The following is a 114,263-nucleotide window of genomic DNA, read 5'->3' on the forward strand; positions in this document are numbered from 1 at the left end:
GTTGACGGTCTGAAAGGACTTCCCGAGGCAATCGGCACGGTTTATCCCCAGACTACCGTGCAGACCTGCATCGTGCATCTGATCCGTAATAGTTTGGAGTTTGCCAGCTACAAGGATCGCAGCGTACTCGCCAGAGCGTTGCGCCCGATCTATGCCGCGGCCAGTGCGCAAGCGGCCCAGCAAGCGCTACAGGATTTCGCCGAGGGTCCATGGGGAAACAAGTATCCGATGATCGTCCAGTGCTGGCAGCGCGCCTGGGAGCACGTCACACCGTTCTTCGTGTTTCCGCCGGACATTCGGCGAGTGGTTTACACCACAAACGCCATTGAGAGTTTGAACATGCAACTGCGCAAGATCATCAAGACCCGCGGTCACTTCCCACACGACGAGGCCGCCGTCAAACTGCTCTGGCTCGCGCTGCGCAACGTGCTGGTCAAGTCGGTACGAACGACCTTCGACTGGAAATCCGCGATGAACCAGTTTGCTATTCTGTTCGGGGAGCGATTTACGCAAGCCCGCTGATCACGGGTTGTTCAACCGCCTCGCCCACAAAAATGCGGACAGGTCCCAGCTGGCCGGCCTTAGTCGCGCCGTGTTCTACCCGACGTCGGTAGACAAGCGGCCGAATCAGTAGCTCAACAGTGGCCACGTCCTCAGGTTCGCCAGCAAAGCAGGCATCGACAATACTCTTGTCGACCCGTCCTAGTTCATTGTCGATCCATCGAAGCGGCTGGTATCTGTCAGAGTATTTCTCGGATAACGCGCCCTTGCCAAGCTCGGCATCGGACAGCGAATTTCTCCAGTAGCGCGCATAGGCTTTTGTTTTTGTTTGCATATCACCTCGCTTGAAAATCACGGGCCAGGCGTACCTCGGCCCCAGCTACCCGCCTTTTGGCTACGAACCAAGTCGGTCGGCGCGGACAATAGTCGGCCCGATGAAGGCCAGTTTTCGCAACGTGGAATGCGGGCCATACGGCTGCATCTTGAAGTAAGGCCGCCGCCAGTGGCTCCGGACTTCCCGCTGATGGTCTTCGGACGGTATCGAAGTCGCCACCTCCTCGTCGAGCAGGGCCGGGCCTATCACATACCTGTCGTACAGCTCTTCGATCTCCGCCAGGCGCTCCGCGCGCTTGCGCTTGCCCAGGCCCGTGAAGTCCCGCGGCGCATCGCTATAGGCCCTGTTGGGAATCACATGAGCATCGTGTACAGAGAGGTACAACAGCATTTTCAAGGCGTAGTCCAGCGTCGTGCGCCAATGCTGATACACACTCTCCGATCGAACAGCGGTCAGGTGCCCTTCGGCAACGCCACGATCTGCAGCCTGCGCCTCATCCAACAGCTGGATGATGGTCTTGTTCGGATCAGAGAGGGAAAGCTCCAGGGTGCTCAGCATGATCTGATTCTCAGCCGTGCCCAGTCCGCGGGTCCAGCATGCGCAACTGAGGACGCCTGCACGCTTTGCCAACACGATAGCTTCGTTGCCGCCAGGTCTTCTCCAACTCGATGCTTCTGGAATGATGCACAAGGTATCGCATGGCAGAATCAGAGAATCAATGGGAACATCATCTGCGATATACGCAGAGTGCAACAGACGATGGAGTGCCGTGCTGGGCTCATAAAAAACTCCATCACACAGCTCCATGATTTGCCAGGTCGCACTCTGCGCGGCATCGTCAGCCAATGCCTCCGCGGACTCGGCGGAGGTGCCATTCGGGAAAAACTGCTGGGCGAACGCCGCGGTAAGGCCAATTGCCTGGGTCAGAGACGCAGTACGCAGCACTTTGCCCAAGGTGCGCACGTTGCTTCCAATAATCACCTCTTCGTGGAGCTCGCGCCATGCGGCCAGTGCGCCGGTCATCCGAAAGCGCACCGGGGGTGGCAACCGGGCATAGGATGAGGATGTCGCCATGCGGCTCTTCTTGAGCGCGGTCCAGAGCCGGTCGCGCACGGCCAGTACCGCCAGAAGCGGGTCGCTCGCCGGGGTAGCTTCCGGCTCGTATAGCGGCCGCTGCAGACGCCGTTTCGGGTAGGCCGCGTTTTCTTCTGTTGTAAAGCGAACGGCAACACTCTGGATGGCAGGAGGGCCCATTGTCTTGGCATCCCAGGTGAATTCGAAACACACCCCCTGACCGAACTCGATTCGAAAGTGAGGTGCCGGCGACTTCAAGCTGAGCCAGGCAGTCAATTTCGGCCGAAGCAGGCTCCAGATTTCGTGACTGGCGTGAAAACGTTCGGCGCTATCGACCGGACGAAACCGACCCGACGTCAGCCACATCGTTACTCCAGGTACGACGTTCGTACAGCGCACGGGCCGCCCCTGCATTTTGATGGAGTAACCAAGGACAGAAATGACCACATCAGCTGTGCTTCTGCTTTTGAGAGTCAGGAGCGGGCCTTGCTCATTCTGCTGCACGCCTTCCCGTACAGAAATCACGTCGTGCCGAGAAGGGGAAATGTCCATGGCCGATCCACTTCGAAGAGGTTGTCCATTCGGAAATACTCGCCGCGCGCTAACGCTTGAGCCTCCAGGCAATGGGGAGGGCGGAGGTGCGTCGAGAGAGATGCCAAGGCGACGGCTCCACCCATGCTAGAAGTTCCAAACACCCTTCGAAATAGAAAGCATCTGATTTACCCATCAGATATTTGCCTTTTCGGGATAAGGCCGGCCAAGTTCATCGAACATGTCTTCTCTAGTCCGCGCGGGAGAGCTCATGGTGTAAAACCGAAAAATGTAGCCGCTGGTCTCTGTTGCGGCTCAGCCGGTTGGGCCATATTTGGCCCGACTAGGCCAAGTATGGCCCGAATTTTTACCTTTATTTTTCAATTGGTTATTTCAAATCGAGCCATTCATGGCTCAAAAAAACAGAGAAAAAAACACTTGCTGCGAATTCTGGCAATTGGAGGCTGTCTTGCTCATAGAGGAGTGCCATTTAAGCATTTGATAAATAAGGATAATTCTTGATTTATTAAAAGTTGGCACAGCGTTTGCGATATGGCCTATGTCACCATCCGCACCGGCAAGGACCGCACCGAAGAGGTGGGCAACAACCGCCGCGACAAGACCGTGGCCAACCACTGGGTCAACATCGGTGGGCACCAGGAGCATACCGTGGAGGGGCACTCCGAGCTGCAAGCCGGCCAGGCCATTCGTCAACGTTCGAAAGTCATCGAGCTGCAGGCGGGCGAAGTTTTCCGGCTACGCGGCCCGGGCGGAACCATCACCCTGCACGACGGCGGCATCACGCTGGATGGCGTCGCTATTACCCTGAAAGGCCCGATGAAGCAGCAAGGCGGTGGCAAAGGCAACTCGCTGTCCTTACAGGGCAATCCGGAGTCTGGGGAAGAGCCGGATGCCACTTACCACCCCACTTTCTCTGGCGACGCCTAAGGACACAGAGCAGTCATGTCCACATTCAAGTTCCCGTTCAAAGACCTGACCGGCAAAGAAGTGCGCAACGCGGACGTCTATTACGATGCGCTGACGATGGCTTCGAGTGGCTACTATCCACTTGGCCCTTCGGGCGTGCATTGCGGCATTCACTATGAGCCAGCCATGGCCAACACCCTGGCACTTGGCGAAGGCGTTCGCGCGATCGCGAAAGGTGAGGTCGTAGCCTATCGAGCGAACCGTAGCTACCTTTCCGTCCGAGGCCGAGCCAAGCCGCCGATGTCGGACAACGTGCTCTACAGCTCGGGGTTCGTCCTCACCCGGCACTCCCTGGAGTATCCAGCAGGCAACAAGTTGACCTACTTTTGCCTGTCCATGCATTTGCGGTCCTTCGAAGAATACGAACACCTGGGAGCCAAGGCACCCCGGCCGCCGTATTGGACATCCAAGATCTACCGCGTCTCATCGAAGGCGAACGACAAGCAAGAGGTAACAAAAGGTTCTGCAGCGCCTGTCATCCAAGGGTTGCGAGTACGTGCGCAACCCGCAGGTGACACAACCCCTATCCAGGGCATTCTGCCTCCTGGCTCCCACATCATTGGTGGCGAAATTCAGAAGGGATGGGTGCGCGTTCAATCGATAGTGGAAGGCAACGTAGCGCCTCCGAAGACAGGTGATGCCGCGATTGAGGCCCGCGCCATAAGCGGCTGGGCTCATCTTGCCGCGCTGGAGGCGCACTCACAGGTGCCGGAGACCTTTGATGAGGTGGTGGTTCCCAAGACCCCGATCAAGGTTAAAGCAGGAGCATTGCTCGGGCACTTGGGCGAGTATCGCCGGGTAGTCGACCCCAGCTCGTCCCGCCAGATGTTGCACCACGAGATCATCGCGGGCGCCGACCTTCCGGCCTATTTGAAGAAGAGCAGAGCTGCAGCACTAGCAGCTAAACCGGAAGAAAGGACGGTGTTGCGAGTAGCGCCCGGCTCGCAACTGCGCAATGCGGTTCTGGCACCCATCCAGACAGGGGTTCTCCGCCTAGGGACGGTACTGGAGCTTGATGGCATCCCGCCGGATGAGGCGACCTATGTGAAAGTCAAACCTGTAGCTGAGCTGCAATGGATCGAGCGCCGAGCAAAGCTGCCCGCTGGAGCCCAAGAAACAAAGCTGTATCGACACACTAACACCAATCCCTATACCGCTACGGATCTCGTTGCCGAAAACAATCGAGGCACCGACGGACAGCCCAAGGCTACGGTATATAGGGGTATTCGTGTTGCAACGCCGAATGCTCCGTCGGTCTGGATTGCCGCGACTACCTTTCGTGGTTTGTACGACCTCAAGAACCCAAAGAAAGAGAAGGTGGTGCTATCGGATCTCAGCGGATGGAATAGCTATCCGCTCACCTTCAGCGCCAACGGCTACAAGAACGGCAACGTCCCCCATCACTTTGCGATCTCATCCTTGGAACTGGCACGCCCCGCTACGCCGGATCCTACCTCCGAGCCTATCGGCTTTGCACTGGATGAAGCAGGAAAACGTTGGTGGCAAGTGCAAGTTAGAGATAGCACCACCTGTGCAACGGGCTGGGCAGGCGAAGCAGGCCATACAGGCATCAGCTTGCACTCCCCGCATGAATGGGTGGACTTTTCCATCATCGAGTCCGAATCCCAAACGGCCGCCTACGGCAGCTACTTCCTGGCTCTGGCAGATATGGCGGCATTTCAGCGCGGCGAAATGCCGCTTAAGAAAAGTCAGCTGGATGCGCCTCTGCAGCAGGTTTTCAGCATTCTGGACACGCTCCCAGACGGTAATTTGACCTTGGGTGAGCTTCAGGCGGCCCAGCGCAACCGCAGTACCGTACAGCAACTCTCGCGAATTATCCTGCGCTATCCCAGCGAATGGAAGGCCAATCCGGAGGCGTGGAAGCAGTATGACGCTCAAGTATCTCCTTCGGCCATGGCATCTTGGGAAAGTGAAAAACTACGTATGAAAGAGCTGACTTGGTGGGACAGCGTTACGCAAAAAAAAGTTGACGGATTTACGAGTACCGCTAACTGCTTTCATATCCACGTCGCCGGCTTTCTTTCAAATATGATTGACGGAAGCATTTCAATTCAAGAAGCACGGATTCGTGCATTTCTTAGGATGATTCGAGTTGGAGAAGGGACGGAGGGTCTGTTGGGGTATGAGCGATTGTTTGGTGGAAGTTCATTCATAAAAGATTATGGTAGAGACTTCTCTGATCATCCAAGAATACTGATTAAGACGGCCAAATATAATTCCACTGCTGCTGGAGCCTACCAGGTAATGGGCTACACCTGGGATGACCCTGCATCTGTCGGTTGGCGGAAAGACTACGAGATAAATAACTTCTCTCCAGCATCCCAAGATAAATACTGCGTTGTCCTTCTAAAGCACAAGCGACGAGCATTGACTTCCATAATTAATGGAAATATAAGAAAAGCAGTGTTCGATGACGGGTGCAACAAGGAGTGGGCAAGCCTACCTGGATCGCCCTACGATCAGGGTGGAGTTAACTGGGGAACAGTCGAAGGGAAGTTCAAAGAATTTCTCGCGCTGGAATTGTCAAGAAAATCAGACCTCGCACTTGAACGAGGAGAGATAGATGATCTTATTGATTAAACAGGAAAATATAGTGCGTGCCCGGTTGTATATGACGATGTGCGTCCTGGCGTATCTGTTGCCAATCCAGTCATATGCAGCCAGCTATGCAGACCCGCAATTCTCTGACTACCCAACGCAGGTATACAAGGGAGATTTGGTGGTTCCTGCATTTCTCAAAGAGGACGGTGAGGTCTGGCGGGATGATATGGGGAAAACTGTCTTCCCACTTGCAGTAAATACGGCAGGAAAATTCTACATGACTCCGCACAGCTGCGGGACGTCATGTCGATATTACACTCTCAATGATCTTTCCAATGGGAAAGAGTCTCGAGCCCTTGATCGCTTTTCAAATGATGGTTCCGCCCCAAGAAAGTCAAAAGATGGGCGAGATATCGTAATAGATCTAACGACTCGGCCAGATAGTGCGCTAATACTAGCTCGCTACTATTTAGGTGGCTTAGACGGCTCATCGGACTGCAGTGCAAGCTACTTTTTACTTGTTCCGAGTGGAAAATCTATAAAGCCAATCGCAGATTCACTTAAATGTCCAAAGGATTGACAGAGGCTGGGGAGTGAGGTTCGCTTGGGTAGGCTGATCGCAGCTATCAGCAGTTTCCACTACCGCTTCAAGTTGGAATGCCACGCTTTGTAGTGGTCTAATGAATCCGGACACTGATTTAGGCGAGAATGGTCGCCATGAAGAGGTGTCTGATGAGCAAGCAACGACGTACGTTTTCCCCGGAGTTCAAACAGCAAGCCGCGTGTCTGGTGCTCGACCAGGGCTATAGCCATATAGAAGCAAGCCGCTCGGTCGGCGTCGGCGAGACGGTGCTGCGCCGCTGGGTGCAGCAACTTCAGATGGAACGCCAGGGCGTCACGCCGCAGGGCAAGGCAATCACGCCGGATCAACAGCGTATTCAGGAACTCGAGGCGCGTATCGAACGCCTTGAGCGTGAGAAGGCCATTTTAAAAAAGGCTGCCGCGCTCTTGATGTCGGAAGGCATCGAACGTACGAAGTAATTGATCAGATTGGCGCAAGCGAATCGGTCGAGCTGATCTGCGCGGTATTCGACGTGTCGCGGTCCTGCCTGTATGCCCATCGAGGGCGAACCCGACGCGTTGATGCCGAGCGAATGGCACTGCGTAGCCGGGTACACGAACTATTCATCGAGAGTCGAAGCTCTGCTGGCAGTCGCAGCATCATGGGCATGATGCGCGAGGAAGGTACGGCGATTGGCCGCTTCAAGGTCAGCCGCTTGATGGAAGAACTCGGGTTGATCTGCAAGCAGCCGGGCCGCCATGCCTACAAGCAGGCCACGGTCGAGCGGATCGATATCCCGAACCATCTCAATCGCGAATTCGAGGTTGGTACGCCGAATCAGGTGTGGTGTGGTGACATCACGTATGTCTGGGCGCAGGGCCGTTGGCATTATCTGGCCGTAGTACTCGACCTGTTCACGCGTCGGGCTGTTGGCTGGGCGTTCTCGACACGCCCTGATGCCGATCTGGTCGTGCAGGCGTTGGAGATGGCCTACGAGCAACGTGGTCGACCGCAAGGCTTGCTGTTTCACTCGGATCAAGGCGGTCAATATGCAAGCCGGAGATTCCGTCAGCGCCTCTGGCGCTATCGGATACAGCAGAGCATGAGCCGTCGAGGAAATTGTTGGGACAACTCCCCGATGGAGAGGTTGTTCCGCAGCTTCAAGACCGAATGGCTACCGTCAGTGGGCTACATGTCGGCGCAGGAGGCACAGCGGGACATCAGCCACTACCTGATGCACCGGTACAACTGGATACGGCCGCATCAGTTCAATGACGGACTGGCGCCGGCGGTTGCGGAAGAAAAACTTAATGCAGTGTCCGGGATTAGTTGACCACTACACAGGCGATCCTGATCCTGACGGGCGCCTACATTGGCTTTCTGCCCAAGCACTACGCGAAGCAATGGGTCGATGCGGGCCAGATGCGCCAGATCGGGTCACAACTGACGTCAACATGGCCGTTTTCGTCGATCACTCGTCGCGTCGCGGCGCAGCCGACCGTGCTGCGTGCGTTCGTCGTTGATCTGATGGCGCATGCGGACCACCGTTCCCTAACTGCGGACAGATAGATTGCGCCGCAGTATCCGGCTCGACGCGATAGCGTCACAGCCTTGCCGCGCAATGCATTGCTACCGACGTGCAATCGTCACTCGGAGATAGTGCTGCTATCAGGCACCCGGACCGGCGCGACTTGCCGGCTTTATATACAGAACTCGCGCCATCCGTATTTCTTCGCGACGGCAAACTGGTGTGTGGGTATCACGGGCTAACGATGGGGCGTGACGGTCGCTGCACGGGGATGGCGGGACAACGGGTCACCGGTTTTCCGACGATCCACAGCTATCCCGCTGTCGAGCGGTACGGCTTTAAGCTGATTTACGTTGCTGCCAACGCACGGATGATCATGAACCCAGAAGACTCGACGCTCTATGTGCAATCTTTCGCCACCGGCATCGCGGTGCTGGGCGCATTCGATGTGCAGCATGCATCGATGATGCTTGGCGGAGATTGCCGCTGCCGCGGGTATCAGTCGTAGCGCGGCCCAGCGATTTGCCTTTACGCTCGAAGCGATCGGCTTGTTGATGAAGGACCCGATCAGTAAGCGTTATTCGCTGTCGTCGCGTACCCTGGATGCGGGTTGTCGCTATCTGCAGTCGCATCCGCTGCTGAATCGCGCCAATCCTTATCTGCTCGAACTCAATCGTAACGCGGGTGAAACGGTCAATCTGGCGGAGCCGGCCGGGACGGACATGATCTATATCGGCCGATTCCCGAGCCCGATGCGGCTGATGGTGCACATGCCGATTGGCCGCCGGATTCCGATGTACTGTTCGTCGGCCGGCCGGGCGTTTCTGTCGTGTCTGCCCGAAGAGCAGGCGCGTCGGGGCCTGCAAAGCACACAACCGGTGCGTTTCACGCCCAGTACGGTGGTGGATGTGGACGAGTTGCTCAAGCGTTTGCAGAGGGCGCGCCAGGATGGATATGCGTACTGCAACGGGGAGTATTACCGCGGCGACCTCGCGCTCGCAGTACCGGTATTCGATCTCGCTCAACGTGTGGTCGCGAGCTTGCAGGTTTCCGTGTCCGCCTCCAAGTGGTCGCTCAATCGAGCGGTGTCGCATTTCGTGCCGATGATGCAGGAAACTGCACGGCTGATCTCCACGACACCGCCGACGCAGCGCGCTCTGGCATCGCTCCTTGGGCCCCATGTCGATCAACCAGCCACATTGGGTGATCGGGCGGGTTCCCAGTAGGCAAATACCGTCCAGAACTGCTTCGACATCGTGACGGAGGCGGGCCTCGGCAAGGAAGACACTGTTCACATGAAAGCGTTTTTGACCGATGCCCTCTACTTCCAGTCGTTCAACAAAGTATTCAAAGCATTCTTTGCCGCACACCCGCCGGCCCGCGTTTGCTACGTTGCCGAAATGGAAGACGTTACTGCTCGGCTGCTGGAATCCTTCAATACTGCTTTTTAAGCCCAATGACGGCCACCTACGGGGGATATTCACTCCCCCGTACTTTCATTAGAGCGGCATGTCGAGCGTCACGTGATCGACGACGGTCGGCGAGTATAGTCACGCGCCGAAGACCTTGCCGCCACCGGAGTTTCGTGCGCTACGCTTCCAGCGCAAGCAATGCGAACGTCGCGAGCCAGTGCTCGCCCATGTAGTCACCGGCCACGTGCGCGAGCGCGCTCGCGAGATGACGGTCGGCTGCGTCGAGCAGCTTCGCGCGCCGCGCGTCGCCTTCCGGTAGTGCGCCGGCCAGCGCACGCTGGCACCATGCGCGGCTGAGGTTCAGCCCGTCCAGGTGTGCGATCTTGCCGTCGCTGCGGTCGCTGACAGTCGCCGGCTCGAACAGTGTCGCGGGTTCGCCGCGCGCGAGATCAGGCAGGAAGCGCGCAAACCAGCCGTCGAATTCGCCCGCCGGCAGCACCCGCCGCATCAACTCAGCCTCCATCAGCGCAGGCGACAGGAACTCGTCGCCCGACGGCTCCCACGCCTGGCACGCGACATCGTTCAGGTGCCAGCGCTTCGCGGTATCGACGATCAGCGCCGCGAGCCCGTCGCGCTGCGTGTCGCGTGCGAAAGCGAGCGTGAGCGCAAGCGCGAACGCGGTGTTGAAGTGCGTGCCGACGCGCAGCGGATAGGTCGCTTTCGGCAAGAAAGCCTCGAAGCGCGACACGAACAGATCGGTCAGCGGCGCCATCGTCTTCGCCCAGCCCACGGCCTGCGGCAGCGGGCCCCTCAGCGCAAGCCGCTCGAGCTGCGCGGCAAGCGCGAGCAGCCACGCCCAGCCGTACGGCCGCTCGAAGCCACTGTTGTGCGGCAGAGCAAGATACGCGCGTTCGCCGACAACGTTCGCCTCGGTGAAGTGCGCATCGACAATCGCGACGATGCGTTCGGCCTCCGGCAATGCCGGGTAGTGTTCGAGCACGCGCAGCACGAGCCAGTAGCCGTGCACACACGAATGCCAGTCGTAGCTGCCGTAGAAGATCGGGTGCAGCGCGCGCGGACCCTGCACGTCCTGCGGGCTGGCGAGCGAATGTGTGAGCTTGTTCGGATATTCGCGGGTTAGGTGCGCGAGCGCAAGCGACGCGAATTTCGACGCGAGTTCGAGGGGCAGTCGGTCGGTCATGAGGGGCTCGTCCATCTCGTCAGAAGCGGAAAACGAACGCATACATCAGCAACGTGTTCACGGCGAGCAGCAACACGGCTGTCGGCCACTGCGCCTTGATCACGCCGTTCTTGTCCTTCAGCTCAAGCAGCGCCGCCGGCACGATATTGAAGTTCGCCGCCATCGGCGTCATCAGCGTACCGCAGAAGCCGCTCAGCATTCCGATCGCACCGAGGATCGCCGGGTTGCCGTGGAACTGGTGGACGATCAGCGGCAGCCCGATACCGGCCGTCATCACGGGGAACGCCGCGAAGCTGTTACCCATGATCATCGTGAACAGCGCCATGCCGACCGTATAGGCCGCGACCACCGCGAACGGCGAATCGATCGGCACCCACTCCTTCACGAGCCCCGACACCACGCCGCCGACGCCGGCGACAGCGAACAGCGCGCCTAGCGCCGCGAGCATCTGCGGCAAGATCGCGGCCCAGCCGACCGCATCCATCGTGTGGCGCGCCTCCTTCACGGCATGCACGGGCGAATCGCGCAGCATCGCGAGCGCGACGCTGAACGCAACGAGCGTGCCGAGCACGAGCGAGATCAGCGTCACGCTCTTCTGGTCGACGAACGGCACTCCTTTCAGCGCGAATGTACCGATCAGCGTGACGACCGGAATCAGCAGCGCGGGCAGGAACAGCCGGTTGCCGAAACGCTGCGCGAGCGTCTCGCGGCGCACGGCCGCGGCTTCCCCCGCTTCATCGGACTTGCCGCGCCCGAGCTTGCCCGAGCCGGCGATCGCCGCGAGCGCGATCGCGAGGCAGCCCGTCACGAAATGCGGCAGCAGCGCGCCGAACAGGAACGTGGCCGCGTAGATCGCCCAAAACGCGAAATTGACGATGCGGCGCGGGTTCGTGCGGTCCATCAGGTTGAAGTACGCGAACGCGGCGAATATCAGCCCCGCAAGCGTGTACAGCGATTCAAGGCCGATCATCGTGCGCCCTCCCGCCCGAGCAGGCCAAAGCCACGCGCCAGCCGGCGGTCGAGCAGCGCGAGGCGCGTGCAGTGGATCAGGAGCGCTGCGATCGCGGTCGGGATCGCCCACACCGACAGATGCAGCGGCTCGATGGAGATCCCGTTCTGTTCAAGAAAGCCCTTGATTAGCAAGATCGACTGGATCGCGATGAAAATGTCTTCGCCGAAGAACACGGCGATGTTGTCGACGCCCGATGCATGCGCGCGGATCTGCTGGCGCACCGATTCGGGCAGTTCACCGTGCAGGTTGACCGCCGCGGCCTCGGCCATCGGCGCGATCAGCGGCCGCACCATCTGCGCGTGGCCGCCGAGCGACGTGAGGCCGAGCGCGGCCGTCGCCTGGCGCAGCACGAAGTACAGCATCAGCACGCGACCCGTGGTGGCCGCTTGCACGCGCGAGATCATCCGCTTCGCCTGCTCCTTGAGCCCGTTGCGCTCAAGCAGAGCGATCACCGGCAGCGTCAGCCAGATGAGCCCCATGTAGCGGTTTTCGGTGAACGCCTTGCCGAACGCGCTGACGATGTCGACGAGATTCAGCCCGCCCGCCAGCCCTGTCGCGAGCCCCGCGATCGTGACCACCAGCAGGGCATTGAAGCGCAGCGCAAAACCGATCACAACGATCGGCACTCCAATCAGCACCAGCATTGCTCCTCCTTGTATCGGACGCGCGGCGCCATGCACGCGGCACCGCCTGCCCGGTTTCGGCCGGGCTCGATGCGCGCAATCTAGCACGAGAATTTATCGATAAAAAGTCGATGATTTGCTGCCTAGGGTAAACGTTGAAGCGCGCGGGTACAGGTTCCGATTTCGCGGTCCGTCACGCCAAAGCGACTGGCAAAAGTACACCCTCCGGGACTCGCTCAGCCTCTTCCTCCACGTTACGGCCACAGGCGGTCACGCCTAGCACTCCCGCTACTACTGGGCTGGCAAGCAAAGGCCCATCTCATTCGGCACCTATCGGCGGAAGGACTGACGTGAACAATCGCAATATCGTCTGAGTTCTCTTTCGTGCGATAGGCCTGATAGTTTTCCGGGTCCTCCATGTCGGCATATTCGAGAGCCTGATCTGTGAGATGCTCCCGAGCCTCCAAAGTGTTGCGATGTTCTTCGTACTGACATGGCAAATTATTCTTGAAGTTGAGGATCGCTTCGCGGGCTCTGTCGCGAAGCAGTTCGTTGGTGAAGATAAACCTTGGCACCATCCAACTAAGCTGTGCTTTACGGACCGGCCGGGCATTTGCTATGCCAGTTCAGCGTAGGCCAGACGAGACAACGGGTACTTAATCACTGCGTCTGGGTCCGACAGAAATAGGCAGTTACGTCATCAACATCATCGCTCCAGTACCGCAACATCAGACTACTCAACTTGATCTCGCGTCCGTTCCGATGACCAACCTGGTCACTGCTAGCTGCTGCGGGATACTCGGAGTCAAAAGTTGCAGGTACTCTGCCGGGGGGTATCTACGGGGGTAGTTATTTCGACACTCATGCTCAACATCACTAAGAATCAGAAGGTTACGCGTGCAAATCAAGGCTGACCCTGGGCACCATCCACTTCTTTGTCGCCGTGTTCTCGGCGAGACTTCCCGGCTTTTCCAGCTTATCCCGCCTCGTGACGGCGTTTCCACTCGGCTGCTGGCACGCCGCTGGCTGTCACGCTGGCTTGCGCCCAGGCGGAATCGCCCAAAGAAGCCCCTCGCGCCCGGTGGCCGAGGCGTCGCCTACTGATGCCTCAAGCACGAACCAGCCGGCGACGAAGGGCTCGATTTATATCGAAGCGGGTCGAGCCCTGATCACGAAGCGATATCACGTCGCGGGCGACAATTTCGGCGTCTTGTGCAGTTCGACCCAATAGCTGTTTATCTCGTCGTCGGGCACGTTGAAGCGCTGCAACCATGCCTCTGTTGCCACGCGGGTATTGAGCAATGGCGCGGTGCTGTCCACGGTTCCGCCTTGCAGAATGTCGGACGACTCCGCCACGATCGGGCGCAGCGCGTGATTGAGCAGCACATACGCGGCGGGGGCTCCCGGGGGAATCCCTTTACCCATCGGCACGCCGGCGGCCGGCTCCGGGCCGGCCTGGATGACGAGGCCGCCATTGCCGAACGGCGTCTTGCGGAACCAGTCCGGCGGGAGCATCAGTGTGCCCTCACCGCCTAGCTGACGAACGAGATCGGCGTCGAGCGCCGTCAGCCAGTCGACGGTCTTGATCTTGTCCCGCGTAACGATGGTCGCATGCGTCATAGGCTCCCCGACGTCGATGCCGGGTCCGTACAACCGCGACCAGAAATTCTCGCTCGCTTCGTTGGGCTCCTGCTCGGTGGGCGGGAGATTCACGCCAAAACCAGCATGCCCCCAAACGGTCGGCAACGTCGCGACGAACGCCACAAACAGCTTCTCGAAAATGCCGGGACACAGCTGCAGAAATCGGCGCGGCACGCTGAATTTGAGCGTATCGAGCGCATAATCAGCCTGCCAATCCTCGAAGCAAAATACACCGAACGAAAAGAAACCCGCCGCAAGCTTGTGGTCGGCGCTCGTTGTTTCCGAAACGACTGGCGCGCCGCTCGACTGGGCACGCGCCAAGCTCGGGAATTTACGCGCCTTATCGAAAGCCACCGGGCTCTTGCCTTCCTCGTAGAACCAGCGCATCGGGCTCACGCGCGGCGGCTCGGTGCCGGCTGCTTGCGCGTAGACCTTCGCATACTCATCGAGAGCAGCCATGTAGCGCTCGTAGCACTTCACGAGGGCTTCACGTACCGGCTTGGTATTCCCTTGCTTGAAATACACCACACCCCGAACAACAAGAGCCGCGCCGACAATAGCCTTTTGGTAAGGAGGCTCATAAAGCCCAAAGGGCAAGGTGTCCTGTCGTCGCGGGTCATGCGCCCATGCGACCAATTCGTCGTTTGTCATGATCTTTAAGGAAAGACCGCACCAGGAGCGGGTGACCCGGGGCTGACAGGCGTCATGGGCGGCAACCCGAAAGGCCCGGCAGTGTTTCCGCTCGTGTTCGCGCCGAACAGTTCATCCGTATTGGATTGTGTCTGTACCGATCGGGCGGACTTGCCCTGTGGCTCTCCGTCATCGCATGGACAATCCGCCCGCCTTAGCGAGACATATTTACTATCGTCACCCGCAATCCGCTTGTACGATATTTCCTGTCCGTGGCTAAACCCATCATCGAACTTCATTTCGACGACGGCCTTGATATTCGACTGTACGGGAGGCTGACCTGGGTCATTCACGATGACCACATCGGGACGGCGAATCTGATCCAGGCCGGTCTTTTTGCCCTTGATATACCCGCCGAGTTTGCCCGGCCATTTCTCCTGAATCCAGATCAGCAAACGACCGACCGGCGTTAGCGCATCGTCGTCTTCCATGATCGGCACCGGTGGCGCCGGGGGCTTGGGTCGCATGTCGTACGATACTTCCGGCAAGTACTGCGTTGGTTTCCCGGACATGATTCTTGAAGTCGTGTTCGTAAAATTCAACCGCTCCGCAACGCACTTCTGCCGGAGAAACCGGCCTCCCTTTTTTGTCGCGATGGCAACGCCGATGCGGCCACATCGACACATGAGATCGCAAAGCTTCTGCCTTTCGTGCGGCAACAACCCGTTGCGAACGCCTATGGCTGTCGTTCTCCCCTCGCCGCCTCCCGAACCTCCGACCACCGAACCGCCGCTCATGCTTCACCCATGCTCGCCGCCCCGAACGTTCCCGGATGGCTGAACAAAAGCGATACCGCCTGACGGCTGTTGAGCCAAGCCGTGTAACCGTTCGCGTCCGTCGTGCCGTGAATCGTCTGACCGTCGGCCGACGTCACCGTGTAGGGATGGTTCGCGATGGGCTCGCGCGTAAGGTCGTCGACAAGCTGGAAACGCCCACGAGATGGGCCATCGTCGTGCGCGGCATGCTGCGCAACCGCGCTTGTGCCCGCACCGACCGCCCCGCCTACCCCCGACGTCTGCTCCGCCGTCGCTTCGCCTTGCGATGCGATCAACGTCGCGCCGCACGCCGTCTTGTCGCCTTCGGTCGCGACGGCACGGCCGTCGAACGTCATGCTGCGAATCCGGACGCCGACGATCGGATAAACGCCGCGGCACCTCGGGCACGACACCATGTCGCCCTCCAGCGCAATCGCCTTCCCGAGGACCGTGTTGGTCGATGTACACGCCAGCACGCGGCCGCCGTGGGAGGTCGTATCCCCCTCCCGAATGAACGCTGAACCCATGCCCGATCCTCTGTCGAAAACTCGCGAGGACTCGAGCATGCGTCGAACCGAGGTGATTGCCCTATCAGCATTGCCGGACAAAGCGCGGCGCGAAGGTTGAGACACGAACGATCTTTCGCGCCCCCGTATCAGTCAGGGGGCGCGCCATACCATCGCGGAGCCAAGTCCAGCGTGGATTTCCGGGGCAACGCGACCGGCGAGCCCTTGTCGCGCCGTCGCCAGGCGACAGCCTCATCCGCCCGTCGACAGAAATGTGTATTTTGGTGACGCGCTCGATGCTCACGAACCCCGCATCGGAAAATGCGCGCCGGATTCTTCAAGTGCGCGACACCATCGCTTTTTTGTTTTCGACGGCACGCACTGCCCGCCGGGCGCAAGCTGCGACGCAGGCCGACGCCCAGACAGAATTTTCCCGCGGCGTCACGCAGCCCTCACCCCGCCAAAACCGCCTCCGGAGGCCGCACCTCGAACCCCACCACCTCCGCCTGCCGCAATCGCGCCGCGTGCCCCGCGCCGGGCTCGCGAATGAACAGGCGCGTCAGCCAGCGATCCTTGCCGTCGAACCGCGGCTCATACCGGGTGCGCGAATGGGAGGTCCGGTGGTTGTCGAACACCAGCACGTCGCCGGGCTTCAGGTAGAGGATTTCCTGCGTCTCCTCGATCGCCGCCATGAATGCCTCCAGCGCCTCGTGCGCCGCGCTGCCCGCCTCGCATTCGATCAGCCGGCCGTCGTAGCGGATCCGGTCGTCGTTGTCGAACAGCAGGCGCAGCCGGGTCTGCGGGTCGGGCTGCTCCGCCGTCTTGAACAGGTCGTCCACGCGCCACGTCAGCGGCACCGACCGCAACACGTCCTGATGCGCGGCGCTCAAGCGCTTCACGATGCGCCGGACCGAGATGACCGGCGTACCGGCCCGACCTTCATGGTCCGCGCGCGAACAGCCCAGCGCCACGTAATTGGGCTGCGCCGTCAGATACGCGAGCTCCGTGTGATAGCGAAGCGCGTCCCGATAACCGTGCGAGGTCATGGAATGCTCGCTGGCGATCATGGTCTTCGCGTCCCGCGACGGAAACACATCCTGCAGCGGCGCGCCGCTCCGATTCCGGTCGTAGCCGGTCGCCACGCCCATGCGCATGCCGATCAACGCGACCCACGCCTCGGTCTGCAGCAGCGTGCGTTCCGGCGGCGGCGGCCAATGCTCAGGCGTGTCGGGCAAGGCGTCCGGGTCGAGCGGCAGCCCGCGCAGCAGCAGGTAGCCGCCCTCGTTGCCGCGCGCCCGGAACGCCGCCAGGGTGTCGCGGATCGGCGCCGGCAGCGCGTCGGACAGCGCGGCGGCCCGCGTGAAGAATGCGCCGAGATCCGCGCGGGGCAGCGCGGGAAGCTCGGCGCGCAGAGCCTCGAGCGCATCCGCATGGGGGCTGCAATCGAGTATCGCCGGTACGTGCATGGGATCCTCCATCAGGTCAGGGATCGGTACATGTGATGGACGTCGACCAGGCCCTGCGTCGGGTGGCGGAACGCCCGGGGAACGATGGCGAGGGTCTCGAAGCCCAGCCCGTGCCAGAGCCTGACGGCCCGTTCGTTGGCCGCGACCACCGCATAGGCTTCCATCGCCGCATAGCCGGCGGCGCGGCAGGCGTCGATGACGTATTCCGCCAGCGCGCGCCCGACTCCGTGCCCCCAGCATTCCGGCGTCACCATCAAATCAAAGTTCGCGATGTGATCGCCGTGGCCGTAACGCAGCGGCTTCGTCTGCATCGCGGCGACCACGACGCCGTCGCGCTCGGCCACGTAGAGCGCCGCGCGCGGCGGCCGCAGCCAAAGCGCGATGGCGTCCTCCTCGGTTGCGTCCAGCGGATACGGGTGCGTCTCGCCCGCCGACACGATGCGGCGCCACAGCGGCCAGATGCGCGGCCAGTCGGCGGCGTCCGCACGCCGGACCTCGACCGCTTCCGCAAGCGGCGGTGCAAGCCACTCGCTCATGCGTCACCCGCGCGCGCCGGCTGACAGGGGCGGCGCGGCGCGCCCGCGCCGGAATCGCCCGCAATGAAATGAATCAGCGTTTTTTCCCCGTGCTTTTCGGCATTTCGCCTGGTCATCCACGGCTGTAATAATGAAAACATTCTCTCGGCCCATCATTCTTTTACTTTTCATTGCTTCGACGCCATTCCCGCGGCGGTTGCGCCACGCGGCGCGCTCCTCGGGAATACATCGGACGTGCGGTGCCGGGTATCGGCCCCGACTCCCCGAACCCGCCAGGCAAAACAGGCAAACACCGGGCGGATCTCGGCCGATCGACGATCGGCGGCGCACCCATCATTGTTTTGCTTATTTGAATCATCAAGCCGGCGTTTAGAATAAGCCAACTATTAAATTCAGTCCACTATGAATGAATCAGTAACCACGGGATTTTCTGATGGAAATGAAATCAGGCGTGGAATATCCCCGGCCCGCCGGAACCGCGCGGCAATCGGCGCCCGGAACAGCACGCGCGCCTAGCCGTCGCGCTCGATCGCATCCCGCGCCAGTTCCTCGAACCAGTCGACGAACACATTGAGCCGCCGCGACCGGTGCCGGCGGTGCGGATACAGCGCCGAGACCTCCATCGACGCCGCGCGATGCTCGGGCAGCACCTCGACGAGCGCGCCCCGGTCGAGCAGATGCTGGACGTCGAAACGCGGGATCTGGATCATCCCGAGCCCGGCGAGCGCGGCCGCGATATAGGTCTCCGCATTGTTGACGATCACCCGGCTCGGCATCGCGAGTTCGATCGCGCGGCCGGCCGCGACATACTCCCAGGGCGTCTCGCGCCCCGTCGTCGGCAAGGCATAGCCGACCGACCAGTGATGCGCTTCGAGCTCCTCGGGCCGCAGGGGCACGCCCTGCTCGCGCAGATAGCCTGGGCTCGCGCAGTTGATCATCGCGATCCGCCCGAGCGGGCGCACCACGAGGCTGCTGTCGGTGAGCCGCCCGACCCGGATCGCGCAATCGACGCCCTCCTGCACCAGATCGATCGAGCGATCGGTGGAACCCAGCGACAGCTGCAGGTTCGGATAGCGGCGCATGAAACCGGGCAGGGCGGGCGCGATCAACCGGCGCGCGATCCGGCTCGGCACGTCGACATTGAGCCGCCCCGCGACATCGCGATCGCTGCCGCGGAACAGCCGGTCCAGTTCGTCGGCCTCGGCGAGCAGCCGGCGGCCGCGCTCGACCAGCAGCGCACCGTCCGCGGTCAGTTGCACCTGACGCGTGGTCCGATGCAGCAGCCGCGCGCCGACGCCCGCCTCGAGCTGCTGCACGGCGGCCGACACGGTCGCGCGCGGCAGGCTCAGCGTATGGGCGGCCTTGATGAAGCTGCCCATTTCCGCCACCTGCAAAAACACCCTGATCTGTTCCAGCTTGTCCATGACGCCGACCTCCCGACGCGGCGCGCGTTGGCGCAAAAAGGCCGCGCGCCCCCGAGCCGGGAGCGCGCGGCCGCCATCTCGACGCCCGGCGGACGCACCCGCCCCGACCGGGCGAGGCGGCCCACCGCGCCGCCTCGCCCGGTCGGGGGCGCGCCGGCCCGACGCCCTACTTCGTCGTGTAGCCGCCGTTGATCAGAAGCGTCTGCCCGGTGATCCACCAACCGTCCGTCACCAGGTGGCGGATGAACGGCACGACGTCCTCGATGTCGGTCAGCCCGGTCTTGCTGAACGGCGACAGCGCCGCGGCGGTCTTGTGGTACGCGACCGCGTCCGCGCCTTCGGCCGGATAGAAGAACGGCGTATCCATCGGGCCGGGCCCCACCGCGGTCACGGAAATGCCGCGTGCGCCGTATTCCTTCGCCGCGGCGCGCGTGAAGTGCTCGACGGGCGCCTTGGCGCCCGCGTACGCCGCGTAGAACGGCGTGAACGCGCCGAGCAGCGAGGTGACGAGCGTCAGCAGCTTGCCGTTGTCCTCCAGGTGGCGGCCCGCCTCCTTGATGAAGAAGAACGCGGTCTTGCTGTTGACCGCGAACATCTCGTCGTACTCGGCCTCGGTGATCTCGGTGAACGGCTTCTTGAGCACCTTGCCGACGGTGTTGATCGCGATGTCGATCTTGCCGAAGCGGTTCTTCGCGTCGTTGAACAGCCGCTCGACGGCCTCCGCCGACGTCAGGTCGCCCCGGAACGCCGCCGCGTTGGCGCCCGCCGCCTCGAGCGCAGCCACCGTCTCGTCGGCCTGCGCCTTGCTCGATGCACTGTTGTAGTGAACCGCGATCGATTTCGCGCCGTGGCTCGCGAGGTCGCGCGCGATCAGTCCGCCGAGGTTCTTCGCGCCGCCGGCGATCAGGACGACCTTGTCCTTGAGGGTATGTGCTGTCATCAGTGACTCCATCGCGTTGAGAGGAGTCCGTAGTGTAGGCAGGCTTCGGCGCGCGGTCAGCATGCGCGGGCTGGATAGATTATCCAGAAATCAGATACAAACGGAAACGTCATACAAATTGCCGCCCGACCCGGGATTCGCTCGCGGGCGTCGGCAATGGCGCGCGGAGTAGCGGCCGCCGGCCGACTCCGGCAGCGCCGCGCCGCCGCCCATCATGCGCATCGCGCATGACACGGCCGAGCGAATGGAAAGCCTGGCTGGGCAATCCCGCGCCGCCCGGCATGGCGGCGGGCGCGCGTCACTTCACGCTGAAGCGATAGCTGCCCTGCGTGCGATGGCCGTCGGTCGCGACCGCGACCCAGCGCACCGTATAGTCCCCCGCCGCGATCGGCTTGAGCGCGACCGACATGCGCTTGCGGTTCGCGGCGTCGATCGTCGCGCGGCCGTCGGCGGCCGGCTGGCCCGCCGCGTCGGTCACGACGATCGAGCTGAAGGCCGGTTCGAGCGGCTCCGTGAAATCGATCGCGACAGCATGCGGCGCGTCGGTGACGACCGCGTTGGCGGCCGGCTCGCTGTGTTCGGGTTTCGCGTGCGCGAAGGCCGCGGCCGACAGCGTGAGCGCCAGGACGGCGAGCGCGCCGCGTCGGGCGAGCGGCATCAGGATGGAAGTCATGGCTTGCCTGTATCGTTGGTTCATGCACGCGCCGCGACGGCGCGTCCGGACCCGGCAGCTTACCAGCCCCGCGCGACGCGCTTGGTACAATGCGCGCGCCATGAATCTCGAAAGCATTCTCTTCAAGCAGGGCTTCGGCTCGCGCCGCCAATGCCGGGCGCTGATCGACGCGGGCCGCGTCGCGGTCGACGGTGCGATCGCGGCCGACGCCGACGCCCATTTCGACACGACGGGCCTCGTGTTCGAGGTCGACGGCGTCGCCTGGCCCTACCACGAGCGCGCGTACCTCGCGCTGAACAAGCCCGCCGGCTACGAATGCTCGCGCGATCCGCAACATCACCTGAGCGTGTTCAACCTGCTGCCGCCGCCTTTCGCGGCGCGCGGCGTGCAGTGCGTGGGCCGGCTCGACCAGGACACCACCGGCCTGCTGCTGCTCTCCGACGACGGCCAGTTCGTGCACGCCTACACGTCGCCGAAGCGCAAGGTGCCGAAAACCTACCTCGCGACCGTGCGCCACGCGCTCGACGACGCCCAGCTCGACGCGCTGCGCGCCGGCGTGCTGTTGCACGGCGAGCCGAAGCCGCTCGCGGCGCTCGCCGCGCGCGCCCGAGAAGAACGACTCCTCGAGATCGCGGTGCTCGAAGGCAAGTATCACCAGGTCAAGCGCATGGTCGCCGCCGCACACAACCGCGTCGATGCGCTGCACCGCGAAAGCATCGGCGGCTACCGCCTGCCGGACGCGCTCGCGCCCGGCGCGTGGTGCTGGCTCGCCGAAGCCGATCTCGCTGCATTGCGCAACACGGCGAATACCCTCTGAGGGAAAGCCCGGAGCGTCCTTCGAAGGCCCCGCGGCGCACCTTGCGGCGCAGCATGGCAGAGTTGAAATCCCCCGCTATACTCGAATCAAAACCAAAAAAACTGGTTGAGGGGAGACATCATGATCATCAACAGTCCGATTGAACTTTCTTCGGTGATGCTCGCGTTCGCCGCGCTTGGCGCGATCGTGATCGGCGCGCTTTTGACGGCAATGCACCTGAAGCGCAAGTACCATCCGAGCCTGATCGGCGCCATGATCGGCGCCCTGCTGTGTTTCCTGCTGATCGAGGCGCTGCCTGCGATCACCTGATCACGGCCGGGCGACGCCGCGCAGGAAGTCGTCGACGTTCGGATAGCGCAGCGCGATCCGCAGTTCGCTCTTCATGCGCGCATTCACGAGCCGGCGCGATTCGCGCATGAACGACAGCAGCGACGGATCGAGCTGCCGTTCGGCCTCGGCGCGCGTGATGCGCGGCGGCGGCGCGAGCCCGAACGCGCGCGCCACGCGCGCGAAGTAATCCCCCATTTTCAGCTCGGTGTCGTCCGACGCATGGTAGGCGCGCGACGCGCGGCCGCGCGTCGCCGCGCGCAGCAGGATCGTCGCGAGATCGTCCGCCTGGATGTGATTGGTGTAGACGTCGTCCGCCTCGCACAGCGCGGGCGTGCCCCGTTCGAGCCGCGCGAGCGGCAGGCGGTTCGCCGCGTAGATGCCGGGAATCCGCACGATCCGCGCCGACAACGCGCCGCGCGCGGTTGCATCGCGCAGCTGCCGCTCCGCCGAGACGCGCCGCCGCGCACGCGGATTCGCCGGCCGCGGCGTGCGCGTCTCGTCGACGCGTACGCCGCCGCAGTCGCCGTAAACCCCGCTCGTGCTCGCGTAGACGAGCGTGGGCGGGCGGAATCGCTCGGGTACAATACGCGCTGCCCGACGCGGCGGCCCGGGCGGCCGCGCGGCTGCGCGCCGCCCCGGCGCCGACAGCGCGGCGATCAAGGCGCGGGTTCTGCGGTCGTCGATGCCGGACGGCTGCGGTGGCGCGAGGTGCAGCACGACGGGCGCAAGTCCCGCGAGACGCCCGAGCGACGCCCGCTGGTCCAGGTTGCCGACGAGGGGCACCGCCCCCGCCGCCCGCAGTTCGGCCCGCCGCGCCGCCTGGCTCGTCAGGGCAATGATGCGAAGCGGCGCGCGGCGCGCGCGCAGCTGCTCGACGCAGCGCGCGCCGACATCGCCGCAGCCGACGATCAGTACGCGCCGGCGGCGCAGAATTCGTGTCGCGATCATGGTGTATGCGTGTTTTGTAGCGGATGCATTGTAGCCGCCGTGCGCATGCCGCACGGTCCCCACATTTTGTTCTCAACGACTCTATGGCATTCAACGTAACCCTCAAGCAAAGCGGCCGGCAATTCCAGGTCGAGGCCGACGAAACCGTGCTCGCGGCCGCGCTGCGACAGAACGTGCATCTGCCGTACGGCTGCAAGAACGGCGCCTGCGGCTCGTGCAAGGGCACGATCGTGCAGGGCCAGATCGAACAGGGGCCGCATGCGGCGTCCGCGCTGTCGAACGACGAACGCACCCGAGGCCTCGCGCTGCTGTGCTGCTCGAAGCCGCAATGCGATCTCGAGATCGACGTGCGCGAGATCGCCGGGGTCGACGGCGTCCAGGTGAAGAAGCTGCCGTGCCGCGTCAACGCGCTCGAACGCCGGGCGGACGACGTGGTCGTGCTGAAGCTGCAGCTGCCCGCCAACGAGCGCCTGCAATATCTGGCCGGCCAGTACATCGAATTCATCCTGAAGGACGGCGCGCGCCGCAGCTACTCGATGGCGAGCGCGCCGCACGACGACGGCCCGGTCGAACTGCACATCCGCCACATGCCGGGCGGCAAGTTCACGGACCACGTGTTCGGCGCGATGAAGGAGCGCGACATCCTGCGCTTCGAAGGGCCGCTCGGCACCTTCTTCCTGCGCGAGGACTCCGACAAGCCGATCGTGCTGCTCGCCTCGGGCACGGGCTTCGCGCCGATCAAGGCGATCATCGAGCACGCGCGGCACCTGGGCCTCGAGCGCCCGATGACGCTCTACTGGGGCGCCCGTCGCAAGAAGGACCTGTACCTGCTCGAACTCGCCGAGCAATGGGCGCGCGAGACACCGAACTTCCGCTTCGTGCCGGTGCTGTCGGAGCCGGACGAAGGCGACGCGTGGACGGGCCGCACAGGCTTCGTGCACCGCGCGGTGATCGAGGATCTGCCGGACCTGTCGGGCCACCAGGTGTACGCATGCGGCGCGCCCGTGATGGTCGAGTCCGCCCAGCGCGATTTCACCGCGCACCACGGGCTGCCGGCCGACGAGTTCTACGCGGATTCGTTCACGAGCGCCGCGGACCTCGCGCACCCGGTCTGAACGCAGGCGGGCACGCGCGACCGCCGCGACCTCGAATTGTTGCATCGCGGCGGTTTACTTGAAGACGCGTGATGCCGTATGCTTGCGTGCATGAACCGCTACCTGTCCACACTTCGACGTCGCCGCTCGCCGCTCCGCCCGGATGCCGCCGGTTCGTCACGGACTCGCGCGTAACACCTGCCTCACCGGTTACGCACAAGCTGTTCGACTCACCCAGCCACGGCATTCCGTGGCTTTTTTATTGTCTGTTTCCGACCACCCGCTGGAGTTCGCCGTCATGTCCCTGAACGATTACCCGATCGACTCGCTGATGTACATCACGAACCGCCCCGACCTCGTGTTCACGCACGGCAAGGGCTCCTGGCTCTACGATCACACCGGCAAGCGCTATCTGGACTTCATCCAGGGCTGGGCGGTCAACAGTCTCGGTCACTGCGACGACGGCGTCGTCGAAGCGCTCAAGAACCAGGCGGAACAGCTGCTGAACCCGTCGCCCGCGTTCTACAACGCGCCGATGGCGAAGCTCGCCGCGCTGCTCACGCAACACAGCGTGTTCGACAAGGTGTTCTTCACGAACAGCGGCGCCGAAGCCAACGAAGGCGCGATCAAGCTCGCGCGCAAATGGGGCCGCAAGTTCCGCAACGGCGCGTACGAGATCATCACGTTCGACCACAGCTTCCACGGCCGCACGCTCGCGACCATGTCCGCGAGCGGCAAGCCGGGCTGGGACACGATCTACGCGCCGCAGGTGCCGGGCTTCCCGAAGGCCGAGCTGAACAACATCAATTCGGTCGAGAAGCTCATCACCGAGAAGACGGTCGCCGTGATGCTGGAGCCGATCCAGGGCGAAGGCGGCGTGATCCCCGCGACCCGCGAGTTCATGCAGCAGCTGCGCGCGCTGACGAAGCAGCACAACCTGCTGCTGATCGTCGACGAAGTGCAGAGCGGCTGCGGCCGCGCGGGCACGCTGTTCGCGTACGAGCTGGCCGACATCGCCCCGGACATCATGACGCTCGGCAAGGGTATCGGCAGCGGCGTGCCGCTCGCCGCGCTGCTGTCGACGGCGGACGTCGCGGTGTTCGAAGCCGGCGACCAGGGCGGCACCTACAACGGCAATCCGCTGATGACCGCGGCAGGCTACGCGGTGATCTCGCAGCTCGTCGCCCCCGGCTTCCTCGAAGGCGTGCGCGCGCGCGGCGAATACCTGAAGCGCAAGCTGCTCGAATTGTCGGAGGAGCGTGGCTTCGAAGGCGAACGCGGCGAAGGCCTGCTGCGCGCGCTGCTGCTCGGCAAGGACATCGGGCCGCAGATCGTCGAGAAAGCGCGCGACATGCAGCCGGACGGCCTGCTGCTGAACGCCGCGCGGCCGAACCTGCTGCGCTTCATGCCCGCGCTCAACGTGACGAACGACGAGATCGACCAGATGATGGCGATGCTGCGCTCGGTGCTCGACACGCTCTGAGCGAGGCCCGCCATGTCCCCCGAGACGAGCGGCGGCGCCGCGCTCGCGATCCGCGCGTTCGAACCGGCCGACACCGAGGCGGTACTCGCGGTCTGGCGCGACGCGTTCCCACACTACTCGGACGCCGATGCGCCGCCGCATCGCGATCCGCTGCGCGCGATCGAGATGAAGCGCGCCACCCAGCCCGAGCTGTTCTTCGTCGCGCTGTGCGACGGCCGCCTCGTCGGCACACTGATGGCGGGCTATGACGGCCATCGCGGCTGGCTCTACTCGCTCGGCGTGGCGGCCGGCACGCGGCGCGTCGGCATCGGCCGCGCGCTGATCGCGCACGCGGAAGCCGTGCTCGCCGCGCGCGGCTGCGTGAAGGTGAACCTGCAGGTGCTGGCCGGCAACGACGACGCGTGCCGCTTCTACGAAGCGCTCGGCTATCGGGCCGAACCGCGCCTCTCGTTCGGCAAACCGCTGCCGGGCGTCTGACGCGCGGCGGGCCGCGTCGCGCTCAGCGCGTGATCGGCCCGCCGCCTGGCGCCGGGTTGCCGAGCGTATCGGTCGGCACCGTCTGCTGGTCGAACGCGGCGAAATAGGCCGCCCAGTGCGCGGCGCCGAGATTCACCAGCAGCGCGCCGTCCTGCCAGACGTCGTTGTGGTCGTTGCTGTCGTCGCCCGCCTGATGCGCGTAGTGCGGCCCCGCCGATCCCTGGTTCAGGTGGGTGTCGTGGATACCGTTCCCTTCCTGATACACGCGGCCGTACACATACAGGTCGAGCCCCTCCTGCTGCGCCGTCCGGATCAGCCTCAGCACCGACGGAATCGGCTCCGCCTGCTCGCTGCCGTCCATCACGTCGCTTTGCCGCCACGGCCCGGTCTCGTCGAGGACCGTGCTGCGCAGATAGTCGAGCGCCGGCAGCACGGCGGCGCCCGTCAGGTCGTTGTAGCCTTCCGGCGCCGCGGCGAGCGTCTGCGTGAGCGGATGCTGGTAGTCGTAGACGAGCTTGTAGCGCAGCAGGTCGTCCGCGTCGTTGGTGCCGACGTTGATCGCGACATCCCAGTCGCCGCCCGCCATCGCCAGCGTCACGTGCACGTGGTACTGGATCTCGTTGCCGTGCCCGGCCGACCGGAGGCCCGCGATCCGCCTGATCGTCGCCTTCACGAAACCGTACTTGAGACTCATACCCGACCTCCCTTGTATCGATGGATCGCGCGGCCCCGCGCGTCGCTCAGCGCAACAGCATCGGCGCGCGCGATGTCCGCACGATGACGCGCGGAGCGGCCGGCTAGGCGCGGCCGGCCAGGCGCGGCCGGCTCAGACACGGCCGCCGCGGCGCGGCCGCCGCTAGAAAGGCTCGACGATCCGGCTGACGGCAGGCGCTCCGCCCGCCGTGCCGTCGAGCCGCACGATCAGGTCGAACACCTGCGGATTCCACGGGTCGGGATAGCTGCCCGCCGGGGCGCCGAGCGCCGCGAGCAAACCCGGGATATGCCCGTGGTGCCAGCAGACCACGACGCGCCGGCCCGCATACTTGTCCTTCTCCAGCAAGTCGCGCGCAAGCTTCGCGTAATCCTTGTCGGCGATCTTGTCGTCGATCGGCACGCCGACCTGCTGCGACAGCGGCGTCACGGTCTCGACCGGCCGGGCGCTGTCCGCGCCGGTCGCCGCCGCGAGGATGAAATCGGGGACGCCGAAGGTTGCGGGCACGTAGGTCGCGAGCGCCGCCGCGCGCGCCTCGCCGGCCGGCGACAGGTTCGGATCGCTGGCGTCCCGAGGCTTCTCCGCATGCCGCATGACGAGGATGAACAGAGGGAAGGACATGAGACGGATCTCCTGACACGACATCGACATGGAACGCGGCGGGTGCACCGCGACGTCGCCGGCGCCGCGCGCCGACCGCCTCGATTATAGGAAGCGCTACACGCGACGGGCGCGGCGAGCCGAGCCGGGCTGCACCATGACAAAGGGCCGCCCCGGTTCCCCGGGGCGGCCCTTGCGCAAGCGGCGCGGCGCGGCCGCGCCGCGCGTCACTCGCCGAGGTAGGCGGCGCGCACCTTCGGATCGTCGAGCATCTGCTTCGCGTCGCCCGACATCGTCACCGTGCCGGAGTCCATCACGTAGCCGCGATCGGCCGCCTGCAGCGCGAGCCGTGCGTTCTGCTCGACGAGCAGCACGGTCAGGCCTTCCTTCGAGATCTCGCGCACCACTTCGAAGATCTTCTCGACCATGATCGGCGAGAGGCCCATCGACGGCTCGTCGAGCAGCAGCAGCTTCGGCTTGGACAGGATCGCGCGCGCCATCGCGAGCATCTGCTGCTCGCCGCCCGACAGCGTGCCCGCCAGCTGCGTCGCCCGCTCCTTCAGGCGCGGGAAGAAGCCGAACATGCGCTCGACGTCATGCTTGATGCCGTCGTTGTCGTTGCGCAGGTAGGCGCCCATCTGCATGTTCTCGAGGATCGACATGCGCGCGAAGATCCCGCGGCCTTCCGGCACCATCGCGAGGCCGCGCTTGAGCAGTTCGTGCGTCGGCACGCCCTTGATCGACTGGCCCAGGTATTCGATGTCGCCGGCCGAATACGGCTTGAGGCCCGTGATCGCCTTCATCGTCGTGGTCTTGCCCGCGCCGTTCGCGCCGATCAGCGTGACCAGCTCGCCCTGCTTCACCTCGAGGTCGACGCCCTTGACGGCCTGGATCCCGCCGTAGTTGACCTGCAGGCCCTTGATTTTCAACATTGCCGCTGCCATCAGTGCACCCCTGCGCCGAGATATGCCTCAATCACCTTCGGATTCTTCTGCACGTCCTGCGGCAGACCTTCGGCGATCACCTTGCCGTAATCGAGCACCGTCATCCGGTTGCACAGCCCCATCACGAGCTTCACGTCGTGTTCGATCAGCAGGATCGTGCGGCCGTCCGCGCGGATCTTGTCGAGCAGGCGCGTCAGTTCAACCTTTTCGGTGGCGTTCATGCCCGCCGCCGGCTCGTCGAGCGCGAGCAGCTTCGGGTCCGTCGCCAGCGCGCGCGCGATCTCGAGCCGGCGCTGGTGGCCGTACGAGAGGTTGCGCGCCGTGTAGTCGGCGTACTGCAGCACGCCGACGTAGTCGAGCAGCTCGATCGCGCGCTCCTTGATCTCGCGCTCCTCGCGGCGTTCGGCCGGCGTCTGGAACACCGCGCCGAGCAGCCCGTGCTTGGTGCGCACGTGGCGCCCCACCATCACGTTCTCGAGCGCGGTCATGCCGCCGAACAGCCGGATGTTCTGGAACGTGCGCGCGATCCCCGCCTTCGCGACCTGATGCACCGCGGTCGGGGTGTAGTGCTCGCCGTCGAGCTTGAAGTCCCCGGAGTCCGGCGTGTAGAGCCCGGTGATCACGTTGAAGAACGTGGTCTTGCCCGCGCCGTTCGGGCCGATCAGGCCGTAGATCTGCCCTTCCTTGATCTCGAGGCCGACGTCGGACAGCGCCTGCAGGCCGCCGAAGCGCTTGTTCACGCCCTTCACGGACAGTCGAATGTTGTCGCTCATTGCATTGCTCTCCCGCATGCCGTTCGTTATGCGCGCACCGGCTTCTTGCCGCCGCGCTTCGCGAGTTTCGCGATCCTGTCCTCATGCTTCGGCGCGGGCCACAGGCCTTCCGAGCGATACAGCATGATGACCACCATCGCGAGGCCGTAGAGGCCCTGGCGGATCACTTCCGTCGCGATCACTTCATGGCCGAACAGCGCGTGCTGCAGCGGGCTCATCGTCGAACGCAGGAATTCCGGGAACACCGCGAGCAGCACCGCGCCGAGGATCACGCCCGGGATGTGGCCCATGCCGCCCAGCACCACGCAGGCGAGCACCACGATCGACTCCCAGAAGGTGAACGATTCCGGCGACACGAAGCCCTGGAACGCACCGAACATCGCGCCCGACAGGCCGCCGAACGACGCGCCCATCGCGAACGCGAGCAGTTTCACGTTGCGGGTGTTGATGCCCATCGCCTTGGCGGCGATCTCGTCCTCGCGGATCGCGGCCCAGGCGCGGCCGATGCGCGAATGCTGCAGGCGCGTACAGACCCAGATCACGAACAGCGCGCAGATCACGAACAGGTAGTAATACATGTACACCGACGGCAGCGACACGCCGAAGATCGTGTGCGTCTGCGAGAGGTTGAAGCCCGCGACCGTCACCGGATCGATGCCCGTCACCCCTTGCGGCCCGTTCGTGATGTTGAGCGGACGGTCGAGGTTGTTCATGAAGATCCGCACGATCTCGCCGAAGCCGAGCGTGACGATCGCCAGGTAGTCGCCGCGCAGGCGCAGCGTCGGCGCCCCGAGCAGGATCCCGAACAGCGCGGCGAGCGCCATCGCGACCGGCACGATCAGGAAGAACGGCAGGTGCAGGCCGCCCGGGAACAGCTGCGCGATCCACTCGAAGTTGTTGGTCAGGTGCGGCGAGCTGAGCAGCGCGGCGGTATAGGCGCCCACCGCGTAGAACGCGATGTAGCCGAGGTCGAGCAGACCCGCGAAGCCCACCACCACGTTGAGCCCGAGCGCGAGCATCACGTACAGCATCGCGAAGTCGAGCACCCGCACCCAGTAGTTGCCGCCCGCGGCGCCGATCACCATCGGCGCCGCGATCACGAACGCGGCGATGAGCACGCCGATGGCATAGGTTTTCGCGCCCTTGCGCTCTTCGACGAGCGACGTCGACGATTCGATCGGTTGAATGGATGTCATGTTGTTCTCTCCTTACGCACGATCCGCGACGCGTTCGCCCAGCAAGCCGGACGGACGGAACACCAGCACGATGATCAGCACGATGAACGCGAACACATCCTGGTAGTTGCTGCCGAACACCCCGCCCGTCAGGTTGCCGATGTAGCCGGCGCCCAGCTGCTCGATCAGGCCGAGCAGCACGCCGCCCACCATCGCGCCGCCGAGGTTGCCGATCCCGCCCAGCACCGCCGCCGTGAACGCCTTCATGCCCGGGATGAAGCCCATGTAGAAGTGCACGTTGCCGTACTCCGACGCGATCATCACGCCCGCCAGCGCGGCCAGCGCCGAACCGATCATGAAGGTCGCCGAGATCACGAAGTTCGGGTTCACGCCCATCAGGCTCGCGGTGCTCGGGTTTTCGGCGATCGCGCGCATCGCGCGGCCGAGCTTGGTCTTGTGCACGAGCAGCAGCAGGCCGCCCATCACGAGGAACGCGACCGCGATGATCACGATCTCGGTCGCCGAGATCACGGCGCCCGGCGTCGTGTCGGTCGCCTGGATCACGTTGATCGGATTGGTCGAGAGCAGTTGCGGGAACGGCAGCGGATTGCGCGACCAGATCATCATCGCGGCGGTCTGCAGCAGGATCGACACGCCGATCGCGGTGATCAGCGGCGCGAGACGCGGCGCGCGGCGCAGCGGCCGGTAGGCGACCCGCTCGATCGTGAAGCCGACGGCGGCGCACACCACGGCCGCGATGCCGAGCCCGATGGTCAGCGTCGCGACGTTGCCGAGCCCGGGGAAGTGGTTCTGCAACACGGTGATCGCGGACAGCGCCACCATCGCGCCAATCATCAGAACATCGCCGTGCGCGAAATTGATGATGCCGAGAATGCCGTACACCATCGTGTAGCCCAACGCGATGATGGCGTAGACACTGCCGAGCACCAGCCCGTTGAGGACCTGCTGGACGAAAATATCCATTTAAAGCTCCTTGGCCCGTGCTGCCGGATGAACGCGCCGCCATGCAAACAAGCATAGGCTTCGTGCCATCTCAACGACACTGCGGGTACGAATAAATACCGGTAAGGGTGATATTTCATCCCGGCGCGCCGCGCGATCCTGTCGGGATCGCGCACGCCGCCGGGACTGATACGAAAACGGCACCTGCACGAGGTTCGGTGCCGTCGCGAGTCCCGTCGCGGGTTCATCACGACGTCAAGGACGTTTGCCTGGCCTCCTTGAAGTCGTAGTGTTTCGTCGGGCGCGGCGCGCGTGCCCGGCTGCCCCCGTCGCCGCGCCGCGTGCGAGCCGCCGTGGCTCGCGTGCGCGACCGCGCCGGGGTCTTGCCATGAATGATCGGTAGGGAAAGGATGTGCACGATGCCCGCGTCGCTCCCAGCGTCCGGCGTCGGCCGCACGCTCGTTTCCGCACGCATGTCCGCCGCCTCACCCCGGTGATCCCACAGCCGAGCAACTTGCGTGCCGGCCGGGCCAGAACGCCCCGCCCGCAGCGGCCAGCCCCCTTGGGCGCGGCCGCCGACGATCGAGACCCCGCTCGCTCCGCGTGTCGAGCACGCCCCGTTGTCGCGCTGTGCACCATTCCGGTACATCGGCGCGGACCGCCCGCGCCCGTCGCCTTCGCGACGGCCGGCAGGCGTTGCAACCGCAGCGGCAACGGGCCCGGCAACTGCCAACTTCACATGCATCAAATAGGTCTCCCGCGCCTTGCCCAAACCATGTTTCAAGCCCTTTGGACTTGAAAACGGGCGCATTGTAACTCTATTTATAGGACGACCAATATTCCTGATTCGACAGGGTTTTCCTGCATTGCAACCATTTTTGAGACTGATGTTTACGACATGATTGCAACTGAGTTGCACCAATTAAAGCGCAATCGGTTGCTCTCGTAAAAAATCGTCACACAAAACAAAAGCGCGCTCTTGGCGCGCTTTTGTAGGAAGAAAGCAGAATGAAAGGCGAACTTATGCGGCAGGCGGCAGGTTGAGGCCGCGCGGCAGCGGGAACGACACGCTTTCCTCGATGCCCTCGAGCGCCCGCACATTGCGCACGCCCAGTTCGCGCAAGCGCGCGATGACGGCCTGCGCGAGCACCTCGGGCGCCGATGCGCCGGCCGTCACGCCGATCCGGCGCTTGCCCGCGACCCAGGCCGGGTCGATCTGCTCGGGTGCGTCGACCATGTAGGCCGCCACGCCGCGCTTCTCCGCGACCTCGCGCAAGCGGCTCGAATTCGAGCTGTTGGGGCTGCCCACGACGATGACGACGTCGCATTGCGGCGCCATGAACTTGACGGCGTCCTGGCGGTTCTGCGTCGCATAGCAGATGTCCTGCTTCTTCGGCTCGCGGATCGCGGGAAACTTCGCCTTCAGCGCGCCGATGATCTCGGCGGCGTCGTCGACCGACAGCGTGGTCTGCGTGACGAGCGCGACCCGCTCCGGGTCTGGCAGTTCGAGCGCGCGTACGTCCTCGACGCTTTCGACGAGATGCATGCCGCGCTCGACCTGCCCCATCGTGCCCTCGACCTCCGGGTGGCCCTTGTGGCCGATCATCACGATGTCGACGCCGTCCTGGCGCATCTTCGCGACCTCGACGTGCACCTTCGTGACGAGCGGGCAAGTGGCGTCGTAAATGCGCAGGCCGCGCACGCCGGCCTCGTCGCGCACCGATTTCGACACGCCGTGCGCACTGAAGATCACCGTGTTGCCGGACGGCACTTCCTCGAGTTCCTCGACGAAAATCGCGCCCTTCTTCTTGAGGTCTTCCACGACGTACTTGTTGTGGACGATTTCATGGCGCACGTAGATCGGCGCACCGTGCATCGCGATCGCGCGCTCGACGATCTCGATCGCGCGATCGACGCCTGCGCAGAAGCCGCGCGGCTGCGCGAGCAGGATCTCGGCATCGGCCGCGACGGTCGGACTGGTCAGCGTATCGGTGGAGCTCATGATTACAGGATCCCGATGATTTTCACCTCGAACGTGAGCGCCTGGCCCGCGAGCGGATGATTGAAGTCAAAGAGTGCGGAGGTCTCGCTGATTTCCTTCAGCACGCCGGCATAGCGACCGCCGTCGGGTGCGTTGAACTCGATCAGGTCGCCCGGCGCGAACTCCTCGCCGACCATGCCGTTCTCGCGCAGCGTCGCCATCGACACACGCTGAATCATATCCGGATTGCGCGGCCCGAACGCCTGCTCGGGCGTTAGCCGGAAGGTCGAATGGTGCCCCGCCTTGAGGCCGACGAGAATCTCCTCCAGCGACGGCGCAAGCTGTCCCGCCCCGAGCAGCAGGGTGGCGGGCTTGTCGGCGAAGGTGTTGACGATGTCGGCGCCATCCGCGAGCGCGAGCCGGTAGTGCAACGTGATGTGTGAACCGGGCTTCACTTCGGAAATATCGATGAGGCTCATGAGTAACTCGTTCAATCAGCGCCCCAGAAACAGCCCTGCGGCCTGGCGCAAAACCCATATTGTAAGTCACCTGAGCGATCGGGGCGGAGTACGGCGCGATTCTCGGGGCCGGCGCCCCAACACGGAGATTGATCGATGCCAAGCTGTTCGCTGCCGGACGCCGCTCCGGATCCCATCCTCGCGCTCGCGGCGGGCCACGACCTGCCGCGCGAGCGGCTGCTCGCGCGCGGGCCCTCGGCGCTGTCCGACATGGAGCTGATCGCGCTGCTGCTCGGCTCGGGGCTGCCCGGCCACAACGTGTTCCGCGTCGCGCAGGGGCTGCTCGACCACTTCGGCTCACTGCGCGGCCTGCTCGACGCGACGCCCGGCGATTTCGGCGGCATGCGCGGCATCGGGCCCGCGCGCACCGCGCTGCTGGTCGCGGTCATGGAGCTGGCGCGGCGCGCGCTCGCGGAAAAGGCCCGCGAACGGCCCCTGATCGAATCGTCCGGCGCGGTGGAGGACTACCTGCGGCTGTTGATCGGCACCCGCCCGTACGAGGTCTTCGTCTGCCTGTTCCTCGACGCGCGGCACCGGCTCGTGCAGACGGAGGAAAGCTCGCGCGGCTCGCTGACCCGGATGGCCGTCTATCCGCGCGAGATCGTCCGGCGCGCGCTCGCGCTGAACGCGGCCGCCCTGGTGGTCGCGCACAACCACCCGTCCGGCGCCGTGCGGCCGAGCGCCGCGGACCGGCGCCTGACCCGGGTGCTGCGCGACGCGCTCGCGCTCGTCGACGTCCGGCTGCTCGACCATCTGGTGATCGGCGCGCACGACACCTTTTCGTTCGCACACGCCGGCTGGATGTAGCCCGACAGGCCCCGCCGGCGGGGCGCGCGGCCCGCCGCAACCGGCTCGCGAAATTGGGTTTGATTTTCCTGAACTTTTTCTGTTAGAATCGCCGTCTGTCTTTTTTCCAACCAGTTCCGAAGCCACCGAAGGCCTTGCGCCAGCAAGAATTCGAGCGCGACCATGGATCACACGGTCGTACTAGGAAACCTTCACCGGCGGTCGAACCCCGAATTCAGCGTATTAGGAGTGCTCTCATGGCACGCGTATGCCAAGTAACTGGGAAAGCGCCGATGAGCGGCAACAACGTTTCCCACGCCAACAACAAGACGAAGCGCCGCTTCCTGCCGAATCTGCAAAACCGCCGGTTCTGGGTGGAAAGCGAAAACCGCTGGGTGCGTCTGCGCGTTTCGAACGCCGGCCTGCGCCTGATCGATAAGAACGGCATCGATTCCGTGCTCGCAGACCTGCGCGCACGCGGCGAAGCCTAAGCCCAAGGAGCAGAATCATGGCAAAAGGCGCACGCGACAAGATCAAGCTTGAGTCGACCGCAGGCACGGGTCACTTCTACACGACCACGAAGAACAAGCGCAACATGCCGGAAAAGATGGAGATCATGAAGTTCGATCCCGTCGTCCGCAAGCATGTGGCGTACAAGGAAACGAAGATCAAGTAATCTCCGGTTCCTGCCAGCCTGACGATGACAAAAAGCCCCGCACCCGCGGGGCTTTTTTCATTTCCGGGCCGCACGCCGCTTCACGCGACGCGGTATGCTCTGGCCTTTGCCCCGCCGCGCAACCCGCGGCATACATAAGACCAGACGTACAACGACGGAGATAAGGCATGGACTTCGATGTAGCGATCGTAGGCAGTGGCTTGGCGGGACTGTCGGTCGCATTGAACCTGGCTGAAACACGACGCGTCGCGCTGATCGCGAAGCGCTCGATCATGGAGGGCGCCAGCGATCACGCGCAAGGCGGCATCGCCGCGGTGCTCGATTCGGCGGACAGCATCGAAAACCACGTGCGGGATACGCTCGTCGCGGGCGGCGGCCTGTGCGACGAAGCCGCCACGCGCTTCATCGTCGAGCACGGGCGCGCCGCGATCGAGTGGCTGATCTCGCAGGACGTGCCGTTCACGCGCGACGACGCGGCCGAACTCGGCTTCCACCTGACCCGCGAGGGCGGCCACAGCCATCGGCGCATCATTCACGCGGCCGACGCCACCGGGCACGCGGTGCTCGCGACGCTGAGCGAGCGCGCGCGCCGCCATCCGAACATCACCTTCCTCGAGGATCACCACGCGATCGACCTGATCACGTCGGATCGGCTCGGCCTGCCCGGCCACCGCTGCCTCGGCCTGTATGCGCTCGACGTGAACAGCGGCCGCACGGTGACCATCGAGGCGCCGCACACGGTGCTCGCGACGGGCGGCGCGGGCAAGGTGTACCTGTACACGACGAATCCCGACACCGCGACCGGCGACGGCATCGCGATGGCATGGCGCGCGGGCTGCCGGGTCGCGAACATGGAATTCATCCAGTTCCATCCGACCTGCCTGTTCCACCCGTACGCGAAGTCGTTTCTGATCACCGAGGCGGTGCGCGGCGAAGGCGGGCTCCTGAAGCTGCCGGACGGCACCCGCTTCATGCCCGAGCACGACGAGCGCGCGGAACTGGCGCCGCGCGACATCGTCGCGCGCGCAATCGACTTCGAGATCAAGAAGCGCGGCATCGACTGCGTGTACCTCGACATCAGCCATCAGCCGGAGGCGTTCCTGCGCGAACACTTCCCGATGATTCACGGCCGCTGCCTCGAATTCGGCATCGACATCGCGAAGGAGCCGATCCCGGTCGTGCCCGCCGCGCACTACACATGCGGCGGCGTCGTGACCGACCTCGCGGGCCGCACCGATCTCGCGGGCCTGTACGCGGTCGGCGAAACCGCCTGCACCGGGCTGCACGGCGCGAACCGCCTCGCGAGCAATTCGCTGCTCGAATGCCTCGTGATCGGCCGCGCGGCCGCCGAAGCGATCGAGCAGGCCGGCTATGCGTCCGCGACGCACGGCCCGCTTCCCGCGTGGGACGAGAGCCGCGTGTCCGACCCGGACGAGGAAGTGGTGGTCGCCCACAACTGGGACGAACTGCGCCGGCTGATGTGGAACTACGTGGGCATCGTGCGCACCGACAAGCGCCTCGAACGCGCGCGGCATCGCCTCACGCTGCTGCGCGACGAGATCCACGAGTACTACGCGCACTTCCGCGTGAGCCGCGACCTGCTGGAACTGCGCAATCTCGTCGACGTGGCGTCGCTGATCGTCGACGGCGCGCAAGCCCGCCACGAAAGCCGCGGCCTGCATTTCAGCCGCGACTGGCCGCAGCCTTTGCCGAAGGCGCTGCCGACCGTGCTCTCGCCACGCAGCGCCGCGCGGCGCTGACGCCGAGCGCGCCCACGAACGACAAAGCCGCCGGGACGCGACGCGCCCGGCGGCTTTTTCTTCGCTTCGCGCGCATCGTCCGGCCCTTGCGCCGGCGCGCGCGAAGCGTCTCAGTCGACGATCCGCATCGAGAAATCGGTCGCGCGCAGATCCTTCGTCAACACGCCGATCGAGATCCGGTCGACGCCCGTCTCCGCGATCGCGCGCACCGAATCGAAGTTGACGCCGCCCGACACTTCGAGCACCGCGCGCCCGCCGGCGATGCGCACCGCATCGCGCATCATGTCGAGCGTGAAATTATCGAGCAGCACCGCCTCCGCGCGATGCGCGAGCGCCGTCTCGAGTTGTTCGAGCGTCTCCACCTCGACCTGCACCGGCACGCCCGCATGCAGCGCGAACGCCGCGTCGAGCGCTTCACCGACCCCGCCCGCCGCCGCGATGTGGTTTTCCTTGATCAGAATGCCGTCGTAGAGCGCGAGGCGCTGGTTCGCGCCGCCGCCCACACGGACCGCGTACTTCTGCGCGAGCCGCAGGCCCGGCAGGGTCTTGCGGGTATCGAGGATGCGCGCGCGGGTGCCGGCGATCCGGTCGACATAGCGGCGCGTCGCGCTCGATACACCCGACAGCAGCTGCAGGAAATTGAGGCCGTTGCGTTCGGCGGTGAGCAGCGAGCGCGCCGGGCCATGCAGCTCGCACACGGCGGAGCCGGAAGCCATCCAGTCCCCTTCGCGGTAATGCCAGGTCACCTCGATGCGCGGATCGACCGAGCGCATCACCGCCGCGAACCATGGCACGCCGCACAGCACCGCGTCCTCGCGGACGATGATGCGTGCATGGCGGACCTCATCCGCGGGCACGAGCAAGCCGGTCCGATCGCCGTCGCCGACGTCTTCCGCGAGCGCATCGGCCACGTTGCGCGCGAGCGCCGCCTCGAATGCCGCGCCGTACTGGCGCGTGATGTCCGCGTACAGCGGAGAAATCGCGTCCTTCATGCCGCCCCCACGTTGGAAAACAATTGCGTATCGCGCTGCAGGTCGCCGCTCGCCTGCACCCGCCGCTTGTGACGCGCCGCGAAGTCGAGCATGCGGTCGATCGGCACGCGTGCGCGCAAGCCCAAAGCGGGGTCGACGAGGATTTCGTTGTGTCCGCGCTCCAGTACGTCGGCGAGATTCAGGAGGCCGTTCATCGCCATCCACGGACAATGCGCGCAGCTCTTGCACGTCGCGCTGTTGCCGGCCGTCGGCGCTTCGATGAAGGTCTTGCCCGGCGCCGCGAGGCGCATCTTGTGCAGGATCCCGAGATCCGTCGCGACGATGAAATGCGACGCGTCGAGCTTCACGGCCGCGTCGATCAGCTGCGTCGTCGAGCCGACCACGTCGGCCAGCGCGACCACGTTCTCGGGCGACTCCGGATGGACCAGCACCTTCGCGTGCGGGTGCTCGGCGCGCAGCAGATCCAGCTCGATGCCCTTGAATTCGTCGTGCACGAGGCACGAGCCCTGCCACAGCAACATGTCGGCGCCCGTCTTCTTCTGGATGTAGCCGCCCAGGTGACGGTCCGGCGCCCAGATGATCTTCTCGCCGCGCGCATGCAGGTCGGCGACGATCTCGAGACCGATCGACGACGTGACCATCCAGTCCGCGCGCGCCTTCACGGCCGCGCTGGTGTTCGCATAGACCACCACCGTGCGGTCCGGATGCGCGTCGCAGAACGCCGAGAACTCGTCGACCGGGCAGCCGAGGTCGAGCGAGCAGGTCGCGTCGAGATCGGGCATCAGGATGCGCTTGCCGGGGCTCAGGATCTTCGCGGTCTCGCCCATGAAGCGCACGCCCGCGACGATCAGCGTCTGGGCGTCATGGTCGCGGCCGAAACGCGCCATTTCAAGCGAATCGGCCACGCAGCCGCCGGTTTCGTCAGCCAATTCCTGCAAATCGGGATCGACATAGTAGTGGGCCACGAGCACGGCGCGCTCGCGCTTGAGCAAGGCCTTGATGCGCGCCTTCAACGCCTCTCGTTCGGGCGCGGACGGCGCGTCGGGCACCTTCGCCCACGCTTGTCCGACCCCGCATACGGTACCTGTCGAGAGCGGCCGGTCATACTCGACGGGTTTGATCGTCGCTTCCATATTGATGATCTCCTCGGTCCTGCTGATCAGCCGCCGCGTTCTGCCTGCCGGACGGCGGGCCAAAAATAAAAAACCCCGCCAGCGCGGGGTTTGTTGACGTGCCGAAATTCTAATCGATTTCGGTTTATGCGTAGCGGCGCAAACGTGTCGCGAATTCCTGCAAAGCCTTGATGCCGCTTTGCTCTGCGCGGTGACACCAATCTTGCAATTGAGCCAGCAATTGTTCACGCGACGCGTTCGAGCGATCCCACATCGAAGCGAGATCCTGGCGAAGCTGGAAATACGTATGAAGCTTCTGGCTGTTCGCGAAGATCTCCGGCAGCATGCGCTTCTGCGGTTCGTTGAGGCCGTTTTCTTCCTTGTGGAACCACGAGCGCGCGCCGCGCATCAGCTGGTACTTCTCGCGCGAGCCCAGTTCCTTCAGATGCGCCAGCTCCTGGCGATACGCACGCTTCACGGCCTTGCCGTAACGCGCCATCACTTCGTAGCGGTTCGACAGCACGGCCTGCAGGGTTTCCTGGTCGAGCACGGCCTTGCGCGCGGCGAGACGCGGCGTCGGCGCGATCTTCTTCACCTTCGCGAGACGGAACGCCGACAGGATGCGGATGTACATCCAGCCGATGTCGAACTCATACCACTTGTTCGACAGCTTCGCCGAGGTCGCGAACGTATGGTGGTTGTTGTGCAGTTCCTCTCCGCCGATCACGATGCCCCACGGGAAGATGTTGGTGCTCGCATCCGCCGCGTTGAAGTTGCGATAGCCCCAGTAGTGCGCGAGGCCATTGACGACACCCGCGGCCCAGAACGGGATCCACACCATCTGCACCGCCCACACGGTCAGGCCGACGAGGCCGAACAGCGCGACGTCGATCACCATCATCAGGCTCACGCCGAGGATCGGATACTTCGAGTAGACGTTCCGCTCAAGCCAGTCGTTCGGCGTGCCGTGGCTGAACTTGCGCATCGTCTCTTCGTTCTTCGCTTCCGCGCGGTACAGCTCGGCGCCTTCGAGCAGCACCTTCCAGATGCCGCGCGTCTGCGGGCTGTGCGGATCCTCTTCGGTCTCGCACTTCGCGTGGTGCTTGCGATGGATCGCCGCCCATTGGCCGGTCAGCATGCCCGTGGTCGTCCACAGCCACAGCCGGAAGAAGTGGCTGACGACCGGATGCAGGTCGAGCGCGCGGTGCGCCTGGCAACGGTGCAGGTAGACGGTGACGCCGATGATCGTGACGTGCGTGACGGCCAGCGTGAACAACACGATCTGCCACCACGTGAAGCGCAACAACCCGTTGGCGAGGAAATCGAGCAGGGAATTCAACAAGGCTAGGTACCTGTGCAAGTAACGACGACGGGCGAAACCGCCTGCGTCAAGAAAATGAAAGCATGCAGCGAGTTAAGACGAAATTTTACTGCATCCGTTCCAAGTCTTTGTAAAAAATGAATATTTCTTGCCGCAACGCAATGCGATCCGCGGTCCAATCCGGGACGGCGATCGCATTTCAGTCCAGTTTCGCGACATCCGCGGCGCGTGCGCCGCCGCCCTCCCGCCCCGGCCCGGCGGCCTGCGGCGCGAAACCCTCGGGCAGCCCGATCACGCGCACCTCGCGCTGCGGGAACGGAATCGACACGCCATGTGCGGCAAACAGTCGCCAGAGATTGCGGTTGACGGACGAGCGCACACCCGAGGTGCCCTTCGCCGAGTCGGCAATCCAAAACCCCAGCTCGAGATCGATGCCGTCCGCGCCGAAACCGACCAGATAAGACGTGGGCGCGGGTTCCTCGAGCACCCGGTCGACGCCCTTCGCCGCCTCGGCGAGGAGCGTCATCGCGAACTCGACGTCGGTCGTGTAGGCCACCTGCACGGCGACCTTCGCGTAGCCGCGCGTCAGGTACGACGACTGATTCTGCACCACGTCGGTGATGAGCTTCTCGTTCGGGATCAGCGTCTCGTTGCCGTCGAGGCCCCGCACCACCGTGTAGCGGGTGCGGATCTGCGTCACGACGCCCTGCAGGCCGCCGACGTTGATCGCGTCGCCGAGCCGCAGCGAACGGTCGAGCAGGATGATGAAGCCGGACACGTAGTTGCTCGCGATCTTCTGCAAGCCGAAGCCGAGCCCCACGCCGAGCGCGCCACCGAACACGCCGAGCACCGTCACGTCGATGCCGACGAGCGACAGGCCGACCAGCACCGCCGCGACGATCAGCAGCGCGCGTCCGATCCGTGACAGCACGACCTTGAGATTCGCATCGAGCGTACGCGCGCGCATCAGCCGCTCGTCCAGCACCGAGCCGAGCCACATCGCGACGATCAGCGTCAGGCACACCCACAGCACGCCGGACACGAGCGACAGCAGCGTGAGGTGCGCGTTGGCGACGCGGAACTGCACGCTGTCGAGCCACGCGACCACGTCGCGCTGAATGCCGAGCACGGTCAGCACCATGCCGATCCAGACGATCGTCGAGACGATCCGCTCGACGATCGACAGCCACGCGCTCGTGTGGCCGTCGCGCGCGAACACGCGCCGCGCGACGAAGAACAGGATGTAGATCAGGCCGATGCCGAACAACGGCACCAGCGCGAGCTGCAGGAGCGAGGTCGAGATGAAGTCGTCGAGCGCGGCCTGCACGAGCCACGCGAGCAGCCCGCCGAACAGCGGGAACAGCGCGCGGTTCAGGCTCTGCGCGCCCGCGCCCGCCGGCCGGCCGGCCGCGGCGCGGCGCGCGTCGAGCCGCCCGCGCAGATAGCGCGCGAGCAGCCAGGCGACGGCCAGCGCGCCGAGCAGCGCCGCGGCCTGCCATAGCATCACCGGCTGGCCGAAGTCATGGATGACGTTCTCGAGCCGCCGCGACAGCAAGCGGTTCGGCATCATGCGCCGCTTTCCGCGCCTGCCGCGCGTCGTTCGAGGACCGCCGCGAAGAAGCCGTCGGTCGCATGGCGGTGCGGCCACAGCGACAGGTAGTCGCCCATCTCGAGTTCGATGCGTTGCTCGGCGAGCACGTCGCGCGCCGGCACCAGCGTGAAGTCGGGATGGTCGGCGAGGAAGGCCGTGACGATCGCCTCGTTCTCCGCGTCGAGCAGGCTGCAGGTCGCGTAGACGAGCCGGCCGCCCTTCTTCACGAGGCGCGCGGCGCTCGCGAGGATCGACGCCTGCTTCGGCGCCAGTTCGGCGACCGAGGCGCTGGTCTGGCGCCACTTCAGGTCCGGATTGCGGCGCAGCGTGCCGAGGCCGCTGCACGGCGCATCGACCAGCACGCGGTCGATCTTGCCCGCAAGCCGCTTGATCTTCGCGTCGTGCTCGCTGTCGATCAGCACCGGGTTCACGTTCGACAGCCCGCTGCGCGCGAGGCGCGGCTTCAGTTTCGCGAGCCGCTTCTCGGACACGTCGAACGCGTACAGCCGGCCCGTCGAGCGCATCATCGCGCCGAGCGCGAGCGTCTTGCCGCCCGCGCCCGCGCAGAAGTCGACCACCATCTCGCCGCGACGCGGCGCGACGAGCGAGCACAGCAGTTGGCTGCCCTCATCCTGCACCTCGATCAGCCCATCCTGGAACAATTCGAGCTTGGTCAGCGCGGGCTTGCCCGCCACCCGCACCCCGGCCGGCGCGAACGGCGTCTCGCCCGCGTCGATGCCGACCGCCTGCAGCCCCTCGAGCACCTGCTCGCGGCTGGCCTTGAGCGTGTTCGCGCGCAGGTCGAGCGGCGCCGGATAGTTGACGGCGGCGGCCAGCTGCGCCAGTTCCTCCGCGTCGAGGCGCTGCGCGAGCGCCTGGTGGATCCAGTCGGGCAGGTTGGTGCGCACGCGCAGCGGCAGGCTCGCCGGATCGATCTTCGACACGTGGTCGAGCCACGCCCACTCGGCGTCCGACACGTGCGGACGCAGCGCCGAACGGCCGGCCGTCTGCATCAGGCCGAGCAGCGCGAGGCGCCGCGCCGGGTTGCCGGAGCCGCTCTCGGCGAGGTGGCCGTACTCCATCTTCCGGCGCAGCACCGCGAACACCGCCTCGGCGATCACGCCGCGCTCGGCGTGGCCGAGCTTCGGATGCGCGCGGAAAAAGCGGCTCGTGGTCGCGTCGGCAGGGCCGGTGAATTTCAGGACTTCGGCGAGCAGCGTCTCAGTCTGACCAATCAGAAAACCATGCAACTTCTTCATACACCCTCACCCGTCGGATTCGTTGTCGTGTTTGCGTCGTCCGTGAAATACCAGCGCGCCTCGTGCGGCGCGACGACCGCCCGGCCGCCCTCCAGGCGCAGCCGCCCGTCGACGAACCAGCGCACCGCGCGCGGATACAGCACGTGCTCGGCCGCCAGCACGCGAGCGGCCAGCGCCTGCGCGTCGTCGCCCGCGCGCACCGGCAGCGCCGCCTGCGCGACGATCGCGCCGCTGTCCAGCTCCGGAATCACGAAATGCACGGTCGCGCCATGCAGCGCGACGCCGGCGTCGAGCGCCTGCTGATGCGTGTGGATGCCCTTGAAGCTCGGCAGCAGCGACGGGTGGATATTCAGCATCCGGCCCTCATATCGCTTGACGAAGGCCGGCGTCAGGATGCGCATGAAGCCCGCGAGCACGACCAGATCGGGGGCGAAGCGGTCGATCTCGGCCGCGAGGGCCGCATCGAAGCTGTCGCGGCCGTCGAAGCCGCGGTGGTCGACCACCGCCGTCGCGATGCCGTGCGACGCGGCGAACGCCAGGCCGGCCGCGTCGGGCCGGTTGGCGATCACGGCGGCGATCTGGGCGGGCCAGCGTTCGCGCGCGCATGCGTCGACGAGGGCCTCCATGTTGCTGCCGCGGCCGGAAATCAGGATGACAAGTTTTTTCATCCGCGGATTTTACCATTCGCCCTCCCCGATCCCGCCGTCCTGAGCCGCCCTGGCTCGCGTGCGTTTATAATCTTCTGCTTTGCGGCATTTGCCCGCGTCATCCCCACGCTGCCACCCGCTTATCGTGAAAGTCTTCCGCGGCCTGCCCAACGCCGAAAGCCGCGCCCCGTGCGCGCTGACGATCGGCAACTTCGACGGTGTCCATCGCGGCCACCAGGCGCTGCTCGCGCGCGTGCGCGCGGCGGCGGACGCGCGCGGGCTGCCGGTATGCGTGATGACCTTCGAGCCGCATCCGCGTGAATTCTTCAACCCGGCCGGCGCGCCGCCGCGCATCGCGATGCTGCGCGACAAGCTCGAGGCGCTGCGCGAGCACGGCGTCGACCGGGTCGTCGTCGAACACTTCAATCACACGTTCGCGAGCCAGTCGCCCGACGCGTTCGTCGAGCGCACGCTCGTCAACGGCCTGCACACGCGCTGGATGATGGTCGGCGACGATTTCTGCTACGGCGCGAAGCGCGCGGGCGATTTCGCGTCGCTCAAGGCCGCGGGCCTGCGCCACGGCTTCGAGGTCGAGCAGATGGCGACGCTCGCCGATCCGGGCGGCACGCGCATCTCCAGCTCCGGCGTGCGCGCGGCGCTGGCCGCGGGCGACCTCGATGCGGCCGCGCGCGCGCTCGGCCACGGCTACGCGATCAGCGGGCACGTCGCGCACGGGCTCAAGCTCGGCCGCGATCTCGGCTTTCCGACGCTCAACCTGCCGATCGCGCACAAGCGCCCGGCGCTGTCGGGCATCTTCGTGGTGCGGGTGCACGGCCTCGGGCCCGCGCCGCTGCCGGGCGTCGCGAGCCTCGGCGTGCGGCCGACCGTCGACGATTCCGGCCGCGTGCTGCTCGAGGTCCACCTGCTCGACTGGCACGGGGACGCGTATGGCAAACTCGTGCGCGTCGAATTCCTGAAGAAGCTGCGCGACGAGGCGAAATTCGACGATCTCGAAACGCTGTCGCGCGCGATCGCGCAAGACGTCGCCGACACCCGCGCGTACTTCGCGGCGCACGGCCACGCGCCGGGCGGCCGCGCGACCGGCTTCGCGACCTCGGCCACGGATCGAATTAGCTGATCTTGCGGCACGCCCCGCGCGTGCCCTCTTCCGCGCGCCCGGTGCCGGCGCCGCGACCCGATTCACGACGCGCGAGCGTCCCCCCGATTTCACAGCGATCTCATCATGAGCAACAAGAAAGCCGATTCGAAACCGCAGGCCAAGTATCCGGTCAACCTGCTCGACACGCCGTTCCCGATGCGCGGCGACCTGCCGAAGCGCGAGCCGCAATGGGTGAAGGACTGGGAAGCGCGCGGGATCTACGACAAGATCCGCGCCGCCAGCCAGGGCCGCCCGAAGTTCATCCTGCATGACGGCCCGCCGTATGCGAACGGTGATATCCACCTCGGCCACGCGGTCAACAAGATCCTCAAGGACATGGTGGTCAAGTCGCGCAACATGGCGGGCTTCGACGCGCCCTACGTGCCGGGCTGGGACTGCCACGGCATGCCGATCGAGATCCAGATCGAGAAGCAGTTCGGCAAGGCGCTGCCGGCCGCCGAGGTGATGAGCAAGGCGCGCACCTACGCGACCGAGCAGATCGAGAAGCAGAAGGTCGGCTTCAAGCGGCTCGGCGTGCTCGGCGACTGGGGCAATCCGTACAAGACGATGAACTTCGTCAACGAGGCGGGCGAGATCCGCGCGCTCGGCAAGATCATCGAGAAAGGCTATGTGTATCGCGGGCTCAAGCCCGTCAACTGGTGCTTCGATTGCGGCTCGGCGCTCGCCGAGGCGGAAGTCGAGTACAAGGACCGCACCGATCCGACGATCGACGTGCTGTTCCCGTTCGCCGAGCCGGAAAAGACCGCGCAGTCGTTCGGCCTCGCCGCGCTGCCGCGCGCCGAGGGCGGCATCGTGATCTGGACCACCACGCCGTGGACCATCCCCGCGAACCAGGCGCTCAACCTCCATCCGGAAATCGTCTACGCGCTCGTCGACACCCCGCGCGGCCTGCTGATCCTGGCCGAGGAGCGCGTCGCCGCGTGCCTGACGGAGTTCGGCCTGACGGGCGAAGTGATCGCGACGACCCCGGGCGCGGCGCTCGCGAACCTGCGCTTCCACCACCCGCTCGCGGGCGCCCACCCGGGCTACCGCCGCACCGCGCCCGCCTACCTCGGCGACTACGTGACGACCGACACCGGCACGGGCGTGGTCCACTCGTCGCCCGCGTACGGCGTCGAGGACTTCGTGTCCTGCAAGGCGCACGGCATGACCGACTCCGACATCATCAACCCGGTGATGGGCGACGGCCGCTATGGCGAATCGCTGCCGCTGTTCGGCGGGCTGTCGATCTGGGATGCGAACCCGAAGGTGATCGAGGCGCTCGACGCGGCCGGCACGCTGCTGCGCAGCGAGAAGTACACGCACAGCTACATGCACTGCTGGCGCCACAAGTCCCCGATCATCTACCGCGCGACCTCGCAATGGTTCGCCGGCATGGACGTCAAGCCGAACGACGGCAAGGGCACGCTGCGCGAGACCGCGCTCGAGGGCGTCGAGGCGACCGCATTCTACCCGTCGTGGGGCAAGCAGCGCCTTTTCAGCATGATCGCGAACCGGCCGGACTGGACGCTGTCGCGCCAGCGCCAATGGGGCGTGCCGATGGCGTTCTTCGTGCACAAGGAAACCGGCGAGCTGCATCCGCGCACGCTCGAACTGCTCGAAGCGGTCGCGCAGCGCGTCGAGCAAAACGGGATCGAGGCCTGGCAGACGCTCGATCCGCGCGAGCTGATCGGCGACGACGCCAACCTGTATGAAAAGAACCGCGACACGCTCGACGTGTGGTTCGACTCGGGCACGACCCACTGGCACGTGCTGCGCGGCTCGCACAAGGACCAGCTGCAGTTCCCGGCCGACCTGTACCTCGAAGGCTCGGACCAGCACCGCGGCTGGTTCCACTCGTCGCTGCTGACGGCCTCGATGCTCGACGGCCGCGCGCCGTACAAGGGCCTGCTCACGCACGGCTTCACGGTCGACGGCGAAGGCCGCAAGATGAGCAAGTCGCTCGGCAACGGGATCGACCCGCACGAGGTCGCGAACCGCCTCGGCGCGGAAATCATCCGGCTGTGGATCGCGTCGACCGACTACTCGGGCGAGCTGGCGATCTCCGAGGAAATCCTCAAGCGCGTGACGGAAGGCTATCGCCGGATCCGCAACACGCTGCGCTTCCTGCTCGCGAACCTGTCGGACTTCGACTACGCGCAGCACGCCGTGCCGCCCGAGCAATGGCTCGAGATCGACCGCTACGCGATCGCGTTCTCCGCGCAGCTGCAAACCGAGCTGCTCGCTCACTACGAGAAGTACGAGTTCCATCCGGTGGTCGCGAAGCTGCAGACCTACTGCTCGGAAGATCTCGGCGGCTTCTACCTCGACGTGCTGAAGGACCGCCTGTACACGAGCGCCGCGGGCTCCGTCGCGCGCCGCTCCGCGCAGACCGCGCTCTATCACGTGACGCAGGGCCTGCTGCGCGTGCTCGCGCCGTTCCTGTCGTTCACGGCCGAGGAAGCGTGGCAGGTGTTCCAGCCGGGCGCCGAGACGATCTTCACCGAGACCTACTACGCGTATCCGGAGATCGCCGGCGCGCAGGCGCTGATCGACAAGTGGACGCTGCTGCGCGAGGTGCGCGGCAACGTGACGAAGGCGCTCGAGGAAGCCCGCACCGAGAACCGCATCGGCTCGTCGCTGCAGGCGGAGCTGACGCTGCACGCGAGCGGCGCGCGCCACGACGCGCTCGCGAGCCTCGGCGACGATCTCAAGTTCGTGCTGATCACCTCGGCCGCGACCGTGGTCCGCGTCGACGACGAGGCGCACGAAGGCGTCGACGTCGCGGCGTCGAAGTACCAGAAGTGCGAGCGCTGCTGGCACTACCGCGCGGACGTCGGCGCCCACGCCGACCATCCGACGCTGTGCGGCCGCTGCTTCTCCAACCTGTTCGAAAACGGCGAAACCCGGAGCATCGCTTAATGGCCAAGACCCTGTCGAAATCGTCGAGCGGGACGCTCGCGCCGTGGCTCGGCATTTCGCTGATCGTGATCCTGTTCGACCAGCTGACCAAGATCGCGGTGCTGAAGACCTTCGCGTACGGCGTGCTGCATCCGCTCGCGCCGTTCTTCAACCTAACGCTGATCTACAACCGCGGCGCCGCGTTCGGCTTTCTCGCGACCGCCGGCGGCTGGCAGCGCTGGGCGTTCACCGCGCTCGGCATCGTCGCGACGCTCGTGATCTGCTACCTGCTCAAGCGCCACGGCCAGCAGCGCCTGTTCAGCACGTCGCTGGCGCTGATCCTCGGCGGCGCGCTCGGCAACGTGATCGACCGGCTCGTGTACGGCCACGTGATCGACTTCCTCGACTTCCACGTCGGCAACTGGCACTGGCCCGCGTTCAACCTCGCCGATTCGGCGATCACGATCGGCGCGATCCTGCTGGTCTACGACGAGCTGCGCCGCGTGCGCGGCACGCGCTGAACGCTTACACTGCGCGCAGGGCCGGCGCCGCGCGCCGGCCGCCACGTGCTTCCGGAGGCCTCAGTTGGCACACGCAGAACTCGCAGGAAAACACCTCGTCCTCGGCCTGACGGGCGGCATCGCCTGCTACAAGATCGCCGAGCTTACGCGCCTGCTCACCAAGGCCGGCGCGACCGTCCAGGTCGCGATGACCGACGCGGCCACGCAGTTCATCACGCCCGTCACGATGCAGGCGCTGTCCGGCCGGCCCGTCTACACGAGCCAGTGGGATCCGCGCATCGCCAACAACATGGCGCACATCGACCTGTCGCGCGAAGCGGACGCGATCGTGATCGCCCCCGCCTCGACCGACTTCCTCGCGAAACTCGCGCACGGCTTCGCGGATGACCTGCTGTCGACGCTGTGCGTCGCGCGCGACTGTCCGCTGCTGGTCGTGCCCGCGATGAACCGGCAGATGTGGCAGAACCCCGCCACCCAGCGCAACGTCGCGCAGCTGCGCGCGGACGGCGTCTCGGTGCTCGGCCCCGATTCGGGCGCGCAGGCGTGCGGCGAGGTCGGCGACGGCCGCATGCTCGAACCGGACGCGATCTACGAAGCGATCGTCACGCATTTCCAGCCGAAGGTGCTCGCGCACCGGCGCGTGCTGATCACGGCCGGCCCGACCTTCGAACCGCTCGATCCGGTGCGGGGCCTGACCAACCGCTCGAGCGGCAAGATGGGCTTCGCGCTTGCGCGCGCGGCGCAGCAGGCGGGCGCCGACGTGCACCTGGTGGCCGGTCCGGTCGCGCTGGCGACGCCGTGGGGCGTCACCCGCGAGGACGTGCAGACCGCGCAGCAGATGCACGACGCCGTCCTGAACGCGGTAACCGACGCGGACGTCTTCATCGCGGTGGCCGCGGTCGCCGACTGGCGCGCCGCCCATCCCGCCGAGCACAAGATCAAGAAGGCCGCCGATCGCAAGACGCCGGCGCTCGCCTTCGTCGAGAACCCCGACATCCTCGCCACCGTCGCGGCCATGCCGCACCCACCGTTCTGCGTCGGCTTCGCCGCGGAGAGCGGCGACCTCGACGTGCATGGCGAGGAAAAGCGCGTGCGCAAGAACGTGCCGCTGCTGATCGGCAACCTCGGGCCGCTCACGTTCGGGCGCGACGACAATGAAGTCGTGCTGTTCGAGGCGAGCGGCTCGACGCGCCTGCCGCGCGCGGACAAGACGACGCTCGCGCACACGCTGATCGGCGAAATCGCGAAGCGCCTGCCGGACGCGCGCCTGATCTGATTCCCGCCACCGCGCCGCCGCGTCTCGCGGCCGCGCGGTTTCACTCGTCACTCCGTCACTGATTCACGCCGTATGAAACTCGACCTCAAGATCCTCGATGCGCGGATGCGCGACTACCTGCCCGCCTACGGGACGCCCGGCAGCGCCGGCCTCGACCTGCGCGCGTGCCTCGACGCGCCGCTCGTGCTGCACCCGGGCGACACCGCGCTCGTGCGCACCGGCCTCGCGATCCACGTCGCCGACCCGGGCTACGCCGCGCTGATCCTGCCGCGCTCGGGCCTCGGCCACAAGCACGGGATCGTGCTCGGCAACCTGGTCGGGCTGATCGACTCCGACTACCAGGGCGAGTTGATGATCTCGACCTGGAATCGCGGCCAGACCGAATTCACGCTGAACCCGTTCGACCGTCTCGCGCAGCTCGTGATCGTGCCGGTCGTGCAGGCGAGCTTCAATCTCGTCGATGCGTTCGCCGACAGCGAGCGCGGCGCGGGCGGCTTCGGCAGCACCGGCCGCCAGTAAGCCCGCAGGCGTCGCGCGGCGCGGGCAAGGCCCGCCGTCGCGTCAGCGGATGTGCCGCGCGCGGTAGTGGAATCGGTAGGCGAGCGTCAGCAGCACGATGAACGCCACCCCGACCCTCATGGTCATGCCGAATTCGCGCGTGAACGCCGTGGTGGCCAGGATGGCCGCCACGAGCGCGCCGCCGAGCAGGCTGCCCACGGGATGCAGCCACATCCGGAACGCGGGCGCCGGGCCGCGATAGCGGGCCCGGAAGAACAGGTGCGTGACGAAGATCATCAGCCAGGTGAACAACGCGCCGAACATCGCGATCGCCATCATCAGCGTGAACGCGGTCTCCGGATAGCGCGCGACCAGCACGGTCGCCACCGCGACGCCGCTCGTCGACACGAGCAGTGCGGCAAGCGGCACGCCGTTCGCCCTGACCCGGCCGAACACGGCCGGCGCGAGGCCCGCGCGCGACAAGCTGAACATCATGCGGCTCGTCACGTACAGCTGGCTGTTCATCGCCGACAGCGCGGCCACCAGCACCACGAAATTGATCACGCCGGCCGCATAGGGCACGTGGGTCGCGGCCATCACCTTGACGAACGGGCTCTCGTCGGTGCCGGCCTGCGTCCAGGGCACGATCGCGAGCATCAGCGACAGCGTCAGCAGATAGAACAGCACGAGGCGCAGCACCGTCGAACGGAACGCGCGCGTGACCGCGCGCTGCGGATCGCGCGCCTCCCCCGCCGCGATCGCGACGGTTTCGATGCTCATGTAGCTGAAGATCGCGACGATCACGGCCACCCAGACGCCCCAGCCGCCCTTCGGGAAGAAGCCGCCGTGCGCGGTGTAGTTCGCGAAGCCGAGCGTGGACCCGGCGGGCGCGGACCAGACCAGATAGGCGCCCAGCACGATGAACACGACGATGGCGGCGATCTTGAGCAGCGAGAACGCGTACTCGACCACGCCGTACAGCGTGACGCTCGCCATGTTCACCGCGATCAGCACCGCCGAGAATGCGACCACCCAGTACCAGCCGGGCACGTCGGGGAACCAGTACTTCATGAACACCGCGATCGCGCTGATCTCGGTGCCGATCGCGAACACCACCGCGAACCAGTACGCATAGCGGACCAGGAAGCCCGCGAGCGGCCCGACATAATGCTCGGCATAGGCGCCGAACGAGCCGGCGGTCGGATGGACGACCGTCATCTCGGCGAGCGCGCCCATCAGCAGCAGCGCGATCAGCGCGCCGATCGCATACGACACGAGCACGCCCGGGCCGGCGAGCCCGACCGCGAACCCGCTGCCGAGAAACAATCCCGTACCGATCGCGCCGCCGATCGCGATCATCGCCATCTGCCCCGAACCGAGGCCGCGCCGCAGGCCTTTTTCGCGCTCGACGATCGAGTCGAACGTCCGTTGTTGTTGTGTCACGACCTGCTCCCTGCGTCCTTGCTGAACATCCTGTCAATAAAACAAACGGCGCGGGAAGCTCCCGCGCCGTTGGATCCTGCGTTACCGCTGCCCGCTATTCAAGCTCGACCGCTTCCTCGGACTTGCTCGGCGGCGTCGCGGCCTTGTCGAACGACAGCGATACCTTGTCGCTCTCGTCGACATCGACCGTCACGTGCCCGCCGTTCAGCAGCTTGCCGAACAGCAGCTCGTCGGCCAGCGCGCGCCGGATCGTGTCCTGGATCAGGCGCTGCATCGGCCGCGCGCCCATCAGCGGATCGAAGCCGTGCTTGGCGAGATGCTTGCGCAGCGCATCGGTGAACAACGCATCGACCTTCTTCTCGTGCAGCTGCTCCTCGAGCTGGATCAGGAACTTGTCGACCACGCGCATGATGATTTCCTCATCGAGCGAGCGGAAGCTGATGATCGAGTCGAGGCGGTTGCGGAACTCCGGCGTGAACAGACGCTTGATGTCGGCCATCTCGTCGCCCGTCTCGCGGCGCGTCGTGAAGCCGATCGTCGCCTTCTGCATCGATTCGGCGCCCGCGTTCGTCGTCATGATGATGATGACGTTGCGGAAATCCGCCTTGCGGCCGTTGTTGTCGGTCAGCGTGCCGTGATCCATCACCTGCAGCAGCACGTTGTAGATATCCGGATGCGCCTTCTCGATCTCGTCGAGCAGCAGCACGCAATGCGGCTTCTTCGTGACCGCCTCGGTCAGCAACCCGCCCTGGTCGAAACCGACGTAGCCGGGCGGCGCGCCGATCAGGCGACTCACCGCGTGACGCTCCATGTACTCCGACATGTCGAAGCGGATCAGCTCGATGCCGAGCGTGAACGCGAGCTGCCGCGCCACCTCGGTCTTGCCGACGCCCGTCGGGCCGGAGAACAGGAACGCGCCGATCGGCTTGTCCATCTTGCCGAGCCCCGCGCGCGCCATCTTGATCGACGCGGCGAGCGCATCGATCGCCGGATCCTGGCCGAACACGACGCTCTTCAGGTCGCGGTCGAGCGTCTGCAGCTTGCTGCGGTCGTCCTGCGACACGCTTTGCGGCGGAACGCGCGCGATCTTCGAGATGATTTCCTCGATCTCGCTCTTGCCGATCGTCTTCTTCTGCTTCGACTTCGGCAGGATCCGCTGCGCCGCGCCCGCCTCGTCGATCACGTCGATCGCCTTGTCCGGCAGATGACGGTCGGTGATGAAGCGCGCCGACAGTTCGGCGGCGGCGGACAGCGCGCCCGACGAATACTTGACGCCGTGGTGTTCCTCGAAGCGCGACTTCAGGCCGCGCAGGATCGCCACCGTCTGCTCGACGGACGGCTCGGTCACGTCGACCTTCTGGAAGCGCCGCGACAGCGCCGCATCCTTCTCGAAGATGCCGCGGTATTCGGTGAAGGTGGTCGCGCCGATGCACTTGAGCGTACCCGACGACAGCGCCGGCTTGAGCAGGTTGGATGCATCGAGCGTGCCGCCCGACGCGGCGCCCGCGCCGATCAGCGTGTGGATTTCGTCGATGAACAGGATCGCGTGCGGACGCTCCTTCAGTTCCTTCAGCACCGTCTTCAGACGCTGCTCGAAGTCGCCGCGATACTTGGTGCCCGCGAGCAGCGCGCCCATGTCGAGCGAATAGACCTGCGCATTCGCGAGGATGTCCGGCACCTCGCCGCGCGTGATGCGGTACGCGAGCCCTTCGGCGATCGCGGTCTTGCCGACCCCGGCCTCGCCGACCAGCAGCGGATTATTCTTGCGGCGGCGGCACAGCACCTGCACGACGCGCTCGACCTCGGACTCGCGCCCGATCAGCGGATCGATGCGGCCGTCCTTCGCCATCTGGTTGAGGTTCTGCGTGAACTGCGCAAGCGGCGTTTCCTTCTGCGCGTTCGCGTCCTCGCCCTCGGCGTTCGCGTCGCTCGACTTCGCGGCCTCGCCGCCGCTCGTCTTCGCGATGCCGTGCGAGATGAAGTTGACGACGTCGAGACGCGTCACGCCCTGCTGCTGCAGGTAGTAGACCGCGTGCGAGTCCTTCTCGCCGAAGATCGCGACGAGCACATTCGCGCCCGTCACTTCCTTCTTGCCGTTGGACGTCGACTGCACGTGCATGATCGCCCGCTGGATCACGCGCTGGAAACCGAGCGTCGGCTGCGTGTCGACGTCGTCGGTGCCCGGCACGGTGGGCGTATTGTCGTGGATGAAGTTGCGCAGGTTCTGACGCAGGTCCTCGATGTTCGCCGCGCACGCGCGCAACACCTCGGCTGCTGTCGGGTTGTCCAGCAGGGCCAGTAAAAGATGTTCGACCGTAATGAACTCATGCCGCGCCTGGCGCGCTTCCATGAACGCCATATGCAGGCTGACTTCCAATTCCTGGGCAATCATGCTTCCTCCATCACGCACTGCAGCGGATGCCCTGCCTGCCGCGCATGGGTAACGACTTGCTCGACCTTGGTCGACGCGATGTCTCGCGTATAGACCCCACAAACCCCCCGCCCTTCGCGATGCACTTTCAACATAATCTGCGTCGCTGTTTCGCGATCCTTCTTGAAATACTCCTGCACGACCATCACGACAAACTCCATCGGCGTGAAATCGTCGTTGAGGAGCACCACCTTAAACATCGAAGGCGGCTTGAGTTTCTGCTCCTTGCGTTCCAGGACGGTGCTGTCCTGCTTGTCCGGGATAATCGCCATACACCCATTCTAAACAACTCGGACAGGCCCGCAATCCTGTCGTTAACCGACTCGCGCCGGCGCCCTCCCCAGCTCCCCGACCAGCGGGAGCGCCCTGCTCGCATCACAGGGAAGCCGGCTGCGGTGCCGGCTTCCCTGTGATGCGCGGACGGGTGAACACTGCCTCGCCCGTCACGCCTGCATCGAGTATCCCACATCGGGCGGGATCGCGAACGCAGGCCACGTGAGCCTGGTATATGAGCCGATTATGCGACTTTTCAAGGGCCCTCGCTCGCCTCGATGCGCGCCGGCAAAGCGGGATAAACCCTGAAAATGCGTTGTTTGCAACGCCATCGAATATGTCTAAAAATTTTCTTGACACTTAAATAAAGAGCGCCAACAATCAAGCTGGCACTTTTTTCAATTTGTCTTTTCGACGAACGTGAAAGAGGCCGAGGTGAGCTTGTGAGGGGGGAACGGCTGCATTGCCGGTCGTTTAGCTTTTCGAGCGTGCTCGTGGTAAGTAGCGACTGTGTGACAGGGGAAGTAGGTATGGCAACTGGTATTGTCAAATGGTTCAATGACGCGAAGGGCTTTGGCTTCATCACACCCGACGAGGGCGGTGAAGATCTGTTTGCACATTTCTCGGCAATCAACATGCAGGGCTTCAAGACCCTGAAGGAAGGCCAGAAAGTGAGCTTCGAGGTCGTGCAAGGGCCGAAGGGCAAGCAAGCATCGAACATCCAGGCTGCCTGACGGCAACTTGGGTCGTGCTTCGGGAAACCCGGCCGCGAGCCGGGTTTCTTTTTGGTGACAGCGCGTTGCGACGTCGTGCTGCGACGACGCGTTGGCAACGATGCATCCGCGATAACGCGCGCCGCCCATTTCAAACGACTTTCAACGTTCCCATCATGCCGAGATCCTCATGCTCGAGGATATGGCAGTGGAACATCCGCTCGCCCCGTTCCAGCTGCACCGTGAGCACGCGCACCACCTCCCCTTTCGCCAGGTTCACCGTATCGCGCCATGCGCGGTAGGGCTCGGGCGTCTTCGTGCCCGCACGCTCGCGCTCGACCACCTGGAACTGCGTACCGTGCAGGTGGAACGGATGATCCATGTCGGTTTCGTTACGGATCGTCCATAACTCGATCTCGCCGCGCCGGCTCGTGAACGTCGCGCGATGCGGTTCGTAGGTGCGGCCGTTGATCATGAAACGCATGCCGGCCGGCCGCCCGTGCGTCGGGCCGTTCATCATCGCGTCCATGTCCATCGCCTCGCTGAGCACCACCTCCTTGCGCGCGCCGGGCGCGCCGAGCGCGGGCACCGCGCGCAGGCGCGCCGGCACCGCGCGCGCGGGCGCCGGGTCGAACGCGACGTCGGCGAGCGGCAGCGCCGGGTCGGCCGGCAGCGTGTCGTGGCCGTCGTCCGACATCCCCATCTTGCTGCGATCGTATTCACCCGCCGTCAGCACCGCCCGCGCGGGACGCTCGCCCGCGCGCACCAGCACCTCGGCGCGCTCGCCCGGCGCGAGCAGCAGCGACGTGACTTCGCGCGGCGCGTCGAACAGGCCGCCGTCGGTGCCGACCTGCGTGAACGGCCGACCGTCGTCGAAGGTGATGCGCAAGTAGCGCGCGCTGCACGCGTTCCACAGGCGCCAGCGCGCATCGCCGTCGACCGTCAGCCGCGGGCGGCGCGCGCCGTTGACCAGCACGAACTGCCCTTCGCGGCCGTTCATCCAGTCCATCATGTCGTTTGGCGGAATCGAGCCGTCGCGTGCAAGCTTCAGGTCCGAGAAGAACAGGCATTGCTCCGGCCAACCCGCGAGCGGATCGTCGGCGGCCCGCACGATGAACGGCCCGGCCAGGCCGCGGAACACCTGTTCCGCCGTCATCATGTGCGGATGCGGGTGATACCAGTAGGTGCCCGCGCTGCCCTTCGGCAACGTGAAGCGATAGACATGCGTCGCGCCGGGCGCGATCGGCTCGGACGGATTGCCGTCCTGATCGGGCGGCACCGGCAGCCCGTGCCAATGAATCGTGGTCGGCTGCTTCAGGTGATTGACGACGCGGATCTCGACGGTATCGCCCTCGCGCACGTCGATCAGCGGCCCCACCACCGGCCCGTCGCGCTCCGCGCCGTACTGCCAGAACGGGGTGGGCGCCGCGCCCGGGAGCAGCGGCCGCGCGACCGGCTGCACGGTCAGCGTCGCCCGGAACATGCCGGCTTCCCGGCTCTCGTTCGCGAGCACGCGCAACGGCGCGAGCGGCGCGCCGGCCGGCAACGCATCGGCCGCCGCGAGCGGCAGCGCATCGCCTGCATCCGCCATGTCCGACATCCCGGGCATCGGCGCCATGCCGGGCATCGCGCGCATGGCGTGCCCCTGCGCCAACGCCGCGCGCGTCACCAGCGTACCAACCGCGGCGCCGAGCGTGCGCGCCAGAAATTGCCTGCGTAGCATCGATGAAATCCTTCTAGCCGTGCGGGCCGACGCCCGCGAAACAAAACCCGACGATACCTCACGTGACGCGCGCGCGACGCGCTGCGCGCATTCGTCGCAATCCGTTCGCGGCCGGTCCATGCCTCGCTCGCGCCGACATCCCGGCTCCCCCCCTATATTTCACGATGCGGCATGAGTGCCTGCACTGTAAAAACAAATGGTGCGCGGCACAAATAACGGGTTTCGCAATGCCGCAAATCATCCCGCATCCCGGAATCATCGAAATAAACATTTGTTTATAAAAAGAATTTTATGTTTCGAGAAAAACTTCTACGTCGTCCCGACGATCCCGGCGCGCACGTAGACTTCATCTCAAGGTCCTCGTCGCGACACATCACGATCCGCGGCAGACAGGCAAAGGTTTCGAGTTCGATTCAGTTAGGGAGAGCGAAAATGAAGGGATTCCGCTTCGGTTCGGCACAAGGGTCGTTCTACATCCTGCCCGGCAGCAACGGCTGGGAAGCCACCTTCGGCAACACGTCGCTGGGCGCGTTCACGAGCCCCGAGCACGCCGCCGACCAGCTCGCGCGCGGTGCATACTGCGACAGCCTCATCGAGCTGGATACGGCGACCCTCGAAGTGCCCGAGCAGCTCGCCGATTGGGAAATCGTCCACGTCTGAGATGACAAAGGGCCGCCCGCGCTGACGCGCGGGCGGCCCTTTTCACGTCCTCGGCGCGGCGTTCAGGCCCGCGCCCGACCACTCCGTCAGGCGATCGCGTCGATGATGCCGTTCAGTGTCGCACTCGGGCGCATCGCCTGGCTCGTCAGCGCGACGTTCGGGCGGTAGTAGCCGCCGATGTCCACCGGCTTGCCCTGCGCGGCGGCCAGTTCTTCCAGGATGCGCGCCTCATGGTCGGCGAGCGCCTTCGCGACGCCCGCGAACTGCGCCTGCAACGCGGCGTCCTCGGTCTGCGCGGCGAGCGCCTGCGCCCAGTAGAAGCACAGATAGAAATGGCTGCCGCGATTGTCGATGCCGCCGACCTTGCGCGCCGGCGACTTGTTCTCGTCGAGGAACTTGCCGGTCGCCTGATCGAGCGTCTTCGCGAGCACCAGCGCACGCGGGTTCGCGTAGGCGTTGCCGAGGTGCTCGAGCGACGCGGCGAGCGCGAGGAATTCGCCGAGCGAATCCCAGCGCAGGAAGCCTTCCTCGACGAACTGCTGCACGTGCTTCGGCGCCGAACCGCCCGCGCCCGTCTCGAACATCCCGCCGCCCGCCATCAGCGGCACGATCGACAGCATCTTCGCGCTGGTGCCGAGTTCCATGATCGGGAACAGGTCGGTCAGGTAATCGCGCAGCACGTTGCCGGTGACCGAGATCGTGTCCTGGCCCGCGCGAATCCGATCGAGCGAGAAACGCGTCGCGTCCACGGGGGTCATGACGCGGATGTCGAGACCGCTGGTGTCGTGATCCTTCAGATACTGCTCGACCTTGCGGATCACCTGCGCATCGTGCGCGCGCGCCGGATCGAGCCAGAACACGGCCGGCGCGCCGGTCGCGCGAGCGCGGCTCACCGCGAGCTTGACCCAATCCTGCACCGGAGCGTCCTTGGTCTGGCACATGCGCCAGATGTCGCCGGCTTCGACCGCATGCTCGAGCAGCACCTGGCCCGCCTCGTCGATCACGCGCACGACGCCGTCGGCCGCGATCTGGAAGGTCTTGTCGTGCGAACCGTATTCTTCGGCCGCCTGCGCCATCAGGCCGACGTTCGGCACGCTGCCCATCGTCACCGGATCGAACGCGCCGTGCTGCTTGCAGTCCTCGATCACGGCCTGGTAGACGCCCGCGTAGCAGCGGTCCGGAATCACCGCCTTGGCGTCGTACAGCGCGCCGTCGGGGCCCCACATGCAGCCCGACTCGCGGATCATCGCCGGCATCGAGGCGTCGACGATCACGTCGCTCGGCACGTGCAGGCTGGTGATGCCCTTGTCCGAATTGACCATCGCGAGCTGCGGGCGACGCGCGTATTCGGCCTTCAGGTCGGCCTCGATCGCGGCGCGCGCGTCGTCGGGCAGATCCTTGAGGCGCGCGTACAGGTCGCCGATGCCGTTGTTCGGATTGAAGCCCGCCTGCGCGAGCACGCCCGCGTGCTTGTCGAGCACGTCCTGGTAGAACACCGAGACCGCGTGGCCGAAGATGATCGGATCCGAGACCTTCATCATCGTCGCCTTCAGGTGCACCGAGAACAGCACTTCCTTGCGCTTCGCGTCCTCGACCTGCTCGGCGAGGAAGGCGCGCAGCGCCTTCTTGCTCATCACCGACGCATCGATGATCTCACCCGCCTTCAGCGCGGTCTTTTCCTTCAGCACCGTCGTCGCGCCGCCGGCTGCCGTCAGCTCGATGCGCACGCTGCCCGCCGCGCCGATCAGCGCCGAACGCTCGCTGCCGTAGAAGTCGCCGGCGCTCATGTGCGCGACGTGCGCCTTCGAATCCGCGCGCCACGCGCCCATCTTGTGCGGGTGCTTGCGTGCGTAGTTCTTGACCGACAACGGTGCGCGGCGGTCCGAGTTGCCTTCGCGCAGCACCGGGTTCACCGCGCTGCCCTTGATCTTGTCGTAGCGCGCCTTGGCGTCCTTCTCGGCATCGTTCGCCGGATGCTCCGGATAGTCGGGCAGCGCGTAGCCCTGCGCCTGCAGCTCCGCGATCGCGGCCTTCAGCTGCGGCACCGATGCGCTGATGTTCGGCAGCTTGATGATGTTCGCTTCCGGCCGGGTGGTGAGCTGGCCCAGCTCGGCGAGCGCGTCGGCGCTCTTCTGCTCGGGCGACAGGCGCTCCGGGAAAGCGGCGACGATGCGGCCCGCGAGCGAGATGTCGCGGGTTTCGACCGCGACGCCCGACGGACGCGTGAATGCCTCGACGATCGGCAGCAGCGAATAGGTGGCGAGCGCGGGCGCTTCGTCAGTGAGGGTGTAGATGATCTTCGGCGAATTGGACATGAGCTTGATGCGTTGCGACTGAAATATTGAAGCCGGCGCGGAACCGGCGGTGATGCGATCGGAACGATCGCGAAACGGCAGGCGCGCCAGCGCCATCGGGCGCGGGCAAGGAGGGAAGCCGGAACCGCTCGCGGCCGCCCCTCGAATCGCCGCGCACCGGCCCGCTGCCGCGCGCGACAGGCCGCCGGCGCAGGCCGGCGGCCGGCAGACTTACATGTTCTCGATCAGCACCTGACCGAAGCCGGAACACGACACCTGGGTCGCGCCTTCCATCAGGCGCGCGAAGTCGTACGTGACGCGCTTCTGCTGGATCGACTTCGCCATCGCGGCGATGATCGCATCGGCCGCCTCGGTCCAGCCGAGGTGGCGCAGCATCATTTCCGCCGAGAGGATTTCCGAACCCGGATTCACGTAATCCTTGCCCGCGTACTTCGGCGCCGTGCCGTGCGTGGCCTCGAACATCGCGACCGAATCCGACAGGTTCGCGCCCGGCGCGATGCCGATCCCGCCGACCTGGGCGGCCAGCGCGTCGGAGATGTAGTCGCCGTTCAGGTTCAACGTCGCGATCACGTCGTATTCGGCCGGGCGCAGCAGGATCTGCTGGAGGAACGCGTCCGCGATCGAATCCTTGATCACGATCTCCGCACCCGTCTTCGGATTCTTGATGCGCATCCACGGGCCGCCGTCGATCAGCTCGGCGCCGAATTCCTTCTGCGCGAGCGCATAGCCGTAGTCACGGAACGCGCCTTCCGTGAACTTCATGATGTTGCCCTTGTGGACCAGCGTGACTGACTTGCGGTTGTTGTCGATCGCGTACTGGATCGCCTTGCGCACAAGACGCTCCGTGCCTTCGCGCGACACCGGCTTGATGCCGATGCCCGAGGTGTCCGGGAAGCGGATCTTCTTCACGCCCATCTCGTCGCGCAGGAAGCGGATCACCTTCTTGGCCTGCTCCGACTCGGCCGCCCACTCGATGCCGGCGTAGATGTCCTCCGAGTTCTCGCGGAAGATCACCATGTCGGTCTTTTCCGGCTCGCGCACGGGCGACGGCACGCCCTTGAAGTAGCGCACCGGGCGCAGGCACACGTAGAGGTCCAGCTCCTGGCGCAGCGCGACGTTCAGCGAACGGATCCCGCCGCCGACCGGGGTCGTGAGCGGCCCCTTGATCGACACCACGTATTCCTTCAGCACCTGCAGCGACTCTTCCGGCAGCCAGACGTCCGGGCCGTATACCCTGGTCGCCTTCTCGCCCGCGTAGATCTCCATCCAGTGGATCTTGCGCTTGCCGCCGTAGGACTTCTCGACCGCCGCGTCGACCACCTTGATCATCACCGGCGTGATATCGAAGCCCGTGCCGTCCCCTTCGATATAGGGAATGATCGGCTGATCGGACACATTGAGCGAGTAATCTTTGTTGACGGTGATCTTGTCACCGCCCTCCGGAACCTTGATGTGCTGATACGGCATGGTCGACTCCAGTGAGATGGCTGGGCTGATTAGGAATCTGCTGATGGCTGCCTGGCTCGCGACTGCGCGCCCGTTCCGCGCCTGCAACAGCGAATCGCTATTCTAGCGCCCGCTGACGGCGCGGCGGCGCGCAAGCCGGGAGCGGTGCATCAGGTTCCGCTCAAGTCTTATATAAGACAAAAGAGTTACCGTTCCGTATTATGCATTAAGATTCCGCCATTTGCCATATGACGCGGGCCGCCCAGGCTGCCCGCCGCCGCCCCGCCATGCCCCTCATCGCCCTCAACAAGCCGTACGGCACCATCTGCCAGTTTTCCGCGCACGAGACCCGCGCCTCGCTCGGCGACTGGGTCAGGACGCCCGGCGTCTACCCGGCCGGCCGGCTCGACGCCGACAGCGAGGGCCTGCTGCTGCTGACCGACGACGGCGCGCTGCAGGCGCGCATCGCGGAGCCGCGCCACAAGCTCGTGAAACGCTACTGGGCGCAGGTCGAGGGCGCCCCCGACGCGAGTACGCTGAAGGCGCTCGCGCGCGGCGTCGATCTCGGCGACTACGTGACACGCCCGTGTCAAGCGAGCTTCGTCGAACCATCCGACGCCCTGTGGCCGCGCACCCCGCCGATCCGTCATCGCGCGGCGATCCCGACGACCTGGATCGAACTCGCGATCACCGAAGGCAAGAACCGCCAGGTGCGACGGATGACCGCGGCGGTCGGGTTTCCGACCTTGCGGCTCGTGCGCGTCGGCATCGGCGCGCTCGACCTGTTCGCGCTCGACCTTGCGCCGGGCGCAACGCTCGAGCTGCCTGCGCGCGCACCGTGGGACGGGTTCGCGCCGGCGCGCTGAAAGTGTGTGTCGACGCGACGTCAACCGGCCGCGAACCTGCCGCGTTAAACCACGCAGATGCCGCTTTTAGCTATCCGGCATTGGCGTGACAGCCGCGGCTCCGTCGTTTGCGCGACATCAAGATCCGGCGAGACGCCCGCAGCACGACGAGATTTTTCTCGATGTGCCTGTCAACCGAAAGGTGGATGGCCCCGTTAGACGACATGACTCCTATGCCGGGTCATTTGGTTAATTAACTAAAGCTGAGGAAACACAAAATGAACAAACTGATCGCCGCTCTGGTCGCTGGCCTCTTCGCAACGGCAGCTTTCGCACAAGCTTCGGCACCGGCAGCTGCTCCGGCTGCTGACGCTGCTTCGGCACCGGCTGCAAAGAAGGCGCACAAGAAGCACGCGCACAAGAATACGCACGCAAAGAAGGAAGCCAGCGCAGCTGAAGCCCCGGCAGCTGCTTCGAACTAAGTAAGAAAGTTGTAATAACGCAGTCAAGAACACGCAGTTGCCGTTCTTACGGCGTTGGAAGGCAGATCACCGCGAGGCGATCTGCCTTTTTCTTTTTGCGCCCGCCGGCTGCGCGCGCCATCGCGCATCGCGTACCATGCGGGTCTCGTGTCCGATAGGAGCCCCGCTGTGCGATTTTCCCCGCGCTCTGCGCTCGCCCGTTTCGCCCGGGCCGCCGCCCTTCCCCTCGCGCTCGCGGTCGCCGCGGCCGGCCTGCCCGCCGCGCCGGCCCTGGCGCAGATGCCGCCCGGCGCCAAGCAGCCCGGCGAGTTCCCGCGCGTGAAACTGCGCGCCGGCATGTACGTGATCGACGCCGCGGTCGCCGCGAATGACGCCGATCGCGAGCAAGGCCTGATGTATCGCTCGCAACTCGCGCCGAACGAAGGCATGCTGTTCGTTTTTGATGAAAATGCAGTCCATTGTTTCTGGATGAAGAACACCTTGATTCCGCTGTCGATCGCCTTCATCCGCGCGGACGGCACCATCACCGACGTCGACGAGATGAAAGCGGAGACCGTCGACAACCACTGTCCGCGCAACAATGGCGTCTACGCGCTGGAAATGGGCAAGGACTGGTTCGCCGCCAAGGGCATCAAGCCGGGCATGAAGATCGACGGGCTGCCGCAGCCGCGCTGAAGCGCGCTGCCCGAGCCTGCGCCGACCGGCCGCTTTGCGCGCCGGTTTTTTTTCGCCCGCGCGTCGCGGCGGACACGCGCGGCAAAGACGGCCGCAAAAACGTTGACACCCGTCGCTTGATTCCAGGGCGGGAGCCCGCATCTGCAAAAGCCACGCGCACACGCTATGCTTTAAGTCTCGTTGCAAAACCCAACCGGTCCGCCGCGGCGGCGGGCCACATCCGTCCCGAACCCAAGGAGGTTCAACGTGCCTCGCAAAACCCCCATCGAGCGCTACAGGAACATCGGCATCAGCGCTCACATCGACGCCGGCAAGACCACGACCACCGAGCGCATCCTGTTTTACACCGGCGTGAGCCACAAGATCGGCGAGGTGCACGACGGCGCGGCCACGATGGACTGGATGGAGCAGGAACAGGAACGCGGGATCACGATCACCTCCGCGGCGACCACCGCGTTCTGGAAGGGCATGGCCGGCAACTATCCCGAGCACCGCATCAACATCATCGACACCCCCGGGCACGTCGACTTCACGATCGAGGTCGAGCGCTCGATGCGCGTGCTCGACGGCGCGTGCATGGTCTACGACTCGGTCGGCGGCGTGCAGCCGCAGTCGGAAACGGTGTGGCGCCAGGCGAACAAGTACAAGGTGCCGCGCATCGCGTTCGTCAACAAGATGGACCGCGTCGGCGCGGACTTCTTCCGTGTGCAGCGGCAGATCGGCGAGCGCCTGAAGGGCGTCGCCGTGCCGATCCAGATTCCGATCGGCGCGGAGGAGCACTTCCAGGGCGTGGTCGATCTCGTGAAGATGAAGGCGATCCTCTGGGACGACGAGAGCCAGGGCGTCAAGTTCAGCTACGAGGAGATTCCCGCGAATCTCGTCGAGCTGGCGCGCGAGTGGCACGACAAGATGGTCGAGGCCGCCGCCGAAGCGAGCGAGGAACTGCTCGAGAAATACCTGACCGACCACGACTCGCTGACCGAGGACGAGATCAAGGCCGCGCTGCGCAAGCGCACGGTCGCCAACGAGATCGTGCCGATGCTGTGCGGCAGCGCGTTCAAGAACAAGGGCGTGCAGGCGATGCTCGACGCCGTGATCGACTACCTGCCGTCGCCCGTCGACGTGCCCGCGATCCTCGGCCACGACCTCCACGACAAGGCAGCGGAACGCCATCCGAGCGATGACGAGCCGTTCTCCGCGCTCGCGTTCAAGATCATGACCGACCCGTTCGTCGGCCAGCTGATCTTTTTCCGCGTGTACTCGGGCGTCGTCGAATCGGGCGACACCGTGCTCAACGCCGTGAAGGACAAGAAGGAGCGGCTCGGCCGGATCCTGCAGATGCACGCGAACGAGCGCAAGGAAATCAAGGAGGTGCGCGCGGGCGACATCGCGGCGGCGGTCGGCCTCAAGGAAGCCACCACGGGCGACACGCTGTGCGATCCGTCCGCGCCGATCATCCTCGAGCGCATGGAATTCCCGGAGCCGGTGATCTCGCAGGCGGTCGAGCCGAAGACCAAGGCCGACCAGGAAAAGATGGGCCTCGCGCTGAACCGTCTCGCGCAGGAAGACCCGTCGTTCCGCGTGCAGACCGACGAAGAGTCCGGCCAGACGATCATCTCGGGGATGGGCGAGCTGCACCTCGAAATCCTGGTCGACCGGATGAAGCGCGAGTTCGGCGTCGAGGCGACGGTGGGCAAGCCGCAGGTCGCGTACCGCGAAACGGTGCGCACGGTCGCCGACGATGTCGAGGGCAAGTTCGTCAAGCAGTCGGGCGGGCGCGGCCAGTACGGGCACGCGGTCGTCAAGCTCGAGCCGAACCCGGGCAAGGGCTACGAGTTCCTCGACGAGATCAAGGGCGGCGTGATTCCGCGCGAATTCATCCCGGCCGTCGACAAGGGCATCCAGGACACGCTGAAATCGGGCGTGCTCGCGGGCTATCCGGTCGTCGACGTGAAGGTGCACCTGATCTTCGGTTCGTACCACGACGTCGACTCGAACGAGAACGCATTCCGCATGGCCGGCTCGATGGCCTTCAAGGAAGCGATGCGGCGCGCGAAGCCGGTGCTGCTCGAACCCATGATGGCCGTCGAGGTGGAAACGCCGGAAGACTTCATGGGCAACGTGATGGGCGACCTGTCGAGCCGGCGCGGCATCGTACAGGGCATGGACGACATCGCAGGCGGCGGCGGCAAGGTCGTGCGCGCCGAAGTGCCGCTCGCGGAAATGTTCGGCTACTCGACCTCGCTGCGCTCGGCGACGCAGGGCCGCGCAACCTACACGATGGAGTTCAAGCACTACGCGGAAACGCCGAACAACGTGTCGGAAGCGGTGATCAACGCCAAGCAGGGCAACCGCCGGTAATCCTCGGCGACGCGCGGCGGCCATGCCGCCCACGACGGCCTGCCCGGCAACGGGCAGGCCGTTTTTTCCGGGTCGACGACCGGCGTGGCGACGCGCGCCCTGCCCGGCTTGCACCGCCAGGCCCCCGTACGTCGTCGCGCAGCCCCCGTGTTTGCATCCAAGCCGATTGACACTCTTACCGGCTGCTTGAGCCCGTTTCACTTCTGATACACCTTTCGTCGTTTGACCGGCCGCGCGCGCCGGGCGGACGTGCGCGGCCCATACGGCGCGCGGCTGCGCGGCCGATGGCACGTTTATCGCTCGCATCACGGCATGCGCCGGGCGAGAGGCCCGTGCGGCGCTATCCCTGACAAGCCCGGCAGATCCGGCTCAAGGGTCGCTGCGATCAGCAGGACCTGGACCGACACGACGATACGGACTCCACACATAGCGCAACGGTGAAGCACCGCGGTGACGGGGGATCGCGCGCTTCGGGAGGCCGATGATCATGGACATCTACAGACGGAAACGCGACAACGCCGCCACGCGACGGCCACGCGCCCTGCTCGCACTCGGTGCGCTCGGCGCGCTGGCCTGCTGCGCGGCGGTGCCGGTATTCGCGCAGTCAGCGAACGACGTGATCCCGGCCTGGTTCATCGCACTTCAGCAGATCGCGCAGCCGGAACTGGCCGCGCCGATCCAGGTTGCTCAGAACTCCGATGCAAGTCCGTCGACGCCCGAGCAGGATGCGCAGACGCTGTTCACGCCGCACAACTGCTCCGGCGATCCCATCTCGTGCCGGGGCCAGGGCCGGGGCGCGGGCGGCGGCGGCGGCGGGGGTAACGGCGGCAGCAGCGGCAGCGGCGGCGGACACGGTTCGAGCGGCAGTTCCAGCGGCGGCGCCGTTGGCGCGCAAGGCGGCCTGGGCGGCAGCAGCGGCGGCGGGCGCGGCGGCAGTTCATCCGGAGGCGGATCGTCGAGCGCGGGGTCTTCCAGCGGCAGCTCCTCGGGTGGCAGCACGTCCGGCAGCGGTTCCTCCAGCGGCGGCTCCACGAGCGGCAGTTCCTCGAGCGGCACGTCCAGTTGCGGCTGCGGCAGCCACGGCGCCGGGCCGAGCGGCGCGGCCGGTCACGGACTCGGCGGTCCGGGCGCCGTGGGCGCGGTCGGCGGCATAGGCGGCCTGGGCGCCGGCGGACGCGGCGCGGGCGGCATGGGACCGGGCGGACGCGGCGGCGGCATGGGCCCCGGCGGACGCGGCGGCGGCGGGAACGGCAACGGCAATCACTGAAGCGCGGCCGCGCGCCCCAGGCGGTGACGCTACAGCATCTCCAGCGGCCGCTTGCGGCGCGGCGCGGCAAACTGCGCGTCGAGCCGCGCCAGCTCGTCGTCGCTGAACGCGAAGGCGAGCGCCGCGTGATTGTCGCGCACGTGCTCGAGGCGCGCCGCCTTCGGAATCGCGAATACGCCGGGCCGTCGCAGAACCCAGGCGAGCGCGACCCGCATCGCCGACACCCCACGCTCGCGCGCGATCTCGGCAAGCACCGAGTGCGCTGGCAGACGCGCGTGGTCGACCGGGCTGTAGGCCATCGCCGGCATGCGCCGCTGGGCGAGCCAGGGCAGCAGGTCGAACTCCGGGCCGCGGCGCGCCACGTTGTAGAGAATCTGGTTCGTCGCGCATGCGCCGCCGCCCGCCTCGGCGACCAGCTCGCGCATGTCGTCGGTATCGAAGTTGCTCACGCCCCAGTGGCGGATCTTGCCCGCCGCGCGCAGCGCCTCGAAGCCCGCGACCGTTTCCGCGAGCGGCACCGTCCCGCGCCAGTGCAGCAGATACAGATCGATGCGGTCGGTCCGCAGACGCGCGAGGCTCGCCTCGCACGCGGCGACCACGCTCCGACGGCCGGCATGATGCGGATAGACCTTGCTGACCAGGAACACGTCGTCGCGCAGGCCCGCGAGCGCGGTGCCGAGGAACGTTTCGGTCGCGCCGTCGCCGTACATCTCGGCGGTGTCGATCACGGACATGCCGAGCGCCACGCCTGCGCGCAGCGCGGCCGTTTCGTCCGCGCGCCGCGCCGGGCGCTCGCCCATTTCCCAGGTGCCCTGGCCCAGTCTCGGAATGTGTTCGCCGTCGGGCAACGCCACCGTGCCGATTTCATCCGTCATTCGCCGTCCCCTCGCCTGTCCTGCGCACCACGCGCCGCCCGCCAGTGTATCCGGCCGCACACAGATCGCACAACCACGGCCCGCGCGGCGCATCCCGCCACAAAATACCGGATACGTCCGGCTCGTACGATGACTTAAAATGACAATACTGTTTCAGACGCCCATTCCATGAAGCCATCGAAGGAAGACCGCTGGTCCGACCTGCGGCCCGACCCGGACAACGATACGCCGCTCTACCTGCAGCTCGCCCGCAAGCTCGGCGACGCGATCCACGACAACCGCTGGGCGGCCGGCGAGGCGCTGCCCTCGGAGCGGCTGTTGTCGGAAGCGCTGGGCGTCTCGCGCATCACCGCGCGCAAGGCCATCGCGCTGCTGGTCGAGCAAGGCCTGATCCGCCGCACCCAGGGCGCCGGCAACTTCATCCAGCCGCGCTACGAGGATCCGCTGTCGCGGCTGTCGAGCTTCAGCGAGATGCTCAAGCGGCGCGGCTTCACGCCGGGCTCGCAATGGCTCGCACGCGATATCCAGCCGGCCAACCGCGACGAGGTGATCCAGCTCGGCTTGTCGCCCGCCGCCTCGGTGACGCGGCTCAAGCGGCTGCGGCTCGCCGACGACATCGTGATGGCCGTCGAGAACTCGACCTTTCCCGCCACCATCATTCCCGACCCGCACGCGATCACCGATTCGCTGTACAGCTATCTGGAACAGCGCGGCACGCCGATCGTGCGCGCGCTCCAGCATTTTCGGGCGGTCAACGCGAGCGAGGAGATCGCACGCCAGATGGGTATCGAGACGCACGACGCGCTGCTGCTGATCACGCGGATTGGTTACACCGCCGATCAGCGCGCCATCGAGCTGACCGACACCTACTGCCGCAACGACTACTACGATTTCGTCGTCGAGTTGCGCAAGTAAGGCGCGCAAGGCGCAAAACCACCGCACCCCGCCTAGAATGCGAGCCAGCCGCCGCCGCTCCCGATCCGCGTCACGGAGCGACGGCGTTCCGGGTGCCGACCGGGCGCCCCACGCCTCGCCAGGAGCCGCCATGTCCCGCCTGTCCGCGACCGAAGCCGCGCAACTGCTCGGCGTCAGCCTGCCGACCCTGTACGCCTACGTGAGCCGCGGTCTGCTGCAGTCGCTGCCCGACGGCGCGAACCGGCGGCACAGCTACGACGGCGCGGAAGTCCGTCTGCTCGCGCGCCGCCGCGCCGACGCGAAACGCGCGGGCAAGGTCGCGGAACGCTCGCTCGCCTGGGGCGTCCCGGTGCTCGAATCGCGCATCACGCAGATCGCCGACGGCGCGCTGCGCTATCGCGGCCACGACGCGCTCGCGCTCGCGACGACCGCGACGCTCGAGGAGGTCGCCGCGCTGTTGTGGGACTGCGCGCCGGAGCGCATCGCGCGCGCCGCCGCGCCCGATGCGGCCGCGGATCCACCCTGGGCGGAATGGATGCACCGCTGGCGCGCGCTGGCGCCGCTCGAACGGGCGCTGGTGCTGCTGCCCGCCGCCGCCGCGACCCTGCCGCACGCGCCCGCGCAACACGCCGAGGGCCGGCTCGATACCGCGTGCGCGCTGATGCGCACGACCGCCGCCGCGCTCGCGGGCGCGACGCCGTCGCGCGCGCCGATCCATCTTCAGCTGGCCGAAGCCTGGGACGTGCGCGACCCGCACGGCGTCGATCTGCTGCGCATGGCGCTCGTGCTGTGCGCGGATCACGAACTCAATCCGTCGACCTTCGCCGTGCGCTGCATCGCCTCGACCGGCGCGCATCTGTACGGCGCGATCGCGGGCGGCCTGGCCGCGCTCGCGGGACCGCGACACGGCGGCGAGACGCGCCGGGTCACCGTCCTGCTCGACGAGGCGGCGCGCGCCGACGATCCCGATCGCTATCTGGCCGAGCGGCTCGCGCACGACGAACGCACGACGGGCGGCCGCACGCTGCTGGCCGGCTTCGACCATCCGCTGTATCCGCAAGGCGACCCGCGCGCGGCCCACCTCACCGACGCCCTGCGCGCGCACTTCGACGCGCATGCGCCGCTGCGCGACGCGCTGGCGCTCGCCGCCTCGGTCGAAACCGCCACGACGCTGCGGCCGACCATCGATTTCGCGCTCGCGCTGATCGAGCGCACGCTGGCGCTGCCGCCCGACGCGGCCTTCGTGTTGTTCGCGGCGGGCCGGGTGGTCGGCTGGATCGCGCACGCGATCGAGCAGCAGACCGATGGCGGGCTGATCCGCCCGCGGGCGCGCTATATCGGCGCCGACGCGGCGACCTGAACCGCGCGCCGCCCGCGCCGCGCCCATCCGTCGTACGGCGGCCGCGCGGACGCTGCCACGACGCTTTCGAACTGGACCCGCGCGCCGATCCTGCCGACGCCGATCCAGACCGGGGTGCGCGTCGGCAGGTCGAAAGACTGCCCGGCCGCGAGCCAGTGGTCGTCCAGGCGGCCCTCGATCGTCAGCCACACCTCGCCCGTCGCGACGACGAGCCGCGCCGGATGCCGCGCGCGCCATCGCGTGGCCGGCTCGCCGGGCTCGAACGCATAGGTACGAATCTCACGCATGGGGCCTCCTGGGCAAAAGCGGCGGGAATAGCGGTCAGCGTCCATTATCAAAACGATGGCACGACACTGCCCATGCACACTTCCTGACACTTTCCCCCAAACTGTACTGGCAACTGGCCAGACACAGCCGAGCCGCCTGCGTATCGCGGGCGCTTTCCCTACAATGTCGGCTGCTTCCGCGCCCCACCCGACACCCATGCCATCGCCCGCCTCCCCCGCCCCCAGCGAAAAATCGCTCACCGTGATGCTGTGGCTCGTCGCCACCGGCTTCTTCATGCAGACCCTCGACGCGACGATCGTCAACACCGCGTTGCCGTCGATGGCGGCCAGCCTCGGGGAATCGCCGCTGCGCATGCAGTCGGTGGTGGTCGCGTACTCGCTGACGATGGCGGTGATGATCCCGGTGTCGGGCTGGCTCGCAGACCGGCTCGGCACCCGCCGGGTGTTTTTCAGCGCGATCCTGGTTTTCGCGCTCGGCTCGCTGCTGTGCGCGAACGCCCACACGCTGCCGCAACTGGTCGCGTTCCGCGTGATCCAGGGCATCGGCGGCGCGATGCTGCTGCCCGTCGGCCGGCTCGCGGTGCTGCGCACGTTCCCGGCCGAGCGCTACCTGCCCGCGCTGTCGTTCGTCGCGATTCCCGGCATGATCGGCCCGCTGATCGGGCCGACGCTCGGCGGCTGGCTCGTCAAGGTCGCGTCGTGGCACTGGATCTTCCTGATCAACGTGCCGGTCGGCGTGGCCGGCTGCATCGCCACCTACTATTCGATGACCGACTCGCGCAATCCGGCCGCCGGCCGCTTCGATCTCAAGGGCTACCTGCTGCTGACGATCGGCATGGTCGCGCTCTCGCTGTCGCTCGACGGCCTCGCCGATCTCGGCATGCAGCACGCGGCCGTGCTCGTGCTGCTGATCCTGAGCCTCGCCTGCTTCGTCGCATACGGCCTCTACGCGGTGCGCGCGCCGCAGCCGATCTTCTCGCTCGACCTGTTCCGCATCCACACCTTCAGCGTCGGCCTGCTCGGCAACCTGTTCGCGCGGATCGGCAGCGGCGCGATGCCCTACCTGATCCCGCTGCTGCTGCAGGTGAGCCTCGGCTACAGCGCGTTCGACGCGGGGCTGATGATGCTGCCCGTCGCCGCGGCCGGGATGTTCTCGAAGCGCATCATCACGCGGCTCATCACCCGCCACGGCTACCGCAAGGTGCTGCTCGCGAACACCGTGATGGTCGGCCTGATGATGGCGAGCTTCGCGCTGATCGGCGACACGACGCCGCTGTGGCTCAAGGTCGCGCAGCTCGCGCTGTTCGGCGGCTTCAACTCGATGCAGTTCACGGCGATGAACACGCTGACGCTGAAGGACCTCGGCACGGGCGGCGCGAGCAGCGGCAACAGCCTGTTCTCGCTCGTGCAGATGCTGTCGATGAGCCTCGGTGTGACGGTCGCGGGCGCGCTGCTCGCGACCTTCACCGGGATGATCCGGCCGGCCGCGCCGAACCACGCGCTGCCCGCGTTCCACGCTACCTTCCTGTGCGTCGGCCTGATCACGGCCGCCTCGGCGTGGATCTTCGCCCAGCTCGCGCCCGATATCCGCGGCGCGGCGCGCAAGACCGACCCGTCCGAGCGCACCTAGCGGAATCGCGCGCCGCCGTGGCGCGCCGCGCACCGGCACGGTGCAGGCCACGCATGCAGGCGGGGCGGCGGGTTCCCGCCGCCCCCGGCTTTTTTGCGCATGAATCTTGCTGGTCTATATTCTGTGGGTAAACTGACAGCCTCTCACCGGCCGACATCATGAGCATGATCGACATCGATCCCCCTGGCTTTCAGCCCCCGCGCCCGGTCGCGGGCGACGACGGCAACCGGCGCACCGTGCTGTACGGCGACTACACCGTGTTCAGCGTGTTCCAGCCGGTCTTCTCGGTGTCGCACCGCCGTGCGATCGGCTATCACGCGTCGCTGCGCGCGCAGGACGCCGACGAACGCCAGGTGCCGTCTCACGAGGTATTCACGCAGGCCGCGCGGCGCGGCGACCTGCTCGAACTCGGCAGGCTCGCCGAATCGCTGCATCTCGGCAACTTCCACGCGTTCGACAGCCACGACGAATGGCTCTTCCTGAGCCTGCATCCGGCCGCGTTGATGGACACCGTGTACGGCGACGCCGTGCTGGCGAACCTCAAGGCGCTCGGCCTGCCGCCGCAGCGCGTCGTGCTGGAAGTGCCCGAACAGGCGGGCGGCGAGACGCCGCGCTTCGCGGCGATCGTCGACGGCCTGCGCAAGGCCGGCTTCCTGATCGCGCTCGGCGGCTTCGGCGCGAAGCATTCGAACATCGACCGCGTGTGGCACCTGCATCCCGACATCGTCACGCTCGACCGCGGCATCCTCGCGCAGGCAAGCGAACACTCCCACCTCGAACGCGTGCTGCCCGGGCTCGTGTCGCTGCTGCACGAATCCGGCCAGCTGGTGCTGATGGGGGGTCTGAGCACCGAGCGCGAGGCGCTGATCGCGCTCGAATGCGACGTCGATTTCGTGCAGGGCACGTATTTCGCCGGGCCGAGCGTCGATCCGGTCCAACCGCAGGCCGCGGCCGGCTCGATGGATACGCTGTCGGCCGCGCTGCGGCTGCGCGTCGCCGAGCGCGAGCGCACCCAGGCGGCGCGGCTCGCGCCCTACGTCACGGCGCTCGCTCAGGCGAGCGCGCTGCTGCGCGAGGGCCAGGACGTCGCGCACGCGGCCGTTGCGCTGCTCGCGCTGCCCGAAACGGCGCGCTGCTTCCTGCTCGACTCGTCGGGCCGCCAGATCGGCGACAACGTGCTGCCGCGCGGCCATGTCTCGCAGCGCGCGAAGCGCTTCCGGCCGTTGCTGCATTCCGAGGGCGCGAGTTGGGAGCGGCGGCCGTACTTCATCCAGGCGATGCGGGTGCCCGGCCGCGTACACCTGACGCCGCCCTACCTGTCGATCAACGAAGCCCACCTGTGCGTGACCGCCTCGATCGCGACGGCCACCGCCCAGGGCATGCTCGTGATGTGCGTCGACATCAACTGGGAAGCCACCGCGGATCGCGTCTGACGCGCGTCAGGCCGCGCGGCGCGCGATCAGCCGGTGCACGCGCCGGCCCGACGACGCGCTTTGCGCCGCCGCGTCGAACAGCACCGTCATCCCGTCGCCGAGCGCGGCGCGCACCTGCTGCGCGTCGAACGCCGCGTACAGCCGGCCGCGCGCATCGCGCAGCGATTCGCCCTCGGTCACGCGCCAGCTCAGGTACAGCACGCCGCCCGGCAGCAGCAGCTCGACGAGCCGCGCCACCGCCGCGTCGATCTCCTCCGCCGCGAGATGCATGATCACGGTCTCGCACAAAACGTTGCGAAACGCGCGCGACGGCACCCCGGACAAGGCCGGCAGCAAGGCCTGCTCGAAACGCAGGCGCGGATGCGCGCGACGCGCGGCCGCCACGAGCGCCGCGCTGCCGTCGTAGCCGATCGCCTCGAAGCCGCGCGCGGCGAGCCAGCCCGTGTCGCGCCCCGCGCCGCAACCGACGTCCGCCGTCGGGCCGGGCGTGAAATAGCGCTCGAGCAGCCTGTACATGTCGTCGGGCGGCGGCTGGTCGGCCCATTCGCGCGCGTAGTCGTCGGCGAACTGATCGTATGCGTGCAGCGTGGTGGAATCCATCCGGGCCCCTGGTCGGCGTGGTGATCGGAATAGGCACCCCGACATCGTATCCCGTCGCCGCGGTTCAGGCGGGCCGCCGCGCCTCGCCGGCCGCGCGCAGCGCGTCGAGCAGCTCGGCGCCGCGCCAGGCGGGCCGCGTCCGGGCGGCCTCCGCCGCGTGCACGAGCGCGCACAGGCGCTGATTGACCGGGGCCGCGCAGCCGGCCTCGCGCGCGAGCCGCACGATTTCTCCATTGATCCATTCGACCTCGGTCGGCCGGCCGGCGGCCAGATCGTCGGCCATCGACGAACGGGCCAGTGGATCGATCGCGAGCATCCGGCCGGCAAGCCGCGTAAACAGCGCATCGGGCGACGCCAGCAGCGCCGGCAGCCAGGCGGCCGGCAGCGGCGTGAGACGCGCGGGGCGCATGCGCAGCCGCGCGAACACGTCGAGCGCCTCGCGCTGCGCGAGCGCGAGACAGCGCCGGTAGCTGCGCTGCGCAAGCTCGTCCCGCAGCGGCAAATCGGCGAGCGCATTGATCGCGTTGTTGAGATTGAACAGCAGCTTCGCCCACTGCACCGGGCGCAGGTCCGCCCGCGTGCGAAGCGGCAGGCCGGCGCGCGCGAAGGCCGGCATGAAGCGCCGCAGCGCGGGCGCGGCGGCCACTTCGAGCGCGCCCGCCGATCCCTGGTGAAATGCGCCCGGCCCGCGCGCGACGACATTGAACGGCACCATGCCGGCCAGCACCGTGCGGCCGGACATCGCCGCCGCGAGCCGGTCGGCGTTGCCGAGCCCGTTCTGGAAGCTGATCACGACGGCGTCGCGCCGCAGCACCGGCGCGAGCGCGGCGGCCGCCTCGGGCGTGGCCGCCGACTTGACCGTCACGAGCACGAGCGCGGCGTCCGCGAGCGCGGCCGCCTCGGTCGCGAACCGGATCCGCTCGGGCGGCACGCGCGCCGAGCGGCCGCGATGATCGGACAGCGCGAGCCCCTGCTCACCCAGCGCGGCGCCGATCCGCGCACGGCCGACCAGCGTCACGTCGGCCCCGCCCGCGAGCAGCCGGCCGCCGAGATAGCAGCCGATCGCGCCGGCGCCGTAGACGCCGATGGGCGCCTCCGTCGCCACGCGTCAGGCGCGCGCGTCGTGCGCGCCGCCGTGCACCGGCCCTGCGCGCCGTTCGACTTCCGTCCGCACCTCGGGCCGCCAGCCGATGAAGAACACCACTTCCGCCACGACGAACAGCGGACCGACCATCAGGCCGACGAGATCGTCGACGAAGGCCGGCTTGCGCCCCTCGTAGTAATGCCCGACGAACTGGATGATCCAGCCGACGACGAACAGGCCCGCGCCCGCGCCGAGCCATACGCCGGTCGGCTGCGCGGCGAGCGCCTGGCCGGCCCACAGCGCGAGCGCGAGCAGCACGCTCATCGCCAGGCCGAAGCGCAGGTCGAGCCGCAGGTAGAAGCACGCGAACGCCGCCATCAGCAGCAAGGCGGGCGTGAGCGCGAACGGGCCCGCGAAGCCGAACAGCGGGCGCGACAACAGCACGCTGACCGCGACCACGATCATCGGAATGCCGGCCAGGTGGGTGACGATGTTGCGCGCGTCGCGATGATAGGCCGCGTACTGGGCCAGATGATCGACCAGGGTTTTCATGGCGTCTCTCTCCGTGGTTGCGTCCGTTGTTGAGCGCTATCATGCCTGTCCCGGCGCCCGCCCTCTGTCAACTACCCGACACCCGCCATGACGTCGCCGTTCGCCTCCCACCGGCCGCAGCTCGACGCCAGCCCCTGGTTCGTCGAGCTGCCCGCCGCACTGCGCGAACAGCTGCTCGCGCTGGCCGCGCCGCGCGCGCTCGAAGCGGGGCAGGCGCTGTTCCGCCGCGGCGATCCGCCCTGCGGCTTGTACGCGGTGCTGGCGGGCGGCCTGACGATCGGCGCGGTCGACGCGAGCGGCAAGGAAGCGCTGCTGACGATTGCCGAGCCGATCACCTGGCTCGGCGAGATCTCGCTGTTCGACGGGCTGCCGCGCACCCACGATGCGATCGCGACCGAACGCACCCTGCTGATGCACTTGCCGCAAGCCGAGCTGCGGGCGCTGCTGGAACGGGAGCCGCATTACTGGCGCCATTTTGCGCTCTTGATGGCGCAAAAGCTGCGCCTGTCGTTCATCACGGTGGAGGCGATGAGCCTGATGCCGGCCACGCGCCGGCTGGCGACCCGGTTGCTGCTGATCGCGGAGGGCTACGGCGGGATCAGCGTCGGCCATACGCGCATCGCGCTGTCGCAGGAACGGCTCGCGTCGCTGCTGTCGCTGACCCGGCAGACCACCAACCAGTTGCTGAAGGACCTCGCGGCGCGCGGCATCGTGCGGCTCCAGGTCGGCGCCGTCGAGATCCTCGATCTCGACGCGCTGCGCCGCGCGAGCCGCGACGACGGCGCGCGTTGACGGGTGCGCGGCCGGCGCGCAGCGTGGGCCCGCTACGCCGTCCGCGCTGGAGAAAACCTTCTAAACCACCCTGTCGCGGTGGCGAGAAAATCTTTCAAACATCCGTCAATCGATACGCCCCCCAGAGCGCCCGAAACAATCATTTTCACTGTTCATCGACCCACGTCCGTCTGCAAAGCCGGCCCGCGCCGAACCGACTAAGATGCCGCGCTTTGGCCGCCCCGCGCCGCTCGACGCGTCGCCCGCCCGCCGCCCGCTTTCCTTCATCGACAGACAGGACGCTCCCACCATGACCGAACCCCTTCCCGTTTCGATCGGCATCGCCACGCCCGACGACCTCGACGGCATTCTCGCGCTGCAGGCCGCCAACCAACCCGAACAGGGCGGCATGCTGTCGGTCAATTTCGCGCGCGACAAGCTCGTGCAGTTGATCGCCGACATGCCGTTCATCGTCGCGCGCCGAGGCGGCGACGTGACGGGTTTCCTGGTGACGGCTTCGCGCCGGACGTACGCGGACGTGCCGGTGATCCGCGCGATGTTCGGCGCCTATCCGGGCGCGGACGACGCCTATGTGTGCGGCCCGATCTGCGTTGCCGCCGACGAACGCGGCAGCGGCCTCGCGCGGCTGTTGCTGGACGAAGTGCAACAACGCCTTCCGGACCGGGAAGGCGTGTCGTTCATCCGTGATGACAATCAGGCCTCGATGCGGGCCAGCCTGCGGGCAGGATTTCGGGCGGTCGGGCATTTCACGCATCTCGACCGGCCGATGACGGTCGTGGTGACCGGCCCGCAACGAGCCGGCTGAACACGCGCGGGACTTCGATGCGCCGGCGCGCGAATCAATGCGATCAATGCGACTTCAGCGCGCCGACGCTTCGGTCGAGCGACTGCGTGTCGGTGGTCTGCTGCCACTCCTGCATCGCGCGTCGCCGCTGCAGCGGCGACATCACCATGAATTCGTTCATCTTCAACAAAAACTCGCGCTTGGATTTTTCCGGGAGCACGGCGAAGCACAGCAGCAGTGCCAGGATCCTCTTCGTATAGCGCATGCATTCTCCTGCTCTGGGTTGATTTTCACGTGGGACGAACGCAAACGCTCCGGACCCGCATCCAGACCGCGACGTCGGCCCACGGCCGATACAACGTTTGCGCGCACACGATCTGGCGTCTCGAACCGGTCGCGCGCCCGGCATCGCCAATGAAACGGTCTTGCATCGGGTCGGTCACGCGGCTCGGCCGACCCATCCGTTATCGGCATCATCATGCCAAACATAAATTAAAAATCCAACCAGGCGTTGATAGTACAAACCTCAAATTAAATAATTAATTTCTGGAACAAAAACTAAAAAATTACACACTCATTCGTTCACACCGGATCACCCCGGACGCCGCTCAACCCCGGCGGCAAAGGCCCACCCTGGGCTGCCGGCAATTTCATCTCCATGTCTTCCGTTCTATCGATTCATATTGGGAAACCTTGATTTGAATTAAGTTAGCCCTCGCCATTTCTTATTGATACGATCGAATCATGAAAAAATATACCCCTCAATTAATCTTGAAATAGACCTCGATATAATCGAGCCAGCCAGATCATCCCGGCACACGGATTGATCGCAAATGAACTTCCATCGGGCCACTCGTTCGTCATTGCGACGGCGACGCCTTCGGCCACCGGCACCGGACCGCGATCATGTCCCGCTGACGGCGCAAGCACCCCCTCCCGTGAAAACAGAATAGGCTGTCGATCCATCCCGGGCACAACCGCGTTCAGCAAGATCCACGCGGGTCCGGACCGGGCTCCGTGATTACAGCGCCGGCTGCGCAAGCGCTTGCGGTTGGCGCAACAATTGCCGGCCAAACAGAATCATCCACAACGACGGCAGGGCCACGACCAGCATCTCGATACCGTCTGCGAACAGGGTGAATTCCGGTAAAAATCCAGACAGAAAGAACCAGCCGACAAACAAGCCGATGGCCTGCAGCAGGATTGCCGCGCCCCACTCCGCCCGCTTCAACAGGTTTCCGACAGTCACGGCCCAAAAAACGAAAACCGTCCACCACAGTTCTCGTTGCGCCTCGTTCGCAACGGGGTTTCCCACGCTGTGGCGGCGGCTTTTTCCGCCGCGTCGCCCTGTATGTACGCCAGCGAGAGAGGTTGAATAGCGGCGAGCGGGATCACCGCGCCGCACATTCCGGCGGTCACGAAAAGCGCCACGGCCATTGCCGCCATATTGCCCAAAGCCCCTGCCTCGTCCTGTAAGGCGCGCCAGAGATAGCCGCCAATCACAAGGAACGGCAGATAGAACCCGAACACATCCGTGAGCATGGCCCATGCGAAACACACTGCGCGTCTCGTTCGACAAGGCCAGCATGGCGCCGCCGCGGAATACCATGCCGGTATCCCATCCCGTCACGATCCACAACAGCCCGAGCGTGACGTAAGCCAAGAGGCCGCCGCCGATGGCGCTCCAGGCCGTGAAGCGCAAGGTGTTGCGCGAGATCGCGTTCTTCATTTTCTGCTTCGAGACAAACAAGTCGTGATGCCGCCGGGATACCAGCGGATTGCATGTGTCATCCACCACGCCGGATCGGTTTTCCCGCTGCGGATCGAACGCGGTTCCGCCCGTTCCGCGACCGCGGCCGGACGGTTTCGCACCGCCGCACGGCCTCGCGACGCGCACCGATCCGGCCATCTCCCGCATGATGCACATCGTGCGATGCGTCTCGGTCGATGCCGTCGATTCGACCAAGGCGACCGCGCCGGCAACCGGCGCGCCCATGGAACGCCCGGCATCAACGCGGCTGCTTCAAGTAGCAGATCGTGGACGCACGTTCCGCGTCGTTCTTGATTCGGGTAAATGGCATCGTCGTTCCTGGCTTGTGGGCCGACAGCGCCTTGAGAAAGAGATCCCATTCTTTTTCACCCCATTTTTCCGGGGATTCCGCGAGCGCCTTGCTGGACGAAAAGGCGGGAAGCTTGCCGATCGGCCACCCGAACACGCCGAAGAGATTCGGACCGACGATCGTCCCCTTCGTCTTATCGATCGCGTGGCACAAAGCGCACTTTGTCTCGAAGACATGCTGCCCGGGATTCGGCGTACAGCCCTCCTCGACAAATGCATTGGCATGCATGACGCAAGCCGTTGCGAGCGAGACGGCAGCCATGGGGATGCGCCTCATTCATGCCCCGCTGGCCGGAATCAGGCGATCGATGCGCCTCGATAATCTGCTGCCCGGTGTTTGCCGAATGCCGTGCGATCGCACCGGGATCGGGACACGATCGCACCGGTAGGCGCCCGGTCGACATGCGGAGCGCCGAGTCGACAGCGCCGCCGCCGACAGGCATCGGCAGCGTCCGCGCCTCGCTTCGCCGACGCGCTGCCGCGACAGCCTGTCGCCCCGGTCGCCGGTTGATCGCGGCGCGCCGAAGCCGCGGTCCGGACGAAAAAAAGCCCATGACGTCGGTCAGGTCATCGATATACATGGCGAGGAAGTTGCACCGGTGTGTCGTTGCAGCATTCAGTGCCTTCGATAACGAGACGCGGCTTACCCCCGCGAGTCCCGCTTCGAGCATGCCGTTCGCCGCTGCGTCGATCCACCGTGTGATGTCTTCTCCTGCCGGGCCGCCGGTAGGCGGGTTGTATTTGATACCGCCGCTGTCCGGTGGATTGCGCGACGGCATCACCACAATTCCATTGGCGAATCCGGCACTGCGTCCGCGGTTGTACTTCAGGATCGCGCGCGAAACGGCCGGCGCCGGCGTGTATTCGCCCGGCGGCGCCAGCATGACCACGACACCATTGGCAGCCCGCACTTCAAGTACGCTTGCCTGCACCGGTTCGGCAAGTGCATGCGTGTCGATGCCGAGAAACAACGGACCGTCGATGCCGCGCAAACATCGATACCGGCAGATCGCCTGCGTGATCGCGAAGACATGTCACTCGTTGAAGCTGCGGGTCACGCAGAGCCCCGGTGGCCCGACGTGCCGAACGTCACACGCTGCGCCGGGACGGCCGGATCCGGCATATCGGTGTAGTACGCGGTCACGAGCCGGGGGGCGTCGACACAACGCATAGGGCGCGGGACGGCCCGCCAGTGGACTGACAGGCATCCTGCGGGGGGCGGGCGGCGTGTGCTTCATCATGCCTCCCGTGTGGATCACTGCCGGGTTCCCGATCGCGCGGCACAGCCGATGACTGCCCGCGTCTGCTCGACGGATTGCGAATATCGACATTCTCTACTCCCGAGCCCGCCGCGCGTCCAGGCGAAACGCGTTCCGGCATCGTTCGGCACGCCGGGCCCGCTCAATGTGCGGCCCGCTTGCTCATTCGACACTCGGGGTTGAGGATGATGGCGATGATGCGGACGAGATGCGCACGCGCCGAGGAAATCAGGCCGTCACATTCCTGAATCCATTCCAGTCGAATTCGCCAGAGCGCGGCATATGGCGTGATACGGGTAATGAGCCGCTCGAGAGCATCGTTCTCGCTCGATGTCCGAATGGGTCCTGGAAGCACTCCGTATGTCACGAGAGTCGCTAGGCAGCTTATGACGAAGCGCCGCACCGCTCTGCCCAGTACCGTACATTGAGCCGCATCTCCCCATCCGCCTCGGTCGCATGCGCGCGTAGCCGCGATGCATCGACCGGGCGCGGCCCTTGATCCGCCTTTGTCCGCCATCGGACAGACATCGGGCCTGCTCTCTGCAAACGTGATCCTGCGGGCACATCACCATCCGGCCACGCACGCGCGCGAACCAATGCCGCGTGTTGCATTTCGCAAAGAAAGCACGCGAAGCACGGCGAGTCCGCAGTCATCCAGCAGGGTACTCAACGTGGCCGAAACGATCGGATGCCTCATCTTTGGCGCTTTGCTCATTTTCATGGGGCTCATCGGCTCGTCGCTCAAGCGTCTGCCGTTGAGCGCGGCCATGGTTTATCTTGGGATCGGCTTTCTGATCGGGCCGTCCGGTATCGGCTTCCTGTCGATGACACTACCGGACGACGTCACGCATTTGCGCATCGCCGCCGAAATCGGCCTGCTGATCTCGCTGTTCGCCATTGGCCTGAGACTACGCGTCCCGCTCGTCGATCGGCGCTGGATGGTGCCGATTCGGTTGGGCTTTGTCGCGATGATCCTCACCGTCGCGTCGATCGCCGTTCTTGGCGTGGTCGCGCTCCATCTGAGTCCCGGCGTCGCGTTGCTGCTGGGCGCGATAATCGCGCCGACAGATCCCGTGCTGGCTCACGATGTCGGCGTGCGCGATGCCGGCGACGTCGAGGTCGTGCGCTTTTCGCTCTCCGCCGAAGGCGGAATCAACGACGGCACCGCTTATCCATGCGCGGCGCTCGGCCTGCTCCTGTGCCAAATCGGCGCGACATCGAACCTGCACTGGAGCATCGTCGTCGGCATCGCGTGGAGCATTGTCGCGGGCGTGACGACCGGCGGACTGATCGGCTCCGCGACTGCCCGGCTCGTCGCGTTCCTGCGCAGCCGTCACGGGCAGGCGCTCGGCCTCGAAGGCTTCTTCGCGCTCGGCGTGATCGCGCTGTCATACGGCGCGGCGCTCGCCATTCAAGGCTACGGGTTTCTGGCCGTGTTCGCCGCGGGCGTCGCGATGCGGCGCGTCGAGCATCGATCGAGCGGCCAGAAGACGTCGAAGGCGACGCTCGGCATCGTGGACAGCGAGGATGTCGAAGCCACTTCCACCGATCCCGACAAAGCCCACGCGTTCGTCGCGGAATCAGTGATGGGATTCACGATCGAACTGGAGCACATTGCAGAGGCCGTGCTGATCCTTCTGATCGGCGCCCTCGTCTCGCGGTATTGGGCCGACATGCTGACGTGGATCTGTACAGCCGTTGTCGCCACGCTGCTGTTCGTCATCCGGCCGGCCGCCAGCCGAGTAGCGTTGATCGGCTCGCGCGCATCGCACCGCCAGCGCCGCTTGATCGGTTGGTTCGGCATTCGGGGCGTGGGATCCCTGTATTACCTGATGCTGGCCCTCGAACAAGGGCCGCACGCGGAGCTGCTGCCGCTGGTTCCCTGGGTGCTGGCGATCATCGCGCTGTCGATCGTGCTGCACGGCATCTCGGCCACGCCGCTGATGCGGCGCTACGCGTGAGCGACGCGGCGGATGTCTCTTTCATGACCGGCAAGCCGTCCCGCGCCGCACTGTTCACCAGAGGATCGACTTGCAATCATCGCGTCGCTATCGTGCTTCGAAGGACGGGCGCGTGCCCGTGAGCCGATCCTTCTTCCCGGGGAACCGCCATGAAAAAGCACCCTATTGCACTGTCGAAAAACCAGTCTCTGTGGGAGAGTCTCGGGCCGGGCCTGATTACCGGCGCAGCCGACGATGATCCGAGCGGCATCGCAACCTATTCCCAGGTCGGCGCGGCGTTCGGATACGGAATGCTGTGGACGTCCATCGTCACATTCCCGCTGATGATCGGCATCCAGATGGTCAGCGCGCACATCGGTCGCGTCACCGGCGACGGGATAGCGGCCAACATCCGGAAACACTATCCACCCTGGCTGCTGTATGGGCTCGTCGCATTGCTGCTGGTCGCGAACACGATCAACATCGCCGCCGACATCGGCGCGATGGGCGCGGCGTTGAAGCTGCTGATCGGCGGTCCCGCGCACTGGTACGCGATCGCCTTCGGGTCGACCTCGCTGATACTGCAGGTATTCGTGCCGTTTCCCCGCTACGCCCCGATTCTGAAAGCGCTGACGCTCGCGCTCTTTGCCTATGTCGCAACGGCGTTCATCGTCAAGATCCCCTGGGAACACGTTCTGTATAAGACGCTCGTTCCGTCCGTCACGCTCGACGTTCATTACGCGATCGGCGTCGTCGCCGTATTCGGCACCACCATCAGCCCCTACCTGTTCTTCTGGCAAGCCTCGCAGGAAGTCGAAGAGCAGCGCGCGACGCCCGGGGAAGAGCCGCTTCGGCGCGCGCCGGAACAGGCGCGTCGCAGCTTGCGGCGCATCAGGATCGATACGTACGTCGGGATGGCGTTCTCCAATCTGATCGCCTTCTTCATCATCCTGACTGCGGCTACGACCCTGAACATGCACGGGATGACGCAAATCCAGACCTCATCCGACGCAGCGCAGGCGCTTCGCCCCCTGGCCGGAGAGTTCGCGTTCCTGCTGTTTTCCGCGGGCATCGTCGGGTGCGGGTTGCTCGCCGTTCCGGTTCTCGCGGGATCGGCCGCCTATGCCGTCGCCGAGGCGCTGCACTGGCGCATCGGACTCGGCCGTACGCTGCTGAAGGCGCGCGGCTTCTACATGATCCTCGCGATCGCGATCGTGTTGGGCGTCGCGCTCAATTTCACCTCGATCGATCCGATTCGCGCACTTTTCTGGAGCGCGGTCATCAACGGGGTCATCGCCGGTCCGGTGATGGTGGTGATCCTGCTGATGGCCTCCAGACGCGACGTCATGGGCGAGTTCGTGATCGCGCGCTGGCTAAGCGCCGTCGGCTGGCTCGCCACCGCGATAATGTTGATCGCCGTCGTCGTCATGATCGCGACATGGGGCATGTAGGCGACCCGCCGGCATGCTGCCGGGACGCGCGTTGCTTGCGTGGAGCCATGTCAGTGCAGATCGTCGGACTGCGCCGCGGTCGCCGGATCCCGCCGATCCGGCGCGCACTCTGTACGGTTTCGTACCGCATCGACGGTCCGTCGCCTGTACCGTATCAAGCATGCCGGACATCCGTGACGACACGACGCCAGACTGCACGCCGTTTGCCTGAACGAGACCGGTACGGCCCGCTCCGCATCGGCGGACACACGACTGGACGCCGCCGCACGGTACGTGGTTCAGCTGAATCAGCGATATGCCGCGCATCGATCAGAAGAGAACGTCATGCTACGAAGTTTCAAGGAATTGCAAGGCGGCGCGGTTCGCACGAAAGACGGCGATATCGGACACCTCAACCAGGCCTACTTCGACGTCGACGATTGGTGCATCCGCTACCTCGTCGTCAAAACGGGCGACCGGTCGCACGACAGGCAGGTCCTGATTTCTCCCTATTCCATCAAGCGCAACGGCGCCGGATCCAGCACGCTGCATATCGACCTGACGCGGCAGCAGGTGAAAGACAGCCCCGGTACAGACCCGCGCCAGCCGGTATCCCGTCTTCACGAGATCGAATCCCGGCATTACTACGGCCACCCGGCTTACTGGGATGGGCCCAATCTGTGGGGGGCGGGCGCCTACCCGGATTTCGATCCGGCCGGACCGTCGCAGGATCCCGAAACCGGCCACTCGCGCCCCACCCGCACGACACGGGCCGACGCGCTGACGGATACGCGTCTGCGCAGCACCGACGAGATCCGGGGCTATCGGCTCGAGGCCCCCGCCGGGCGCGTCGGCCGCGTATCCGATTTCATCTACGACAATGAAACATGGGTGATCCGCTATCTGGCGATCGACACGGGCAACCGGTGGCTGTCGAGCAAGACGGTGCTGATCGCCACTGACTGGCTCGACGAGGTGGACGGAAGCACGGAGACGGTGTCGACCGCGCTGACCCGCGACACGATCCGGCGGAGCCCGAAATACGATGACTCGCAAACCGTCTATCGAAGCGATGAAATCGCGCTGCATCTTTTCTACGGCAAGCAAGGCTATTGGTCGAACGGCGAACCGTCCAGAGCCCACGACACCCTCTGACGCCCGTGTGTCGCACTGCCCGGTCCCATGCGATCGTCACGCGGCCCAGCCGCCCGACACGTTCAGCCGGCCCTTGGAGGAGAAATTCCATGTCCACGTTCATGCCCGTCATCTCGGCCAGGCAGTTCATCGAGCTGGTCAATCAACGCCTGTCCTCGCATCACGTATTCAAATCCGGCATGCGTGTGTTTCTCGTGAGGCCTGCGTCTACGAACGACGATGTGACCGAGTTCGATTTTTTGCCGAGAACGCGTCGCGCGAGCGGCGTGGTCGTCTACATCGTCGACCAGGTGAAATCCCAATTCCTGGTCGAGCCCGACCTGAGGTTGACCGGCACCTGACCGACGACTGCAATCGGGCGCGCGATCTCGCCTTCCGCGCCGAAATCATGACCTGCGCGGTCCGCGCGCGAAAGGAACAGAGATGAAACACCGAATGCTGTTGCGACTGCTGGTCGCGTTGTCGCTGATCGCCAGCTTGGGCGCATGCTTGCTCGTCCCCGTCGGTGGAGACGACCATCACCACGACAACGGGTATCACGACGATCGCGGCCGCTATTAGCACGCCCATCCGCCCGCCCGCGAGTGGCCTTCGATGAGCCGGCGGGTGACACGCACGCGACGTATCGACGCCGCCACGCGATCTGTACGGTTTCGTACCGCCTAGCGCATCGCATGGGCGTAGCGTTGGAACTCCATCGAAGCCCCAGGAGGGCGTCATGCAGAGACGGACATTCCTATGGAGCACGTCCGGGGCCGTGCTCGCCCTCGGTCTCGGAACAGCCGGATGCACGACCACGACGACGTCCGACAGCCAGAACGGCCAGGCCGGCAAGCGTCACTCGATCGACGCCGGCGTCGATTCGACCTTGACACGCCTGTATGGCACGGCCAACGGCTCGCGCGAACTCGTTCACCGGGCGCGCGGCGTGCTGACGTTCCCGTCCGTCGTCGACGCCGGATTCATCGTCGGCGGTCAATATGGCGAGGGATCGCTGCGCGTCGACGGGAGGACCACCGGTTACTACAGCACGGTCACCGGCTCCATCGGCTTCCAGGCCGGCATGCAATCGCGGGCCATCGTGTTCCTGTTCATGACGGAGGAATCGCTCGCGCGCTTTCGCAGCGTAGACGGCTGGTCGGCAGGCGGAGATGCGTCGGTGGCGGTGCTGAAGGTCGGCGCGAACGGCGATATCGATACGAGCAGCGCAAGCAACCAGGTCGATGCGTTCGTATTGACCAACAGCGGGCTGATGGCCGGCGTATCGCTGCAGGGAACCAAGGTCACGCGACTCAAATCCCTCTAACCTCGGCGAGGCGGCTGCGCGGAGCGTTTTGCGCATGGCGCTTCGCCCCGGCGCAAGGTCCGACAGAACGCCACGGAGGCCCCGCATGACATCGAGCGATTTTGCATCGACCGCAGATCCGGTACTCGACGCGCTCTGCGTCGATACTTTGCGCTTTTTATCGATCGACGCCGTACAGAAAGCGGACAGCGGCCATCCCGGTCTGCCCCTGGGTGCAGCGCCAATGGCCTACGTGCTGTGGATGCGCCATCTCAGGCATCATCCGGCCAATCCGTCCTGGTTCGACCGGGACCGCTTCGTCCTGTCGGCGGGCCACGGCTCGGCGCTGCTGTACAGCCTGTTGCACCTGACCGGCTACGACCTGCCGCTGGATCAGATCGAACGATTCCGCCAGTCGGGCAGCCTCACGCCCGGTCATCCCGAGCGGGGCCTCACGCCGGGCGTCGAGATGACCACCGGCCCGCTGGGCCAGGGCTTCGCGAGCGCCGTCGGCATGGCCGTCGCGGAAGCGCAGCTGGCCGCGCGCTACAACCGGCCCGGCTTCGATATCGTGGATCACTGCACCTACGCGCTCGTCAGCGACGGCGACCTGATGGAAGGCGTCGCCGCGGAAGCGGCATCGCTCGCCGGCCATCTCCGGCTCGGCAAGTTCATCTGCCTGTATGACGACAACCGCGTCACGCTGTCCGCCGGCACCGCGATCACCTTTACGGAGGATCGCGCCCGACGGTTCGACGCCTACGGCTGGCATACCGAGACCGTCGGCGACGGTAACGACCTGAACGCCATCGACGCGGCGCTGGCCCGTGCGCGCGCTGACGCGGCGCGCCCGTCGTTGATTCTCGTCCGCACGCATCTCGGCTACGGTTCGCCCAACCGGCAGGATACGTTCCAGGCGCACGGCTCGCCGCTCGGCGACGCCGAGACGCTGCTGACCAAGCACAACCTCGGCTGGCCATCCGAGCCCGCGTTTCATGTTCCTGAATTGGCGCTCGCGCATTTTCGCCGCGCGCTGCCGGAGGGGCTCGCGCGCGAGCGCCGCTGGAACGCCCGCTTCGCGGCCTATGCGAGCGCGTTCCCTGAACTGGCCGACGCGCTGCTGGACATGGTGCGCGGCACGCTGCCCGATGGCTGGCACCGCGACATCCCGGTCTTCGCGGCCGACCCGGTGGGCGTCTCGACGCGGGTTGCGTCGGGCAAGGTGCTGAATGCCATCGTGCCGCGCATGCCGTCGCTGACGGGCGGTTCGGCCGATCTCGATCCGTCCACCTTCACCGCGCTGAACGGGCTCGGTGATTTCGAGGCGTCGGGCGCCGATGCGCTCGATCGGCAAGGCTCCAGCGGCGGCGGGTGGCACCGCGCCGGTCGCAATCTGCATTTCGGCGTGCGCGAGCACGCGATGGGCGCCATCCTGAACGGTCTCGCCGCGCACGGCGCCTTCCTGCCGTTCGGCGCAACCTTCTTGATCTTTTCCGACTACATGCGCCCGCCGATGCGGCTCGCTGCCCTGATGCACCTGCAGGTCGTCTACGTCTTCACGCACGACAGCCTCGCGGTCGGCGAGGACGGCGCGACGCACCAGCCGGTCGAACAGCTGGCCGGGCTGCGTGCGATCCCGGGACTGCTGGTGATCCGCCCGGCCGACGCGAACGAGACGGCCGTGGCGTGGCGCGTCGCGCTGGAAGCCCGCGAACGGCCGACCGCGCTGATCCTGACGCGCCAGAACGTGCCGGTCATCGATCGACTCCGGTTCGCGCCGGCCGAAGGCCTGCGGCGGGGCGGCTATGTCGTGGCCGACGCGCCCGACGGCCATCCGCCCGTGCTGATCCTGATCGCGACAGGCTCGGAAGTCACGCTCGCGCTGGCGGCGCACGCCGAACTGCTGACCCGCGGTCTGGCGGTTCGCGTCGTATCGCTACCCTGCTGGAGATTGTTCGATGCGCAGCCGCGCCCATACCGTGACGCCGTGCTGCCGCCCGCGGTCGGCGCACGGCTGGCGATCGAGGCCGGCGTGTCGCAAGGCTGGCACCGCTATGTCGGCGATCGTGGCGACATGCTCGGCGTCGAGTATTTCGGCGCGTCGGCGCCGGGCGCCGAACTGATGAACGACTATGGCTTCACGGTCGTGAACGTCTGCGAGCGCGCGCTGAAGCTGCTGGAGTGAATCCGGAACAGCCTGCGCCTCACCCGCCCATCGCAGGGGCCGCCGCACGGTCGATGACGAAATCGCGGCGCCCCGCCCGTCATCAGGATTTCTTGAGCGCGGCCTTCACGCTGCCCGGATTCCTGCGCGCTTCGCCCGCCGCTTGCTGGGTGACGCCCTTGACCTCCGCTTCGTGTTGCCCCTCACCCTGCCGACAGCTTCGTTCACCTCGCCTTTGACGTTCTCGACGGTTCCCTTGATCTGATCCTTATTCATTCGCCTTCTCCTATTCATGGAACGTTCAGACGGGTGGAACCCCGCCGTCGCGGGAACCGATCCGCAATCGATCTCGCTGCCCGATGCGTGCGCGGCTCGAACGGTTCGATACGGTGTCACGCCCGGCACGAGCGTGCCGGCGCGACGTCTTGCGGTGAACCGTCAGGGACGACGGCATCCTGCGTCACCGCCTTCCGAGCAACATCAGGACGAGCACCACGATCAATACGAAGCCCAACAACCCGCTCGGGCCATACCCCCAGCCGGTGCCGTAGCGCCAAGTCGGGATCGCCCCGACCATCAACAGCACGACCACGATCAACAGCAGAAGTCCCAGTGGCATGTCATTTCGCCCCGATCGATACGGCATGGCATGCGCCGATGCGCCCGCACCGGGAGCCGCCGATCGCTGTCATCGAACCAGGACGTCCGTCGATGCGTGCGTTGCCTGCCATGCCGGGATCGGCGATGCCGCGTCTCGCCTACCGCGAACGGATCCCCCTCGGCTTCTCCACACGGGCTTCGGGCCCGATGCACCGGGTTCGGAACGTGCATCGTCTCTTTGAAATGAAAGTAAGCGGATGTATACGCGGAGTCTGTCCAACAGCGAACCAATGCCGATGAGCCGCTTGTGAAGGCGCACGGCGACACTATAATTTTCGGAGGAGGTTTCGCATCCAGCCAGCGCCTGACTCATCAGAAAAAGGGACATGCCGCGGTTACCGTACTGTCGCCCCCGGCGGTGAAATAGGATGAGCGATCCGGCCCGATCCCCGCTGCGTCCGCGTCAGCCGTATCCTCCCTCGCGCCGGGCCCAATCACCTCATGAGCGACGCATGCCGAACCATTTGCCCGTCACCGAGAATCATCTGCTTGCCGCGCTGCCGGAAAACGAGCTTGCGCGGATCGCCGCGCATCTGACGCTCGTCGAGATGCCGCTCGGAAAAGTGCTGTATGAGTCGGGGGGCCAACTCCATCACGTCTTTTTCCCGACCACGTCGATCGTCTCACTGCTCTACGTGATGGAGAACGGCTCGTCCGCGGAAATCGCGATCGTCGGCCACGAAGGGATAATCGGCGTATCGCTGTTCATGGGCGGCGAAACGACCCCGAGCCGCGCCGTCGTGCAAAGCGCGGGGCAGGCGTATCGGCTCGACGCGAGCGCCCTGAAGGACGAATTCCGGCGCGGCGACGCGATGCAGCGTCTGTTGTTACGCTACACCCAGGCGCTCATCACGCAGATGGCCCAGACCGCCGTTTGCAACCGGCATCACTCGATCGATCAGCAGCTGTGCCGCTGGCTGCTGCTCAGCCTCGACCGGCTCCCCTCGAACAAGCTGCGCATGACGCAGGAACTGATCGCGAACATGCTGGGCGTGCGCAGGTCGGGCGTGACGGAAGCCGCGCTGAAGCTGCAGGACGCGGGCCTCATCCGCTACAACTACGGACACATCGAAGTGCTGGACCGGCTGGGCCTCGAAAATCGCGTATGCGAATGCTATAACGTGGTCAAGCGCGAATTCGACCGCCTGCTTCCCGATCTGAAGCGACTCTAGAATCAGTCCCCCCCCGCTTCGAACCCGTACGTCAGCGTACCGACCTGTACTCGCCCGCCGCGCATGCTTGCGCCAACGACGTGGATAGCCACGCGCGAAACATCGACCGGATGTTGATACGCCGGTCCGTACCGCTTCCCGTCACGATCCCGGCAAGGCTTTGTCCATGCTCAAGGTGAAACGCCCATGCTCCAGAAAGCCAGCTATCTCGTCAGCATTTTCATCGGCGCGCCGACCGAGCAGCACGCCAGAATCCGCGACATCGCTTCCCAGGCCTCCGGCGGCGAATACGCATTCGTCCATCTTCACCAGATGGGCGCATTCGTTGTGCTCAACACGAGCCGCACCGCCCGCCAGTTGTCGCAGGCCTTTTCGACGGCGATGGCGCCGGACGACCGTCTCCTGATATGCGAATTGGGCCAGGACTGCATGGCGGAACGCCTGAGCAAGGCGTCGACCTGGCTGTCGGCCAACCTAGTCACGCGCCCCCAGACAGTGGCCACGAGACACGGCAATCCGTTTCCCGACCTGTAAGCGCCGTCCGATACGACGCGCGGCCTCGACGTCGGATCGTACGCCATGCATGGGACGCCGGGCGCGCGCCCGCGATGAAGATCGACAGGAACATCGGCACGGCAGGCGGATCCGGGGAATCCGTCTGGCAGGTAGTTCAAATCCGTGCATCCGGCCCATCCGACCTGACGCGCTTCATTCGGCGAAGGTTCGGGCGCGATGAGAGAACGGCCCTGCGCCGCACACGCACGGCGCGGCCAACGGCTCGGCATGACCGGCGCCCGCACTGCGCGGCATCGTACCGACTTTCTCTCTGCGCCGGGCCATGCTGAGTCGTCGTGCATGCGAATCTGCCACCACCGCGCGCACGAACCCCGAACTCATGGGAGCCGGCACATGAACACCCCCAAGCACAAGGTCAACGCCAGACAACAGCGCCACAGGTACGAGCAGGACAGCGCGACGGACGACGGCATGCCCGCTGCCCCCGACAAGCCGGCGCACGCGCCTCCGAGCGATCAAGAACGGCTTCGGATAACGAAGCAACGGATCACCGAATCGAGAAAGCGCTGGGGCATGGCGTACCCGCCGGACTGATCACGCCGCGCATCCGGTCCGCGACCTCGCCGCCGCCGGATCCCCGGACATCGACGACCGTTATCCCATCAGGAGCACATCATGACCATCCCCACGCTCGAGTATCACGGACACGAGCTCCGCGCGTACTCGCAAAAGCGATTCCCGCCATTCGGCGATCCTCACGCACCGGGCCCGCCACGTTTCGGCTCGATCGTGCGAATCGACATGATTCCGCCCACTTCCGCGACCGCGCCGCGTTACGTCACCCTCTTCCAGGACGGCGAGCCTCAGACGGCCGCGCTCGCCCTCGATCTGGCCATGCAGTTCGGCAAGGACATCGTCGACGGAAAAATCGCGCCGACGGCAATCTGATCCGTCCATCACGGCGGCTTCGACGCGACGGGCGGCTAACCTGTCATCCGCCGGGGAAACCATGACGCGAACCCCGGCTGACCATCCTCCGCCGGATTCGCAAGGGGCTGCGCACCCTGCGTGCCGGACGGCCCTCCGGCCGGGACAGGGTGACTGCGACACCAACGGCATCGAGGCTGACGCATCCGCGACCGCTCCCCACGATCTCCGCGCCGCCCGCACCTCGCGCCTTCCACAGGCTCACTGCAACACGGCCTGGGCCGCCCCCAGCGTCACGACGACGCTGTGCCGCCGGCCGTCGTCCACGAGTCGGACGGCCGATGCGCCGGCGGTGAGCGGCATGCCGTCGACGACGATGCGCAACACGCCGCCGCTGACCACCTCCGGGTTCTCGACGACGATGTCGTAGTGCGCCGCCCCATGACGCAGCATCGCCTTGAAGCCCGGCCAGGATCGCGGGATGCAGGGCTGGATGGACAGCGTGTCGCCCTGCTTGCGCAATCCGAGCAGACCTTCGATGCCCGCGCGGTACAGCCATCCCGCCGAGCCGGTGTACCAGGTCCATCCGCCGCGGCCGACGTGCGGCGCGACAGAATACACATCGGCCGCGACCACATACGGTTCCACCCGGTAACGATGCACGCCGCTGCGCGTGTGGCTGCGATTGACCGGATTGAGCAGCGCGAACACGCCCGCGGCGCGATCGCCGTCGCCCATCTGCGCGAATGCGAGCACCGACCAGGTGGCCGCATGCGTATACTGGCCGCCGTTTTCACGGACGCCCGGCGGATAGCTCTTTATATAGCCGGGATCGACCGGCGCCTGGTCGAACGGCGGCGTGAACAGCAAGGCCAGCCCATCGGCGCGGCGGATCAGCTGCGCGTCCAGCGCATTCATCGCGCGCGCGGCGCGCGCCGGGTCGGCCGCGCCCGACAGCACGCTCCACGACTGCGCGATCGCGTCGATTGCGCAGTCGGCGCTGCTGGCCGAGCCGAGCGGCGTGCCGTCGTCGAAGTAGCCGCGCCGATACCACTCGCCATCCCATCCCGCCACGGCCAGCGCGTCGCGCAACGCGGCGGCGCGCGCCAGCCAGCGGCGCGCCGGGTCTGCCGCGCCGCGCGCCGCGGCGAGCGGCGCGAACGCCGTGAGCGTGGCATGCAGGAACCAGCCGAGCCAGACGCTTTCGCCGCGCCCGGCCTCGCCAACCCGATTCATGCCGTCATTCCAGTCGCCGGTGCCGATCAGCGGCAGGCCATGTTCGCCGAAGTGCGCGAGGCTCTGCTCCAGCCCACGCGCGCAATGCTCGAACAGCGATGCGCTGGTTTCCGAAATGCCCGGGATAAAGAACGCGTCCTGCTCGTCGGCCGCGAGCGGCCGACCGTCGATGAAGGGAATCGACGCATCGAGAACCGCCCGGTCGCCGCTGACGCCGACATAGTGCGCGACCGCATGGGCCAGCCATACCCGGTCGTCGGAGATCCGGGTCCGCACGCCGCTGCCGCTTTCCGGCAGCCACCAATGCTGCATGTCGCCCTCCGGAAACTGACGCGCCGCCGCCCGCAGCAAGTGCTCGCGCGTCAGGGCCGGGCGGGCGATCGCCAGGGCCATGCCGTCCTGCAGCTGATCGCGGAACCCGTACGCGCCGCTGGCCTGATAGAAACCCGCCCGCGCCCAGATCCGGCTCGACAGGGTCTGATACAGCAGCCAGCGGTTCAGCATCAGGTCCATCGCGCGATCCGGCGTCTCGACCCGGATCGCGCCGAGCGTCTCGTCCCAGAACGCCGTGACGGCGGCAAATACCGCGTCGAGATCCGCGCGGCGGTACTGAGTGATCAACTTGCGCGCCGCCGCCGCATCGCTTCCCTCGCCGAGCAGCATCACGATTTCCGCGGTGCCGCCGGGCTCGAGATCGACGGTGGTCAGCAACGCGGCGCATGGATCGAGACCCGCGCCGACCCGGCCCGACAGGGGCGGCGCACCGATCCGGTCCGGAAAACCGGCGGGATCGCTCAGCACGCCGTTGCGGCCGATGAACTCGCGCCGGTCCGCGCTCCAGGAGGTTTGCAGGCCACCCAGGTCGGCGAACGCCACCCGGCCGCGATACGCCTGGCTCCAGTCGTTGCGGGCGAACAGCGCGCCGGTGGCCGCATCCAGCTCGCTCGCGGTGTGCGGCGCCGCCACGCTGCGCGACGCGCCCAGCGCCCATTCCGCATAGGTCGCGACGGACAGCCGGCGGGTCCGCTCCGACACGTTGCGCAAGGTCAGGCGGGAGATCTTCACGGAATCGGCCAACGGCACGAACTGCAGCAATTCGGTGACGATGTCGGCGGCGGTATGCGTGAAGCGGCTGTAACCCTGGCCATGACTCGCCACGTAAGACGCGCCGCCCGACATCTCGACGCCCGACGCAGTGACGCCCGACGTGTCGTCGCGGAACGGGCTGGCCTGCGGCCCCCAGCGCAGACCGGTCTCGTCGTCGCGGACATAGAACGCCTCGCCGGGCGGATCGGTGACCGGGTCGTTCGACCACGGCGTCAGCGGATGCTCGCGGCTGTTCGTCACCCACGTATAACCACCCCCCTCCGCCGACGTCATGAAACCGCACGATGGATTCGCGATGACGTTGACCCACGGCATCGGTGTGCATTGACCGGGCGGCAGGATCACGACGTATTCGCGGCCGTCGCGCGCGAAACCACCGATGCCGTTGAAGTATTCGAGACCGGCGCCGGCCGGCGCGCCCTTGGGCGGCGGCAACGCGCGCGGCGACTGCGGCACGCGCGCCGCCTCCGGACGGGCGGGCAGCGGCACATTCGCGAGGCGGCGCAACTGATCCACCAGCCGGCCGTTGCGCGCGGCGAGCACGGCGCGCGCCGCGGCCGGGAACAATGCCCGCGCCGCCGCGGCCATCAGGTCCGCGCGCAGCACGAAAATACTGCCGCGCCCGGCTTCGTCGCGCGGCTGCCGGGTTCGCACCAGCCCTTCGAGCGCGGCCTGCAGATCCTGCACATACGATGCCGCACGCTCGTTGACGATCACCAGATCGACCGCGAGCCGCTTCATCCGCCAGTACTCGTGCGCGCGGATCAACTGCCGAACGATCGCGATATGCTCGATATCGTCGATCCGGACCAGCAGGATCGGCAGGTCTCCCGACACGCCGTGCGCCCAGAGCGGCGACGCCCCCACGCCGCCGGCCGCCGACACGGCCGCCGCATGGCGCAGCAGCGCGGCGGAATTCGGCCGCATCGACGGATCGCTGTACAGCATGTAGCCGGCCAGCTGCTGGAACAGCGCGGCCTCGTCGAGGCTCACCGCGCTGTGCCGCAACTGCACCTGGGCCTGGGTCCAGGCGAGCATCGCCGCGCGTGAAAACGATTCGCCGTCGCGATGCTTGTCGACCAGATCGAGCAGTTGCGCGCGCGAATCCGCGACGATGGTCCAATAGGCGATGCTCGCCTTCGCGCCCGGCTCGATGCGCAACCGCCGGCGCAACATGAACGCCGCATCCAGCACCGTGCCTTCGGACGCGCCCAGCACGCGCGACTCATCCATCGCGAGCGGCAGACGCACGCTGCGCCCGCGCCCGATGAAACGCATGCGATCGGTGTCGAATTCTTCCGCGCCGACGATTTCGCCGGCGCTCACCGCCAGATGCGCGGCCCAGACCTCCGCCTCGTTCGGCGCGCGCCGGCGCCGCGTCGCCAGGATGGCGCCGGAGGCCGGCACGTATTCGGTCTCGATGAACAGCTTCGAGAAGGCCGGGTGCGCGTGGTCGGCGGCGGCCGGCGCGAGCACGATTTCCGCATAGGAGGTCACTTCAATGACGCGGGCCCGGGCGCCCGCGTTGGCCACCGAAACCCGCCGCACCTCCGCATCGTCCTCGGCGGACACCACCACCTCGAGCGACGTCGTCAGGCTGCCGTCGCGACGGACGAACTCCGCGCGATCCTCGGTGAAGGTGGCTTCGTAGCTGTCCGGCACCACGCCGGTGGGTTGCCATGCGGCCGACCAGACCTCACCGCTGTCGACATCGCGCAAATACAGATAACTGCCCCAATCGTCTCGCGTCGCGTCTTCCCGCCAGCGCGTGACGGCCAGGTCGTCGCGGCGGCTGTAACCGGAACCCGCGGCCGTGAGCATCACGGCGTAGCGTCCGTTGGACAGCAGATGCGTGACGGGCGCGGGATCGTCCGCCGACAGCAGGCGCCGCGCAACGGCGGATTCGACGCCGCGCACCCTGCCGGCAGGGTTCGCGTCGACCCGCGGCCGCCCCACCGCGACCCGGCTCGGCACCCGCTCCTGCAGCAGCAGCTCGGTTGCGCGGACGGCCGGCTCGCTATGGAAGAACGCGCGGATGCGCCCGCCGAGCAGCGCATTCGCGATCGACACGATCGACATACCCTGGTGATGCGCCATGAAGGCTCGCACGACGGCAACCGACAGCCCTTCCGGCACGCGTGCAGGCGTGTAGTCGAGCGCTTCGTAGAAGCCGAAGCGTCCGCACGCGCCGGCGGCGCGCAACCGCTCGAAGTTGCGCGCAGCGGCGTCCGGCGCGACCATCGCCGCGAGCGCGGTCGCATAAGGCGCGATCACGAGATGCTGGCCGAGATCGCGCTTGAGCCCCAGGTCGGGCACGCCGAAGCTCGAGTACTGATAGGTCAGCTCGATGTCGCGCGCGTTGTAGGCCGACTCGGACATGCCCCACGGCAGGCGCAGGCTGTCGGCATACGCGATCTGCCGGTGCACCACCAGATGATTGGTGCGCGCAAGCAGGCTGCTGGCCGGTGCGCGCATCACCAGCGAGGGCATCAGGTATTCGAACATCGATCCCGACCATGAGATCAGCGCCGCGCGATGTCCGATCGGCGTCGCCAGACGGCCGAGCCGGAACCAGTGCCGCGCCGGCACATCCCCCTTCGCGATCGCGACGAAGCTCGCCAGGCGCGCTTCCGATCCCAGCAGATCGTAGTTGCCGGGATCGAGCCGTCCGTCCGCCACCGCATAACCGATCGACAGCAGGTTCCGCACCGGATCGAGCAGGAATCCGAATTCCATCGCAGAGGCCATCTGCAGCGCGGCATCGGCCAGCGCATGCAGACGCTTGTTCAGCACCTGCGTGTCGTCCCGCGTGCGCACGGCGTCGAAATTGTGCCCCTGCACCGCGTGCTCGAGCGCCTGCGCCCAGAACAGCACGTCCTCGACATCGCCGCTTCGCTCCCGGCTGATCTCGTCCATCAGCGCACGCGCGACATCGGCAACGGTCGCGGCCAGCATCATGATCGCGGGCCAATCCAGCGCGCCGTCCTCCGCGGCCGCCGCGATGAGCGTCTCCTCCAGCTCGGTCGCGGCCCGCTCGAATTCGCCGTGCAAGGCCGTCCGGGCGGCATCGCCCCGGTACAGCGCCTCGCGCAGCAACGCGAGCGTGTCGCCGATCCCGTCGCACACTGCCTGCCGTCCCACGCCGCCCGGCTGGTCCGCCCATGCGCGGCAACCGTTGCCGAGCGCGATCAGATGGCCGGCGAGATTGCCGCTGTCGACCGACGACACGTACTTCGGTTCGAGAGGTCGCAAATCGCGCGTGTCGTACCAGTTGTAGAAATGCCCGCGGTAGCGCGGCAGCCGCTGCATCGTTGCGAGGGTCGCCTCCAGCCGCGACGCCGCGTCCAGCGTGCCGAGCCAGCCGAACTCGCGGGCGCTGACGGCGGACAGCAGATACAGCCCGAGATTGGTCGGCGAGGTCCGGTGCGCGACGACGGGCTTTGGATCCTCCTGGAAATTGTCCGGCGGCAGCATCTGATCGTCGGCCGTCACGAACGTCTCGAAGTAACGCCAGGTCCGGCGTGCATCATGCCGCAGCTGGCGCGCATCACGCGGCGTCACGGCCAGTTCGCCCGCCGGCCTCGGCGCGCGGCTCAGCCAGTACGCGATCGCCGGCGCAGCCAGCCAGACCAGCGCGAACGGAACGGCCAGCCAGCCGCCAGGCCGATCGAGGCGCCAGTTCACGGCGAGCGAGACAGCCGCGCCCAGCAGCGCGAGCGCGACGCCGCTGCGCATCTGCAGATAGGTCGACGCGAGGGCGCGCCGGTCGCGCGCGCCGGCTTCGGCCGCCGTGGTCCATTCGAGCAGATGCCGGCGGCTGATCCCCACGCGAAACAGCGTGCGCGCGATCGCGTCGATCATCGACCACGCCTGCTGCGGCAGCATGACGATCGACAAGCCGAACCGCGTCGACGCGAACCTCAGCTCCGCCGCCCACGCATAGAGCACGCTGCGCGTGGTCATCTTGACGTGCGTGCGCCGCCAGCGCGGCACCAGTCCGCTCAACACGGGCAACAACAGCGGCAGCGCGATCGTCACCAGCACGAACGCGCTCCAGGCCAGCGACACGGGCAGCGGCAGACACCAGCCGGCCAGCAGCGCAACGAACATGGCGGGCGCCGTGAGCGTGCGGCGCAGGTTGTCCATCATCTTCCAGCGACCGACGGCCGGCAGCGCGCCGTGACCGAAGGCCAGCCACGGGAACAGTTGCCAGTCGCCGCGCGCCCAGCGGTGCAGGCGTCCCGCCGCGACGTCGTAGCGGGACGGCGCGGCCTCGACGACCTCGATGTCCGACGCCAGCCCGGCCCGCGCGAAAATACCTTCGAACAGATCGTGACTGAGCACCGTGTTCTCCGGCACGCGGCCGGCGAGCACCGCCTCGAACGCATCGACGTCGTAGATGCCCTTGCCCGCATAGGAGCCTTCGTCGAACAGATCCTGATAGACATCCGATACGGCCGACACATAAGGATCGATGCCGTGCGCGCTCGACGACACGCGCTGGAACAGCGACCCTTCGTCGCCGCTCGCGAGCGACGAGGTCACGCGCGGCTGGAGCACGCCATAGCCGTCGACGATGCGGCGGCTCGCCGGATCGAATGCCGGCCGGTTGAGCGGGTGCGCCATCTTGCCGATCAGGCGGCGCACGGTATCGCGCAGCAGCCGGGTATCGGCATCGAGCGTGATCACGTAGCGCACGTCCGGCGGCACGCGCGGCGGTCGGCCAGCCAGCGCGATGAACGAGGTGTCCGACGCGCCGCGCAGCAGCCGGTTCAGCTCGTGCAGCTTGCCGCGCTTGCGCTCCCAGCCCATCCAGCATCGTTCGCCGGCGTTCCAGCCGCGCCGACGATGCAGCAGCAGAAATCGCTCGCCTTCGTCCGGCGCCGCCGGATAGAGGCGATTCAGCCGCTCGATGCCCGCTATCGCGACCGCCAGCAGCCCGTCGTCGCTGTCGAGATGCGGCGTGGGCGCATCCGTCCAGTCGGAGAGCAGAGCGAAGTAGAGCGCTCCGTCAGGGCTCGCCAGATGATGGATTTCCAGGTGTTCGATCTGCTCGGCGAGCGCCGCTTCCGTCGTCAACAACGCCGGCACCGCGACCATGGTGCGCAAATCCGGCGGAATGCCGTCGAGCAGCGCGAGGCCAGGCAGGATGCGCGCGCCGACATCCCGCATCACGCCGCGATTGACGAACGCCACCGCGGCATCGAGTGCGGGCAGCAGCCCGGCGAGGCCGAGCCAGATCAGCCAGTGACCGGTCGGCTCGATGCGGGTGAGCCACGCCAGCATGCCCGCCAGCATGAGCGCGGCAAGCAGTCCGATCCGCCCGAGATAACCGCCGAGGCCGGCGCGACGCGTCAGGCGCCGCAACCATGACGCCACGGGCGGACGATAGCCGATCGCGGCTTCGAGCGCGGCGCGGCCGCCTGCCAGCAGGGCATACCCCGGGTCGGACTCGCGGCGCGGCGGCGCACCGTCGGCCGGCGCGGGGTTCGCGCCCTGCGCCGCCGCCTCGGCGACGACGCGACGGGCAACCTCCAGCTCGCTGACGGGCGCGCCGCGCGCCAATGCCTCGACCGCGTCGCGATACAGGTTGCGCGTGGGGAAATCCATCTGCGCGAATCCGGGGTGGCTGCGCAGCACCTGATCGACGAGGCTGATGCGCTCGAACAGATCAGTCCAGTCCACCCCCGAAATCAGCCGCATGCTGGTGATCACGTTGCGCACGGTCAGGCTCGCGGCGCCTTGCTGGTGATTGACGGACGCGACGATCTGGTCCGGGGTCGCCCCGCGCGCAGCCAGGTGCCGATGCAGCCACGCCAGCGCCGGCGCGACGGCCGGATCATGGTCGTGCAGCCGCTGGATCAGCTGCACCGCGAACGCATCGTGCGATACCGCCTGCTCGTAGCGGGCGACCAGCGGTCCCGCGTCCTGCCGCGTCTGGCCGCCCTCGCCGAGCAGGCGATCCGCAAGCGCGTCGGCGTCGATCCTCGCGCGCCGATCGTCGATGATCTGGTCCGCGAGCCGCCGCAGGTTTTCGATCAGCACGATCCGCAGCGTGATCGCCACCGCCCATAGCTCGCCGATCGTCAGCGGCTCCACGGCCTGATAGGCCAGTATGAAGCGGCACAGGGCATCTGGATCGAAACGGCTGTCGGTATGGGCGACGAAGGCCCAACTGATCCCGAACACGCGCGGATAGCCGGCGAACGGCCCACCACTGAGCTTGGGCAGTTGCCGGTAGTAACGCGGGGAAAGATCGTCGCGGATCTGCCGCACCTGTTCCGCGACCAGATAGTAGTTGTCGAGCAGCCACTCCGCCGCGGGCATGATTTCCTCGCCGCGCGCATCTGCGGCCACCGTGTTGCGGTAGGCCTTCAGCAGATGATCTGCGTTGTCCTTCAACCGTGTGGCAAGCGAGGGGCCGGAGGCCGGGCCGGGCGAGATCTTTTGCGCGTGGGCCAGGCTGGCCCCATGCTGCGCCAGTCTTTCCTCGCCGAAGAATTCCTCGCGAATCGGCCGGGCATTGCTCCACGGCGAGGTTCGGTGACGTGCACCGCGCGCTACGTGATTCTTCGACACAGCTTCTCCCTGAATGCCGCGATCCGTCGCGCGACATATCCTCGACACCAGGGCGTCGACGGACATGCGGGATGGGCGAAGCTCGGCTTGATTCCGATCCGCGGGCCGCGGATCAGGGCGGTCTCTTCTATCCGGCAACGCGGATCGGCGCCGGTCGCGACCCGCGGACGACCGCGCCGCGACATGCTCGGGCCGTCACAGCGCGGGCGACAGCGACATCGCCGCCGGTGACCTGCCCCGCTGCGCGGACCGGCCCGTGCAGTGGGCGCACAGCATCGACACGACCACGTCGCGCGTCGTATGCAACGCGATCGCCGTTCGATCGATGTCGCGCACGATACGCTCCGGCAAGCACAACTCGATTCGTATGGTGCTCGACGTCATCCGGGTCAGGTCGAGCTCGACGAAGCGCCAGATACCGTCGCCGGTGTCGAGCGCCGATGCCTGCAAGACCGACAGATCCAAGGTGGGCGGTGGAATGAGACGCGAGCACCGGTCATAGCGGGCCATGACCCGCTGCACGGCGACCGCCTGTAATTCACCATAGGTATCGCCTTCCACGATGACTTCGGGAAAATCCGCCAGCCTGCCGTGATAGCGGGGATTTCCGCGTCGCGTGATATAGATCGGATATTCCATGAGCCTCTCCCGGCAGACAAACACCACGAGCGTCATCGTGCCCCGCGGCGCGCCGGAGAGTCGGTACGCTGGTGAACAGTCTTCCGGTGGGGATTCGTGCAGTCCGTCCGGTCAACCGGCGGATCGAGCGGCCCGGATGAAGATCGCGTCCGCATGTGGCAACCGCAGAAGCCGGCAAGGCATTCGAACTGTCGATCATCGAGCCGGGGATCAGGTGCGTCGCGCCGCGCTCTTTCGTCGTTTCGTGGCTGATGTTCATCGCCCCGAGCGGCGACGCCCAGGATGATTTTCGTAAGCCGGTTCCAGTGCGACCAACTCGACCGCGAGTTCGACCTCGACGGAGCGGACGAAAATTTGGCACGGTTATCGCACGCAACGGACTATACTTAAAGCCACGCTTCCGGAAGCAGCCACCTGATTGCCCCCACTCTCCCACGTACTTTCCGCGGTCTTCCGTTGAATTCGAGGCGGGATCCCGAAGTCGGCTCACGACATGAGCCGGAATGCGCAGCGCGGAGCGCAGTGGGCCCCCCCGCGGCGTGCAGCCGCGCTCCATGCACGCTTGAGCTTCCACACGATGATGCAGGGGGCAGCGCAGCTGTCAACAAACGAAATCCGCCGCGCAACGCGTGGAAAGCGATCGTTGCCTCCGCTCATGCCCGTGATGGATGTATGCTACGCCCAGCAAGTGTCGGCCCGCCTCGCAGCATTCTTGACATCCGGGTCGAGGTATCGATCGCCAGATGCGCGATACCAATCGCAACCGCCTCGCGACAGATTGGATTGGTCTGCGCCCACGTCGCAAAATGCGTCACGGCGTACTCAGTGAAAGTTCTATAGAAGGAGGGAATCATGAGCAAAGCCCACGACGCCAGAAAATCGGATAAGAAAGTTGCAGTCAAGACGCCGAAGGAAAAGAAGGAGGCGAAGAAACTGAAGAAGGAAGCGTCGAAGCGTCAGTGACACCACAATAGCAGCGGCGCCCCACGATCAGAATCCGGATCCTGTGGCGCTTTTTTCAACATCGTCCCGCGACGACGCTACGCTTCGATGTCGATGTGAAAAACTGATTCGTAAAACTGACCAAGATGCTTATTTTTCCCAATCCAAGCCGTAGCTACGATGCCTCGCGACATTGCGTGTGTTTCTGGGGGTACGACAATTCACGCGAAATCAGCTTCATGGTGGACGACGCCGTACTCAGAAACCTGCGTCCTGGCATGGGATCCGACGAACGCTCGGTGCTTGTCGTTTTTGACGAGTTTCGCGACACGGTTCTCGCAATCGCGCAGAAACAGTATGTCCAGGGTCCGCAGAATCGATATTTGCTTTCATGAGCCACAGGTTCGCCGCTGGAATTCCATGCGAATCGGTTCAGACATGAATGACCAGCAAGTTCGTCGAGGCTGCATAAGTGCATGAAAGCCATCCGGGTGCGCAGCCGTTGCGCGCGATGAACCTCACCTGCGAGACGAGCAAGGAACGTGGCGCCACGATCCTGATTCTCAGTTCGATGATCGACTTCCTGAATTGCTCCGCCCGGTTTGCGCAGATGGGCCGGTCACGCCCGGGTGCCAACGAAACGCCCGTGAGCGAATGGCGGCGCCGCACGTTGCCGCGGCAGCAGGTGCGCGAAGGCCCGGTGACGGACACGCGCCAGCCTCTCTCCCGTGCAGTCCGAGATCGAGTATCTGCGGCGCGGGAAGCGTTGTCGCTGCTCAAGCCTATCACCCCATCGTAGCGGCATCGGGCGGCCTTCCCGAGCCTTGCGCAGGTTGAGCCCGCTCAATTGCGACGGCCACGTCGGATAAAGGACCGCGTTGTCATACCGCAACGTGCCTGTCCCCATCGCTCAGCGCTACCGCACCGACACGCCATCTGGCCGTTATTCTCCTTTTTCAGTCGTTCGTCAGCCCTACCGCCGCGCCCCAACCCCAACCAGTTGCTCAATAAAGCCGGGCGATGTGTGCCTTGGATAGAATCGGCCCAAACGATTGGGCCTCTCGTTTTCCGACACAGCGAACAGTGTCCTGCGCCGTACCGACTCGTAGCGCCCCCGACTGCAGGATGTCCGAGTGATACCGGCAGTCCGAACGTCAATGCCCACGAGGCATGCGACGTGCAATTTCCTTATTGCAGTCGGAGGATGGAAAGATGACAAGCGCAATGTGGGGCATCGTGATCGGGAGAGCCGCGATCATCACGTTTTCATTGCATCGATCCAGGTTACGCGCGACGGAACGGGTCGCCACTCCCAGCCACGTCGTCGCAACACCACGGGGGCCGGCAACGCCGAAAGCCGGCGTTTCGCCGGCCTCGACATCCGCCTTGTAGTGACGGCTCTACGTTCTGTTTGAGAGCGCAGAGGTTGAACTGCTCTGTGTGGATACATCGGAGAACGAGCCGAAAACGCATGCCAAGCCGTTTCCGGCTCTCGGAGATGCGTTGTCCGGGCGTGCGGATCTTTACGGCCACCGCTTGTGCCATCACGCGGGGGACTTGCGGGCATGCGGTCGTCGGCCGCACGCGCGTTCGCGCGCAGTTGCCGAGCCGCTGCCTCTCGCGTCCGGGAGGGTGTCCATTCATCATTCGTCAGCACGCGCCTTCCGTGCAGGTGGCATCTACCAAAATGCGCGCGCCAGGGCGGCAAGTCGGTACGTTGCCGCACGGATTGGCGAGGGCAGGAGCGCGGAGAGGCGACGGACGGCGCTTCGTGCAGGACGACGATTCTTGGGCAACCTGGCCGGCGGCGATCCGTTCAGCAAGGTCCGCGTGCATGCGGGGCTCCCACGGGTGGCCGGGTCTAGTTCCAAAATGTATCGGGGTCCGCCAACGTCTCCATCAGGGCGTCGGCGTCGGTCAGCGTGTTGAGCACGAAGAATTCGCGCATTTGCAGGCCCTCGGCCGTCGGCCGCGTAAGCGGCTTGCGCTCATAGTCGGCGGTGCGCGCCGGATCGTTCAAGAAGTCACCGCTGAGGCGGTAGGTCAGGCCGACCGCCACGCCGATGACCGGGAACGGATGGCGATGCAGCGGACCGCCGACGCACCGGCAGGTTTCCTCGGTGTTCGTGTTCATCATGAAAGGCTCCAAAGGGCAGATCAGGGGCTTGCGCAAGTGACGGCCGTCAGGACGAATGGAATGACCTGACGCGCAACAGCCTGGCTGCCGGCAAGATGAAAATGCGCTTCCACGGATTCGATCGGGGCCTTGACGACGGCGCCATAGATCGAACCGGGCAGAGGCTGCCCGCTGCCCGACTTGAACAGTGCGTCTCCTCGTTCGTAGGCGAACACCGCATAGACCTCGAAGCCGAACACAGTCAGCACGGTGCCGTGCGTCAGTCGAAACGCGTTGACCGAATTCTGTTCGACCCGCATCGGAGCGGGGTCGATATAGCCGCGCGCCAGTAGGAGCGAGATGAACGCGTGTGCATTGGTCGAGCAGACGAGTTGCGTATCCAATGCATAGGCACGGCATGGCGCGGGAGCCAGCCACGCTACGCCAGCCAGGCAGGCGGTGAGTGCATTGAGGATAACCTTGCTCATGACAATCTGCGCGGACCGGTCGGGTCCGCCCTGCGGGTGACGTGCACTGCCCGAACACAGCATCGATTCTCGGCCGATTCGCACCAAACATCGCGATCGGCGCAGTGCGTCTCGCGATCAGGCTGCGTTCTTGAACGAGGTCGCCGGCGCGGCGCGCGTCACGTCATATCCGGCCACGGCAAGCGCAAGCGCCGGGTTCAGGCTGTCCACCATCGAGCTGGGAATCAGGATCGTCGCACCGCGCTCCTTCGTCGTCTCGTAGATGATGTTCATCGCGCGCAACTGCAGCGCGCCCGGATGATTTTCGTATACCTGCGCCGCTTCGACGAACTTGGACGCGATTTCCGCCTCGGCAGAACCGAGGATCACCCGCGCCTGCTTTTCGCGCTCCGCCTGCGCCTGGCGCGACATCGAATCCTGCAGCGCGACCGGGATCGCGACGTCGCGGGTTTCGACCGAGCGGACCGTCACACCCCAGTCAATGGTTTTCCGACCGATCTCGTCGCGCAGGTGCATGTCGGCCGCTTTGCGGTCCGACAGCAGAGCAGCCAGCATCGATGATCCGATCATCTCGCGCAGCGAGGTTTGCGCGACCCGGTCGATGGCCTGCCGATAGTCGGTAATCGCCAGAGCGGCCTTCTGCGCGTCATGGACGTGCCAGAAGATCACGGCGTCGACGTTGACGGGCACGGTGTCTTTGGTCAGCGCTTCCTCCGCGTTGAATGCGGTGGTTTGAATGCGCTCGTCGATGACCGCGACGATGTTGTCGATGATCGGGATAATCATGAAAAAACCGGCCCCCTTGACGCTCTGCAGTTTTCCGACCCGCAAGATCACGAATTTTTCCCAGACATTGGCAACCCGCACGGACAGCGCGATGAGGATGGCAACGATGAAAAGCGGGGCTGCGAGGTACAGGTTGCCCCATGCGCCGACAGCGAGAGCCGCGAGTACGAACGCGGTGGATAGAACCAGTGTGATGGGATTCATGGTGACGCTCCGTTCCGGTGATGACGGTCCTCACGTGCGATGCAATGCGCTGTATCCCGGATCGTCCTGGGCGTCCCGGCGACAGAGGTCGAGGCGCCTGATGCGAACGTGCGCCCAATCGCTGTGCAAATCGGTACGGTGCCGTACCCGACACGCGTGCGTTGCACGTTTTCGGCTGGCGAGCGCATTGCCGTGGACAGCGTGCGGCGCAGGTGAAGCATCAAAGCCCGTACGTAGGCGTGCACCGGTACGTTAGCGCGCGATTAGCCGTCCAGGATGAGGCAACATGTCGAATTCCGTCGAGATGCGAGGGTATGGCCTAGCGTGCGTTGTACCAGATCGGGCGGCGCAGTGGCGGGTCGACGAACGCGGACGCAGTCGACCCCGGGACTGTCAGAGATTTCGTGTTCAAGGCATAACATGACGCGACTCAGGAGCGTTTATGCCACGCAAACCGAAAGCCCAGCCGGCGGACCTGCCGGCGATTCCCGCCGAACTGCCGGAGCAGTTTGGTAACGGCCGCGATGGCGGCTGACGCCATCAATGCTGCGACATTGGCGCTCAAGAAGGCGCTGATCGAACGAGCACCGGGCGGAGAGATGAATCACCATCTCGGCTATCCGTCCGGTGCTGCCAAACCGGCCAACGCCACGAATCAGCGCAATGGCAAAGGCGCCTAGACGGTTCTGACCGAAGACGGCCCGATTCGCATTGAGGTGCCGCGCGACCGCGACGGCAGCTTCGAACCGCTGCTGATTCCCAAATACGAACGGCGCTTCACCGGGTTCGATGACAGGATCGTCGCCATGTATGCCCGGGGCATGACGGTGCGCGAGATCCAGGGCTTTCCTGCTTGAACAGCACGGCACTGAGGTCTCGCCCGACTTCATCAGCTCCGTGACCGACGAAGTGATGGCTGAGGTCACGGCCTGGCAGTCCCGGCCGCTTGAGCCGACGTATCCCGTCGTGTTCTTCGATGCGCTGCGGGTCAAGATCCGTGAAGACGCCATGGTTCGTAACCAGGCCGTCTATCTGGCGCTGGGTGTGCTGCCCGATGGGTCGCGCGACATCCTCGGCCTATGGCTCGAAAACACCGAAGGTGCCAAGTTCCGGATTCAAGACGCGCGGGCGCTTCCCGACCGATGACGCAGCAACGAAGCTCATCTGGCTGGCGCTGCGCAATATCACCGCTGAGTGGGGACGCTCAGCCAAAGCCAAAGATTGGAAGCGGCCATGAACCCATTCGCTATCCTCTACGCTGATCGATTCGTTCGACCAGCCCTATGACGCTCAACCCGCCTTGAACACGGTAATTCTGCCCCCCTCCGGACGGACGCAAAACTGCCGTTCAAACCAGTCGCGGGCCCGATTCGTTCGTGCGGGGTCGACGATGCTCGGATCCAGGCGGCCACCATTTACTGCTCCTGGAGCGATTGGATTTGTTCTCACTGCCCCCCTCTCGACGCTGTGCTAGATGACCTGCCCAACGTTGGAAGCCGAGGATTCTCCAAAAAAAGAGCACAAAAAGCAGAAAGCCCTCATACCGAGGGCTTTCAATTTCGCGTCTGGGTTTTCCAATTTCTATTGCACTTTCCAGACTATATTGTCTCGCTACAGAGACGGACTTACGCGAAGTTCTTCGCGGCGAAGTCCCAGTTCACGATGTTCCAGAATGCTTCGACGAACTTCGGACGCGCATTGCGGTAGTCGATGTAGTACGCGTGCTCCCACACGTCGATCGTCAGCAGCGGCTTCGCGTCGGTCGTGAGCGGCGTCGCGGCGTTGCTGGTCGACACCAGGTCGAGCGAGCCGTCGGCCTTCTTCACGAGCCATGCCCAGCCCGAGCCGAACGTGCCGATCGCCGTCTTCGCGAACGCTTCCTTGAACGCGTCGAACGAACCCCACTTCGCGTTGATCGCGTCGCCCAGCGCGCCCGTCGGTGCGCCGCCGCCGTTCGGCGACAGGCTGTTCCAGAAGAACGTGTGATTCCAGATCTGCGCTGCGTTGTTGAAGATGCCGCCCGACGACTTCTTCACGATCTCTTCGAGCGACAGATTCTCGAACTCGGTGCCCGGAATCAGATTGTTCAGGTTCGTCACATAGGTCTGATGGTGCTTGCCGTAGTGGTACTGGATCGTCTCGAGCGAGATGTGCGGAGCGAGCGCGTCTTCAGCGTACGGCAGCGGCGGGAGCGTATGAGCCATGGCGATTCCTTCGTAGAGAGTATGTAGGGACGGCTGTATTGGGTGCTGCGGAGCGTCCGATTGTAGGCGACTCCGAATAACCCCGCAAACCCGCGGGCCTTTATCCGCGGGATTCGGCGAATCGTCGCCAACGCGGCGCGGACATCCCGCGCCCTCGCCGCCATCCGCGCACCCGCGCTCAGAATGTATCCGAAAGACGCGGTTGCACGTCGGCGAGCGCGAGATCCGCCGAGCCTTCCGCCAGATGCACGGTGAGGCGACGCTGCGGCTTCAGCGCGGCGGGCGTGCGGATCGCGCGCCCCGTCTGCGCATCGAGCAACGCCGCGTAGCCGCGCTCCAGCGTGCGCTGCGGGCTCAACACCTCGAGCCGCGCCGCGCAGCCGGCCACGCGCGCAGTCTCGCGCTCGCGCCGGCGCAGCCAGCTTGCGTCGAGGCGCTGCGCGAGCGCCGCCAGCGCGCGCCGCGGCTCCGCCAGATCCGGCCTGAGCGTTTGCCAGCGCAGTTGCGCGAGCGCGAAGCGCGCGCGCGCATCGCGCACGGGCCGCCCGCCCGCGCCCGCGAGGCGCGCCGCCAGCTGGCGCACGTGGGTGCGCTGGCGCGCGATCCGTTCGGTCGGGCTGATCAGGCGCCGCGCGAGCCAGTCGAGCTGCTGCGCACGCGCGTCGATCAGGCGGCGCAGGCCGCGCGCGAGCACCGCGTGGCGCTCGTCGAGTTCGCGCAACAGCTGCGCGCGCTGCGGGCTCGCGAGTTCGGCCGCGCCGGTCGGCGTCGGCGCGCGCAGGTCGGCGGCGAAATCGGCGATCGTGAAGTCGGTTTCGTGACCGACGCCGCTCACCACCGGCAGCGCGCTCGCGGCGATCTCGCGCGCCAGCGCCTCGTCGTTGAACGACCACAGATCCTCGATCGAACCGCCGCCGCGACACAGGATCAGCACGTCGACCTCGCGGCGCGCGTTCGCCTCGCGCACCCGCGCCGCGAGCTTCTCCGCCGCGCCCGCGCCCTGCACGGGCGCCGGGTAGACGATCACCGGCAGATGCGGCGAGCGCCGCGCGAGCGTCGTCACGACGTCGCGCAGGGCGGCCGCCTGCAGCGACGTGATGATGCCGATCGCACGCGGATGACGCGGCAGCGCGCGCTTGCGCTCGGGCGCGAACAGCCCTTCCGCCTCCAGCTGCGCCTTCAACCGCAGGAACGCCTCGTACAGCCGGCCCTGGCCGGTGCGCCGCACCGCCTCGACGCTGAGCTGCACCTCGCCACGCGGCTCGTACATCGTGACGAGCGCGCGCACCTCGATCCGGTCGCCCTCGCGCGGCGTGAATTCCGCATGCTGCGCGCGGCCGCGAAACATCACGCAGCGCATCTGCGCCTGTTGGTCCTTGATCGAGAAGTACCAGTGACCGCTCGCGGCGCGCGTGAAATTCGACACCTCGCCCGCCACCCACAGCAGCGGGAAATTGCGCTCGAGCATCGAGCCGATCGCGCGATTGAGCGCGGAAACGGGAATGACGCCGTCGCCCGACGGCGCGCCGCCGGCAGCGGCAAAAGGAGATTCGGTAGGCATGGACTGTCGGTAGGATTCAGCCGGCAAACGATAGACCGCGCGAGCCGCGGCGTCCAGCCGCGCGTGACGCCGCGGGCATGGTGCCGGAGAAGTGTCCACACCGGAGGCGATCCGGGGACAGGGCCGTAACAAACTCCCCGAAAACGCAGAACATTCCACCCAAGTACTTGAATGGGCTTGAGTTTTTTCTTTGTTCGCGCACTTGCCATCCGACCGGATGCCCACCATTCGGACCTGGACGAGCTTGACCGGCGAAGTTCTCCACAGAGTTATCCACTGTGCGGCGAATCGGCGGAAAATCAGGGCCATGCGAGGCGCGGCTTGCCGCGCGCCGGGCGGGCGCGCTAGAGTGCCGCCTTTCATCGTCGTCTGGCGGCCCCGCCGCCTTCCCGGAGAGCGCTGTTGATCCATCCGTCCGACGCCCCGACGCCCGACGCGTCGCGGCCCGCCGCATGAGCACGCCGAGCGGGCCCCGCGCCCGCCTCGAGGCGCGTCTCGCGCACGCCTGGCAGCATCGCGGGCCCCTCGCCTGGGCGCTCGCGCCGTTCGCCTGCGCGTTCGGCGCCGTCGCGGCCGCCCGCCGCGCGGCATTCGCGCGCGGCTGGCTCGCGAGCGTCGATCCCGGCGTGCCGGTGGTGGTGGTCGGCAACGTGACCGTCGGCGGCACCGGCAAGACCCCGACCGTGATCGCGCTCGTCGACGCGCTGCGCACGGCAGGCTTCCGGCCGGGCGTGGTGTCGCGCGGCTACGGGGCGCGCATCGACGCGCCGACGGCCGTCACGCCCGACTCGCCGCCGTCGCGCGCGGGCGACGAGCCGCTCCTGATCGCGCGCCGCACGCGCGCGCCGGTCTGGGTCTGCCCGGATCGCGTCGCGGCCGTGCGCGCGCTGCGCGCCGCCCACCCGGAGGTCGACGTCGTGATCAGCGACGACGGCCTCCAGCACTACCGGCTGCGGCGCACGGTCGAACTGGTCGTGTTCGACCACCGGCTCGGCGGCAACGGCTTCCTGCTGCCCGCCGGCCCGCTGCGCGAGCCGCTGTCGCGCCGCCGCGATGCGACGCTGATCAACGATCCGTACCGCCGCGCGCTGCCGCCCTGGCCCGACACCTTCGCGCTGCGCCTCGCGCCCGGCGACGCCTGGCATCTCGACCAGCCCGCGCGGCGTCGCCCGCTCGCGCAGTTCGCGGGCGAGCGCGTGCTCGCGGCGGCCGGCATCGGCGCGCCGGAGCGCTTCTTTACAACCCTGCGCGCGGCCGGCCTCGCGCCCGCGACGCGCGCGCTGCCCGATCACTACGCGTTCGCCGACAACCCGTTCGTCGACGACGCCGTCGACGCGATCCTGATAACCGAGAAGGATGCAGTAAAATTGGGCGCTTCCTGGCGCGATGCACGAATCTGGGTCGTCCCGGTCGAAGCCGCGCTCGATCCCCGCCTTATCGCTCTCGTTGTGGAGAAACTCCGTGGACGCTCGCCTGCTTGAAATCCTTGTGTGCCCTGTTTGCAAAGGCCCGCTCCACTATGATCGCGGCGCGCAGGAACTGTCCTGCGCCGTCGACAAGCTCGCCTATCCGATCCGCGACGGCATCCCCGTGATGCTCGTCGACGAGGCCCGCCAGACGGTCGAGGGCACGCCGGTCGATCCGGCGGCCTGACGCACGCCGCACCGTCCGCGCGCCGAACGCGCGCGGACCTTTTCCATTCCGCATCCCGCCTTGCCCGACCCGCTCTCCCGATGACCTCGCCCCCGCCCTTCATCGCCGTGATCCCGGCCCGCCTCGCGTCGACCCGCCTGCCCAACAAACCGCTCGCCGACCTCGGCGGCAAGCCGATGGTGGTGCGCGTCGCCGAGCGCGCGCGCGACGCGGGCGCCGCGCAGGTGCTGATCGCCTCCGATGCGCAGCGCGTGCTCGACGCGGCCCGCGCGCACGGCTTCGAGGCCGTGGCCACCCGCGCCGACCACCCGTCCGGCACCGATCGCCTCGCGGAAGTCGCCGCGCGCTTCGGCTGGTCGGATGAAACGATCGTGGTCAACGTGCAGGGCGACGAACCGCTGATCGATCCGCAACTGGTGCGCGACGTGGCGACGCACCTCGCCGAGCGCGCCGACTGCGCGATCGCGACCGCCGCGCATCCGATCGAGGCGCCGCACGAGGTGTTCAATCCGAACGTCGTGAAGGTCGTGCTCGATGCGCGCGGCGTCGCGCTGTATTTCTCGCGCGCGCCGATCCCGTGGTCGCGCGACGCCTACCAGCCGCACTGGCCCGACGTCGCGGCGATGCCCGCGCCCGCCGCGCCCGTCTACCGGCACATCGGCCTGTATGCGTACCGCGCGCGTTTCTTGCGCACTTATCCGACGCTCGCGCAAGCGCCGCTCGAGCAATGCGAGCAGCTCGAACAGCTGCGCGCGATGTGGCACGGCGAGCGGATCGCGGTGCGCATCACGGCGCACGCGCCGCAGGCCGGCGTGGACACGCCGGACGACCTCGCACGCGTGCAGGCCCTTTTTCAGCCGGGTCCAAAATAACCCGTGGCATAATCGAACGATTGCGCGAGCCATCTCCCGCTTCGCTTCCCCTGCTTGACCTCAGCCCGCCTTGCTGCCGGCCGCCGCGCACGCTGTGCCGATGCGCCGCCGTCAGACCGGCCAGCGGTGCTCGAAGGCAACCGTGAAGCGTCGTGCGGCGATCATTGAGCGTCTCGCGCCAAAGCATTCACATACTTGGAGATAATCACCATGCGTTTGATCCTGTTGGGCGCGCCCGGCGCGGGAAAGGGCACCCAGGCAAACTTCATCAAGGAAAAGTTCGGCATCCCGCAGATCTCGACGGGCGACATGCTGCGCGCGGCCGTGAAAGCCGGCACCCCGCTCGGCGTCGAGGCGAAGGGCTACATGGATGAAGGCAAGCTCGTGCCCGATTCGCTGATCATCGGCCTCGTCAAGGAGCGCCTGAAGGATGCGGACTGCGCGAACGGCTACCTGTTCGACGGCTTCCCGCGCACGATCGCGCAAGCCGACGCGATGAAGGACGCGGGCGTCGCGATCGACTACGTGCTCGAGATCGACGTGCCGTTCTCCGAAATCATCGAACGGATGAGCGGCCGCCGCACCCATCCGGCGTCGGGCCGCACCTATCACGTGAAGTTCAACCCGCCGAAGGTCGAGGGCGTCGACGACGTCACGGGCGAACCGCTGATCCAGCGCGACGACGACAAGGAAGAGACGGTCAAGAAGCGTCTCGACGTGTACGAAGCGCAAACCAAGCCGCTGATCTCGTACTACGGCGACTGGGCGCAGCGCGGCGCCGAGAACGGCCTGCAGGCGCCCGCCTACCGGAAGATTTCCGGGCTCGGCGGCGTCGACGAGATTCGCCAGCGCGTGTTCGACGCACTGAAGTAAGCACGGCCGCGCCTCGCGCCGCCCACGAACCGCCCGTCCCGGGCGGTTTTTTTTCGCACGATCGTTAGCTTCCCGCCGTCCGCGCGCGCGTCCCCGTACAATCGATCCGCTTGCGGCGGCGTGCCGGCACACCGCCGCATGATTCGATTCGAACAAGACAGGAGCAAACATGGAGATTCAAGGCAACGTCTTCCTGATCACGGGCGGCGCATCCGGACTGGGCGCGGGTACCGCGCGCCTCTTCGCCGAGGCGGGCGGCAAGGTGGTGCTCGCCGACCTGAACCAGGACGCCGGCAACGCGCTCGCGCGCGAGCTGGGCGGCGTGTTCGTCCGCTGCGACGTGACGCGCGAGGAAGACGCGCAGGCCGCGGTGGCTGCCGCGACGGGACTCGGCCCGCTGCGCGGGCTCGTCAATTGCGCGGGCATCGCGCCCGCCGCCAAGACGGTCGGCAAGGACGGCCCCCACCCGCTCGACCTGTTCACCAAGGCGATCATGGTGAACCTCGTCGGCACCTTCAACATGACGCGCATCGCGGCCGCCGCGATGGCCGCCAACGAGCCCGCGCCGACCGGTGAACGCGGCGTGATCGTCAGCACCGCATCGGTCGCCGCATTCGACGGCCAGATCGGCCAGGCCGCGTATGCGGCCTCGAAGGCGGGCGTCGCCGGCATGACGCTGCCGATCGCGCGCGACCTGTCGCGCAATGCGATCCGCGTGATGACGATCGCCCCCGGCCTCTTCGAGACGCCGATGCTGCTGGGCATGCCGCCCGACGTGCAGGCGGCGCTCGGCGCGATGGTGCCGTTCCCGCCGCGCCTCGGCAAGCCGATCGAATACGCGATGCTGGCGCGCCAGATCTTCGAGAACACGATGTTGAATGGGGAAGTGATCCGCCTCGACGGCGCGATCCGGATGCAGCCGAAGTAAGCCGGCATGCAGGGCGCGGGCCCGGCTGCGCCGGGCGGCGCGCCGGCGGCCCGTTCAGGCGTCGCCGCGCGCCATGCGCTGACGCAGCTCGCTGACCTGCGCCTCGACCACGGTCGCGTCGTCGGCTTCCGGGCATTCGCCGAGATAGGCCTCGAGATCCTCGAGCGCCGGCCGCAGGTAGTCGAGCCGCGCATACGCGAAGCCGCGGTCGCGCACCTCGTCAAGCTGCC

General features: G+C 66.1%; 104 protein-coding genes and 3 pseudogenes (1 of these 107 running past the window's edge). 55 read left to right on the forward strand and 52 right to left on the reverse strand.

Translation table 11 applies throughout. The features are described 5' to 3' along the window. On the forward strand, nt 1-522 hold a 522-nt coding region (locus AC1RQF_RS04910; RefSeq protein ID WP_492871444.1), incomplete at its 5' end, for an IS256 family transposase. Here AC1RQF_RS04910 and AC1RQF_RS04915 read toward each other — a convergent pair. Both AC1RQF_RS04915 and AC1RQF_RS04920 read right to left on the reverse strand, forming a co-directional pair. Further along, entirely contained in the window at nt 506-835 is a 330-nt protein-coding gene (locus AC1RQF_RS04915) for a hypothetical protein (protein ID WP_492871445.1), read from the reverse strand. The genes AC1RQF_RS04910 and AC1RQF_RS04915 overlap by 17 nt on opposite strands. A gap of 60 nt (nt 836-895) precedes the next feature. Further along, entirely contained in the window at nt 896-2,461 is a 1,566-nt protein-coding gene (locus tag AC1RQF_RS04920) for an AcrVA2 family anti-CRISPR protein (RefSeq protein ID WP_492871446.1), read from the reverse strand. Nucleotides 2,462-2,992: 531 nt separating this feature from the next. Between AC1RQF_RS04920 and AC1RQF_RS04925 the strand changes: the two genes are divergently transcribed. From AC1RQF_RS04925 to AC1RQF_RS04960, 8 genes and pseudogenes are all read left to right on the forward strand, one after another. Beyond that, complete coding sequence (locus tag AC1RQF_RS04925; protein ID WP_492871447.1) at nt 2,993-3,388, forward strand: hypothetical protein; 396 nt, start codon at nt 2,993-2,995, stop codon at nt 3,386-3,388. Between the two features lie 15 nt (nt 3,389-3,403). Next, entirely contained in the window at nt 3,404-6,028 is a 2,625-nt protein-coding gene (locus AC1RQF_RS04930; protein ID WP_492871448.1) for a glycoside hydrolase family 24 protein, read from the forward strand. Beyond that, on the forward strand, nt 6,012-6,569 hold the full coding sequence (locus tag AC1RQF_RS04935) for a hypothetical protein (RefSeq protein WP_492871449.1): 558 nt from the start codon (nt 6,012-6,014) through the stop codon (nt 6,567-6,569). Before AC1RQF_RS04930 ends, AC1RQF_RS04935 begins: the two co-directional genes overlap by 17 nt. A 152-nt stretch (nt 6,570-6,721) precedes the next feature. Further along, a protein-coding gene (locus AC1RQF_RS04940) for an IS3 family transposase (RefSeq protein ID WP_492871450.1) occupies nt 6,722-7,884 on the forward strand; the annotation gives its coding sequence in 2 pieces (ribosomal slippage) (nt 6,722-6,977 and nt 6,977-7,884; 1,164 coding nt in all). After that, nucleotides 7,881-8,120 carry a hypothetical protein gene (locus tag AC1RQF_RS04945; RefSeq protein ID WP_273998709.1) on the forward strand — a complete coding sequence of 80 codons (240 nt, stop codon included), beginning with the start codon at nt 7,881-7,883 and terminating at the stop codon, nt 8,118-8,120. The genes AC1RQF_RS04940 and AC1RQF_RS04945 overlap by 4 nt, the downstream gene beginning before the upstream one ends. Nucleotides 8,121-8,278: 158 nt before the next feature. Then, nucleotides 8,279-8,431 (forward strand): annotated as a pseudogene (locus AC1RQF_RS04950) (Rieske (2Fe-2S) protein); the annotation flags it as partial. A 118-nt stretch (nt 8,432-8,549) separates the two neighbouring features. Then, nucleotides 8,550-9,305 carry an IclR family transcriptional regulator gene (locus AC1RQF_RS04955; protein WP_492871451.1) on the forward strand — a complete coding sequence of 252 codons (756 nt, stop codon included), beginning with the start codon at nt 8,550-8,552 and terminating at the stop codon, nt 9,303-9,305. An 18-nt stretch (nt 9,306-9,323) separates the two neighbouring features. Continuing rightward, nucleotides 9,324-9,530: pseudogene (locus AC1RQF_RS04960) on the forward strand (Rid family hydrolase); the annotation flags it as partial. A gap of 139 nt (nt 9,531-9,669) precedes the next feature. On the opposite strand, the gene AC1RQF_RS04965 reads toward AC1RQF_RS04960, so the two are convergent. The 11 genes from AC1RQF_RS04965 to copC form a co-directional block, all read right to left on the reverse strand. Beyond that, nucleotides 9,670-10,692 carry a DUF2891 domain-containing protein gene (locus tag AC1RQF_RS04965; RefSeq protein WP_492871452.1) on the reverse strand — a complete coding sequence of 341 codons (1,023 nt, stop codon included), beginning with the start codon at nt 10,690-10,692 and terminating at the stop codon, nt 9,670-9,672. 19 nt (nt 10,693-10,711) lie between these two features. Continuing rightward, nucleotides 10,712-11,662, reverse strand: a complete 951-nt coding sequence (locus AC1RQF_RS04970) for a DUF979 domain-containing protein (protein ID WP_492871453.1) — start codon at nt 11,660-11,662, stop codon at nt 10,712-10,714. Then, nucleotides 11,659-12,348: a DUF969 domain-containing protein gene (locus tag AC1RQF_RS04975; protein WP_273998717.1), complete on the reverse strand. Its 690-nt coding sequence runs from the start codon at nt 12,346-12,348 to the stop codon at nt 11,659-11,661. The genes AC1RQF_RS04970 and AC1RQF_RS04975 overlap by 4 nt, the downstream gene beginning before the upstream one ends. A 1,161-nt stretch (nt 12,349-13,509) precedes the next feature. Beyond that, on the reverse strand, nt 13,510-14,619 hold the full coding sequence (locus AC1RQF_RS04980) for a type VI immunity family protein (protein WP_492871455.1): 1,110 nt from the start codon (nt 14,617-14,619) through the stop codon (nt 13,510-13,512). A gap of 5 nt (nt 14,620-14,624) precedes the next feature. Then, nucleotides 14,625-15,089, reverse strand: coding sequence for a VRR-NUC domain-containing protein (locus tag AC1RQF_RS04985; protein ID WP_273998720.1), 465 nt, complete (start codon nt 15,087-15,089; stop codon nt 14,625-14,627). Between the two features lie 302 nt (nt 15,090-15,391). Then, nucleotides 15,392-15,940: a PAAR domain-containing protein gene (locus tag AC1RQF_RS04990; protein ID WP_273998721.1), complete on the reverse strand. Its 549-nt coding sequence runs from the start codon at nt 15,938-15,940 to the stop codon at nt 15,392-15,394. A gap of 431 nt (nt 15,941-16,371) precedes the next feature. Next, entirely contained in the window at nt 16,372-17,385 is a 1,014-nt protein-coding gene (locus AC1RQF_RS04995) for a TauD/TfdA family dioxygenase (protein ID WP_273998723.1), read from the reverse strand. 11 nt (nt 17,386-17,396) lie between these two features. Continuing rightward, nucleotides 17,397-17,921, reverse strand: a complete 525-nt coding sequence (locus AC1RQF_RS05000) for a GNAT family N-acetyltransferase (protein ID WP_273998725.1) — start codon at nt 17,919-17,921, stop codon at nt 17,397-17,399. 512 nt (nt 17,922-18,433) lie between these two features. Beyond that, on the reverse strand, nt 18,434-19,345 hold the full coding sequence (locus tag AC1RQF_RS05005; RefSeq protein WP_273998727.1) for a LysR family transcriptional regulator: 912 nt from the start codon (nt 19,343-19,345) through the stop codon (nt 18,434-18,436). Nucleotides 19,346-19,511: 166 nt separating this feature from the next. Beyond that, nucleotides 19,512-20,285: an SDR family oxidoreductase gene (locus AC1RQF_RS05010; protein WP_252984421.1), complete on the reverse strand. Its 774-nt coding sequence runs from the start codon at nt 20,283-20,285 to the stop codon at nt 19,512-19,514. A gap of 298 nt (nt 20,286-20,583) precedes the next feature. Then, nucleotides 20,584-20,958, reverse strand: coding sequence for a copper homeostasis periplasmic binding protein CopC (copC, locus tag AC1RQF_RS05015; RefSeq protein ID WP_273998730.1), 375 nt, complete (start codon nt 20,956-20,958; stop codon nt 20,584-20,586). A gap of 100 nt (nt 20,959-21,058) precedes the next feature. Here copC and AC1RQF_RS05020 point away from each other — a divergent pair, with 100 nt between their 5' ends. Then, complete coding sequence (locus AC1RQF_RS05020; RefSeq protein WP_492871457.1) at nt 21,059-21,775, forward strand: 16S rRNA pseudouridine(516) synthase; 717 nt, start codon at nt 21,059-21,061, stop codon at nt 21,773-21,775. A gap of 120 nt (nt 21,776-21,895) precedes the next feature. Beyond that, nucleotides 21,896-22,084, forward strand: coding sequence for a hypothetical protein (locus AC1RQF_RS05025; RefSeq protein WP_273998733.1), 189 nt, complete (start codon nt 21,896-21,898; stop codon nt 22,082-22,084). Here the strand turns inward: AC1RQF_RS05025 and AC1RQF_RS05030 are convergent, their stop codons facing one another. Next, a complete protein-coding gene (locus AC1RQF_RS05030) occupies nt 22,085-23,107 on the reverse strand; it encodes an NAD-dependent epimerase/dehydratase family protein (RefSeq protein ID WP_274004360.1) in 1,023 nt (340 codons plus the stop codon). A 29-nt stretch (nt 23,108-23,136) separates the two neighbouring features. On the opposite strand from AC1RQF_RS05030, the gene AC1RQF_RS05035 reads away from it, so the two are divergent. The 3 genes from AC1RQF_RS05035 (at nt 23,137) to AC1RQF_RS05045 (ending at nt 26,107) form a co-directional block, all read left to right on the forward strand. After that, complete coding sequence (locus AC1RQF_RS05035) at nt 23,137-24,168, forward strand: CDP-6-deoxy-delta-3,4-glucoseen reductase (protein WP_273998734.1); 1,032 nt, start codon at nt 23,137-23,139, stop codon at nt 24,166-24,168. Between the two features lie 277 nt (nt 24,169-24,445). After that, the gene (locus AC1RQF_RS05040; protein ID WP_273998735.1) at nt 24,446-25,630 is read left to right on the forward strand and encodes an acetylornithine transaminase; all 1,185 of its coding nucleotides are present in this window, start codon (nt 24,446-24,448) and stop codon (nt 25,628-25,630) included. Between the two features lie 12 nt (nt 25,631-25,642). Further along, nucleotides 25,643-26,107 carry a GNAT family acetyltransferase gene (locus tag AC1RQF_RS05045; protein ID WP_273998736.1) on the forward strand — a complete coding sequence of 155 codons (465 nt, stop codon included), beginning with the start codon at nt 25,643-25,645 and terminating at the stop codon, nt 26,105-26,107. 22 nt (nt 26,108-26,129) lie between these two features. Here AC1RQF_RS05045 and AC1RQF_RS05050 read toward each other — a convergent pair whose 3' ends face one another. From AC1RQF_RS05050 to AC1RQF_RS05085, 8 genes are all read right to left on the reverse strand, one after another. Then, nucleotides 26,130-26,801 (reverse strand): DUF2278 family protein, encoded by a 672-nt coding sequence (locus tag AC1RQF_RS05050; RefSeq protein WP_273998737.1) that lies wholly within the window; start codon nt 26,799-26,801, stop codon nt 26,130-26,132. Nucleotides 26,802-26,963: 162 nt separating this feature from the next. Then, on the reverse strand, nt 26,964-27,440 hold the full coding sequence (locus AC1RQF_RS05055; protein ID WP_273998738.1) for a histidine phosphatase family protein: 477 nt from the start codon (nt 27,438-27,440) through the stop codon (nt 26,964-26,966). Nucleotides 27,441-27,646: 206 nt separating this feature from the next. Further along, nucleotides 27,647-28,363 carry an ABC transporter ATP-binding protein gene (locus AC1RQF_RS05060; protein ID WP_273998739.1) on the reverse strand — a complete coding sequence of 239 codons (717 nt, stop codon included), beginning with the start codon at nt 28,361-28,363 and terminating at the stop codon, nt 27,647-27,649. Continuing rightward, nucleotides 28,363-29,136 (reverse strand): ABC transporter ATP-binding protein, encoded by a 774-nt coding sequence (locus tag AC1RQF_RS05065; RefSeq protein ID WP_273998740.1) that lies wholly within the window; start codon nt 29,134-29,136, stop codon nt 28,363-28,365. Before AC1RQF_RS05065 ends, AC1RQF_RS05060 begins: the two co-directional genes overlap by 1 nt. Before the next feature lie 26 nt (nt 29,137-29,162). Continuing rightward, on the reverse strand, nt 29,163-30,332 hold the full coding sequence (locus tag AC1RQF_RS05070; protein WP_252984410.1) for an ABC transporter permease subunit: 1,170 nt from the start codon (nt 30,330-30,332) through the stop codon (nt 29,163-29,165). 12 nt (nt 30,333-30,344) lie between these two features. Further along, nucleotides 30,345-31,295 (reverse strand): branched-chain amino acid ABC transporter permease, encoded by a 951-nt coding sequence (locus AC1RQF_RS05075; RefSeq protein ID WP_273998741.1) that lies wholly within the window; start codon nt 31,293-31,295, stop codon nt 30,345-30,347. A 1,000-nt stretch (nt 31,296-32,295) separates the two neighbouring features. Further along, nucleotides 32,296-33,276 carry a 4-hydroxy-3-methylbut-2-enyl diphosphate reductase gene (gene ispH, locus AC1RQF_RS05080; RefSeq protein WP_252984408.1) on the reverse strand — a complete coding sequence of 327 codons (981 nt, stop codon included), beginning with the start codon at nt 33,274-33,276 and terminating at the stop codon, nt 32,296-32,298. 2 nt (nt 33,277-33,278) lie between these two features. Further along, nucleotides 33,279-33,734, reverse strand: coding sequence for an FKBP-type peptidyl-prolyl cis-trans isomerase (locus tag AC1RQF_RS05085; RefSeq protein ID WP_273998743.1), 456 nt, complete (start codon nt 33,732-33,734; stop codon nt 33,279-33,281). A gap of 135 nt (nt 33,735-33,869) precedes the next feature. Here AC1RQF_RS05085 and radC point away from each other — a divergent pair, with 135 nt between their 5' ends. The 4 genes from radC to nadB all read left to right on the forward strand — a co-directional run bounded on the left by radC (nt 33,870) and on the right by nadB (nt 36,995). After that, nucleotides 33,870-34,580, forward strand: a complete 711-nt coding sequence (gene radC / locus AC1RQF_RS05090) for a RadC family protein (protein WP_273998744.1) — start codon at nt 33,870-33,872, stop codon at nt 34,578-34,580. Between the two features lie 236 nt (nt 34,581-34,816). Continuing rightward, entirely contained in the window at nt 34,817-35,050 is a 234-nt protein-coding gene (gene rpmB / locus AC1RQF_RS05095) for a 50S ribosomal protein L28 (RefSeq protein ID WP_004186391.1), read from the forward strand. A 17-nt stretch (nt 35,051-35,067) separates the two neighbouring features. Next, nucleotides 35,068-35,235 (forward strand): 50S ribosomal protein L33, encoded by a 168-nt coding sequence (gene rpmG, locus AC1RQF_RS05100; RefSeq protein ID WP_007586229.1) that lies wholly within the window; start codon nt 35,068-35,070, stop codon nt 35,233-35,235. A gap of 167 nt (nt 35,236-35,402) precedes the next feature. After that, a complete protein-coding gene (nadB, locus tag AC1RQF_RS05105) occupies nt 35,403-36,995 on the forward strand; it encodes an L-aspartate oxidase (RefSeq protein WP_273998759.1) in 1,593 nt (530 codons plus the stop codon). Nucleotides 36,996-37,105: 110 nt separating this feature from the next. Here nadB and nadC read toward each other — a convergent pair whose 3' ends face one another. The 6 genes from nadC to purN all read right to left on the reverse strand — a co-directional run bounded on the left by nadC (nt 37,106) and on the right by purN (nt 43,938). Next, nucleotides 37,106-37,987 (reverse strand): carboxylating nicotinate-nucleotide diphosphorylase, encoded by an 882-nt coding sequence (gene nadC / locus AC1RQF_RS05110; RefSeq protein WP_492871461.1) that lies wholly within the window; start codon nt 37,985-37,987, stop codon nt 37,106-37,108. Further along, a complete protein-coding gene (gene nadA / locus AC1RQF_RS05115; RefSeq protein ID WP_273998764.1) occupies nt 37,984-39,120 on the reverse strand; it encodes a quinolinate synthase NadA in 1,137 nt (378 codons plus the stop codon). Before nadA ends, nadC begins: the two co-directional genes overlap by 4 nt. 124 nt (nt 39,121-39,244) lie before the next feature. Continuing rightward, entirely contained in the window at nt 39,245-40,441 is a 1,197-nt protein-coding gene (locus AC1RQF_RS05120; protein WP_273998766.1) for a DesA family fatty acid desaturase, read from the reverse strand. A gap of 178 nt (nt 40,442-40,619) precedes the next feature. Continuing rightward, complete coding sequence (locus tag AC1RQF_RS05125) at nt 40,620-41,990, reverse strand: mechanosensitive ion channel family protein (RefSeq protein WP_273998767.1); 1,371 nt, start codon at nt 41,988-41,990, stop codon at nt 40,620-40,622. Continuing rightward, a complete protein-coding gene (locus AC1RQF_RS05130) occupies nt 41,987-43,270 on the reverse strand; it encodes an RsmB/NOP family class I SAM-dependent RNA methyltransferase (RefSeq protein ID WP_273998769.1) in 1,284 nt (427 codons plus the stop codon). The genes AC1RQF_RS05125 and AC1RQF_RS05130 overlap by 4 nt, the downstream gene beginning before the upstream one ends. Further along, on the reverse strand, nt 43,267-43,938 hold the full coding sequence (gene purN, locus AC1RQF_RS05135) for a phosphoribosylglycinamide formyltransferase (RefSeq protein WP_492871462.1): 672 nt from the start codon (nt 43,936-43,938) through the stop codon (nt 43,267-43,269). The genes AC1RQF_RS05130 and purN overlap by 4 nt, the downstream gene beginning before the upstream one ends. A 124-nt stretch (nt 43,939-44,062) precedes the next feature. Here purN and AC1RQF_RS05140 point away from each other — a divergent pair, with 124 nt between their 5' ends. From AC1RQF_RS05140 to dut, 5 genes are all read left to right on the forward strand, one after another. After that, a complete protein-coding gene (locus AC1RQF_RS05140; RefSeq protein ID WP_273998773.1) occupies nt 44,063-45,055 on the forward strand; it encodes a bifunctional riboflavin kinase/FAD synthetase in 993 nt (330 codons plus the stop codon). 105 nt (nt 45,056-45,160) lie between these two features. Next, a complete protein-coding gene (gene ileS / locus AC1RQF_RS05145) occupies nt 45,161-47,998 on the forward strand; it encodes an isoleucine--tRNA ligase (protein ID WP_492871464.1) in 2,838 nt (945 codons plus the stop codon). Next, entirely contained in the window at nt 47,998-48,498 is a 501-nt protein-coding gene (lspA, locus tag AC1RQF_RS05150; RefSeq protein ID WP_273998776.1) for a signal peptidase II, read from the forward strand. Before ileS ends, lspA begins: the two co-directional genes overlap by 1 nt. Nucleotides 48,499-48,562: 64 nt before the next feature. After that, entirely contained in the window at nt 48,563-49,774 is a 1,212-nt protein-coding gene (gene coaBC, locus AC1RQF_RS05155; protein ID WP_273998778.1) for a bifunctional phosphopantothenoylcysteine decarboxylase/phosphopantothenate--cysteine ligase CoaBC, read from the forward strand. Between the two features lie 72 nt (nt 49,775-49,846). Then, entirely contained in the window at nt 49,847-50,293 is a 447-nt protein-coding gene (gene dut / locus AC1RQF_RS05160) for a dUTP diphosphatase (RefSeq protein WP_273998779.1), read from the forward strand. Nucleotides 50,294-50,335: 42 nt separating this feature from the next. On the opposite strand, the gene AC1RQF_RS05165 is transcribed toward dut, so the two are convergent. The 3 genes from AC1RQF_RS05165 to clpS all read right to left on the reverse strand — a co-directional run bounded on the left by AC1RQF_RS05165 (nt 50,336) and on the right by clpS (nt 54,418). Further along, a complete protein-coding gene (locus AC1RQF_RS05165) occupies nt 50,336-51,715 on the reverse strand; it encodes an amino acid permease (RefSeq protein ID WP_273998780.1) in 1,380 nt (459 codons plus the stop codon). 94 nt (nt 51,716-51,809) lie between these two features. Continuing rightward, nucleotides 51,810-54,107, reverse strand: coding sequence for an ATP-dependent Clp protease ATP-binding subunit ClpA (gene clpA, locus AC1RQF_RS05170; protein WP_273998781.1), 2,298 nt, complete (start codon nt 54,105-54,107; stop codon nt 51,810-51,812). Beyond that, nucleotides 54,104-54,418, reverse strand: a complete 315-nt coding sequence (gene clpS / locus AC1RQF_RS05175; RefSeq protein ID WP_252981867.1) for an ATP-dependent Clp protease adapter ClpS — start codon at nt 54,416-54,418, stop codon at nt 54,104-54,106. The genes clpA and clpS overlap by 4 nt, the downstream gene beginning before the upstream one ends. 531 nt (nt 54,419-54,949) lie before the next feature. Here clpS and AC1RQF_RS05180 point away from each other — a divergent pair. Beyond that, nucleotides 54,950-55,153, forward strand: coding sequence for a cold-shock protein (locus tag AC1RQF_RS05180; protein WP_004196460.1), 204 nt, complete (start codon nt 54,950-54,952; stop codon nt 55,151-55,153). 130 nt (nt 55,154-55,283) lie between these two features. Here AC1RQF_RS05180 and AC1RQF_RS05185 read toward each other — a convergent pair whose 3' ends face one another. After that, nucleotides 55,284-56,855 carry a multicopper oxidase family protein gene (locus AC1RQF_RS05185; RefSeq protein ID WP_273998784.1) on the reverse strand — a complete coding sequence of 524 codons (1,572 nt, stop codon included), beginning with the start codon at nt 56,853-56,855 and terminating at the stop codon, nt 55,284-55,286. A gap of 432 nt (nt 56,856-57,287) precedes the next feature. Here AC1RQF_RS05185 and AC1RQF_RS05190 point away from each other — a divergent pair, with 432 nt between their 5' ends. After that, nucleotides 57,288-57,515: a hypothetical protein gene (locus AC1RQF_RS05190; protein WP_273998787.1), complete on the forward strand. Its 228-nt coding sequence runs from the start codon at nt 57,288-57,290 to the stop codon at nt 57,513-57,515. Between the two features lie 86 nt (nt 57,516-57,601). Here the strand turns inward: AC1RQF_RS05190 and AC1RQF_RS05195 are convergent, their stop codons facing one another. Both AC1RQF_RS05195 and icd read right to left on the reverse strand, forming a co-directional pair. Further along, the gene (locus tag AC1RQF_RS05195) at nt 57,602-59,830 is read right to left on the reverse strand and encodes an NADP-dependent isocitrate dehydrogenase (RefSeq protein ID WP_273998789.1); all 2,229 of its coding nucleotides are present in this window, start codon (nt 59,828-59,830) and stop codon (nt 57,602-57,604) included. A gap of 210 nt (nt 59,831-60,040) precedes the next feature. Further along, on the reverse strand, nt 60,041-61,297 hold the full coding sequence (icd, locus tag AC1RQF_RS05200; protein ID WP_273998791.1) for an NADP-dependent isocitrate dehydrogenase: 1,257 nt from the start codon (nt 61,295-61,297) through the stop codon (nt 60,041-60,043). 266 nt (nt 61,298-61,563) lie between these two features. On the opposite strand from icd, the gene AC1RQF_RS05205 reads away from it, so the two are divergent. From AC1RQF_RS05205 to AC1RQF_RS05225, 5 genes are all read left to right on the forward strand, one after another. Next, complete coding sequence (locus AC1RQF_RS05205) at nt 61,564-62,142, forward strand: pseudouridine synthase (RefSeq protein WP_273998792.1); 579 nt, start codon at nt 61,564-61,566, stop codon at nt 62,140-62,142. Between the two features lie 257 nt (nt 62,143-62,399). Then, a complete protein-coding gene (locus tag AC1RQF_RS05210) occupies nt 62,400-62,603 on the forward strand; it encodes a hypothetical protein (protein ID WP_273998795.1) in 204 nt (67 codons plus the stop codon). Nucleotides 62,604-62,771: 168 nt separating this feature from the next. Beyond that, nucleotides 62,772-63,278, forward strand: a complete 507-nt coding sequence (locus tag AC1RQF_RS05215; protein WP_273998797.1) for a DUF192 domain-containing protein — start codon at nt 62,772-62,774, stop codon at nt 63,276-63,278. A 246-nt stretch (nt 63,279-63,524) separates the two neighbouring features. Next, complete coding sequence (fusA, locus tag AC1RQF_RS05220; RefSeq protein WP_273998798.1) at nt 63,525-65,639, forward strand: elongation factor G; 2,115 nt, start codon at nt 63,525-63,527, stop codon at nt 65,637-65,639. 481 nt (nt 65,640-66,120) lie between these two features. Further along, complete coding sequence (locus AC1RQF_RS05225) at nt 66,121-66,906, forward strand: hypothetical protein (RefSeq protein ID WP_492871465.1); 786 nt, start codon at nt 66,121-66,123, stop codon at nt 66,904-66,906. A 29-nt stretch (nt 66,907-66,935) separates the two neighbouring features. Here AC1RQF_RS05225 and AC1RQF_RS05230 read toward each other — a convergent pair whose 3' ends face one another. After that, a complete protein-coding gene (locus tag AC1RQF_RS05230; protein ID WP_492871466.1) occupies nt 66,936-67,781 on the reverse strand; it encodes an aldo/keto reductase in 846 nt (281 codons plus the stop codon). Nucleotides 67,782-67,949: 168 nt separating this feature from the next. Here AC1RQF_RS05230 and AC1RQF_RS05235 point away from each other — a divergent pair, with 168 nt between their 5' ends. Together AC1RQF_RS05235 and AC1RQF_RS05240 are read left to right on the forward strand one after the other, a co-directional pair. Further along, nucleotides 67,950-68,696 carry a GntR family transcriptional regulator gene (locus AC1RQF_RS05235; RefSeq protein ID WP_273998805.1) on the forward strand — a complete coding sequence of 249 codons (747 nt, stop codon included), beginning with the start codon at nt 67,950-67,952 and terminating at the stop codon, nt 68,694-68,696. 130 nt (nt 68,697-68,826) lie between these two features. Next, nucleotides 68,827-70,056 carry a citrate synthase family protein gene (locus AC1RQF_RS05240; RefSeq protein WP_273998806.1) on the forward strand — a complete coding sequence of 410 codons (1,230 nt, stop codon included), beginning with the start codon at nt 68,827-68,829 and terminating at the stop codon, nt 70,054-70,056. On the opposite strand, the gene AC1RQF_RS05245 is transcribed toward AC1RQF_RS05240, so the two are convergent. Beyond that, nucleotides 70,029-70,343, reverse strand: a complete 315-nt coding sequence (locus AC1RQF_RS05245) for a DUF2917 domain-containing protein (protein ID WP_273998807.1) — start codon at nt 70,341-70,343, stop codon at nt 70,029-70,031. The genes AC1RQF_RS05240 and AC1RQF_RS05245 overlap by 28 nt on opposite strands. A gap of 196 nt (nt 70,344-70,539) precedes the next feature. Between AC1RQF_RS05245 and mdtD the strand changes: the two genes are divergently transcribed. Beyond that, the gene (gene mdtD / locus AC1RQF_RS05250; protein ID WP_492871467.1) at nt 70,540-71,973 is read left to right on the forward strand and encodes a multidrug transporter subunit MdtD; all 1,434 of its coding nucleotides are present in this window, start codon (nt 70,540-70,542) and stop codon (nt 71,971-71,973) included. A 158-nt stretch (nt 71,974-72,131) separates the two neighbouring features. Then, nucleotides 72,132-73,406 carry an EAL domain-containing protein gene (locus AC1RQF_RS05255; RefSeq protein WP_492871468.1) on the forward strand — a complete coding sequence of 425 codons (1,275 nt, stop codon included), beginning with the start codon at nt 72,132-72,134 and terminating at the stop codon, nt 73,404-73,406. A 6-nt stretch (nt 73,407-73,412) separates the two neighbouring features. Here AC1RQF_RS05255 and AC1RQF_RS05260 read toward each other — a convergent pair whose 3' ends face one another. The 3 genes from AC1RQF_RS05260 to AC1RQF_RS05270 all read right to left on the reverse strand — a co-directional run bounded on the left by AC1RQF_RS05260 (nt 73,413) and on the right by AC1RQF_RS05270 (nt 75,642). Beyond that, nucleotides 73,413-74,006, reverse strand: coding sequence for a class I SAM-dependent methyltransferase (locus AC1RQF_RS05260; protein ID WP_273998812.1), 594 nt, complete (start codon nt 74,004-74,006; stop codon nt 73,413-73,415). A 64-nt stretch (nt 74,007-74,070) separates the two neighbouring features. Then, nucleotides 74,071-75,111, reverse strand: coding sequence for a 2-dehydropantoate 2-reductase (locus tag AC1RQF_RS05265; RefSeq protein WP_492871469.1), 1,041 nt, complete (start codon nt 75,109-75,111; stop codon nt 74,071-74,073). A 3-nt stretch (nt 75,112-75,114) separates the two neighbouring features. Next, the gene (locus AC1RQF_RS05270) at nt 75,115-75,642 is read right to left on the reverse strand and encodes an Mpo1 family 2-hydroxy fatty acid dioxygenase (RefSeq protein ID WP_492871470.1); all 528 of its coding nucleotides are present in this window, start codon (nt 75,640-75,642) and stop codon (nt 75,115-75,117) included. An 87-nt stretch (nt 75,643-75,729) separates the two neighbouring features. Here AC1RQF_RS05270 and AC1RQF_RS05275 point away from each other — a divergent pair, with 87 nt between their 5' ends. Beyond that, a complete protein-coding gene (locus AC1RQF_RS05275; RefSeq protein WP_492871471.1) occupies nt 75,730-76,434 on the forward strand; it encodes a Crp/Fnr family transcriptional regulator in 705 nt (234 codons plus the stop codon). A gap of 289 nt (nt 76,435-76,723) precedes the next feature. Continuing rightward, the gene (locus tag AC1RQF_RS05280; RefSeq protein WP_273998817.1) at nt 76,724-77,239 is read left to right on the forward strand and encodes a GNAT family N-acetyltransferase; all 516 of its coding nucleotides are present in this window, start codon (nt 76,724-76,726) and stop codon (nt 77,237-77,239) included. A gap of 43 nt (nt 77,240-77,282) precedes the next feature. On the opposite strand, the gene AC1RQF_RS05285 is transcribed toward AC1RQF_RS05280, so the two are convergent. The 4 genes from AC1RQF_RS05285 to AC1RQF_RS05300 form a co-directional block, all read right to left on the reverse strand. Continuing rightward, nucleotides 77,283-77,483 (reverse strand): hypothetical protein, encoded by a 201-nt coding sequence (locus AC1RQF_RS05285; protein ID WP_273998818.1) that lies wholly within the window; start codon nt 77,481-77,483, stop codon nt 77,283-77,285. A 756-nt stretch (nt 77,484-78,239) separates the two neighbouring features. Further along, on the reverse strand, nt 78,240-79,214 hold the full coding sequence (locus tag AC1RQF_RS05290; RefSeq protein ID WP_492871472.1) for a hypothetical protein: 975 nt from the start codon (nt 79,212-79,214) through the stop codon (nt 78,240-78,242). Nucleotides 79,215-79,227: 13 nt separating this feature from the next. Next, entirely contained in the window at nt 79,228-79,491 is a 264-nt protein-coding gene (locus AC1RQF_RS05295) for a c-type cytochrome (protein WP_492871473.1), read from the reverse strand. Continuing rightward, entirely contained in the window at nt 79,472-80,359 is an 888-nt protein-coding gene (locus AC1RQF_RS05300; RefSeq protein WP_492871524.1) for a hypothetical protein, read from the reverse strand. The genes AC1RQF_RS05295 and AC1RQF_RS05300 overlap by 20 nt, the downstream gene beginning before the upstream one ends. Nucleotides 80,360-81,267: 908 nt before the next feature. Here AC1RQF_RS05300 and AC1RQF_RS05305 point away from each other — a divergent pair. The 7 genes from AC1RQF_RS05305 (at nt 81,268) to tkt (ending at nt 88,591) form a co-directional block, all read left to right on the forward strand. Next, entirely contained in the window at nt 81,268-82,557 is a 1,290-nt protein-coding gene (locus tag AC1RQF_RS05305) for a cation:proton antiporter (RefSeq protein WP_273998826.1), read from the forward strand. Between the two features lie 149 nt (nt 82,558-82,706). Next, nucleotides 82,707-83,987 (forward strand): Nramp family divalent metal transporter, encoded by a 1,281-nt coding sequence (locus AC1RQF_RS05310; protein ID WP_492871474.1) that lies wholly within the window; start codon nt 82,707-82,709, stop codon nt 83,985-83,987. Between the two features lie 324 nt (nt 83,988-84,311). Continuing rightward, nucleotides 84,312-85,121 carry a PRC-barrel domain-containing protein gene (locus AC1RQF_RS05315; RefSeq protein WP_492871475.1) on the forward strand — a complete coding sequence of 270 codons (810 nt, stop codon included), beginning with the start codon at nt 84,312-84,314 and terminating at the stop codon, nt 85,119-85,121. Between the two features lie 89 nt (nt 85,122-85,210). After that, complete coding sequence (locus tag AC1RQF_RS05320; protein WP_273995019.1) at nt 85,211-85,462, forward strand: hypothetical protein; 252 nt, start codon at nt 85,211-85,213, stop codon at nt 85,460-85,462. A gap of 82 nt (nt 85,463-85,544) precedes the next feature. Continuing rightward, nucleotides 85,545-85,682 carry a hypothetical protein gene (locus AC1RQF_RS05325; RefSeq protein WP_273995017.1) on the forward strand — a complete coding sequence of 46 codons (138 nt, stop codon included), beginning with the start codon at nt 85,545-85,547 and terminating at the stop codon, nt 85,680-85,682. Nucleotides 85,683-85,839: 157 nt separating this feature from the next. Beyond that, the gene (locus tag AC1RQF_RS05330) at nt 85,840-86,427 is read left to right on the forward strand and encodes a BPSL1445 family SYLF domain-containing lipoprotein (RefSeq protein ID WP_273998828.1); all 588 of its coding nucleotides are present in this window, start codon (nt 85,840-85,842) and stop codon (nt 86,425-86,427) included. An 85-nt stretch (nt 86,428-86,512) separates the two neighbouring features. Further along, complete coding sequence (gene tkt / locus AC1RQF_RS05335; protein WP_492871476.1) at nt 86,513-88,591, forward strand: transketolase; 2,079 nt, start codon at nt 86,513-86,515, stop codon at nt 88,589-88,591. A 439-nt stretch (nt 88,592-89,030) separates the two neighbouring features. Here tkt and AC1RQF_RS05340 read toward each other — a convergent pair whose 3' ends face one another. Continuing rightward, nucleotides 89,031-89,189, reverse strand: a complete 159-nt coding sequence (locus tag AC1RQF_RS05340; protein WP_492871477.1) for a DUF3309 family protein — start codon at nt 89,187-89,189, stop codon at nt 89,031-89,033. Nucleotides 89,190-89,682: 493 nt separating this feature from the next. On the opposite strand from AC1RQF_RS05340, the gene AC1RQF_RS05345 reads away from it, so the two are divergent. From AC1RQF_RS05345 to AC1RQF_RS05360, 4 genes are all read left to right on the forward strand, one after another. Continuing rightward, entirely contained in the window at nt 89,683-90,402 is a 720-nt protein-coding gene (locus AC1RQF_RS05345) for a Crp/Fnr family transcriptional regulator (protein ID WP_492871478.1), read from the forward strand. 186 nt (nt 90,403-90,588) lie between these two features. Continuing rightward, on the forward strand, nt 90,589-90,936 hold the full coding sequence (locus tag AC1RQF_RS05350; RefSeq protein WP_492871479.1) for a hypothetical protein: 348 nt from the start codon (nt 90,589-90,591) through the stop codon (nt 90,934-90,936). Between the two features lie 375 nt (nt 90,937-91,311). Next, complete coding sequence (locus AC1RQF_RS05355) at nt 91,312-91,512, forward strand: hypothetical protein (protein ID WP_273998835.1); 201 nt, start codon at nt 91,312-91,314, stop codon at nt 91,510-91,512. Nucleotides 91,513-91,593: 81 nt separating this feature from the next. Continuing rightward, a complete protein-coding gene (locus AC1RQF_RS05360; RefSeq protein ID WP_273998836.1) occupies nt 91,594-91,866 on the forward strand; it encodes a hypothetical protein in 273 nt (90 codons plus the stop codon). A 240-nt stretch (nt 91,867-92,106) separates the two neighbouring features. On the opposite strand, the gene AC1RQF_RS05365 is transcribed toward AC1RQF_RS05360, so the two are convergent. Next, entirely contained in the window at nt 92,107-100,767 is an 8,661-nt protein-coding gene (locus tag AC1RQF_RS05365) for a glycoside hydrolase family 94 protein (RefSeq protein ID WP_492871480.1), read from the reverse strand. Nucleotides 100,768-100,962: 195 nt separating this feature from the next. Beyond that, entirely contained in the window at nt 100,963-101,406 is a 444-nt protein-coding gene (locus AC1RQF_RS05370; RefSeq protein ID WP_273998837.1) for a type II toxin-antitoxin system HicB family antitoxin, read from the reverse strand. Nucleotides 101,407-102,494: 1,088 nt separating this feature from the next. On the opposite strand from AC1RQF_RS05370, the gene AC1RQF_RS05375 reads away from it, so the two are divergent. Further along, the gene (locus AC1RQF_RS05375) at nt 102,495-102,743 is read left to right on the forward strand and encodes a DUF1488 family protein (RefSeq protein ID WP_273998838.1); all 249 of its coding nucleotides are present in this window, start codon (nt 102,495-102,497) and stop codon (nt 102,741-102,743) included. Nucleotides 102,744-102,820: 77 nt separating this feature from the next. Beyond that, a complete protein-coding gene (locus AC1RQF_RS05380) occupies nt 102,821-103,147 on the forward strand; it encodes a hypothetical protein (RefSeq protein ID WP_443111531.1) in 327 nt (108 codons plus the stop codon). A 1,062-nt stretch (nt 103,148-104,209) separates the two neighbouring features. Here AC1RQF_RS05380 and AC1RQF_RS05385 read toward each other — a convergent pair. The 3 genes from AC1RQF_RS05385 to AC1RQF_RS05395 form a co-directional block, all read right to left on the reverse strand. Continuing rightward, nucleotides 104,210-104,485, reverse strand: coding sequence for a hypothetical protein (locus tag AC1RQF_RS05385; protein ID WP_492871481.1), 276 nt, complete (start codon nt 104,483-104,485; stop codon nt 104,210-104,212). A 20-nt stretch (nt 104,486-104,505) separates the two neighbouring features. Further along, nucleotides 104,506-104,952, reverse strand: a complete 447-nt coding sequence (locus tag AC1RQF_RS05390) for a hypothetical protein (protein WP_273998839.1) — start codon at nt 104,950-104,952, stop codon at nt 104,506-104,508. A gap of 117 nt (nt 104,953-105,069) precedes the next feature. Beyond that, nucleotides 105,070-105,942: a slipin family protein gene (locus tag AC1RQF_RS05395; RefSeq protein ID WP_273998840.1), complete on the reverse strand. Its 873-nt coding sequence runs from the start codon at nt 105,940-105,942 to the stop codon at nt 105,070-105,072. A gap of 442 nt (nt 105,943-106,384) precedes the next feature. Between AC1RQF_RS05395 and AC1RQF_RS05400 the strand changes: the two are divergent. Further along, nucleotides 106,385-107,052, forward strand: a pseudogene (locus tag AC1RQF_RS05400) (IS256 family transposase); the annotation flags it as partial. Nucleotides 107,053-107,567: 515 nt separating this feature from the next. On the opposite strand, the gene sodB reads toward AC1RQF_RS05400, so the two are convergent. Next, on the reverse strand, nt 107,568-108,146 hold the full coding sequence (gene sodB / locus AC1RQF_RS05405) for a superoxide dismutase [Fe] (protein ID WP_273998841.1): 579 nt from the start codon (nt 108,144-108,146) through the stop codon (nt 107,568-107,570). A gap of 178 nt (nt 108,147-108,324) precedes the next feature. Then, nucleotides 108,325-109,707 (reverse strand): exodeoxyribonuclease VII large subunit, encoded by a 1,383-nt coding sequence (gene xseA / locus AC1RQF_RS05410; RefSeq protein ID WP_492871482.1) that lies wholly within the window; start codon nt 109,705-109,707, stop codon nt 108,325-108,327. A gap of 452 nt (nt 109,708-110,159) precedes the next feature. Between xseA and lpxK the strand changes: the two genes are divergently transcribed. From lpxK to AC1RQF_RS05435, 5 genes are all read left to right on the forward strand, one after another. Beyond that, nucleotides 110,160-111,188, forward strand: a complete 1,029-nt coding sequence (gene lpxK / locus AC1RQF_RS05415; RefSeq protein ID WP_273998843.1) for a tetraacyldisaccharide 4'-kinase — start codon at nt 110,160-110,162, stop codon at nt 111,186-111,188. Continuing rightward, nucleotides 111,169-111,360 (forward strand): Trm112 family protein, encoded by a 192-nt coding sequence (locus tag AC1RQF_RS05420; protein ID WP_273998845.1) that lies wholly within the window; start codon nt 111,169-111,171, stop codon nt 111,358-111,360. The genes lpxK and AC1RQF_RS05420 overlap by 20 nt, the downstream gene beginning before the upstream one ends. 80 nt (nt 111,361-111,440) lie before the next feature. Then, a complete protein-coding gene (gene kdsB / locus AC1RQF_RS05425; protein ID WP_273998848.1) occupies nt 111,441-112,232 on the forward strand; it encodes a 3-deoxy-manno-octulosonate cytidylyltransferase in 792 nt (263 codons plus the stop codon). A 210-nt stretch (nt 112,233-112,442) separates the two neighbouring features. Continuing rightward, on the forward strand, nt 112,443-113,105 hold the full coding sequence (gene adk, locus AC1RQF_RS05430; RefSeq protein WP_273998850.1) for an adenylate kinase: 663 nt from the start codon (nt 112,443-112,445) through the stop codon (nt 113,103-113,105). 169 nt (nt 113,106-113,274) lie between these two features. Next, the gene (locus AC1RQF_RS05435; RefSeq protein ID WP_492871483.1) at nt 113,275-114,033 is read left to right on the forward strand and encodes an SDR family NAD(P)-dependent oxidoreductase; all 759 of its coding nucleotides are present in this window, start codon (nt 113,275-113,277) and stop codon (nt 114,031-114,033) included. Between the two features lie 54 nt (nt 114,034-114,087). Here AC1RQF_RS05435 and AC1RQF_RS05440 read toward each other — a convergent pair whose 3' ends face one another. Beyond that, nucleotides 114,088-114,263: the end of a SirB1 family protein gene (locus AC1RQF_RS05440; protein WP_273998852.1), read on the reverse strand. Its footprint extends 664 nt past the window's final position; 176 of the gene's 840 nt are visible here — the last part of the coding sequence; the start codon falls outside the window, past its right edge; its stop codon occupies nt 114,088-114,090.

It is taken from the genome of Burkholderia sp. GW821-FHT14F03, from assembly GCF_058803765.1.

Coding starts and splice junctions, on each gene's coding strand:
- AC1RQF_RS04915 (WP_492871445.1), bottom strand. CDS start 835: ATGCAAACAAAAACAAAAGCCTATGCGCGCTACTGGAGAAATTCGCTG.
- AC1RQF_RS04920 (WP_492871446.1), bottom strand. CDS start 2,461: ATGGACATTTCCCCTTCTCGGCACGACGTGATTTCTGTACGGGAAGGC.
- AC1RQF_RS04925 (WP_492871447.1), top strand. CDS start 2,993: ATGGCCTATGTCACCATCCGCACCGGCAAGGACCGCACCGAAGAGGTG.
- AC1RQF_RS04930 (WP_492871448.1), top strand. CDS start 3,404: ATGTCCACATTCAAGTTCCCGTTCAAAGACCTGACCGGCAAAGAAGTG.
- AC1RQF_RS04935 (WP_492871449.1), top strand. CDS start 6,012: ATGATCTTATTGATTAAACAGGAAAATATAGTGCGTGCCCGGTTGTAT.
- AC1RQF_RS04965 (WP_492871452.1), bottom strand. CDS start 10,692: ATGACCGACCGACTGCCCCTCGAACTCGCGTCGAAATTCGCGTCGCTT.
- AC1RQF_RS04970 (WP_492871453.1), bottom strand. CDS start 11,662: ATGATCGGCCTTGAATCGCTGTACACGCTTGCGGGGCTGATATTCGCC.
- AC1RQF_RS04975 (WP_273998717.1), bottom strand. CDS start 12,348: ATGCTGGTGCTGATTGGAGTGCCGATCGTTGTGATCGGTTTTGCGCTG.
- AC1RQF_RS04980 (WP_492871455.1), bottom strand. CDS start 14,619: ATGACAAACGACGAATTGGTCGCATGGGCGCATGACCCGCGACGACAG.
- AC1RQF_RS04985 (WP_273998720.1), bottom strand. CDS start 15,089: ATGGAAGACGACGATGCGCTAACGCCGGTCGGTCGTTTGCTGATCTGG.
- AC1RQF_RS04990 (WP_273998721.1), bottom strand. CDS start 15,940: ATGGGTTCAGCGTTCATTCGGGAGGGGGATACGACCTCCCACGGCGGC.
- AC1RQF_RS04995 (WP_273998723.1), bottom strand. CDS start 17,385: ATGCACGTACCGGCGATACTCGATTGCAGCCCCCATGCGGATGCGCTC.
- AC1RQF_RS05000 (WP_273998725.1), bottom strand. CDS start 17,921: ATGAGCGAGTGGCTTGCACCGCCGCTTGCGGAAGCGGTCGAGGTCCGG.
- AC1RQF_RS05005 (WP_273998727.1), bottom strand. CDS start 19,345: ATGGACAAGCTGGAACAGATCAGGGTGTTTTTGCAGGTGGCGGAAATG.
- AC1RQF_RS05010 (WP_252984421.1), bottom strand. CDS start 20,285: ATGACAGCACATACCCTCAAGGACAAGGTCGTCCTGATCGCCGGCGGC.
- copC (WP_273998730.1), bottom strand. CDS start 20,958: ATGACTTCCATCCTGATGCCGCTCGCCCGACGCGGCGCGCTCGCCGTC.
- AC1RQF_RS05020 (WP_492871457.1), top strand. CDS start 21,059: ATGAATCTCGAAAGCATTCTCTTCAAGCAGGGCTTCGGCTCGCGCCGC.
- AC1RQF_RS05025 (WP_273998733.1), top strand. CDS start 21,896: ATGATCATCAACAGTCCGATTGAACTTTCTTCGGTGATGCTCGCGTTC.
- AC1RQF_RS05035 (WP_273998734.1), top strand. CDS start 23,137: ATGGCATTCAACGTAACCCTCAAGCAAAGCGGCCGGCAATTCCAGGTC.
- AC1RQF_RS05040 (WP_273998735.1), top strand. CDS start 24,446: ATGTCCCTGAACGATTACCCGATCGACTCGCTGATGTACATCACGAAC.
- AC1RQF_RS05045 (WP_273998736.1), top strand. CDS start 25,643: ATGTCCCCCGAGACGAGCGGCGGCGCCGCGCTCGCGATCCGCGCGTTC.
- AC1RQF_RS05050 (WP_273998737.1), bottom strand. CDS start 26,801: ATGAGTCTCAAGTACGGTTTCGTGAAGGCGACGATCAGGCGGATCGCG.
- AC1RQF_RS05055 (WP_273998738.1), bottom strand. CDS start 27,440: ATGTCCTTCCCTCTGTTCATCCTCGTCATGCGGCATGCGGAGAAGCCT.
- AC1RQF_RS05060 (WP_273998739.1), bottom strand. CDS start 28,363: ATGGCAGCGGCAATGTTGAAAATCAAGGGCCTGCAGGTCAACTACGGC.
- AC1RQF_RS05065 (WP_273998740.1), bottom strand. CDS start 29,136: ATGAGCGACAACATTCGACTGTCCGTGAAGGGCGTGAACAAGCGCTTC.
- AC1RQF_RS05070 (WP_252984410.1), bottom strand. CDS start 30,332: ATGACATCCATTCAACCGATCGAATCGTCGACGTCGCTCGTCGAAGAG.
- AC1RQF_RS05075 (WP_273998741.1), bottom strand. CDS start 31,295: ATGGATATTTTCGTCCAGCAGGTCCTCAACGGGCTGGTGCTCGGCAGT.
- ispH (WP_252984408.1), bottom strand. CDS start 33,276: ATGAGCTCCACCGATACGCTGACCAGTCCGACCGTCGCGGCCGATGCC.
- AC1RQF_RS05085 (WP_273998743.1), bottom strand. CDS start 33,734: ATGAGCCTCATCGATATTTCCGAAGTGAAGCCCGGTTCACACATCACG.
- radC (WP_273998744.1), top strand. CDS start 33,870: ATGCCAAGCTGTTCGCTGCCGGACGCCGCTCCGGATCCCATCCTCGCG.
- rpmB (WP_004186391.1), top strand. CDS start 34,817: ATGGCACGCGTATGCCAAGTAACTGGGAAAGCGCCGATGAGCGGCAAC.
- rpmG (WP_007586229.1), top strand. CDS start 35,068: ATGGCAAAAGGCGCACGCGACAAGATCAAGCTTGAGTCGACCGCAGGC.
- nadB (WP_273998759.1), top strand. CDS start 35,403: ATGGACTTCGATGTAGCGATCGTAGGCAGTGGCTTGGCGGGACTGTCG.
- nadC (WP_492871461.1), bottom strand. CDS start 37,987: ATGAAGGACGCGATTTCTCCGCTGTACGCGGACATCACGCGCCAGTAC.
- nadA (WP_273998764.1), bottom strand. CDS start 39,120: ATGGAAGCGACGATCAAACCCGTCGAGTATGACCGGCCGCTCTCGACA.
- AC1RQF_RS05125 (WP_273998767.1), bottom strand. CDS start 41,990: ATGATGCCGAACCGCTTGCTGTCGCGGCGGCTCGAGAACGTCATCCAT.
- AC1RQF_RS05130 (WP_273998769.1), bottom strand. CDS start 43,270: ATGAAGAAGTTGCATGGTTTTCTGATTGGTCAGACTGAGACGCTGCTC.
- purN (WP_492871462.1), bottom strand. CDS start 43,938: ATGAAAAAACTTGTCATCCTGATTTCCGGCCGCGGCAGCAACATGGAG.
- ileS (WP_492871464.1), top strand. CDS start 45,161: ATGAGCAACAAGAAAGCCGATTCGAAACCGCAGGCCAAGTATCCGGTC.
- lspA (WP_273998776.1), top strand. CDS start 47,998: ATGGCCAAGACCCTGTCGAAATCGTCGAGCGGGACGCTCGCGCCGTGG.
- dut (WP_273998779.1), top strand. CDS start 49,847: ATGAAACTCGACCTCAAGATCCTCGATGCGCGGATGCGCGACTACCTG.
- clpA (WP_273998781.1), bottom strand. CDS start 54,107: ATGATTGCCCAGGAATTGGAAGTCAGCCTGCATATGGCGTTCATGGAA.
- clpS (WP_252981867.1), bottom strand. CDS start 54,418: ATGGCGATTATCCCGGACAAGCAGGACAGCACCGTCCTGGAACGCAAG.
- AC1RQF_RS05180 (WP_004196460.1), top strand. CDS start 54,950: ATGGCAACTGGTATTGTCAAATGGTTCAATGACGCGAAGGGCTTTGGC.
- AC1RQF_RS05185 (WP_273998784.1), bottom strand. CDS start 56,855: ATGCTACGCAGGCAATTTCTGGCGCGCACGCTCGGCGCCGCGGTTGGT.
- AC1RQF_RS05190 (WP_273998787.1), top strand. CDS start 57,288: ATGAAGGGATTCCGCTTCGGTTCGGCACAAGGGTCGTTCTACATCCTG.
- AC1RQF_RS05195 (WP_273998789.1), bottom strand. CDS start 59,830: ATGTCCAATTCGCCGAAGATCATCTACACCCTCACTGACGAAGCGCCC.
- icd (WP_273998791.1), bottom strand. CDS start 61,297: ATGCCGTATCAGCACATCAAGGTTCCGGAGGGCGGTGACAAGATCACC.
- AC1RQF_RS05205 (WP_273998792.1), top strand. CDS start 61,564: ATGCCCCTCATCGCCCTCAACAAGCCGTACGGCACCATCTGCCAGTTT.
- AC1RQF_RS05210 (WP_273998795.1), top strand. CDS start 62,400: ATGAACAAACTGATCGCCGCTCTGGTCGCTGGCCTCTTCGCAACGGCA.
- AC1RQF_RS05225 (WP_492871465.1), top strand. CDS start 66,121: ATGATCATGGACATCTACAGACGGAAACGCGACAACGCCGCCACGCGA.
- AC1RQF_RS05230 (WP_492871466.1), bottom strand. CDS start 67,781: ATGACGGATGAAATCGGCACGGTGGCGTTGCCCGACGGCGAACACATT.
- AC1RQF_RS05235 (WP_273998805.1), top strand. CDS start 67,950: ATGAAGCCATCGAAGGAAGACCGCTGGTCCGACCTGCGGCCCGACCCG.
- AC1RQF_RS05240 (WP_273998806.1), top strand. CDS start 68,827: ATGTCCCGCCTGTCCGCGACCGAAGCCGCGCAACTGCTCGGCGTCAGC.
- AC1RQF_RS05245 (WP_273998807.1), bottom strand. CDS start 70,343: ATGCGTGAGATTCGTACCTATGCGTTCGAGCCCGGCGAGCCGGCCACG.
- mdtD (WP_492871467.1), top strand. CDS start 70,540: ATGCCATCGCCCGCCTCCCCCGCCCCCAGCGAAAAATCGCTCACCGTG.
- AC1RQF_RS05255 (WP_492871468.1), top strand. CDS start 72,132: ATGAGCATGATCGACATCGATCCCCCTGGCTTTCAGCCCCCGCGCCCG.
- AC1RQF_RS05260 (WP_273998812.1), bottom strand. CDS start 74,006: ATGGATTCCACCACGCTGCACGCATACGATCAGTTCGCCGACGACTAC.
- AC1RQF_RS05270 (WP_492871470.1), bottom strand. CDS start 75,642: ATGAAAACCCTGGTCGATCATCTGGCCCAGTACGCGGCCTATCATCGC.
- AC1RQF_RS05275 (WP_492871471.1), top strand. CDS start 75,730: ATGACGTCGCCGTTCGCCTCCCACCGGCCGCAGCTCGACGCCAGCCCC.
- AC1RQF_RS05280 (WP_273998817.1), top strand. CDS start 76,724: ATGACCGAACCCCTTCCCGTTTCGATCGGCATCGCCACGCCCGACGAC.
- AC1RQF_RS05285 (WP_273998818.1), bottom strand. CDS start 77,483: ATGCGCTATACGAAGAGGATCCTGGCACTGCTGCTGTGCTTCGCCGTG.
- AC1RQF_RS05290 (WP_492871472.1), bottom strand. CDS start 79,214: ATGGGCGCGCCGGTTGCCGGCGCGGTCGCCTTGGTCGAATCGACGGCA.
- AC1RQF_RS05310 (WP_492871474.1), top strand. CDS start 82,707: ATGAAAAAGCACCCTATTGCACTGTCGAAAAACCAGTCTCTGTGGGAG.
- AC1RQF_RS05315 (WP_492871475.1), top strand. CDS start 84,312: ATGCTACGAAGTTTCAAGGAATTGCAAGGCGGCGCGGTTCGCACGAAA.
- AC1RQF_RS05320 (WP_273995019.1), top strand. CDS start 85,211: ATGTCCACGTTCATGCCCGTCATCTCGGCCAGGCAGTTCATCGAGCTG.
- AC1RQF_RS05325 (WP_273995017.1), top strand. CDS start 85,545: ATGAAACACCGAATGCTGTTGCGACTGCTGGTCGCGTTGTCGCTGATC.
- AC1RQF_RS05330 (WP_273998828.1), top strand. CDS start 85,840: ATGCAGAGACGGACATTCCTATGGAGCACGTCCGGGGCCGTGCTCGCC.
- tkt (WP_492871476.1), top strand. CDS start 86,513: ATGACATCGAGCGATTTTGCATCGACCGCAGATCCGGTACTCGACGCG.
- AC1RQF_RS05340 (WP_492871477.1), bottom strand. CDS start 89,189: ATGCCACTGGGACTTCTGCTGTTGATCGTGGTCGTGCTGTTGATGGTC.
- AC1RQF_RS05345 (WP_492871478.1), top strand. CDS start 89,683: ATGCCGAACCATTTGCCCGTCACCGAGAATCATCTGCTTGCCGCGCTG.
- AC1RQF_RS05350 (WP_492871479.1), top strand. CDS start 90,589: ATGCTCCAGAAAGCCAGCTATCTCGTCAGCATTTTCATCGGCGCGCCG.
- AC1RQF_RS05355 (WP_273998835.1), top strand. CDS start 91,312: ATGAACACCCCCAAGCACAAGGTCAACGCCAGACAACAGCGCCACAGG.
- AC1RQF_RS05360 (WP_273998836.1), top strand. CDS start 91,594: ATGACCATCCCCACGCTCGAGTATCACGGACACGAGCTCCGCGCGTAC.
- AC1RQF_RS05370 (WP_273998837.1), bottom strand. CDS start 101,406: ATGGAATATCCGATCTATATCACGCGACGCGGAAATCCCCGCTATCAC.
- AC1RQF_RS05375 (WP_273998838.1), top strand. CDS start 102,495: ATGCTTATTTTTCCCAATCCAAGCCGTAGCTACGATGCCTCGCGACAT.
- AC1RQF_RS05385 (WP_492871481.1), bottom strand. CDS start 104,485: ATGATGAACACGAACACCGAGGAAACCTGCCGGTGCGTCGGCGGTCCG.
- AC1RQF_RS05390 (WP_273998839.1), bottom strand. CDS start 104,952: ATGAGCAAGGTTATCCTCAATGCACTCACCGCCTGCCTGGCTGGCGTA.
- AC1RQF_RS05395 (WP_273998840.1), bottom strand. CDS start 105,942: ATGAATCCCATCACACTGGTTCTATCCACCGCGTTCGTACTCGCGGCT.
- sodB (WP_273998841.1), bottom strand. CDS start 108,146: ATGGCTCATACGCTCCCGCCGCTGCCGTACGCTGAAGACGCGCTCGCT.
- xseA (WP_492871482.1), bottom strand. CDS start 109,707: ATGCCTACCGAATCTCCTTTTGCCGCTGCCGGCGGCGCGCCGTCGGGC.
- lpxK (WP_273998843.1), top strand. CDS start 110,160: ATGAGCACGCCGAGCGGGCCCCGCGCCCGCCTCGAGGCGCGTCTCGCG.
- kdsB (WP_273998848.1), top strand. CDS start 111,441: ATGACCTCGCCCCCGCCCTTCATCGCCGTGATCCCGGCCCGCCTCGCG.
- adk (WP_273998850.1), top strand. CDS start 112,443: ATGCGTTTGATCCTGTTGGGCGCGCCCGGCGCGGGAAAGGGCACCCAG.
- AC1RQF_RS05435 (WP_492871483.1), top strand. CDS start 113,275: ATGGAGATTCAAGGCAACGTCTTCCTGATCACGGGCGGCGCATCCGGA.